Source organism: Lacipirellula sp., assembly GCF_965279485.1.
Classification (GTDB): domain Bacteria; phylum Planctomycetota; class Planctomycetia; order Pirellulales; family Lacipirellulaceae; genus Lacipirellula.
This window is the reverse complement of the sequence record NZ_CBDIIC010000002.1, coordinates 3,220,511-3,335,853: the sequence shown is the minus strand read 5'-3', so window position 1 is coordinate 3,335,853 and position 115,343 is coordinate 3,220,511. Positions and strand designations below refer to the sequence as shown.

At 62.7% G+C, this 115,343-nt stretch carries 90 protein-coding genes and 1 tRNA gene (2 of these 91 running past the window's edge); 40 read left to right on the top strand and 51 right to left on the bottom strand.

What is annotated here, in order from left to right:
• Positions 1-190 carry the end of an NAD-dependent epimerase/dehydratase family protein gene (locus ACQY7R_RS20955; RefSeq protein ID WP_428307504.1) on the top strand. Its footprint begins 827 nt before the window's first position, so the window shows 190 of its 1,017 coding nt (coding positions 828-1,017); its start codon lies beyond the left edge, outside the window; it ends in the stop codon at positions 188-190.
• A 109-nt stretch (positions 191-299) separates the two neighbouring features.
• A complete protein-coding gene (locus ACQY7R_RS20950; RefSeq protein ID WP_428307503.1) occupies positions 300-1,613 on the top strand; it encodes an ATP-dependent 6-phosphofructokinase in 1,314 nt (437 codons plus the stop codon).
• Positions 1,614-1,683: 70 nt separating this feature from the next.
• On the opposite strand, the gene ACQY7R_RS20945 is transcribed toward ACQY7R_RS20950, so the two are convergent.
• Positions 1,684-3,006 (bottom strand): PQQ-binding-like beta-propeller repeat protein, encoded by a 1,323-nt coding sequence (locus ACQY7R_RS20945; protein WP_428307502.1) that lies wholly within the window; start codon positions 3,004-3,006, stop codon positions 1,684-1,686.
• Positions 3,007-3,441: 435 nt separating this feature from the next.
• Here ACQY7R_RS20945 and ACQY7R_RS20940 point away from each other — a divergent pair, with 435 nt between their 5' ends.
• Positions 3,442-7,473, top strand: coding sequence for a hypothetical protein (locus ACQY7R_RS20940; RefSeq protein ID WP_428307501.1), 4,032 nt, complete (start codon positions 3,442-3,444; stop codon positions 7,471-7,473).
• A gap of 42 nt (positions 7,474-7,515) precedes the next feature.
• Here ACQY7R_RS20940 and ACQY7R_RS20935 read toward each other — a convergent pair whose 3' ends face one another.
• A complete protein-coding gene (locus tag ACQY7R_RS20935; RefSeq protein WP_428307500.1) occupies positions 7,516-8,322 on the bottom strand; it encodes an ExeA family protein in 807 nt (268 codons plus the stop codon).
• Positions 8,323-8,460: 138 nt separating this feature from the next.
• On the opposite strand from ACQY7R_RS20935, the gene ACQY7R_RS20930 reads away from it, so the two are divergent.
• From ACQY7R_RS20930 to ACQY7R_RS20910, 5 genes are all read left to right on the top strand, one after another.
• On the top strand, positions 8,461-9,189 hold the full coding sequence (locus ACQY7R_RS20930) for a 16S rRNA (uracil(1498)-N(3))-methyltransferase (protein ID WP_428307499.1): 729 nt from the start codon (positions 8,461-8,463) through the stop codon (positions 9,187-9,189).
• A gap of 207 nt (positions 9,190-9,396) precedes the next feature.
• Positions 9,397-9,879, top strand: a complete 483-nt coding sequence (locus ACQY7R_RS20925; protein ID WP_428307498.1) for an RNA polymerase sigma factor — start codon at positions 9,397-9,399, stop codon at positions 9,877-9,879.
• An 8-nt stretch (positions 9,880-9,887) separates the two neighbouring features.
• Positions 9,888-10,592, top strand: coding sequence for a hypothetical protein (locus tag ACQY7R_RS20920; protein WP_428307497.1), 705 nt, complete (start codon positions 9,888-9,890; stop codon positions 10,590-10,592).
• The gene (locus ACQY7R_RS20915) at positions 10,589-12,103 is read left to right on the top strand and encodes a hypothetical protein (protein ID WP_428307496.1); all 1,515 of its coding nucleotides are present in this window, start codon (positions 10,589-10,591) and stop codon (positions 12,101-12,103) included. Before ACQY7R_RS20920 ends, ACQY7R_RS20915 begins: the two co-directional genes overlap by 4 nt.
• Positions 12,104-12,171: 68 nt before the next feature.
• Positions 12,172-13,836 (top strand): DUF1559 domain-containing protein, encoded by a 1,665-nt coding sequence (locus ACQY7R_RS20910; protein ID WP_428307495.1) that lies wholly within the window; start codon positions 12,172-12,174, stop codon positions 13,834-13,836.
• Positions 13,837-13,863: 27 nt separating this feature from the next.
• On the opposite strand, the gene ACQY7R_RS20905 is transcribed toward ACQY7R_RS20910, so the two are convergent.
• The 9 genes from ACQY7R_RS20905 to ACQY7R_RS20865 all read right to left on the bottom strand — a co-directional run bounded on the left by ACQY7R_RS20905 (position 13,864) and on the right by ACQY7R_RS20865 (position 26,906).
• Positions 13,864-15,603: a cation acetate symporter gene (locus ACQY7R_RS20905; RefSeq protein WP_428307494.1), complete on the bottom strand. Its 1,740-nt coding sequence runs from the start codon at positions 15,601-15,603 to the stop codon at positions 13,864-13,866.
• Between the two features lie 60 nt (positions 15,604-15,663).
• Entirely contained in the window at positions 15,664-15,918 is a 255-nt protein-coding gene (locus tag ACQY7R_RS20900; protein WP_428307493.1) for a DUF485 domain-containing protein, read from the bottom strand.
• A 458-nt stretch (positions 15,919-16,376) separates the two neighbouring features.
• Positions 16,377-16,832: a peroxiredoxin gene (locus ACQY7R_RS20895; protein ID WP_428307492.1), complete on the bottom strand. Its 456-nt coding sequence runs from the start codon at positions 16,830-16,832 to the stop codon at positions 16,377-16,379.
• Between the two features lie 310 nt (positions 16,833-17,142).
• A complete protein-coding gene (tnpA, locus tag ACQY7R_RS20890; RefSeq protein ID WP_428307491.1) occupies positions 17,143-17,595 on the bottom strand; it encodes an IS200/IS605 family transposase in 453 nt (150 codons plus the stop codon).
• Between the two features lie 394 nt (positions 17,596-17,989).
• Complete coding sequence (locus ACQY7R_RS20885) at positions 17,990-18,724, bottom strand: PEP-CTERM sorting domain-containing protein (RefSeq protein WP_428307490.1); 735 nt, start codon at positions 18,722-18,724, stop codon at positions 17,990-17,992.
• A gap of 249 nt (positions 18,725-18,973) precedes the next feature.
• The gene (locus tag ACQY7R_RS20880) at positions 18,974-20,551 is read right to left on the bottom strand and encodes a glutamate synthase subunit beta (protein WP_428307489.1); all 1,578 of its coding nucleotides are present in this window, start codon (positions 20,549-20,551) and stop codon (positions 18,974-18,976) included.
• A 75-nt stretch (positions 20,552-20,626) separates the two neighbouring features.
• Complete coding sequence (locus tag ACQY7R_RS20875) at positions 20,627-21,010, bottom strand: GxxExxY protein (RefSeq protein WP_428307488.1); 384 nt, start codon at positions 21,008-21,010, stop codon at positions 20,627-20,629.
• Positions 21,011-21,102: 92 nt separating this feature from the next.
• Complete coding sequence (locus ACQY7R_RS20870) at positions 21,103-25,776, bottom strand: glutamate synthase-related protein (RefSeq protein ID WP_428307487.1); 4,674 nt, start codon at positions 25,774-25,776, stop codon at positions 21,103-21,105.
• A 191-nt stretch (positions 25,777-25,967) separates the two neighbouring features.
• Positions 25,968-26,906, bottom strand: coding sequence for a LysR family transcriptional regulator (locus ACQY7R_RS20865; RefSeq protein ID WP_428307486.1), 939 nt, complete (start codon positions 26,904-26,906; stop codon positions 25,968-25,970).
• Positions 26,907-26,938: 32 nt separating this feature from the next.
• On the opposite strand from ACQY7R_RS20865, the gene ACQY7R_RS20860 reads away from it, so the two are divergent.
• On the top strand, positions 26,939-27,109 hold the full coding sequence (locus ACQY7R_RS20860; RefSeq protein WP_428307485.1) for a hypothetical protein: 171 nt from the start codon (positions 26,939-26,941) through the stop codon (positions 27,107-27,109).
• A gap of 612 nt (positions 27,110-27,721) precedes the next feature.
• Here the strand turns inward: ACQY7R_RS20860 and ACQY7R_RS20855 are convergent.
• From ACQY7R_RS20855 to ACQY7R_RS20845, 3 genes are all read right to left on the bottom strand, one after another.
• Entirely contained in the window at positions 27,722-28,132 is a 411-nt protein-coding gene (locus ACQY7R_RS20855; protein WP_428307484.1) for a type II toxin-antitoxin system VapC family toxin, read from the bottom strand.
• Positions 28,129-28,395, bottom strand: coding sequence for a hypothetical protein (locus ACQY7R_RS20850; RefSeq protein WP_428307483.1), 267 nt, complete (start codon positions 28,393-28,395; stop codon positions 28,129-28,131). The genes ACQY7R_RS20855 and ACQY7R_RS20850 overlap by 4 nt, the downstream gene beginning before the upstream one ends.
• Positions 28,396-28,504: 109 nt before the next feature.
• The gene (locus tag ACQY7R_RS20845) at positions 28,505-29,809 is read right to left on the bottom strand and encodes a peptidylprolyl isomerase (RefSeq protein ID WP_428307482.1); all 1,305 of its coding nucleotides are present in this window, start codon (positions 29,807-29,809) and stop codon (positions 28,505-28,507) included.
• Positions 29,810-30,214: 405 nt separating this feature from the next.
• Between ACQY7R_RS20845 and ACQY7R_RS20840 the strand changes: the two genes are divergently transcribed.
• Both ACQY7R_RS20840 and ACQY7R_RS20835 read left to right on the top strand, forming a co-directional pair.
• Positions 30,215-30,937: an RsmD family RNA methyltransferase gene (locus tag ACQY7R_RS20840; protein WP_428307481.1), complete on the top strand. Its 723-nt coding sequence runs from the start codon at positions 30,215-30,217 to the stop codon at positions 30,935-30,937.
• Between the two features lie 179 nt (positions 30,938-31,116).
• Positions 31,117-32,064, top strand: a complete 948-nt coding sequence (locus ACQY7R_RS20835) for an alpha/beta hydrolase (RefSeq protein ID WP_428307480.1) — start codon at positions 31,117-31,119, stop codon at positions 32,062-32,064.
• Positions 32,065-32,077: 13 nt separating this feature from the next.
• Here ACQY7R_RS20835 and ACQY7R_RS20830 read toward each other — a convergent pair whose 3' ends face one another.
• The 5 genes from ACQY7R_RS20830 to ACQY7R_RS20810 all read right to left on the bottom strand — a co-directional run bounded on the left by ACQY7R_RS20830 (position 32,078) and on the right by ACQY7R_RS20810 (position 37,558).
• Positions 32,078-32,386: a type II toxin-antitoxin system RelE/ParE family toxin gene (locus ACQY7R_RS20830; RefSeq protein WP_428307479.1), complete on the bottom strand. Its 309-nt coding sequence runs from the start codon at positions 32,384-32,386 to the stop codon at positions 32,078-32,080.
• Positions 32,387-32,400: 14 nt separating this feature from the next.
• Entirely contained in the window at positions 32,401-32,664 is a 264-nt protein-coding gene (locus ACQY7R_RS20825; protein WP_428307478.1) for a hypothetical protein, read from the bottom strand.
• 87 nt (positions 32,665-32,751) lie between these two features.
• A complete protein-coding gene (locus ACQY7R_RS20820) occupies positions 32,752-34,548 on the bottom strand; it encodes an ABC-F family ATP-binding cassette domain-containing protein (RefSeq protein WP_428307477.1) in 1,797 nt (598 codons plus the stop codon).
• A gap of 198 nt (positions 34,549-34,746) precedes the next feature.
• Positions 34,747-36,510, bottom strand: a complete 1,764-nt coding sequence (gene lnt / locus ACQY7R_RS20815) for an apolipoprotein N-acyltransferase (protein WP_428307476.1) — start codon at positions 36,508-36,510, stop codon at positions 34,747-34,749.
• A gap of 154 nt (positions 36,511-36,664) precedes the next feature.
• Entirely contained in the window at positions 36,665-37,558 is an 894-nt protein-coding gene (locus ACQY7R_RS20810; protein ID WP_428307475.1) for a metallophosphoesterase, read from the bottom strand.
• Positions 37,559-37,698: 140 nt separating this feature from the next.
• Between ACQY7R_RS20810 and ACQY7R_RS20805 the strand changes: the two genes are divergently transcribed.
• The 5 genes from ACQY7R_RS20805 (at position 37,699) to ACQY7R_RS20785 (ending at position 41,652) form a co-directional block, all read left to right on the top strand.
• A complete protein-coding gene (locus ACQY7R_RS20805) occupies positions 37,699-38,733 on the top strand; it encodes a hypothetical protein (protein ID WP_428307474.1) in 1,035 nt (344 codons plus the stop codon).
• A gap of 205 nt (positions 38,734-38,938) precedes the next feature.
• Entirely contained in the window at positions 38,939-39,412 is a 474-nt protein-coding gene (locus ACQY7R_RS20800; protein WP_152096841.1) for a hypothetical protein, read from the top strand.
• A gap of 202 nt (positions 39,413-39,614) precedes the next feature.
• On the top strand, positions 39,615-40,031 hold the full coding sequence (locus tag ACQY7R_RS20795) for a TadE/TadG family type IV pilus assembly protein (protein WP_428307473.1): 417 nt from the start codon (positions 39,615-39,617) through the stop codon (positions 40,029-40,031).
• Positions 40,032-40,035: 4 nt separating this feature from the next.
• On the top strand, positions 40,036-41,184 hold the full coding sequence (locus tag ACQY7R_RS20790) for a VWA domain-containing protein (RefSeq protein WP_428307472.1): 1,149 nt from the start codon (positions 40,036-40,038) through the stop codon (positions 41,182-41,184).
• A gap of 60 nt (positions 41,185-41,244) precedes the next feature.
• Positions 41,245-41,652 carry a TadE family protein gene (locus ACQY7R_RS20785; RefSeq protein WP_428307471.1) on the top strand — a complete coding sequence of 136 codons (408 nt, stop codon included), beginning with the start codon at positions 41,245-41,247 and terminating at the stop codon, positions 41,650-41,652.
• A gap of 424 nt (positions 41,653-42,076) precedes the next feature.
• Here the strand turns inward: ACQY7R_RS20785 and ACQY7R_RS20780 are convergent, their stop codons facing one another.
• The 3 genes from ACQY7R_RS20780 to ACQY7R_RS20770 form a co-directional block, all read right to left on the bottom strand.
• Entirely contained in the window at positions 42,077-44,263 is a 2,187-nt protein-coding gene (locus ACQY7R_RS20780) for an aspartyl protease family protein (RefSeq protein WP_428307470.1), read from the bottom strand.
• A gap of 302 nt (positions 44,264-44,565) precedes the next feature.
• Positions 44,566-45,873, bottom strand: coding sequence for a UDP-glucose dehydrogenase family protein (locus ACQY7R_RS20775; RefSeq protein WP_428307469.1), 1,308 nt, complete (start codon positions 45,871-45,873; stop codon positions 44,566-44,568).
• Positions 45,874-46,127: 254 nt separating this feature from the next.
• Positions 46,128-46,997, bottom strand: a complete 870-nt coding sequence (locus ACQY7R_RS20770; RefSeq protein WP_428307468.1) for a radical SAM protein — start codon at positions 46,995-46,997, stop codon at positions 46,128-46,130.
• Positions 46,998-47,857: 860 nt separating this feature from the next.
• Between ACQY7R_RS20770 and ACQY7R_RS20765 the strand changes: the two genes are divergently transcribed.
• On the top strand, positions 47,858-48,370 hold the full coding sequence (locus tag ACQY7R_RS20765; protein ID WP_428307467.1) for a hypothetical protein: 513 nt from the start codon (positions 47,858-47,860) through the stop codon (positions 48,368-48,370).
• A gap of 246 nt (positions 48,371-48,616) precedes the next feature.
• Here the strand turns inward: ACQY7R_RS20765 and ACQY7R_RS20760 are convergent, their stop codons facing one another.
• The 13 genes from ACQY7R_RS20760 to ACQY7R_RS20700 form a co-directional block, all read right to left on the bottom strand.
• Positions 48,617-51,460: an Hsp70 family protein gene (locus tag ACQY7R_RS20760; RefSeq protein WP_428307466.1), complete on the bottom strand. Its 2,844-nt coding sequence runs from the start codon at positions 51,458-51,460 to the stop codon at positions 48,617-48,619.
• The gene (locus ACQY7R_RS20755) at positions 51,457-53,265 is read right to left on the bottom strand and encodes an Hsp70 family protein (RefSeq protein ID WP_428307465.1); all 1,809 of its coding nucleotides are present in this window, start codon (positions 53,263-53,265) and stop codon (positions 51,457-51,459) included. Before ACQY7R_RS20755 ends, ACQY7R_RS20760 begins: the two co-directional genes overlap by 4 nt.
• Positions 53,266-53,282: 17 nt before the next feature.
• Positions 53,283-53,837, bottom strand: a complete 555-nt coding sequence (locus tag ACQY7R_RS20750) for a DUF2760 domain-containing protein (RefSeq protein ID WP_428307464.1) — start codon at positions 53,835-53,837, stop codon at positions 53,283-53,285.
• A 218-nt stretch (positions 53,838-54,055) separates the two neighbouring features.
• Positions 54,056-55,126: an AI-2E family transporter gene (locus ACQY7R_RS20745; protein WP_428307463.1), complete on the bottom strand. Its 1,071-nt coding sequence runs from the start codon at positions 55,124-55,126 to the stop codon at positions 54,056-54,058.
• A gap of 145 nt (positions 55,127-55,271) precedes the next feature.
• On the bottom strand, positions 55,272-56,549 hold the full coding sequence (locus ACQY7R_RS20740) for a beta-ketoacyl-[acyl-carrier-protein] synthase family protein (RefSeq protein ID WP_428307462.1): 1,278 nt from the start codon (positions 56,547-56,549) through the stop codon (positions 55,272-55,274).
• Between the two features lie 154 nt (positions 56,550-56,703).
• The gene (locus tag ACQY7R_RS20735) at positions 56,704-57,237 is read right to left on the bottom strand and encodes a 3-hydroxyacyl-ACP dehydratase FabZ family protein (protein WP_428307461.1); all 534 of its coding nucleotides are present in this window, start codon (positions 57,235-57,237) and stop codon (positions 56,704-56,706) included.
• Positions 57,238-57,357: 120 nt separating this feature from the next.
• Entirely contained in the window at positions 57,358-57,753 is a 396-nt protein-coding gene (locus ACQY7R_RS20730; protein WP_232536265.1) for an acyl carrier protein, read from the bottom strand.
• A gap of 164 nt (positions 57,754-57,917) precedes the next feature.
• Complete coding sequence (locus ACQY7R_RS20725; RefSeq protein ID WP_428307460.1) at positions 57,918-58,403, bottom strand: 3-hydroxyacyl-ACP dehydratase FabZ family protein; 486 nt, start codon at positions 58,401-58,403, stop codon at positions 57,918-57,920.
• 223 nt (positions 58,404-58,626) lie between these two features.
• A complete protein-coding gene (locus ACQY7R_RS20720; RefSeq protein ID WP_428307459.1) occupies positions 58,627-58,908 on the bottom strand; it encodes a hypothetical protein in 282 nt (93 codons plus the stop codon).
• 27 nt (positions 58,909-58,935) lie between these two features.
• A complete protein-coding gene (locus ACQY7R_RS20715; RefSeq protein ID WP_428307458.1) occupies positions 58,936-59,325 on the bottom strand; it encodes a hypothetical protein in 390 nt (129 codons plus the stop codon).
• A 401-nt stretch (positions 59,326-59,726) separates the two neighbouring features.
• Positions 59,727-59,969, bottom strand: coding sequence for a GlsB/YeaQ/YmgE family stress response membrane protein (locus tag ACQY7R_RS20710; RefSeq protein ID WP_428307457.1), 243 nt, complete (start codon positions 59,967-59,969; stop codon positions 59,727-59,729).
• 68 nt (positions 59,970-60,037) lie between these two features.
• Complete coding sequence (locus ACQY7R_RS20705) at positions 60,038-60,658, bottom strand: transglutaminase-like domain-containing protein (protein WP_428307456.1); 621 nt, start codon at positions 60,656-60,658, stop codon at positions 60,038-60,040.
• 3 nt (positions 60,659-60,661) lie between these two features.
• Positions 60,662-62,275, bottom strand: a complete 1,614-nt coding sequence (locus ACQY7R_RS20700) for a serine/threonine protein kinase (RefSeq protein WP_428307455.1) — start codon at positions 62,273-62,275, stop codon at positions 60,662-60,664.
• A gap of 341 nt (positions 62,276-62,616) precedes the next feature.
• Here ACQY7R_RS20700 and ACQY7R_RS20695 point away from each other — a divergent pair, with 341 nt between their 5' ends.
• The 5 genes from ACQY7R_RS20695 (at position 62,617) to ACQY7R_RS20675 (ending at position 71,386) form a co-directional block, all read left to right on the top strand.
• Positions 62,617-64,632: a DUF1592 domain-containing protein gene (locus ACQY7R_RS20695; protein WP_428307454.1), complete on the top strand. Its 2,016-nt coding sequence runs from the start codon at positions 62,617-62,619 to the stop codon at positions 64,630-64,632.
• 163 nt (positions 64,633-64,795) lie between these two features.
• Positions 64,796-66,175: a DUF1552 domain-containing protein gene (locus ACQY7R_RS20690; protein ID WP_428307453.1), complete on the top strand. Its 1,380-nt coding sequence runs from the start codon at positions 64,796-64,798 to the stop codon at positions 66,173-66,175.
• Positions 66,176-66,357: 182 nt separating this feature from the next.
• Entirely contained in the window at positions 66,358-67,788 is a 1,431-nt protein-coding gene (locus ACQY7R_RS20685; protein ID WP_428307452.1) for a PQQ-binding-like beta-propeller repeat protein, read from the top strand.
• Between the two features lie 416 nt (positions 67,789-68,204).
• The gene (locus tag ACQY7R_RS20680; RefSeq protein WP_428307451.1) at positions 68,205-69,749 is read left to right on the top strand and encodes a PQQ-binding-like beta-propeller repeat protein; all 1,545 of its coding nucleotides are present in this window, start codon (positions 68,205-68,207) and stop codon (positions 69,747-69,749) included.
• An 80-nt stretch (positions 69,750-69,829) separates the two neighbouring features.
• Entirely contained in the window at positions 69,830-71,386 is a 1,557-nt protein-coding gene (locus ACQY7R_RS20675; RefSeq protein ID WP_428307450.1) for a hypothetical protein, read from the top strand.
• An 84-nt stretch (positions 71,387-71,470) separates the two neighbouring features.
• Here ACQY7R_RS20675 and ACQY7R_RS20670 read toward each other — a convergent pair whose 3' ends face one another.
• The 5 genes from ACQY7R_RS20670 to ACQY7R_RS20650 all read right to left on the bottom strand — a co-directional run bounded on the left by ACQY7R_RS20670 (position 71,471) and on the right by ACQY7R_RS20650 (position 80,052).
• A complete protein-coding gene (locus ACQY7R_RS20670) occupies positions 71,471-72,331 on the bottom strand; it encodes a glycerophosphodiester phosphodiesterase (protein WP_428307449.1) in 861 nt (286 codons plus the stop codon).
• A 21-nt stretch (positions 72,332-72,352) separates the two neighbouring features.
• Positions 72,353-74,182 carry a lamin tail domain-containing protein gene (locus tag ACQY7R_RS20665; RefSeq protein WP_428307448.1) on the bottom strand — a complete coding sequence of 610 codons (1,830 nt, stop codon included), beginning with the start codon at positions 74,180-74,182 and terminating at the stop codon, positions 72,353-72,355.
• Between the two features lie 115 nt (positions 74,183-74,297).
• A complete protein-coding gene (locus ACQY7R_RS20660) occupies positions 74,298-75,278 on the bottom strand; it encodes a DUF1559 domain-containing protein (RefSeq protein ID WP_428307447.1) in 981 nt (326 codons plus the stop codon).
• 187 nt (positions 75,279-75,465) lie between these two features.
• Positions 75,466-78,036: a dockerin type I domain-containing protein gene (locus ACQY7R_RS20655; RefSeq protein WP_428307446.1), complete on the bottom strand. Its 2,571-nt coding sequence runs from the start codon at positions 78,034-78,036 to the stop codon at positions 75,466-75,468.
• Between the two features lie 447 nt (positions 78,037-78,483).
• Entirely contained in the window at positions 78,484-80,052 is a 1,569-nt protein-coding gene (locus tag ACQY7R_RS20650; RefSeq protein WP_428307445.1) for a glycerol-3-phosphate dehydrogenase/oxidase, read from the bottom strand.
• 251 nt (positions 80,053-80,303) lie between these two features.
• Between ACQY7R_RS20650 and ACQY7R_RS20645 the strand changes: the two genes are divergently transcribed.
• A complete protein-coding gene (locus ACQY7R_RS20645) occupies positions 80,304-80,882 on the top strand; it encodes a glycerol-3-phosphate responsive antiterminator (RefSeq protein WP_428307444.1) in 579 nt (192 codons plus the stop codon).
• A gap of 131 nt (positions 80,883-81,013) precedes the next feature.
• Here the strand turns inward: ACQY7R_RS20645 and ACQY7R_RS20640 are convergent, their stop codons facing one another.
• On the bottom strand, positions 81,014-81,799 hold the full coding sequence (locus tag ACQY7R_RS20640) for a PEP-CTERM sorting domain-containing protein (protein ID WP_428307443.1): 786 nt from the start codon (positions 81,797-81,799) through the stop codon (positions 81,014-81,016).
• 337 nt (positions 81,800-82,136) lie between these two features.
• Positions 82,137-83,120, bottom strand: coding sequence for a sugar-binding transcriptional regulator (locus tag ACQY7R_RS20635; protein WP_428307442.1), 984 nt, complete (start codon positions 83,118-83,120; stop codon positions 82,137-82,139).
• A gap of 323 nt (positions 83,121-83,443) precedes the next feature.
• Here ACQY7R_RS20635 and ACQY7R_RS20630 point away from each other — a divergent pair, with 323 nt between their 5' ends.
• The 8 genes from ACQY7R_RS20630 (at position 83,444) to ACQY7R_RS20595 (ending at position 94,434) form a co-directional block, all read left to right on the top strand.
• Positions 83,444-84,793, top strand: a complete 1,350-nt coding sequence (locus ACQY7R_RS20630) for a sn-glycerol-1-phosphate dehydrogenase (RefSeq protein ID WP_428307441.1) — start codon at positions 83,444-83,446, stop codon at positions 84,791-84,793.
• 17 nt (positions 84,794-84,810) lie between these two features.
• The gene (locus ACQY7R_RS20625) at positions 84,811-86,103 is read left to right on the top strand and encodes an MFS transporter (protein WP_428307440.1); all 1,293 of its coding nucleotides are present in this window, start codon (positions 84,811-84,813) and stop codon (positions 86,101-86,103) included.
• A gap of 51 nt (positions 86,104-86,154) precedes the next feature.
• On the top strand, positions 86,155-86,970 hold the full coding sequence (locus ACQY7R_RS20620; RefSeq protein WP_428307439.1) for an HAD-IIA family hydrolase: 816 nt from the start codon (positions 86,155-86,157) through the stop codon (positions 86,968-86,970).
• A gap of 23 nt (positions 86,971-86,993) precedes the next feature.
• Positions 86,994-88,358 carry an MFS transporter gene (locus ACQY7R_RS20615; RefSeq protein ID WP_428307438.1) on the top strand — a complete coding sequence of 455 codons (1,365 nt, stop codon included), beginning with the start codon at positions 86,994-86,996 and terminating at the stop codon, positions 88,356-88,358.
• Positions 88,359-88,510: 152 nt separating this feature from the next.
• Positions 88,511-90,001 carry a glycerol kinase GlpK gene (gene glpK, locus ACQY7R_RS20610; protein WP_428307437.1) on the top strand — a complete coding sequence of 497 codons (1,491 nt, stop codon included), beginning with the start codon at positions 88,511-88,513 and terminating at the stop codon, positions 89,999-90,001.
• Positions 90,002-90,055: 54 nt separating this feature from the next.
• Complete coding sequence (locus ACQY7R_RS20605) at positions 90,056-90,838, top strand: MIP/aquaporin family protein (RefSeq protein ID WP_428307436.1); 783 nt, start codon at positions 90,056-90,058, stop codon at positions 90,836-90,838.
• A 193-nt stretch (positions 90,839-91,031) separates the two neighbouring features.
• Complete coding sequence (locus ACQY7R_RS20600) at positions 91,032-92,975, top strand: LamG-like jellyroll fold domain-containing protein (RefSeq protein ID WP_428307435.1); 1,944 nt, start codon at positions 91,032-91,034, stop codon at positions 92,973-92,975.
• Between the two features lie 73 nt (positions 92,976-93,048).
• Entirely contained in the window at positions 93,049-94,434 is a 1,386-nt protein-coding gene (locus tag ACQY7R_RS20595; protein ID WP_428307434.1) for a YiiX/YebB-like N1pC/P60 family cysteine hydrolase, read from the top strand.
• Positions 94,435-94,452: 18 nt separating this feature from the next.
• Here the strand turns inward: ACQY7R_RS20595 and ACQY7R_RS20590 are convergent, their stop codons facing one another.
• Together ACQY7R_RS20590 and ACQY7R_RS20585 are read right to left on the bottom strand one after the other, a co-directional pair.
• Complete coding sequence (locus ACQY7R_RS20590; protein ID WP_428307433.1) at positions 94,453-95,472, bottom strand: hypothetical protein; 1,020 nt, start codon at positions 95,470-95,472, stop codon at positions 94,453-94,455.
• Entirely contained in the window at positions 95,469-96,002 is a 534-nt protein-coding gene (locus ACQY7R_RS20585) for a sigma-70 family RNA polymerase sigma factor (protein ID WP_428307432.1), read from the bottom strand. Before ACQY7R_RS20585 ends, ACQY7R_RS20590 begins: the two co-directional genes overlap by 4 nt.
• A 265-nt stretch (positions 96,003-96,267) precedes the next feature.
• On the opposite strand from ACQY7R_RS20585, the gene ACQY7R_RS20580 reads away from it, so the two are divergent.
• The 4 genes from ACQY7R_RS20580 to ACQY7R_RS20565 all read left to right on the top strand — a co-directional run bounded on the left by ACQY7R_RS20580 (position 96,268) and on the right by ACQY7R_RS20565 (position 100,323).
• Positions 96,268-96,888: a redoxin domain-containing protein gene (locus tag ACQY7R_RS20580; RefSeq protein ID WP_428307431.1), complete on the top strand. Its 621-nt coding sequence runs from the start codon at positions 96,268-96,270 to the stop codon at positions 96,886-96,888.
• Positions 96,889-96,946: 58 nt separating this feature from the next.
• Positions 96,947-98,431, top strand: a complete 1,485-nt coding sequence (locus ACQY7R_RS20575; protein WP_428307430.1) for a c-type cytochrome — start codon at positions 96,947-96,949, stop codon at positions 98,429-98,431.
• Positions 98,432-98,712: 281 nt separating this feature from the next.
• Positions 98,713-99,609, top strand: a complete 897-nt coding sequence (locus ACQY7R_RS20570; protein WP_428307429.1) for a hypothetical protein — start codon at positions 98,713-98,715, stop codon at positions 99,607-99,609.
• 117 nt (positions 99,610-99,726) lie between these two features.
• Positions 99,727-100,323, top strand: coding sequence for a sigma 54-interacting transcriptional regulator (locus ACQY7R_RS20565; protein WP_428307428.1), 597 nt, complete (start codon positions 99,727-99,729; stop codon positions 100,321-100,323).
• Positions 100,324-100,382: 59 nt separating this feature from the next.
• On the opposite strand, the gene ACQY7R_RS20560 is transcribed toward ACQY7R_RS20565, so the two are convergent.
• From ACQY7R_RS20560 to ACQY7R_RS20540, 5 genes are all read right to left on the bottom strand, one after another.
• Complete coding sequence (locus ACQY7R_RS20560; RefSeq protein ID WP_428307427.1) at positions 100,383-101,711, bottom strand: basic secretory protein-like protein; 1,329 nt, start codon at positions 101,709-101,711, stop codon at positions 100,383-100,385.
• A gap of 143 nt (positions 101,712-101,854) precedes the next feature.
• A tRNA-Arg gene (locus tag ACQY7R_RS20555) sits at positions 101,855-101,928 on the bottom strand.
• Between the two features lie 92 nt (positions 101,929-102,020).
• Positions 102,021-102,218: a hypothetical protein gene (locus ACQY7R_RS20550; protein ID WP_428307426.1), complete on the bottom strand. Its 198-nt coding sequence runs from the start codon at positions 102,216-102,218 to the stop codon at positions 102,021-102,023.
• 85 nt (positions 102,219-102,303) lie between these two features.
• Positions 102,304-102,882: a DUF6677 family protein gene (locus ACQY7R_RS20545; RefSeq protein WP_428307425.1), complete on the bottom strand. Its 579-nt coding sequence runs from the start codon at positions 102,880-102,882 to the stop codon at positions 102,304-102,306.
• 313 nt (positions 102,883-103,195) lie between these two features.
• Complete coding sequence (locus tag ACQY7R_RS20540; protein ID WP_428307424.1) at positions 103,196-104,428, bottom strand: hypothetical protein; 1,233 nt, start codon at positions 104,426-104,428, stop codon at positions 103,196-103,198.
• Between the two features lie 687 nt (positions 104,429-105,115).
• Here ACQY7R_RS20540 and ACQY7R_RS20535 point away from each other — a divergent pair.
• The 5 genes from ACQY7R_RS20535 (at position 105,116) to ACQY7R_RS20515 (ending at position 114,159) form a co-directional block, all read left to right on the top strand.
• A complete protein-coding gene (locus ACQY7R_RS20535; RefSeq protein ID WP_428307423.1) occupies positions 105,116-108,292 on the top strand; it encodes a LamG-like jellyroll fold domain-containing protein in 3,177 nt (1,058 codons plus the stop codon).
• Positions 108,293-108,654: 362 nt separating this feature from the next.
• Positions 108,655-111,396, top strand: a complete 2,742-nt coding sequence (gene gyrA / locus ACQY7R_RS20530) for a DNA gyrase subunit A (RefSeq protein WP_428307422.1) — start codon at positions 108,655-108,657, stop codon at positions 111,394-111,396.
• A gap of 451 nt (positions 111,397-111,847) precedes the next feature.
• Positions 111,848-113,530, top strand: a complete 1,683-nt coding sequence (locus ACQY7R_RS20525; protein ID WP_428307421.1) for a hypothetical protein — start codon at positions 111,848-111,850, stop codon at positions 113,528-113,530.
• 74 nt (positions 113,531-113,604) lie between these two features.
• Entirely contained in the window at positions 113,605-113,835 is a 231-nt protein-coding gene (locus ACQY7R_RS20520) for a ribbon-helix-helix domain-containing protein (protein WP_428307420.1), read from the top strand.
• A complete protein-coding gene (locus tag ACQY7R_RS20515; protein WP_428307419.1) occupies positions 113,836-114,159 on the top strand; it encodes a type II toxin-antitoxin system RelE/ParE family toxin in 324 nt (107 codons plus the stop codon).
• Between the two features lie 51 nt (positions 114,160-114,210).
• Here ACQY7R_RS20515 and ACQY7R_RS20510 read toward each other — a convergent pair whose 3' ends face one another.
• Both ACQY7R_RS20510 and larC read right to left on the bottom strand, forming a co-directional pair.
• Positions 114,211-114,408, bottom strand: coding sequence for a hypothetical protein (locus ACQY7R_RS20510; RefSeq protein ID WP_428307418.1), 198 nt, complete (start codon positions 114,406-114,408; stop codon positions 114,211-114,213).
• Positions 114,409-114,456: 48 nt separating this feature from the next.
• Positions 114,457-115,343, bottom strand: partial view of a nickel pincer cofactor biosynthesis protein LarC gene (gene larC, locus ACQY7R_RS20505; protein ID WP_428307417.1) — the 3' portion only. The gene runs 286 nt beyond the window's last position; the window shows 887 of its 1,173 coding nt (coding positions 287-1,173); the start codon falls outside the window, past its right edge — the gene reads right to left on this strand; the stop codon is at positions 114,457-114,459.

The following is a 115,343-nucleotide window of genomic DNA, read 5'->3' as shown; positions in this document are numbered from 1 at the left end:
CGAAACTGTCGGTCGCGTGCGCGGCCGCGCTGCCCTCATCAACTTCGACAAAGTCCGCGAAGCAACCGCTCGCGGTTGGGTCTGCTCGGACGAGAAGATTCGCACGACGCTTGGCTATCAGCCCGCGGCGACGCTGGAAACGCAGTTCGCGGAAACTGTAGCGTGGTACCGCGAGCATGGGTGGCTGTAGGCGATACTTGCGCCGCAGCGGGCTTGAGTGGGTGTAGGAGTCGTACGCAGCGGCTAGAATTAAGCCGCTCCCGATCTACCACTCGATTTCTCCCCCGGCGGCAGGCGACATGGCTCCCAACCTCAACTTCACGCAATCGCAGTTCGACGTAGCTTCGCTCGGCCCGTGCACGCTCGATTCGCCGCTCCAGCTATCAACGGTTCCCGGCGACGGGCGATGCGATTTCACGTTCGACGACGCGCGGATCCTGTACGAACCTCGCTTCCGCACCGGCGAATCGATCTGCCCCCTTTCGCTCGAACATGCGGGGCCGCGACAGAAGATATTCTTCGATCCGGCCCAGGTGAAGGCAGCAATCGTCACCTGCGGCGGACTCTCGCCAGGGATCAACAACGTCGTGCGAACGGCAGTGCTGGAACTAATCCACAACTACGGCGTGCCGGAAGTCGTTGGCATTCGCTTCGGTTACGAAGGACTCAATCCCGCGGTCGGTCGGCCGCCGATGAAGCTAACGCCCGAAGTGGTCGAGAATATTCACCACCACGGCGGCACGATTCTCGGCACCTCGCGCGGGCCGCAAGACGCGGCGACGACAGTCGATTTCTTGGTCAACCAGGGAATCAACATCCTCTTCTGCATCGGCGGCGACGGCACGCAGCGCGGCTCGCACGCCATCGCGGTAGAGGTTGCCCGCCGCGGGTTAAAGATCGCCGTCGTCGGCATTCCGAAGACCATCGATAACGACATCGAATTCTGCTACACCACGTTCGGCTTCGCCACGGCCGTCGCCGAGGCGGAAGTGGCGATCGACCGCGCCCATGTCGAGGCGAAGTCGGTCGACAACGGCATCGGGCTCGTAAAGCTCATGGGGCGCGAAGCGGGATTCATTACCGCTACGGCCGTGCTCGCGAGCGGCGAAGCCAATTTCTGCCTCGTCCCTGAATTGCCGCTGGAGCTCCACGGTCCGCACGGCTTCCTCGCCAAGCTGAAGCGGCGGCTTCAGGCCCGCTCGCACGCCGTCGTCGTCGTTGCCGAAGGGGCAGGGCAGCATCTGCTGGAAGAAATCGCTGGCGCCGACGCGTCGGGCAACCGCCGCCTGAGCGACATCGGCTACTTCCTGAAAGCGGAGATCGAGTCGTACCTCCATGCTGAAGGAGTGCCAACCTCAGTGAAATACTTCGACCCCAGCTACCTCATCCGCAGCTTGCCGGCGGAGGCGGTAGATTCGCTGCTTTGCGAGCGCTTCGCACGCGCTGCAGTCCACGCGGCGATGGCAGGCCGCACCGACCTGCTGATCGGCCTGTGGCACAACCATCTCATCCACGTGCCGCTGACGACTTCCACCGGCTTAAAAAAGCGGCTCGATCCCGAAAGCGAACTTTGGACGAGCGTTCTGTCGCTCACCGGCCAAGAGAAGTGGTAACTGCTCTGTTAACCCCGGGCTCCGCTCAGGGTTAGAAGCGCGACAACGCGTTGCGATGCGCGTTCTAGAACTAGTTGAACGGATCTTCGTCGTCAGCCGGAGCCTCTGCTGGCCCAGCCGGCTCTTCGCTGAAGGGGCTCGGGTCTTCCTCGGCGGCTGGCTTCACAGCCGGAGGCTGCGTCGGCGGGGCAGCCGCGTCAGCTGCAGGCTTCTCTTCGCCGGCTGGCTTGTCGGACTCCGCAGGCGGCGCCACTGGCTGGCGATACATGATCGGTTCATTGACGCCGATCTCGTGCAGGCACTGCACCAAGCCACGATCGTTCACCAAGAAGATGCGATCACTTTGGTCGTTCACCAACGTCTCTTGGCCCTCGGCCACCGGCAGGCGGCAAACCGCTCGGCCGGTCGCTGATTCCAGGATCAGCAAGTTGCCCATGCGATCGGACGCGTACACGCGTTCCTTGCCGCGAGCGGCAAAGTGGCTGATTCCCGGCGCCACCCATTTCCCTTGCCCCGTCTGCGAATCGAGAGCATGCAGCGCTGGCTCAAACGATGCGACGAACGCCATGTCGCCCACCACGGCTGGCGAACTTGTGATCGCATACCCGGTCGAGTAGCGCCACGCTTCCTGACCGTTCATTTCGTTGAGGCAGTACAGGTAGCCGTCGGTCGAGGCAATATACAAGTACGGAGACTGCTGAGCCGGCGAAGTGACGATGTCGTCATCCGTCTGCATCCGCCACATCACCCCTGGGTCATCGGCATGACCGACGTACAAGAACCCCGTCGCAGTCGGCCAGCTAACGACATTGCCGGTGACCGTCGGCCGCAGAAAGGTGCGCCCTTTCGACTGGTAGTACCATGGCTGAGTCGCCGGATCTTTGAGGTTGTAGCCCTCGATGCGCCCCGTGACGAGCGCCACGTAGGCTGTCGTGTTGCTGAGCGCCGGTCCCGATGCCGGGGCGCTGCCAAGTTCGCGAATCCACTTTACCCGACCGGTGTGACGATCGAGCATGAAGAGCCGGCCGCCGCTAACAACGCTGATGAAGTCGCTGTTCGCGCCTGGTCCGAAGGCGGCGTAACCGGGTCGCCCCACCTGCCGAGCCCACAGTTGCTCGCCCGTCTCGGCATTGAGCGCCGTGATGATGCCCGAATCGGTGACGCCGTACAGGCGATCAAAGTAGAGGTACCACGTCGTGACGCGGCTGCGGTTCGTGTCGACGGGAATCTGCGCAAACCATGCCCGCTCCAGCCCTTTGCTGGCAGCCAACTCGCGCGTCACAAGCTGCGTTTGCGCCCAGCAGGCGGACGCCGACGACAGTGCAGCGATGCAAACGAGCGAAAGGGCAAACCCTCGGCGAACGGCGGTGCTATTCCAAAGCGTCAGCATCATCCTGGCGATCTCGTCGTACGAAAGGGGCGCAAGTCGTGAAGATAGGTAGTCGAAATGTCACGCGGGTCTCAGCTGCCTAGTGTAATCAGCTAAAATCGGCAGGACAAAGAGTTCTCCGCCCTCGATCGCCGCCTCAGCCACGCTCACGCAAATTTCATATTTCACGGAATCGCGCAGCAGACCTAGCTCCCAGCCGAATCTGCGTGATCCGAGAGGAGTTCAAGCATGTTTCATGCCTAGACCAGCCCGCAGCCCGTCCCTTACGATACAGGTCGGCCCGAAGGAACTGGCCAAATTCAGGCGGTTTGGCTCCCTCAACCAATCCGCGCCCTTATCAGCCAACTGATTGCGGGCCGGTTCGGAACCCGGCACACACCCCCATCGCAAACGCCCCCGACCGGGCGAGCGTTCGCTCCACCCCTGAACGAAGCCATCGTGAGCTCTCCGCCGCCAAGCCCCGACGCCGCTGCCACGGCACTACTCGACGAGGCGGTCGGCTATCTCAATTTCTCCGCAGGAACGAGCGATCCGAAGTTCCTCGCCAACCTGAATGGGCTGTTTCGGGCCATTGAGAATCAGGTCTCGCCGGAGGAAGTCTTGCCGACTCTCGGCCGCTGGCTGCTCGGGGCCGTCGACCGGCTCCAAAAGAGCAGCGGCGCCTTTGCCGATTCGAAACAGGCCCGCGCAATCATCACGCTGGCGACGGAGAAGCTTCCGAAAGCCTACTGCGAGTTCCACCGCGACTTGCTGCACCATCAGCACCCATGGGAGCTGTACCGCCCGTTTTTTATCGGCAGGGCGTGCGAAGCGATTCTTTCCCAGGGGGCTCCTTGGAACGAAACCGAACGGATCATCGACGGCGCCATCGCCCAGCTAAACGACTACGTCGGCTACCGTCCAACCGCGGTGCTGGAGTCGGGAACTCGCAGCGATCCCTATCCGCATGAGTTTGTGCGTCCCGTGCCGCTCTACGTTCGCGGCGCCGGCGTCGCCACCGGACGCTACGAAGCGATCGTCTCGCGCGCCCTTGCGATCCTTCTGAACGCCGATCCAGAGATTCTGTCGCGCGCTTGGTTCGATCTCAGCCGGCTCGAAGAGGTCGCCCTCGACCCGCGGGCTTACGACTTCGATCACCCCGTCAACCGCCGGCCCAACTACCATTTCGGCCAATGGGACACGCACCACATTTCGAACGCGGGCTACTACTCGCGGTTCGTGCTGCAGCAAGTGACGCTTGATGCGCTGCTGACCCGCTGCGATCCGCAGCACTGCCCGCCGGGAATCGATCCGAACGACCGCATCGACGAAGCGGCCGCAGTGCTGGCCGGCACGATCCTGATGGCCTCGGGAACAAGTGGCGACTCGCCCAATCGGCACGATTCGTCGGTAACGCTCTCGACGCTGCTGCCCGTGATCGCGGCGTACCGCGACGACTTTTATCGCCAGTTGCTGGAGACCGCCGCCGGCCCGCATGGCGATCGACTTCGCGACGAAGCAGTGCGAACCCGCCAGCCGTTCGGCGGCGCCCGGCAACATCTCAACCACGAGCTGGCTCGCCGCAGGGCGATTCAGCTGCAGCGCGTTCACCTGGCGCTGCTATTCGCGCGCATGGGTCGCACCGAAGCGGCGCTCAAGCAGGCCGATTCCGTCCGCGTCGCGTCGGCGCGGGTGCTCACGGCAATTTATTGCCGACTCACCTCGGGGCACGACGCCCTCGATCGCGACGAGCTCGAGCCTGTCGTTGAGGACCTGGAACAGGTCGAGGCGCTCCTGCACCGCGCCATCGAGTGCGGCGCCTTGGTCGATCCCTGGAACATCGTCGGCTTCGCCGCCAATTTTAGCCTGTTCCCCGCGATGGAGAACACGGTTCACGACTGGCGCGTCGACGAGCTAATCGAACTCGTCGAGCAAATTCTCGATCTTGCTGCACGAGCCTGGAGCGAAGCAGCGGCCGTCGACAACACGACGCTGGAAACGCGCTTCTCGACCGTCTTGACGCGGCTCTCGCAGTGGTGGGATCAATTCGCTTCATCCACGGTTGAAGGCGTGAAGCGGCTAGTTGCGAAGGAAATCGAGGTCTCCGCGAATCTCGTTTCGGGCGCCCTCAACGCTTGGCACAAAGCAGGCGCGGCGGCCGGCGACATCGCCTTCTGGCGGCTGTTCGTCGATCAGTTCGATTCTTCGAAGGCCTTTCAGCTCGTCATCGAGGCGCTGCTCGACCATGGCGACGTCGTCGCCGCTCGGGCGTTGATGATGCAGTGGGTCAACCAGCGCGATCGCACGCCGCTGGAAGATGGCGACATCTCGTTCCACCCCCTGGCGTTCCAGTGGCTCGCTACCGTCGAGTCGCAGCAACACGCCGGCGATGGCGACCACTGGCCGCAGATTGCCGCGTTCTTCGGCTACCTCGAAGCCAACGCCGAGGAATACTGGCAAGCGCCGACGCTGCAAATTGGCGGGGGAGCGGTCGGCTCCGCGCTGCTAGACGACGACATCCCCTTCGGCGATCCAGCTGACGACGACGATTTCGACGACGACGCCGACTATGAATACGAGTTCGACGACGAAGGCGAATTCGATGAAGCGATCGAAGGCGAAGAGGATGACGACGATGACGAAGAGCGCGACATCTTTGACGCCGCTTACGACGACGTGACGTTCCGCGACACGACCGACGATGGCATCGAAGGCGATATCGTCGATGACGGCGCCGAGCCCCTCTACACGGAGTGGGAATACGAAGCCGATCGCCTTGAGCAGCGTCTTAGCTTTCTCAACACGGTCGCTCGACTTTGGAAACACGCGGCGATCACTTGGGGCGGCGACGCTCACCGGCCCGAGCGCGTCGAGGTGCTCGACCAGTGGCTAACCCAAGCAGGCGCCAACTATCGCCAGCTGCTCGAACTGCTCGAAGCCGTCCACCGCTATCGCTTCCGGCAACCGAGCGGTTCGCATGAATCGCTCGTTGAATTCGACCGCCTGCGCACCATCAAAGATGCTCTCATTCAAAAGATCGTCGGCACCTGCGTCGAAACCGCCACTGCCGCGCGACTATTGATGACGACGCGCGACGATGCTCGCGACGCCGAACGGTTTGGCGATCCGATCGACGCGGTGTCGGTCTCGCTACTGCGGGCGGTGCTGGCCGGCGATCCTGGCCAAGTCCGCGCCGTTTGGGACGACTTCCTCGCCGCGCTCACCCCACGGCAGCTGCTGTACGTGCCTCACACGCGCGGCGGCATCCCGAAGCAAGTCGTCGTGACGCGATCGATCCAGCGGCTGCTGCACGATCTCCTCGGTTGGCTGCCGCGACTGGGGCTCATTCGCGAAACGTGCCAACTGCTCCAGCTCGCGCAAGAACTCGAAAGCACCAATCCTGTCGGGCAGGGTGCCGTCACCGAATTCGACAGCCTGTTCGAAGTTGGCTACCAATCGATCGTCCGCGCCATCGTCGAATCGGCTCGCGATTGGGAAGAACCGAGCGAAGCGGAAACCGACCGCGACGCCGATCACATCCTCGTCGACGTGCTGCAGCAGCTCACTGAGCGGCAGCTCGATCACTGGCTGACGCACAGCAAAACGCTGCGCTTAAGCATCGTCGAAAAACTCGCCGTTCCGCCCGATTACTGGCCGCGATTCGTCTCTTTCGTCAAACGCTACGGCGCCGACCTCTTCACGCAAAAGTTTCTCAGCCTCGGCAACCTGCGCGGAATTCTTCACCAGGGCGTCGCCGATTGGTTGATCTCGCTGAGCATCGACGAAGATGCGGTGGAAAACATCCTCCTCCTCCGCGAAATTGACGACAAATGGGATCGCGACGATGCCGTCGAACTAATGTCGATCGCCATCGAATCCGTCGTCGAGAACTATCGCGCCTATCGCGACTACAACACCACGACCACCCAAAGCGACCATGGCGAACTCCTTTACATGTTCGTCGATTTCCTGCGCCAACGGGCGGACTATGATCGCATTGCGTGGAATTTGAAGCCGGTCGTTTGGGCACACGAGATCCTCGTCCGCCAGGGGCAAGAGTCCGCCGCCGAGATCTGGCGTCAGGCCTTCGCTGAACGAACCAGTGAAGCGGCCGACATTCGCATCGCTAGGCTCAACGCTCTTGCGAACGAATACGGCATGCAACTGCCGACGATTGCCGATCGGCTGAGCGAGCGTTTCATTCGCCCGCTAGTGATCGACGGCCTGCGCGCCATGGTTGAGCCGGCGATGGACGGCGATGAAACGCGACGCCAGGAAGCATTCGCCGCGCTGGAAAGCGAGATCGCCGAACTCGTCAGCGAAGCACACGGCGCCGGGCTCGACGTCCCCGACTGGCTTTCGGCTCTTGAAGACGAGGTGACCGAAGCCCGCTCGAAGCTGAATCACGTGTCGTCGTCTGATCGACTATCGAGGCGAATCGGACAGGTACGGCTTTCCTGGGACGAAATTCTGTCTCAGCTGAACGACTGACCTCACGCTCAGCCGTGGCTGCAGACACGCCTAGAGCGTCAGCTACGAACCAGTCGTCGTCCAGCTCAAGGCATCGTGCGCCGCTTCGATCATTGCCGCGTCGATCGTGTCGCGATCTTCTGCAGCGGCGCCGAGCAGCGCGTGATCGGCCAATCGGTTGATCTTCCGCGGCACACCATCCGACAGGGCGTGCAAGGCGCCAAGCGCCTCGTCGTCGAAGATTGGCTGCTCCGCTCCTGCGGCCAGCAGGGCGTGCTGGATGTAGCCAACCATCTCAGGCTCGCTCCACGGCTCGAGCTCGATCCGCAGATCGAGGGCGTCGAGCAGTTCGTCGCCCATCCGCCGGGCTCCAGTCGGCGTCGCGGCGAGCACCACCGTAAGCCAGGGGGTCGTCCCGCCGGCGAGGCTCAGCAATCGCAGCAATTGCATGCGGACATCGGCGCCAGCCTGGTCGGCGTCGTCGAGCAGCAGCGCCGTCGCCGCGCCCGCTCCCCAGCCCACGGCCGAGCCATGGTCAGTGATTCGACGGAACAATTGCACCACGTCGTCGCTCGACTTCGGACCAAGCGCGAGCTGGGCCGCAGCTTGCCACAGGAACTCCCGCGGCGAGAGCCCGGCAAGGCTCATCATCGCGGTCTGCAGCCCTTCGTATCGGCGAGTCTCAGCGAATTGCCGTAGCAGCGCCGTCTTTCCGACGCCCCGCCCGGCGAGGAGAAGGGCGTGCCGCCGTTGTTCAGCGACGTAGCGCAACCGGGCAATTGCCTCGGTTTGGCCTTCGCCTTCGAAAAACGGCAGGCCGTCGCCGCCCGCGAATGGCGAGCGTTCGAGGCCCCAATGGGCGTGGTACATGGCGAGTCTCTTGAGCGACGGCTCGACGGCAGACAGAATGCTGCCTGTTCCATCGGCGCCAGCGACGGCGGAACTTGCGTCGGTGCGCAACTCCGCCGCACCGTTTGTGCTAGCACTCCCTCGAATCCGAACACCGCCATGGCTCGCCGCTGCTATTCCGAGACGCCTATCGCCGGCGACCAAGCGACCCTCGACGGCAGCGAAGCCCACCACTTGCTCCACGTGCTGCGGGCGACGCCGGGGATGGCGGTCACGCTATTCGACGGTTCGGGCCATGAGTTCGACGCCGAGGTGACTGCCTGTAAACGGTCGACAGTGGAACTGGCGATTCTGGAGAGCCGACTCGTCGATCGGGAACTGCCGCAGCCGCTGGTCCTTGGCGTCGCGCTGCCCAAGGGTGACCGCCAGCGATGGATCGTCGAGAAGTCGGTCGAACTCGGCGTCACGCGGATCGTGCCGCTGATCACCGAGCGGAGTGAAAAGCAGGGGGGCGACAAGCTCGGCCGGTATGTGATCGAGGCCAGCAAGCAGTGCGGGCGGAATCGGTTGATGGAGATCGCGGAGCCGATGCGTTGGAACGACTGGCTCGCGGCCGAAGCACCCGCTATGGGAGGCGTCTCCGACGCCGAAGCATTAGCGCCGCGCCGCTGGGTCGCTCATCCAACCGGTGTTCGGCCAACTGCGGCGGAGTTCGCTCAGCAGCGGTCGACGCTGCTGGCGATCGGTCCCGAAGGGGGGCTCAGCGATGGCGAGGTTGAAGCGGCCGTGGCCGCGGGCTGGGAAGCGGTTGGCTTGGGCAAGCGGATCCTGCGGATCGAGACCGCGGCACTCGGTTTGGTCGCGTGCATGACGATTCCGCCGGCGTAGCGCGGGCGCCGCTCCCGGAAACAACGTCAAACGAGGGTTCGGACTGGTCGCTTAAGCGACCAGTCCAATGCGGCCTCCATGCCGCGCGGGAACGCGTTCACTTTTCACGATTTGAGAGTTTCGGCCCCGGGGAGAACTTTCCTGGGCGAACGCCGCCTGCAGCGGTGTCTCCTCTGCAGAAACACCTCCCATCGGCCCGGAACCGCCATGCCGAGCGTCGACGCCACGCTGATCGCCGAGATGCTCGACCGGCACGCCGCCGCGCTCGCCCTCTACGCGCGGCAGTGGACCGCCGCGGCCGACGACTGCGTGCAGGAGGCCCTCGTGGAACTCGCTCGGCAGCCGACGGCCCCCGATAATCCTGCGGCGTGGCTCTACCGCGTCGTGCGGAACCGGGCGCTCAACGCGCTGCGGGCCGAACGCCGCCGCACCGCTCACGAACAATCGGCCGCCGAAGTGCGAGCGGCTCGACCAACGCCGTCCACCGACCCAGCCGCCGCCGCCAGACTCAACGACGCCTTAGCGACGCTCGAACCCACCGCCCGCGAGATCGTCGTGTTGCGAGTCTGGGGCGGACTCGCGTGGCAGGAGATCGCCGACCTGGTCGGCGGATCGAAGAGTAGCGCCCAACGAACCTACACGCAGGCACTCGAACAGCTCCGCAATCACTGGGAGCCGCAATCTTGCTGAGATGAACCATGGCTGACGAAATGAGACTACCCGAGGAACTGGCGGCATTCGAAGCGTTACTCGCGGCGCGATCGTTGCCGGCAAGTCGCTTGGATCGCGATCAGGTGATGTACCGCGCCGGCTGGGCGGCGTGCGAGGCGCAACTCCAGCCCCGGGCTCTGCCCGGGGGTCGGCACGCCTTGCCGGAAGAGGTGGCCGTTGCGAAAGGCTACCCCCGGGCGGAGCCCGGGGGTACAAGAGAACTTCGCCACACCGTGGCATGGTCGTGTGCGAGTGCAGCGTTAGCGGCCACGCTTGCGGTGGCGGTGACGCTGGGTTGGTTGCGTCTGGAGCAAAGCGAACTCGCGGAAGCAGAACACGCCGGGGGCGAGACGCCCCGGCTCGCTGCGGATCCTTCTGCTGCGACGGCCGTTGCTCAGGCTACGGGCGATCGCAACGTAACGACGCCGTCGCTGCTAAGCGAGCTCGACCGTTTCCTCGCCGCCGACGCTCGTAACGCACGGCCCACCCTCGCAGGCCCATGGTTCGCGCTCCACCGCCTCGATCGATCGGCGCCTGCTTCTCACAATGACCAGATCGCGGGCGACGCCGAAGCAACGCCCTCCGCGCCGAAGACGATCCGCGACCTGCAACAAGAACTACTCCCCGCCGACCCCGCTCCTCCCCGCGTCGTCTGGCCGTGGGAACGAACCCCTTCGGGAGACTCGATATGAACTCAGTCAACGACCCGTTGCTATCACGGCGACTGCTGTGGGCCGCAGTCGCAGCGTTCTGCCTTGCAAGTTCGCCGAGCATGAGCCGTGGCGAACTTACGATGGTGCAAGACGCCGACGGCCAGCAAGGACTCACGGTCTTCAAGATGACCGTCACGCCCGCGGCGGAGCCGGTGCCGGCGCTCAAGCATCGGCTGACGCTGCGCGAACGGGAGCTGAAGCCGGGCAACGCAGCGACGCACTATTCGCGGGCGTTTCCTGAGGGAGGCGTCGAGTCGATCTGGAAGCGTCTGGAGAAAGAGTACGGTGACGAAGAAGTCCACCGCTGGTACGACCAAACATTGCCGCTGGAGCAGTTGCCGCTCGACAAAGCGAAGCAAGCCGCAACGAGCTTCCAGGACGTCATCGACAACTTCGTCGCCCCGGGCAGCGAGCGACTCGACTGCGATTGGGGGCACGGCATCATCACAGAACTGCGCGGGCCGGACATTTACGCGTTCCGGTTGCCGGAAACTCAAGCGATGCGTGCAATCAGCCGGGGATTGATGCTGGCCGCGCGCGTGGCTGTTGCGGACCACGACTACCCCCAGGCGCTCAATCTGCTGCGGATGAACTACCGCCTCGGCGAAAACGTGGCGAAGTCTCCGTTCATCGTCAGCGGGCTGGTCGGACTCGCCATTTGCGGCATGGGGAACGCCGAAGCGATCGAGTTGATCGCCGCGCCCGACTCGCCGAACCTCTACTGGGCTATTGCCGAGTTGCCGCGGCCGCTCGTTGACCTGCGGACGTCGATTCGGCATGAATTGTCGTTCAACGTCGCGATCTTCCCGTTCATGGACTCGCCCGAGACGGCGCAGCATTCGCCCGAACAGTGGGCGCAACTGCTGGCCGATAGCTTCATTAGCTTGCAACAGCTATCGGCGAGTGGATCAGCTCATCCAGATCCCCAGGCAGCTCGCATGGCTGTGGCGGGGTTAGGAATTCTCGCCTACCCCGCAGCGAAACAACGACTGGCAGCTGCCGGCATGGACGCCGCGACCATCGACGCGATGCCCGTCGGCCAAGTCCTAGCGATCGACTCTGCGAGAGAGTTCCGCCGGATTGCCGATCAGATGGAAAAGTGGTGGTATGTCCCGACGTCGCAGTTGAAGGGCGTGGCGATCGACTCGGAAGACTTCGTGGGCGGCAGTCCGCTCGACGGGACCTTCGCGAAGGCGGCGGCCCAAATCATGCTTCCTGCGTTGCAGTCGGTACGGAGTGCAGAGATTCGCTTGCTGTGGCAACTCAATGCCCTCCAAACCATCGAAGCGATCCGCATGCACGCCGCCAAGACGGGCAAGCTTCCTGCAGCACTCGATGAGATCACCGCCGTCCCGCTGCCGCTGAATCCGCTAACCGGCAAGCCGTACCAATATCGCCTCGACGGCGGGACGGCGATTCTTGAGTTGCCGTTCACCGACGGCATCTCAGGGTCGGCGTGGCGATTCGAAATCAAGCTGGCGAAGCCGTAGACCGGGCTCTCGGCCCAACGGCAGCACCGCGAATGAAACCATTCTCTTCAATCGACACGGACCATCAGATGCTCCGACTCATTTCAACGTTCGTCATCCTCATACTCAGCCTAGCCGTTGCTCCTCTCGCCACGGCCGATGCCGGCGAGCATGCCGCCATCGCGCCCGATCTCACCGCTGACGTGATCGGCGTCGGTGTGATCGAACTGCGACGCGTCGACATCCCGGCGTTCGCGGCCGAGGCGATTCACTTCGGCGCAATTCCAGAAAATGAAGCGACAAACGCCAAGCAAGGTGCGGCCGCGATCCAGGAAGTCTATGGACGGCTTGAAAAATTCGGCGTCCGCCGCGCGTATGCGGTGCTGCGGACGAGCGACGTTGCCGAGCAGGGAATGACATGGATTGTCGAGATCGATCGCGGCGGCAACGCGGCAGAGACGGCCAAGTTCTTCAACGACATGCGGCAAGAATTGAATCCTCGCGGCGCCGGATCGCCAAGGCATGAAGTGCGAGACTTCCTCTATCCGGGCGAGTTTGCGGTGATCAACGAAACAATCGTCGCCGCAGGGTCGCCCAAGCAGCTTGAACGCGTGCGGGAGCTACATGCCAAGGCGGCCAGTGGTTCGCGATCTGACGTGCTAGAAGCGCTCGCGGGACTCGGCGACGCCGACGCGGGGATCACGCTCGTCGGCGACGCCGATAGCCGGCGGGTGCTGCGCGAGATGTTCCCGCAGTTGCCGGCGCCGTTTGCGGCGATCGACGGCAAGTTCTTGGCGAACGACGTGCGCTGGGCCGTTGCGGCGGTAAAATTCCCACCGAAGTTCCGCTGGTCGCTCGTCGCCGACGCGGCCACGCCTGAGGCGGCCGGCGTGTTGGAGCAAGCGGCCAAGAGCGGCATGGCGCTCGCCGGCGTGACGCTGCTCAAGCAATCGATCGACGGTCCGCCGGCGCATCGAGAGCGAGCCAGTACCTTGCTGCCGCTGTTAGCGTTGGTGAAGCCGCGCGTCGAGGGAAAGCGGCTCTCGATCTCGTTCGGCGACGATGAGCAGCAGATCGCGTTCATGCGAGACTTCCTGCCGGCGATGACGCAGAAGTGGCGAAACGAGAGTTACCAAAACACGCGAATAAATCACTTCAAACAGATTGGACTCGGCTTGCTCAACTACGCGTCGGCACAGAAGGACGTCTTTCCTGCGGCCTCGAACAGAGATGCGAGCGGCCAGCCGCTCCTGAGCTGGCGCGTCCACGTCTTGCCCTATCTCGAAGGGGGACAGCTCTGGAAAGAGTTCAAACTCGACGAGCCTTGGGACAGCGAGCACAATCGCAAACTGATCGAGCGGATGCCGGAGGTTTACGCCGATCCCGATCCGGCCGTGCAGGCGGCGATCGGCGATCGCGGACGGACAACGTTCGTGGCGCCGATCATGGAAGGGGCGGTGTTCGCCGCGAAGGAAGGAATTTCGTGGAAGGACATCAAGGATGGAACGTCGAACACGATCATGACGGTGGAGGTCGTGCCGGAGCGGGCGGTGGTTTGGACGAAGCCGGACGACTGGGAAGTTGATCTAGCGCACGCGCTGGCGGGCGTGAAGCGGAATGATCGCGAGCGATTTGTCGCGGGATGGTGCGACGGCTCGGTGCGCTATTTGAGCAACGAGATCGATCCGGCGGTTTTGAAAAAACTGCTGACTTACGCGGGAGGCGAGGTCGTTGGCAATGACGAAATCAAGTGAGCGCTACTTCGTGACGAGGGTTGATGCTCAGGCCGCAAGGCGTTGTTTTGGTTGAGTGATTAGCGACACCGCGATCAGCGTCGCGAATCCGAGCGGGATTGTCACGATGCCCGGCTGGCTGAACGGGACGATCGAATCGGCTTTATCCCAGCCGTAGACGCTCGCGTAGGTGTCGCCGCTCAGCAGGATCCACGTGAGCGAGCTGATCATGCCGACGAGTACGGCGGCGATGATCCCTTGCTTCGTCGTGCCGCGCCAGAAGAGAAGCATCACGAGCGACGGCAGGTTAGCGCTCGCGGCGACGCTGAAGGCCCAGCCGACGAGGTAGGTGACGTTCAACTCTTTAAACGCGATCCCCAGGAAAATCGCGATGACGCCGACGACGACGGCAGCGCACTTGGCGACGAGTACGCGCTGCTGATCGCTCATGTGGACGGTCGTCACGCTTTCGAGCAAGTCGTGCGTCACGGCGCCGGCGGACGCGAGAATGAGGCCGCTCACGGTGCCGAGGACGGTGGTGAAGGCGATCGCCGAGATGATGGCGAACAGCAGTTCGCTCATGCTACGCGCAAGCAGCGGAGCGGCCATGTTCGAATCGGTGACGTCGAGGGCGCCGCTCGTCATGGCGCCGAGGCCCATGTAGAGGGTGAGCACGTAGAAAAAGCCGATGCAGGCGATGCCGACGATCGTACTTTTGCGCGCGGCCGCCTCGTCCTTCACCGTGTAATAGCGGATGAGGATGTGCGGCAGCGACGCCGTGCCGCAGAAGAGGGCGAGCATTAGCGAAAGGAAATTAAGTTTGTCGGAGAACTTTTCGCTGCGGATCCCGGCGAAGGTGGGGCTGGCGCCTGGTTGGAGGATTTGGCTGCCGGGGGTCGGCTTTGGGGTGAAGGTGGTCATCACGGAGCCGTCGTCGCCCTTCGTTTCTGCCTTGCTCCAGAGGACGACTTCGCTTTGCTCAAGCGTGCTGAAGAACTCCAGCGGCCCAAGCGGGCCCGTCTTCTCGACGCCGCCTGGCAGCTTGCTGATCGAACCAACCGGCTTCAGTTGAGCTTCGCCGGGTTCGTTTCCTTTCGGCAATCCGTTCACGAACACGGCGCCGTCGGCTTGCTTCACCATCGTCTGCGCCGCGGGTAGTTCAGGATCAGCATGCAGGCCGCGTTGCAAAATCATCACCGTCAGCACCGAGCTGAAAACAATCAGCATCCCGCCTTTGATGAACTGCACCCAAGTGGTCGACACCATGCCCGCGGTGACGACGATCACGATAACGACGGCGCCGACCATGACGACGCCTTGCCAATGCTCCCAACCGAGCAGCGGCTGCACGAGCACGCCGGCGCCGACCATTTGCGGGATGAGATAAAAGAGGCTCACGGCCAGCGTGCTGACGCCGGCGGCGAGCTTGATGCCGGGCGAGTTGAACTTCGCGTTGAGCGCATCGGCAAACGTAAATTTGCCGAGCCGCTTCATCGGTTCGGCGACGACAAACAGCGCAACGATCCAGCCGGCGAGGTAGCCGATCGAATAGAGAAACCCGTCGTAGCCGTAAAAGGCGATCATGCCGCAGATGCCGAGGAACGACGCGGCGGAGAGGTAATCGCCGGCGAACGCGACGCCGTTGACGAACCAGGGGATCTGGCCGTGAGCGGCGAAGTAGCCGGCGGAGTCCTTGGCTTTGCGGCCAAGATAAAAACTGATGCCGAGCGTGATGCCGACCATGCCGAGGAAGATGAGGATCGCGAGCGTGGAAGGTTCGTGAGACATGCGAAGAGACTGAATGCGGAAGGATGAATGTGGAATGGGGGAGGAGATGATGGTTGGCGCTTAGTCTTGCGCGTGTTCGTTGGGAGGAGCGTTCGTACTGGGGACTTCGACGCGGCAGAGGTAGCCGTAGACGAGGGCGAGGAGCAAGGCGCCGGCGATGAGGGCGAAGCCGTACCAGATGGCGAGGTTCACGCCTGACCAGGGGAGCCGCGCCATCGTCGCTGGCGAGAAGGCGGCGAGCAGGACGAAGCCGCCGTAGAACGCCAGGTAAACGAAGAACAAAATCAGCCCGATGCGGGCGTTGCGGTTGGCCATGGAACTACCTGCCTGGTCGATTGGTTGCGGCTGTCTTTTTTTGTCGCGTCATTCTGTCGCGGACGAACTATTTCGTCGCGAACGCGATTTTTGGCGACAGAATTCGTAGGTCGTTATTTGAGAAGGGGTTACATTTTGTCGCGACACATTGCCGGCGGCTTCGGACGCGACAAAACTACTCGCCGGAGCCGTCGGCGGCCATTGGCTTCGCAGCGGCGTGCGCTGCTTGCCGTTGCGGCTTGGAGCGCGACCCCCGGGCGGAGTCCGGGGCTACAAATGCGCCTCGCTCCGCGGCGGCCGACGATGGTCCGACGCATCGAACATAGAGGAGTCGGCGGCCGATTGCTACGACCTATTTTCGGCCACCCGCGGCTGGTAGCCGCGGGTCAACGACCCGCCGGAGCGATTTCGAAGGGACGCAAGAAATCAAAGAATAGGGCGCACGAGTCGACACAACCTCACAACGCCCGCACGGCGTCCATCGCTTCGCGGACGTGGGCGTCGGCGGCGAATTGGGCGCTGAAGATGTTTCGCACAATGCCCTGACGATCGATCACGTACGTGACCCGACCGGGAATGAGCCCCAGGGTCTTCGGTACGCCGAAGGCCTTGCGCAGCGCACCGTCGGCGTCGCTCGCCAAGAGGAACGGCAACCGATTGCGGCTGGCGAAACCTTCATGCTTCTCACTCGAATCGCCGCTGACGCCGACGATGGTGGCGCCCGCTTCGACGAACTTTTCAAACGAGTCGCGGAACGCGCAGGCTTCCTTGGTGCAAACGACGCTGTCGTCGCGCGGGTAGAAGAAGAGGACGACGACGTGCTCCTTCCAGAGATCGGCGAGCGCGATGCGCGTGCCGTCGTGGAGGGGGAGGGTGACGTTCGGGGCGGGGTCGCCGGGTTGAGTGGAGGGCATGGGAATTCCCGTCTCAGCGGGACGATTGATAATAGCCCAGCGTTTCAACGCTGGGTTAGGCGTGCGGTATGGAGATCATAGTCCCGTAGGGACGATTGAACTATCACCACTTGGATGGGCGGGCAGAGTTTTCAGTCGTCTCTACGAGACTACCGGGGGTTGGAGCCCATCATTACCCAGCGTTGAAACGCTGGGCTATTGTCGGTGGTCCCTCTGGGACCGGATGCACTGGAGGCCTACGACACTTCAGAGCTGCGAGGTTTCGAGGCTGCGGGCAAATGCTCACTTGGCAGCGTTCATTCCGCGTTGTTTAGCCCCAAACGTATCGCGTGTCGTGTTCGATGCCGTGGCGCTCGAGGAACGCGATGAACTCCTCTTCGAACGTGTGACGTCGATGGTGCTCCGCTTGGTTCTCAATGTATCGCTTCGTGTCGTCGATTTGCGAGACGCCGATGCTGAAGGCGCCGTAGCCTTCTTGCCAAGCGAAGTCGCGGCGTTCAGGGAATGTGTCGTGAATCCATTTGGACGAGCCGGCTTTAACGAATTGCATCGCCTTCGCGACGGCCAGCGTTGACGGGAGCGAGAGAAGAAGATGAACGTGACCCTCGACGCCGCCAATGGCGAGGGCCTTCATGCTATTGTCGCGGGCGATGCCGCCGAGGTAGGGCCAGAGGCGAGGTTGTAGCTCAACGTCGATCATGCGGCGGCGGTCTTTGGTGCTGAAGACGCAGTGGTAGAGGGAGCTGGCGTAGGAATGGGACATGCGACGGCCCCGTCGAGAGAGAATAACACGAAACACGTCGTCGCGAGATCGGCTGCGTCCCGGAGGGACGGCCGATAATAGCCCAGCGTTTCAACGCTGGGTAACGGGACGCGACAACCCGCCGAAGCCCCGGCGGGGCGACTGTCTGTTACTTGATAGATTAATCACCTATTGCAACTAGTGCCAACTACCGAGACGCCGGAATATCTGCGGCGATTTCAATCGTCCCTACGGGACTACAGGCGCGGCCGGGCGAATTTACCCAGCGTTAAAACGCTGGGCTATTGTCGATTGGCCCTCCGGGCCACCTTTCGGTAAGGGAACCGCTATCTTCATGGACAGAGCCTCACGCCACCGGCACTGGCAAAGTGGGCCCCGTCCGCAGAGCCAGGCGTCAGTGAGCCAGGCCTCCGCTGCGGCGGCGGGCGATGCACGTTAGGGCGACGCAGGCGGCTAGCGCCATCGTCGACGGTTCGGGGACGGCCGCGGAGATCTGGATGTTGTCAACGTAGACGAATGCGTTGTCGCTGACCACATCCGACGACAAGGCCCCGAAAGAAAACCGGACGCTGCGGAGTTGCGTCGCGCTGCTCGCGGCCGCGTTGTAGACCTCTTGCCCGTCGAGAGCAACCGACAACCGCTTCAGATTCAGGTCGAGCGTCAGATCGACGTGCCGCGCAGCGAGATCGGCGTGCTGCCCCACCGTGGAGTAAGTGAAGTTCTGCACAACGACGGCCCCGGTGTTCTCGAAGCGTAGGGCCGCAACGCCGGGGGCATCGAGGAGGATGTTGAACAGGTTCGCCGAGCCGATCAACTGCTTAGTGAAGAGATCGAAGCTGATTTGGAACTGCTTGTAGGACGTCCCTGCATACGGCGAGCCGACGTCGTCGACGAGAAACTTGATCTGGTCGTAAAAGAAGCTCTCGGGGTTCCCCTGCGTGTTGAACTCGAACGACTTCGTTGGAAATGGCGAGCCGGCCGGAACGATAGCGACGTTGCCGAAGTTCGTTAAGTAGGTTGGCGAGGCGACGGCGTCGGCGTTTTCGTTGTAGAGGGGCGCCAACGGAGCGGCGGCGGCGAACGAAGAAGTGAGAAGCAGCGACAACACAGCGGAGAGATAACGAGACATGTGGGGCGCCCGGGGCCGATTCGATGTAGCATGCCGCCACGACGGCGACTTCGGTCGCCGACTCAGAGCGATTCTTGTGCCTGAGCGGATGATCGCTTGAAGCGCGTGCGCGGCGACGCGACCGCTGCGTCATGCGATGGAGGGCCGTGCGTGATGACGGCACCCTAGCGTGGGTTCGGACTGGTCGCTTGAGCGACCAGTCCGGGGGTGCGTTTGATGTTCACACTCTGAGGGCGAGCGCCGCTAGGCTCACACCACCTGAGCAGGCAGGTTGATGCCCGGCGCCGGGAGGTTCGTAAAACCCATCAGGTACTCGTCAATCGAGCGGGCGGCGCCGCGGCCTTCGTTGATGGCCCACACGACGAGCGATTGGCCGCGGCGGCAGTCGCCGGCGGCGAAGACGCCGTCGAGGTTTGTGGCGAACTTGCCGTGCTCGGCGGCGAAGGTGGTCCAACCACGGCGCGGTTCGACCGTGGTCATGCCGAGCATTTCGGCGATCGTCAGCTCAGGGCCGACGAAGCCGGTGGCGAGGAGCACCATCTCGGCGGGCCACACCTTCTCGCTGCCGGGGACTTCGCTGAACGGCGCCCCGCCGGCGACCGGCTTAGACCAATCGACTTCGACGGTGCGAACGCCCTTCACGTGGCCATTCTCATCGGCGACGAATTCCTTCGTCATGATGTTGTACGCCCGCGGATCTTCGCCGGTGATCGCCTTCACCTCGGCGTGCGAGTAGTCGACGCGGAAGATGCGGGGCCATTCGGGCCAGGGGTTGTTCGCGGCCCGCTCGGCGGGAGCGGGGGCGAGCAGTTCGAAGTTGACGATGCTCGCGGCGCCATGGCGAAGGCTGGTGGCGATGCAGTCGGCGCCGGTGTCGCCGCCGCCGATCACGATCACGTGCTTGCCGCGGACGGGCGTGAACGCTTCGTCGGTGAACTCAGAGTCGAGCAGGCTCTTCGTGTTGCGGGTGAGGACGTCCATCGCGTTGAAGATCCCCTTCAGCTCGCGGCCAGGGGCCTTCGCGGTGGGATCAAACGTGCGGGTGGCGCCGGTGCAGAAGAGGACCGCGTCGAAGTCGTCGATCAGCTTTTGCGGTTCGATGAACTTCACCTCGCAGCCGCGCTCTTGCATGATCTGCGTCATGTGGCCCGAGGGGAACTCTTCCTCGCGGCCGATGTGGGTGCAGGTGACGAACGTGACGCCTTCGTCGCGAAGGAGTTGGACGCGGCGTTCAACGACGCCCTTGTCGAGCTTCATGTTGGGGATGCCGTACATCAGCAGGCCGCCGATGCGGTCGGCGCGTTCGTAGACGGTAACCGTGTGGCCCGCCTTGTTGAGCTGCGCGGCGGCAGAGAGACCGGCGGGGCCGCTGCCGACGACAGCGACCGTCTTGCCGGTACGGTAGGTCGGCACGCTCGGCTCGACCCAGCCCTCTTCCCAGGCGCGGTCGATGATGGCGTTCTCGATGTTCTTGATCGTGACCGGCGGGTTGTTGATGCCGAGCACGCACGAGCCTTCGCACGGCGCCGGGCAAACGCGGCCGGTGAACTCGGGGAAGTTATTGGTCTTGTGGAGCCGATCGAGCGCGTCGCGCCAGCGGCCCTGGTAGACCATGTCGTTCCACTCAGGAATGAGATTGTCGATCGGGCAGCCGCTGTTCGACTGGCAGAACGGGACGCCGCAATCCATGCAGCGGGCGCCCTGAGTCATCAGGTGCTCGACGGGAGCTTGGGTGAAGATTTCGAGAAAGTCGCTCGCGCGATCGACCGGGTCGCGGTAGGGGACGGTCTCGCGGGGGAACTCTTTGAATCCGGTGGGCTTTCCCATGGCACGCTCGTTTCTAGCTTTGTTCGGAAGAAGTCTCTCGCAGAGGCGCGAAGGCGCAGAGTTTCGATGGAGGCGTTACTCTTGGAGGCCGTTCGCGATGCGGGTGATTCCTTGCTTGATTAGCTCAACGTTGAAATTAATTAATAGCCCGAGTCGTTTGTCTCGTAGCTTCAAGTATGTAAGTAATTGCTTCTTGTGAATGGCGGCGATTTCTTCGATTGATTTCACTTCGACAATAACGCTGTCGTTGACCAGAAGATCGAGCCGAAAACCTTCGTCGAAATCAACTCCGTCATATCGAATCGGAACGATTTCTTGCGTTTCGACGCTCAATCCCCGCTTTCGCAGTTCGTACGCCAACACGCGCTCGTAAACCGATTCCAACAATCCTGGCCCAAGTTGCGTGTGCACCTTGAACGCGGCATCCACAATCTCACCCGAGATCTCATTCAGATGCATGGAACGCTCCGGAGTTACTCAACAGCAGTCAACCAAACGACTCTGTCCCTAACCCTCTGCGCCTCCGCGCCTCTGCGAGAGATCTCCTCCTATCACACAGCCGCGGGAGCCGCATGCTTCTGCTTGGCGGCTTTCTTTTCCAGCAGCACGCGTTTGTAGTCTTCTGGCATCACCTTGACGAACTGCGGCAGCGTTTCGTCCCAGCGGTCGAGGATGTCGCCGGCTCGTGGCGAGCCGGTGAGGTTTTGATGCAGCTCGATGAGTTGCTTCAGTTCCTCGACGTCTTCTTCCGCTTCGACCGGTTCGGCTTCGACCATGCCCATGTTGAGGTTGAGCAGGAAGCGCTCGCGGTCCGGCGCCCAGACGTACGCGACGCCGCCGCTCATGCCGGCGGCGAAGTTGCGGCCCGTGGAACCGAGGACGACCACGCGACCGCCGGTCATGTACTCGCAGCCGTGGTCGCCCACGCCTTCGATCACCGCCGAGGCGCCGCTGTTACGAACGGCGAACCGCTCGGCCGCGCGGCCGCGGAGGAACGCCTGGCCGCTGGTGGCGCCGTAGAGGCAGACGTTGCCGACGAGGATGTTCTCCTCGGCGACGAAGCTGGCGTTGGCCGGCGGGTAGATCATGATCTGGCCGCCCGAGAGGCCTTTGCCGACGTAGTCGTTCGCGTCGCCTTCGAGTTCGAGCGTGACGCCCTTCGCGAGGAAGGCGCCGAGGCTTTGGCCGGCCGAGCCGGTGAACTTGAAGTGGATCGTGCCGTCGGGCAGCAGGTCGGCGCCATACTTCTTGGCGATCTCGTGGCTGAGGATCGTGCCGACTGCGCGGTCGGTGTTGACGATCTCGACGTCGGCCTTTACTTGCGTGCCGGCGACGAGGGCCGGTTCCGCAAGCTTGAGCAACGTTCGCATGTCGAGCGATTGCTCGAGGCCGTGATCTTGCTTCCGCGTGTTGTATGTGCCCGCTTCGGGGTACGGCTTCTTCGCCGGCATCAGCAGGTTCGTGAGATCGAGGCCGTCGGCCTTCCAGTGGCGGATGGCAGCGTCGGTTTCGAGGCAGTCGACGCGGCCGACCATCTCGTCGATCGTGCGGAAGCCGAGGCTCGCCATGATCTGGCGGGCGTCTTCGGCGACCATGAACAGGTAGTTCACCACGTACTCTGGCTTGCCGTTGAACTTCTTGCGAAGTTCCGGATCTTGCGTGGCAACGCCGACGGGGCAGGTGTTGAGGTGACACTTCCGCATCATGATGCAGCCGAGCGTGATCAGCGGCGCCGTGGCGAAGCCGAACTCCTCGGCGCCGAGCATCGCGGCGATCACGACGTCGCGGCCGGTCTTCAGACCGCCGTCGGTTTGCACAATGACGCGGCTGCGGAGGTCGTTCATCACCAGCGTTTGGTGCGTTTCGGCGAGGCCGAGTTCCCACGGCAGGCCGGCGTGCTTGATGCTGGTAAGGGGCGAAGCGCCAGTGCCGCCGCCGTCGCCGGCGATCAGGATGTGATCGGCGTAACCCTTCGCGACGCCCGAGGCGATCGTGCCGACGCCGACTTCAGAGACCAACTTCACGCTGACGCGGGCCGAAGGATTGGCGTTCTTCAGATCGTGGATCAGCTGCTTGAGGTCTTCGATCGAGTAGATGTCGTGATGCGGCGGCGGGCTGATGAGACCGACGCCGGGGGTGCTGTAACGAATCCGCGCGATCGTGTCGTCGACCTTACGGCCAGGGAGTTCGCCCCCTTCGCCCGGCTTGGCGCCTTGCGAGATCTTGATCTGCAATTCGTCGGCGTTGGCGAGGTAGTTGATCGTCACGCCGAAGCGGCCTGACGCGACCTGCTTGATCGCCGAGCGCTTCGAATCGCCGTTGGGGAGCGGTTGGAAGCGGATCGGATCTTCGCCGCCTTCGCCGGTGTTGCTCTTGCCGCCCATGCGGTTCATGGCGATGGCGAGCGACTCGTGCGCTTCGGCCGAGATCGAGCCGAACGACATGGCTCCGGTGCAGAAGCGTTTGACGATGTCCTTCGCCGATTGGACTTCGTCGATCGGAATCGCCTTGGCGCCTTCCTTGAACTTCAGCAGGCCGCGCAACTGGCAGCGAGTGCGGGAGTCGTGGTTGATGTGCTCGGCGAACCGCTTGTAGGCATCGGGGCTATTGTTGCGGGCGGCGACCTGGATGTCGGCGATCGACTGCGGATCCCACATGTGGCGTTCGCCTTCGGCGCGCCAATGGAACTCTCCCGGATTGGGGAGCATCGGCATCTTGCCGGCCGGCGTCTGCGGATAGCCCAGGGCGTGGCGCCGCAGGGCCTCTTCGGCGAGGACCTTGAAGTCGACGCCTTGGATGCGGCTGGCGGTGCCGGCGAAGCAGCGGGCGACGACTTCGTCGCGGAGGCCGATCGCTTCGAAGATTTGGGCACCCTTGTAGCTTTGCAGCGTCGAGATGCCGATCTTCGCCATCACCTTGAGCATGCCCTTGGCGACGCCGGTGCGGTACTTCTTCACGAGCTCGTGATCGGCCGCGGTGACGGGATCGTGGGTTTCGCCGTCGGAGACGTTGTCGATCGCGGGGTGCTGGTCGCCTTCGCCCGACTCGTCGGCCTTGACGGTCGACTCGCCCGAATCGAGCAGCCCCTCGCGGCGGGCTTGCCAGAGCGACTCGAACGCCAAGTAGGGGTTGATCGCATCGGCGCCGTAGCCGACGAGCAAGCAGTGGTGGTGCACTTCGCGAGCTTCGCCCGTTTCGACGCAAATGCCGACGCGTGTCCGCTTCTCAGTGCGAACGAGGTGATGGTGGACGGCGCCGGTGGCGAGCAGCGAGCTGAGCGGCACGCGGTCCGCGCTGATCTTGCGATCGGTGAGCACGACGAGCGTGTAGCCTTCCTCGACGGCGGCTTCGGCTTCCTGGCAAACGCGTTCGAGGGCCGTCACCATGCCGGCGGTTCCCTCTTCGCGCGGCCAGGTGATGTCGATTTTCTTCGAGCGCCAACCGCGGCGGTTGATCCGCTTCAGCGCGGCCATCTGCTCGTTGGAGAGAATCGGGTGGGGCATCCGCAGGCGATGGGCGTGCTTCGGCGTCGTTTCGAGCAGGTTTTGCTCCGGGCCGATGTAGCACTCGAGCGACATGATCACTTCTTCGCGGATCGAATCGATCGACGGGTTGGTAACTTGCGCGAAGAGCTGGCGGAAGTAGTCGTACAACATGCGCGGCTTGTCGCTGAGACATGCCAAGCAGGAGTCGTTGCCCATCGAACCGATCGGATCCTTTTGATCCTTGATCAGCGGCAGGAGCATGAAGTTCATCGTTTCGGCGGTAAAACCGAACGCTTGCATCCGCTCGAGCAGCGTCTTGCGGTTGAAGCCGTGCGGGCGTTCTTCAGGATGGAGCTCGTTGAGGTCGATCCGCTCCTTCTTTAGCCACTCGGCGTAGGGCCGCTGGTTAGCGTATTCGTGCTTGAGATCCTCGTCGCGGATCAGCTTGCCTTGCTCGAAATCGACCAGGAACATGCGGCCCGGCTGGAGGCGGCCCTTGGCCTTCACGTTCTCCGGCTTGATCGAGCGGAGCACGCCGACTTCGCTTGCCATGATGACGCGGTCGTCATGGGTAAGGTAGTACCGCGACGGACGGAGGCCGTTGCGATCGAGCGTGGCGCCGATGAACTTGCCGTCGGTGAACGCGATCGACGCGGGGCCGTCCCACGGCTCCATCAAGCAGCTGTTGTATTCGTAGAACGCCCGCTTCTCTTCGGGCATTGTTTCGTGATTTTGCCACGCCTCGGGGACCATCATCATGACGGCCTCGGGGATCGAGCGACCGCTCATGAGGAGGAACTCAAGGACGTTGTCGAACGTGCCGGAGTCGCTGCAGTCGGGTTCGACGATCGGGAAGAGCTTCTTCAGGTTGTCGCCGAAGAGTTCGCTCTGCACCATGCCTTGGCGGGCGAACATCCAGTTGGCGTTGCCGCGAAGGGTGTTGATTTCACCGTTGTGGCTCATGAAGCGACAAGGCTGAGCGCGATCCCACGAGGGGAACGTGTTCGTCGCAAACCGCGAGTGGACCATCGCCAAGTGGCTGGTATAGTCGTCGTCGGCGAGGTCGGGGAAGTAGTGGAACAACTGGTCGGTCGTGAACATCCCCTTGTAGATGATCACCTTCGTCGACAGCGAGCAGATGTAGAAGAGCTTCGCCTGCTTCAGCGTCTTGTCGGCGCGGAGCTTGTTGCTGGCACGCTTGCGGATCATGTAGAGCTGGCGCTCGAAGGCTTCGCCTTCCACTCCGTCGGCAGCGGCGACGACGAGTTGCTCGATCGCCGGTTCCGACGCGCGGGCCGTCGGGCCAAGGTCGGCGGCGGCCACGTCCGTCGGGACCTTGCGCCAGCCGATGAGGCGCTGGCCCTGCTCGGCGACGATCTTTTCGACCGTTTCCTTGCAGATCTTGCGCTCGGCTTCGACCTGCGGCAGGAAGACGTTGCCGGCGGCGAAACGGCCCGCGGCCGGGAGGTCGACGCCGAGGTCGGCCTTCACCGCCTTCACGAGGAAGTCGTGGGGCAGGGCGGTGAGAATGCCGGCGCCGTCGCCCGTGTTCGCTTCGCAGCCGCAGGCGCCGCGATGGTCCATGTTGCGCAGCACTTCGATCGCATCCAGGACGATCTGATGGCTGCGCTCGCCCTTGATGTGCGCGACAAAGCCGACGCCGCACGAGTCATGCTCGAACGCCGGGTCGTACAGACCGTGCTTTTCGGGAAGGTGAACGAGCGGGAGTTGGTTTTCCATAGCAACACTTTCCAACGCGTAGGCTGCGGTCGTTCGTGACCGTGGCAGGTTCTTGTCTCTCGCAGAGTCGCAGAGGCGCGGAGGAATCGCGCCCAGCACAATCTACGAGTTAGTTTTTCGCTTTTACTTCGTCTCTGTGATCTTGTTTCTCTGCGTCTCAGCGCCTCTGCGAGAGACTTTTTATTTGCGGTTCAAGCCGGGGCTTCATCCAACTGAAACGCGCTCGCCGGCACGAGGTCGGCCGAGAACTCCGCGTCGGCTTTCAGCAGGCCGACGAACTGTCTGGCGAGTTCGCTCAGCGGGCGGTCGCGGCGGTGAACGATGCCCAACGGCCGGAACAGGCCGTCGCCGCCGATCGCGATCTTCGCCAGCGATCCCATCGCGATCTCGCGGCGGACGCTCGGCTCCGGCAAGATGCTGATGCCAGCGTCGATCTCGATCGCGCGCTTGATGGTTTCGATGTTGTCGAACTCGAGCGTGACGTTCACTTCGGCGTGGTTCTGTGCCAGCGCCCGATCGATCGCCGTGCGCGGCGCCAGGCCGTTCTCGAACGCGACGAACGATTCGCCCGCCACCGCTTTGAGTTCGAGGACCGTCTCGCGCGCCAGCCGGTGCCCTGGATGGCAGACGACGACCATCGGCTCGCTCCGCCAGGGGATCGCCGTGAGCGTGTCGGTTTCTTTCGGATAGCTGACGATGCCAAGGTCGGCATCTTCGTTTTCGACTTCTTCGATCACGCGATGGGGATGGAGGTATTCCAACCGTACCGCGGCCCTTGGATGTTCTTTGCCGAACCGCTGCATGAACGCGCTCATGTGATGGAGGCCGACCGAGTAGATCGAGGCGACCACCAACCGGCGGGCTTCGGCGTCGTGCAGGGTTTTGACAGCTTCTTCCAGTTCCTCGTACTGCCGGACCAACTGGCGACAGCCGTCGTAGTAGCGGCGGCCTTCCTCGGTCAGTTCGAAGGGGCGCTTCGAGCGATCGAGTAACTGGACGCCCAGGCGCTCTTCGAGCGCCTGGACCATGTGACTCACGTTCGATTGCGAAATATCGTTGTCGTCTGCCGCGCGGGAGAAGCTCCGCCGGTCGACTACGTCGCAGAAGATTTTGAGTGAGCGAATATGCATGGCGTTGAATGCGGGACGCGTGGGCGTCGGTCTTGCGCAACCGCTGGGCGTGGCTGCGCGAAGCTGATTCCTCGGTGCGCGATTCGGGGAGTGTCGCCGGCAAATCCGACAACGCCGAACCGATTTCAAGCGGCTCCGACCCGGCTAACCAGCCGGACTGGATCGCGATTTCTGCTGGCAATGGGGCGGTAAATGACGCTTAACGAACTTGCGCCGTCGATCCTCGACTACCACCGATGAGCTTCCCATGCCCTGAATCACCTTTCGCGATACAGGCCATGGCCAGAATCAAAAATCGCGATAGTAGGATAAGCATGCTGGCGCGGTCCGTCAAGTCGGGCCGGAAATGCCGGGAAAAGGGGCTGCCTTGAGACCCGAAAGCACCAAGCGGGGGAGGAGAGGGCAGATCGAGCGACTGCCGACACGGCGTTAGGCCCGAGTCGCGAGTAAATCCGCTAGGCCGCTGCCGGATTCAGAACCGGCATGACGGCGGGGTCAATCATGGGATGAAGAGCCGGTCCGGTCACGATTCAACCAGAGTGACGTCAGAAACCAATGGATGCCGCCGGTATCGAACAGCGACGCTCCCGCTGCCAGCCAAGCCCATCCGTCCCGGCCGCCCCAAAGGAGAAAACCCGCGCCAATCCATAGACAAGTCGAACCGGCGAGCGGCAATCCAGAGACGTACTGAAAGCTGTCCCTTGATCTTCCCTGCAGTCGGTGGACTGAATACCGACCGTAGCCGACGTACAAGTTGAAGGCGGTCACGAAAGCGCCAAACGCAATCAACGGGAACCCTACGACGTTGACCATGGCTATTCCCCGGGCGACGCTTCAAAGCCGGCCTGCGTGAAGTGCTGGTCGAAAGTGAGGGCCTCGCGCAGTCCTCGCTCCTGCATCACAACGAACGAGATGCAATCGGTGAGGGAGTATCGCTTATCGGCATGGCGGCAGAAGTAGGCCCAGCCAGCATTGAAGAGGTTGTGATCGACAAAGACAAACGCTTCGGCATCGGCCATCAGGCGGTCTCCCACGGCCAAAGCACGGCGGTGATGCCCACGTGCATTCAGGTGGGTCGCAACCTCATCAAGAATAAACGAGGTCGTTAGCGTTGGACGCCCAGCCGTCCGAACAGCCGCCCAGCATTCAGCGGCTGATTGATGATTTTGGTCGTGACCGAATTCCAACGCTAGTATGAAAGAAGCGTCGATAAAAACGGGTTTCACGACTGCCGCCCATACAGGTAACGGTCGTGATTGGTAGAGCTGTCGGTGATCGCGTCGTCCATGATCGGATCACTGCCGATGTCCCAGATGGACGCCGACTTTGGGGTGGCGCTAGTAGGGGCCGGCGGGGACTGCGTTGCAACCGGCTCGAGGTTCACTCGGCCGTTCTCATTGCGCACCACGACTTCTTGAGCTTGGCCGAACCAACCCTTTGGCACGACCACGCCTTGGTCTGTGACCGGCAAACGACATTCATCGAGCATTACGACGGCCTCTTGGAAAAACTCCGAACGCCACTCGATATTCTACCTCGAAACGCAACGGCGAGCCAAACCTGACCGATTTGGCTCGCCGCAGTCCGTCTTAACGTCCTTATTTGCCCGGCAGCTTGTCGAACTTGTAGTCATGCCCGCGGTCGCGGAGGACTTCGGCCTTCACGATCTTGTCGGGGCTGCGGACCGGTTCGCCGCGCTTGATCGACGAGGCGTTGTCCATGCCTTCGACCACGCGACCGAAAACGGTGTGGCGGCCGTCGAGAAACGAGGTCGGCACGAACGTCAGGAAGAATTGCGAGCCGCCCGTGTCGCGGCCGGCGTGGGCCATGCTCAGGCTGCCGCGGAAATGGTGACGGTAGTCAGGCTTGTAGCACTCGCACTTGATGCTGTAGCCGGGGCCGCCGCTGCCGTTGCCATCAGGATCGCCCCCCTGGGCCATGAAGGCCGGGATGACGCGGTGGAACGTCAGACCATCGTAGAAGCCATCTTTCACGAGCGTCAGGAAGTTCGCGACCGCTTGCGGGGCTTCGTTCTCGAACAGTTCGATGACAACATCGCCCTTGGTGGTCGTCAGTTTGACGCGGGGGTTGTTGTCGGCCTTCGCTTCGGCCGCGCGGATGGCCGATTCCTTCTCCCAGGCCTTCTTCATCACGCCGAGATTGCCTTGGGCTTGAAGGGCGTTCTGCACGAGCCCTTCCGAGAGCCCGCCGACTTCGCCATTCGCCTTCGATGATTCCGCGAAATAGCGTTCAGCCAAGCCGAACTCATTGCAGTTGTAGGCCGCGAGACCGCCCCAGAAGTAGAGCTGCGGGTACTTCGCGCCAGCGCCGGCGTCGAGCAGGCCGCTGATTAGCTTGAGCGCTTTCTCGTACTGGTCGCCGCCATCGCCGTTTGGCCCGCCGTTAAGATAGAACTGGGCGACGACCACCAGCGTGTCGTTCACCTCGGGATAGGCGTTCGGGTCGGCCTTGTAAACTTCCAAACCGGCGTCGGTGATTTTGCCAATGAGGGCGTCGGCCTGGCGGTACAGGTCGGTCACCTGCTTATCGAGTTCGGCCCGCTTCTCGGCCTTGGCCGTTTGACGTTCCTTTTGCACCGCGGGGATCTGCCCGACGATTTCCTGCCACTGCTTGTGAACGACGTCGAACGCAGCCCGGGCCTTCACCGCTTCGGGCGAGGGCTCAGGCTTCGCGTCAGCGTCGCCTTCGGCCGTTTTTGTCGCCTCTTCGGCGGGAGCAGCCTCCTCTGCGGTGGCGGCTTCTTCCGCCGGAGCAGCTTCCTCAGCCGCAGGAGCTTCCTCCGTGACGGTGATTTCGCTGGCCGATTCGCTCTCCTGAGCCACAGCCACACGCCCCTGAACGATCAATCCGAGAGCCAGCAACAGCAGAACAATCCTTGACATCGGGCAAAACCCCAAGCTCTAGTTGCAATGGTAACGACGCTGAAACAGCATCACAGAATAGCAAATTCGTTGAAACGACGGCAGGCGCCGCGGGCGTCGCTGAGGCCCTCATTTCCTACGTCGCGCATGCCAGTAAGTTCGATAAGATAGAGAACTTCGTCTGGCGGACTTCTGGCGCCTTTAGATGGCATCGCTTGGCGATTTATTTCGACAGGATTGGCGGGATCTCGCGGGTTTACAGGATTCAAGACGGCTGAAGATTTGTGAGCAGACAAGGCGGTTCCTGGCCGGCCTCAAAGTCATCAATCCTGTCGATCCGCGACATCCTGCAATCCGGTCCAATCTTCGAACCGACTTCACTTCGCGATCGACGCGACGCCGCGGCAACAGCAGAAAAACAATCACATGGGCAAACCTAAACCAAAACGCCGCGTCGCTGACGAGCTCAACGCACCGATCGAACTGAAGATCATCGGCGGCAAGCACCGCGGGCGGAAGTTGACCTACGAGCCGTTCCGCCGCGGCGAAGATCCGGTCACCCGGCCGATGAAGCATCGCGTGCGCGAGTCGATTTTTAATCTCGTCGGCGTCGGTTCAGAAGGACGGCATGCGATCGACCTGTTCGCTGGCACCGGAGCGCTCGGCCTGGAAGCGATCAGCCGCGGTTCAGTGTTCGCCACGTTTATCGAACGGCACGTCCCGACGGCGCGAGTCATTGAGCAAAACATCAAGGGACTCGGCGTCGAAGGACAAGCGGCGCTGCTCATGACGAGCGCCTTTCTTTGGGGGAAGCGCAACCTCGTGCTGGGCGAAGAGGGCTGGTGGCGAGCGGACGGGCTGACCGCCGCGGCTGGCGCACAAGGTTCGGCCCCGCCGCCGGCCGCAGTTCCTTGGCTCGTCTTCTGCAGTCCGCCCTACGACTTCTTCATTGACCGCCAAGAGGAAACGCTCGGCTTGATCGCGGCGGTGATGGAGCATTGCCCGCCCGACAGCATTGTGGTGACGGAGAGCGATGTCCGCTTCGACTCGACCCTGCTGCCCACAGGCGAAAAGTACAACGGCGTGAAGGAATGGGACGTGCGGACCTACTCGCCCGCGGTCGTGGGGATTTGGCAGAAGAAGGCTTGAAGCGGCTGATCGCGAGCCGCAATGGCGGCATCCGCTAGCGATCAGCAATCGATAAACAAAACTCAGAAACGCTAAACGCGCGCCCGCCGCACTGATCTAAATTGGCGTCAGATCACTTCGATCTGTTTTCACTTTTCCTATCGTCGACCGACGAGCTTACAGCCATCTGGACGATCGCCATGACTAGCCTACTCTCTCGCCGCCCGCTCGGTGCATTGCTTCTTCTCACGGTTGCGGCTTTAGCAATGCAGTCGCGCGTCGCGTGCGCTGCTGAGACGCCGAAGGAAGAACTGCTGTGGCCTGCCGATCATGCGGCAAACCAAGGCGAGAAGCCAGCAGCGCCCGACTCGCTCGACTGGTCGGTGCAGGTGGCGAATTCGCCGACGCTGACTTACTTCCTCCCCGAGAAGGAGAAACGGAACGGCACGGCGATGGTGATTTGCCCCGGCGGCGCCTACGTTGGCCTGGCGATGCAGAAGGAAGGGCACGAGGTGGCCGAGTGGTGCCGCGAGCATGGGATCGTCGGCGTCGTGCTCCGCTATCGCTGCGGCGGCGGGAAGAACCTGGCGCCGGTGCCGCTGCAGGATGTCCAGCAGGCGATTCGCACCGTGCGGGCCCATGCGAAAGAACTAGGCGTCGATCCGAACAAAATCGGCGTCTGCGGCTTTTCAGCGGGCGGGCATCTTGCCTCCACCGCGGCGACGATGTTCGACGACGGCGATGCGAAGTCGAGCGATCCAATCGCGCAGCAGAGCAGCCGGCCCGATTTCGCCGTGCTCGTTTACCCAGTGATTACGCTCGTGGGCGACGCGGCCCACCGCGGCTCGCGGGCGAACTTGCTCGGCGGGGAAGCGAGCGAAGAACTCGCGGAAGAATGGTCGACCGATCGCCGCGTTACCGACAAGACGCCGCCGACGTTCCTGGTGCATGCCACCGACGACGACGGCGTCGTGCCGAAGAACAGCATTCTGTTTTACGAAGCGCTGCGGGCGAACAAAGTGCCGGCGGAGATGCACATCTACGAAGTCGGCGGGCATGGGTTCGGGATGCTGCGCGACAAGCGGCCGGCGGATTTGTGGCCGAATGAATTGGAGGCTTGGTTGAAAGCTCGAGGCATCACGCCGTAAGACGCAATCGACCTCACGACACGCTCCGCTTCATTAGTTCGACGGGCAAGTCGCGTGCTCCGTGCAAGACGGCTCTGATATTGACCGAATCAGCCGCTTGGTCAACGTCATAGAAGATGACGTAAACGCCTGCGAAGGCGTAACGCAGGCCCACGCCGTATTGCGGACAACTTTCCCCAAGCCAAGGGTTGGGGCCAAGTAATTTGAAGACCGCTTCGAAGCGCTCGCTCAAGCGCTCGGCCGCAGTCGCGTTCTCCTCGGCGATGTAGGACAGAATTCCGCGAAGGTCGTTTCGCGCGGATGGCGCAACAATGACGTTCATAAGCTTACGGCGTTCTATCTGGAACGGCCGCGAACCTCGGAGCGAAGATCAAGAAAAAATGAAGCGATTGCCGCTTCGTCCTCTAAGACAATCCCTTCGCCTCGCTCAAGCTCTTGAGCTGCGACCGCGAGCTTGGTTTTTAGCAACTCTCGACGACGATCTAGTTCTAAGTAGAGTTCAGCCGCTTCGATCGAAAAATCATCGACGGAGCTAAACTCTCCGGAAGCAATCTTTTGGTCGACGAAGGACTGAATCTTTGGCGGGTATGACTTGAGCATATGGAGAGACTCCTCTTCTTAAGCAAACCAACCTAATTGTAATCTCCTACCAAGCCCACGGCCAACTTTGTTAACCGCTAGCCGGCACTACCCCAAATCCCCCGAAATCTGCAGCCACTCGCTCTCTAGCTCCGCGATCTCCGTCGCCATCGCGGCGATTTGCTCCTGGACTCGCTTCGACTCTTTGCCGTCGGTGATCGTCATCAGGCTCGCGGTGAGTTGCTTCTTCTCGTCATCGAGCTTGGCGATCTTGCGCTCGACAGCCTTTAAACGCTTTTCGAGTTCGCGTTCTTCTTTGCCGGACAGCTGCCGCGTGGGCGTTGCGACGCCGCCGGTCTCCGCGGCGTGCTTCGCCGAGGCGCCGGCATTGTAGGTCGAGTGCTCAGCCCGCAGCCCGCTTTCGAGTTCCTTCTGCACGCGATAGACGTAGTCTTCGAACGTGCCGGGATAGCTCGCGACTTTGCCGTTGCCGACTTCGATCACGGTGTTCGCCACGCGCTGCATGAAGTGCCGATCGTGGCTCGTGAAAATGACCGTGCCGGGGTAACGACAGAGGGCGTCGGCGAGGGCCTCGACTGTTTCGACGTCGAGATGGTTGCCCGGTTCGTCGAGCACGAGGATGTTGTGCTGTTCGAGCAGTAGGCCGGCAAGCACCAAACGGGCTCGCTCGCCGCCAGAGAGGACCTTGATCTTCTTCTGAATCAGCTCGCCGCGGAACAAGAAGCTGCCAGCGACGTCTTTGATCTGCTGCATGTTCGTGCCGTGTGCCGCCTGCCGATGCAGGTAATCTTCCACGGTATCGTTCTGCGGCAATGTCGTGTAAACGTGCTGAGCGTAGACGCCCATCTGGCAGCCGTAGCCCCACTTAAGCGAGCCATCCTTCGGTTCGAGCGAACCGCAGATCGTCCGCAGGAAGGTCGTCTTGCCTTGGCCGTTGTCGCCGACGATGCCGACGCGTTGGCCATGTTCGATTTCGATCTGCACGTCCTTGGCGACTTCGCGTTCGGGGTAGCCGATCGCCATCCGCTCGGTCCGCAGGGCGGTTCCCTGCCGCGGCGCCACTTCGGGGAAGCTGAACCGTACCGTCGCCTCTTCGCCCACGACTTCGACGAGCGTGAGCTTTTCGAGCATCCGCGCCTTGCTGCGCGCCTGACTGGCGGTGGCGGCGTTGGCGCGGTTCTTCGCGATGAACGTTTCGAGTTGCTTCCGCTTCGTCATCGTCGTCGCGTTGACGCGGCGATCATGCTCGCGGCGTTCGTCGACGTTGGCCAGGAACGAATCGACGTCGCCGGGATACAGTTCCAGCTTGCCGCGCGAGAGTTCGAGCGTATGCGTGCAGGTTCGCTTGAGGAACGAACGATCATGCGACACGACCAGAATGCCGCTCTTGAACCCACGTAAGAATTCTTCAAGCAGCAACTGCGTGCGCAAGTCGAGGAAGTTCGTCGGTTCGTCGAGGATCAGCAGGTTCGGATCGTGGAGCAGCAGCGCGGCCAGCTTCACGCGGGTTTGCCAACCGCCGGAGAGCGAGCGCACCGGTTGGTGCAGCATCACGTCGGGGAGCTGAAACTGCCACGCAATTTCGCCGCAGCGCCAGTCGGGCTGCTCGCTGTCGCGCATCAAGAAGTCGAGCACCGTCTCGCCTTCGAGAAACGGATCGTGCTGCCGCAGGTAGCCGAGCCGCAGCTTCTTGCTCTTCACCACCTCGCCGGCGTCGAGTTCTTCGTCCCCTAGCAGAATGCGGCAAAGCGTACTCTTGCCGGCGCCGTTGCGACCGATCAAACCGATCTTCTGATCGTCAGGTAGCGCGCAGGTGGCGCCATCGAGAAGTTCCTGATCGCCATAACGCTTGTACGCGTCCTGAAGTTGCAAAACGACGGGCATGGGAGGGGGTAGTCGGAGGTGGGAGGGTATCTTGTGGCCGCGGGTCAACGACCCGCCGGAGCGGCGATCAAATGGGGAATGGCGAATGCTGAATGGGGACGTGGTTCAGGTCAAGCCCGTGCCACTGCTGGCTGGCCCAGCAGTGGAGCCCGTGTACCAGCTTCGCACTGCTGGACGAGCCAGCAGTGGCACGGCATGTCATTCCCGCTGCACCGGACGCTTCTTCCGCCGGTCGCGCCAGCCGATGATCGCCAGGACCATGCAGCATACCAGACAGGCGAGGGCGAACCAGTCGCCCCAGGCGGCGAACGGACTCGGATACGCCGTGGTGCGGGGTGGCAGCGTCACGGTGGCCACCAGCGCCGCCGGCACGTCACGCTCCGTCGCGGCCAAGATCCGGCCCAGATGGTCGACATGGGCCGACAGGCCGCGATTGGCCGACACCACGAGCGGCGTCCGCATTTCGACCGCCCGGAAGACGCCGCTGGCCAGATGCATGTCGAGTTCGCTGGAACCCCAGTACCAAGCGTCGTTGGTGAGGTTCACCAGCACGTCGGGAGTTTTGCCAGCGACTGCTAGCTCGGCGACCTGCCGGCGGATGAGGTGGGGCAGCACCGTCTCGTAGCAGATGTTTGGCGAATAAACGACGCCCTCGATTTCGAGCGCCGTCGCCCCGACGCCCGGCTGAGCGCCGCCGGTGATCGGCGAGTAGTCGCGCAGGAACGGCAGCCAGCGGACGAACGGAATGTACTCTCCGAACGGCAGGAGGTGCATCTTGTCGTACGTGCCGACAAGCTGCCCTGCGCGATCGTACGCGGCCGACGAGTTGAACTGCTCGTAAGTGAACGGGAAGTTGAGTTCGTCGGTCCGCGGCGCGTTCTTCGCACGCGGCGCCCAAAAGACGCGATCGAGGCCGACGAGCACCGGCACGTTGAGCTCGCGCGTCAACTGACCGAGATACGTCGACGTGGCGCCGAACATCTCAGCGACCGACTGCGTCAGCATCTCCTGCGGCGGGCGGTAGTCGTTGTCGGAATGGTGATAGGTGCGGCGGAACATCGTCTCTGGCCAGACGATGAGGTCGACCTCTTCGTGCTCACGCACTGCTTGGCGGGAGAGTTCGGCCATTTGCTCCATCACCGCTTCGTCGCGTTCGGGGGTGCCTTTCCAGTCGGCGAGCATGTCGCTTTGGATAAGGGCGATGGCGGCGGTCTTGGCTTCGGCCGATGCAGAGTTTTGTTTGGTGATTTGGAATTCGCCGTAGAGGTAGGCGGCGATGAAGGCGAGCACGGCGGGGGCGATCGCTACGACAATTCGCCGGGGGGATTTTGGGGACCGAGGGGATGAACCCCTCGGCTCGCTGAGTTGGTAAGCGACATCGGCGATTGCGGCGGCGACCATCACGATGAGGAACGTGACACCGTACTCGCCTAGGATGTCTGCAATTTGAATGATCGGCGTGAACCGTATCTGCGTGTGGGCGAGCGACGCCATCAGGAAGCCGGTCATCAGCCGGGCGCGAATCCACTCGAGCCCCGTCCACGCGATCGGCGCCGCGAGCCAGAGCGGCACGCCGAGGCGGAACATCGCCACGCGGATCAACCCCACGATTAGCGGTAAGTAGGCGCCTAGATACCCCGCCAGCAAAAAGAGCCCGAAGATGTTCAGCTCGTGCGGCAGGCGAATCCACTGTACCGTCGCCATCCAATAGCAGGTGCCAGCAAGCCACAAGGCGCGGTAGGGACGCTTACCCGGCATCACCGGCAAACGGGCGACGTAGAACCAAGCGGCGGGGCCGATCCAAGCGAGCCAACTCCAACCGATCGGCGGATGGGCCAAATAGCAGAGCAGGGCGCCGAGCATGCCGAGCGCGAGCGTCGTCCAGCGACCAGCCGGCGCTACGGCAGCGTCAAGCTGCGGCTGCGAAGTGGTTTCAATCGGTGGCAGAGCGTCGGCCGTCATAGCCGCCAAGCTACGGGGAACGCGCAAGCTTGCCAATTCCACTTGGAGCAACGGGCGAGCGCCCCTCCTAGCCCCGGGCTCCGCCCGGGGGTCGCGCACCACCTCGTGGAGCGCCGTCCCTACTTTACACCCACCCCCCGGGCGGAGCCCGGGGCTAAACCCGTTGCAGCGTGAAGACCGTAATCTCCGGCCGCGCGTTGAACCTCACGCGAAAGCTGTAGCCCAACCCACGATTGATGTACATCCAGCGTCCCGGCGCCAGGTCGTACTCGCCCGCTGAGTAACGTTTGTTCGCCACGGGCGTGATCGGCGGCGGCAGGAACGGCGCCTTGCACTGGCCGCCGTGCGTGTGCCCAGCCAAGATCCAGCCTTGAAAACCATCCCACTGCGGTTGGTCGACGCCGTCGGGATTGTGGCAGAGCGCGAGCGCGGCGCGAGTGGTATCCAAATCTCGCAGCGCTCGCTCAGGCTGGAAGTGACGGCCCGCCCAGAACTCGTCAACACCCGCTACCTGCAGGTCGCCGACCATGGCGACTTCGTTTCGCAAGACGCGAACATCCATTTTCTCGAGGCCGCGGCAGAGGGCGTCGGCCACATAGTCTTGCCGCCAACGGCTTCCGTAGTCGTGATTGCCCAAGATCGCCAACCGTCCCCACGGCGCCGGCGGCAAGGCGCGGAGCGCGTCGAGCGTTTGAGCGACCGACTCGTCGCCGTGGCAGGTCATGAAGTCGCCCGTCACGATGATCGCATCGGGCCGCAGCTCGGCGATCCGCTCAAGCGACGAGATGATGTAGTCCTGATCGACCACGGGACCGACGTGCAGATCGCTCACCTGCACTAATCGCTTGCCAACCATCGACGGCGGCAGCCCGACGATTGGCAGCGGCCGCTCGACGACTTCGACCCAATGGGGCTCGACCCGCCAAGTGTAGAGGAACGTTGCGGCCGCGACGGCGCCCATCGTCTTCACCGAGCGCGCAAGAAACCGACGCCGTGACAGCGGGTCTGACGGTTGAGTCGAATGATCGGGCTCGAAGGTTGAACTCACGACGCGATTTCCCTGGCCAACGCTATCTCTCACTGAGGTTCACCATCGGCCCGCAGCGGAGAATTGAGTATAGTTGTTTGTTGCATATCGCCCCACCTGTCGCTTTGGGCACTTCCTTGCTTCTTGTTCATCTCAGCTTCGTGAAACGCTTATCGCTCCTTGCGGCGGCCTTGTGCGTTCTGCCGGCACTGCTCGGCTGCTGGGAGGAAATTAAGTACGAACCGGCCGCGACGCCCGTTCGCCAGGAAACGGCGGACAATTCTACGGCGGAACCACCGGCGAGTGCGGTTTCCCCCGCCCATGAGCCGGTTTTGCCGGCCGAACCGGCGGAAGTCGCGACCGCCGCCCCTGCCGACGCGGCTCCCGTAGAGCATTCCCCCGCCGAGGCTCCTCTCGTTGAAACCCCGCCACTCGATCTGGCGACCGAGACGCCGGTTGCGGCGCCTCCGGCGGCAGCCGCTCCAGAGGCCGCGACGACGCCGGTCGACGCCGCTAGCCAGCCCTCGCTCGAAGCCGGTGGTGCGCAGCCGCCCGCGGGCGAGGACGCCTCGTTCGACGAACTCTTCCCCAGCGAAACGCCCGCCCACGAAATGGCCCCGCCCGCCGAGTCTTCGGTTGCCGAAACGCCCACCGCCGCCGCTCCCGCAGCAACGCCAACCGAACGGCTCGCCGTCTGGCAGGCCGCCCAAAAGTGGAGCTTCGCCGCGGCGATGTACGCCAAGCAGCTTCCGGCCGAACGGTACGAAGCAACCCTCGCCGAAGCGGCCGCCGCGGCCGTGTCGGTCGGCGTCGAACTTCCGCCGCTGCCAAAGGCAGTAGACGGTGCGAGCCCCGAGCAAGCGGTCGTTGCGGCCCTGCAAGGCGAGCCAGCCGCGGCGGTAATCGCCTCGGCGACGGAGCGGTTCGGCCCCGCGGCCGGCGGACTCGCGAACGTGGCGATCCGCTCGAATCTGTTGCTGCTCAGCTACTCGCCCCGCCGCGGCGACACGGCGATCCAAGCTGGTGATTTCGCGGCAGCGGCCGAGGCTTCGGCACTGCCGGCGGAAGCGTGGCAGCCGCTGGTGACGCTCCTCGAAAGCGGTGGCGAGTACGTCGCCGTGCGGAGCGCGATCTTTGCGTTTCATCGACAGGTTGATGAATTGCTGTCGCAAGCGGCCGGCGGAACGTCGCCGTAATCGACGCCCAACGTCCGTTTGTAACGCCTGTAGGGTCGCGTGAGCTAAATTCCCCGCTGGGGACTTCCGCATCCCCCGTCGCCTTGTGGCATTCCGTTAAATGGGATGACCTACCCTTTGGATGTGCAATGCGTCGACGCCGCACCGTCGACTCCAGCGGAATTTCTCCGGCATCGCGCCCAGGTAGTTACAAGGTGACTGTCTCATGTCGCATTCAGGACGCAAGAAAACGTTCGTCGATCCCAAGGTGCAAGGCGCCCTTGTTCGTCGATTGGTGTTTCATTGGTGTGCGTTCATCGGCGTTGCGAGTCTCGTCGCGTTCTGCCTGCAAATCATGAGCAATCCGTTTCGCTCGTTTGAAGAGCATGCTCAGCAGGTGTGGTGGACGCACGGTCCGTTCTTGCTCGTGATGTTCTTCCTCCTGCCGGTCTTCATTCTCGACACGATCAAGCTGAGCCACCGCTTTGCCGGGCCGATCTACCGCCTGCGCAACACGATCCGCGGCTTGGCCAACGGCGAGGAGTTCCGCCCGCTGAAGTTTCGCGAAGTCGACTTCTGGCAAGGGCTGGCCGACGATTTCAACGCGATGGTCGCCCGGCTGAAGGGCGAGACGGTCGATCCGCCCGCGGCGAGTACGACCGCCGAAACCTCGGAGCCGACGCCCGTTACTGCGAGCTGACGAAACGCCGGCTTACCGCCGCGCTCCTTCTGGCTCCCTCCCCCTTGAGGGGAGGGCTGGGGAGGGGGTGGAACCCTGGTACCCGCTGCCGTCACCCCTCCCTAACCCTCCTCCTCAAGGGGAGGGGACCAGACGGGGACAATCAGTGACCTACAGTTGCACGACGGATTTCCGCATCGCCACTTACCCTACGGATTCCCCAATGCGACGGCGCCCCAGCCTCCATCATTGCCGTGATTCGCGTCGCGCCGTTGCGGCGAGCGAGTTGGCTGTTTGCTTGCCGATTCTCGTGTTGATGGTACTCGCGATGATCGAGTGCTGCACGATGATTTTCCTCAAGCAGTCGCTGACGGTCGCCGCGTACGAAGGGATCCGCACTGCCATCGAACCGGCGTCGACGACCGCGAACGTGCAGGCCGCATGCAACGCCGTCCTGACCGATCGGCGCGTCAAGGACGCCACCATCACGATCAATCCCGTGAGCTTTCAAGCGCTCGCCCGTGGGCAGTACATCACGGTCACCGTTTCGGCGCCGGCGGCGAAGAACTCGGTGATTCCGGGCAGCTTTTTCCGCGGCAAGACGCTCACTGGCACGGCCACGATGATGAAAGAGTTTTAGACCAATGACGCACTCCGCTATGCAACGCCTGAATAGTCGCCCTCGCTCAACTCAGCGCCGCGGCGGCATGTTGCCGTTGATCGCGATCTGCCTGCCGCTGTTCATCATCGCGGCCGCGTTCGCCGTCGACGTCGCCTACATGCAGTTGACGCGCACCGAGCTTCGCACAGCGACCGACGCCGCCGCTCGCGCCGGCGCCAAGACTCTGAGCATGTCGCAAGACCAGACCCAAGCGAAAGCCGCCGCCGTCGCCGCCGCCTTGAAGAACAAGGTCGCCGGCGTGGGCCTCAAGCTCACGAACGATCAGATCGAAATCGGCAAAGGCTCCCAATCGAGCAGCACGTCGCGATTCAAGTTTACGGCCGGCGGTGCACAACCGAACGCAGTCCGCGTCACTGGCCGTCGCACCACCTCCTCCGCCGCCGGCCCTGTCGGCCTGCTGCTCGGCCGTATGCTCGGCGTCTCCAATTTCCAGCCAGTTCATATCGCGGCGTCGACGCAACTCGACCGCGACATTTGCCTCGTCGTCGACCGCTCCGGCTCGATGATGTGGACGCTCAACGGTTCAACGGTCCCTGGCGGTAACGCCTGTAGCGTGCCGAACATGACCAAGAGCCGCTGGGGATCGTTGTACACGGCCGTCAATGCGTTCCTTGAGGAACTCGACGACACGCTCCAGGAAGAGCAGTGCGGTTTGGTCAGCTACTCGAGCAAAGACACTTCTTGCAGCTTTACCTGCAACGTCTCCGACATCAACGCGGATCTCGGGTTCAACTATCAGCCGATCCGCAACCAGATGAATACGCTGAGCAGTCGTGCCGTGAAGGGCAATACCGCCATCGGCTCGGGCATCGACAACGGCGTGAAGGTGCTCACCGGGACGAAGGTCCGGCCGTTCGCCGTGCGGACAATGGTGCTGATGACCGACGGTCTGCACAACTCGGGCGGCGATCCGGTCGTCGCAGCCCAAAAGGCGGCGCTGCAGAACATTACGATCAACACGGTGACATTCAGCAGCGAAGCCGACATTACCCGCATGCAGAAGGTCGCCGCAGCCACCGGCGGCAAACATTTCCACGCCGCCGACGCTGCCGCATTGGAAGCGATTTTCCGCGAGATCGCCTCAACGCTGCCGGTGATGTTGACGGAGTAGCCGCCGCCGGAGCGAGTTTAAGAAGAAGATAAAGAACTGAACGCGAAACGCCTCACCGCCATGCGTCACCCATCACGCAACTCGAAACTCGTCCCCCGCCGCACCGGCGCCGCCGCGGTTGAGTTCGCGATCGTTGCGCCGATCTTCTTTTTGCTCGTCGTTGCGAGCCTGGAATTCGGGCGCTTGAACATCATCCGCCATACGGCCGATCAAGCGGCATACGAAGCGGCCCGCCATGCCATGGTGCCGGGCGCTACCGCGGCCGAAGCAACCGCCAAGGCCACCTCGATGCTCAAGATCATCGGCGCCCGCGATGCGAAGATCAAAGTCGTCGGGCCCACGGACGACACGGTGACTGTGACCATCGACATCCCCATGCTGACAAACGGCTGGATCACGCCCAAGTTCACAAAGGCGACGACGATCCACGCGACGAGCACGCTGAAGACCGAACGCCCGATCGACTAACCTGTCGTCGCTTCCCGTAGCAGCCGCGGGTCAACGGCCCCGAACGAGCAGTTATCAAGCAGCGGTGAAGCGCCTTGATGCGAGAGTTACCACGTCAGCTGGCCAGTTCTCGCCGCACGAGGCGAGAACACGCTCTCTGTTGCTTGGGAGAACGCCAACGGCGTTACACAACAAAGCCCAGGGTCGCGCAGCGCACCCTGGGTTGAAGGGCCGCCCCAAGAGACAAAACCCCAACGGCGTTTCACAACGTTTGCCCGGTAGTGACGGCAGCTATGTAACCCCGTTGGGGTAAATGCGGTTGTTGTGCCCGATACCCAGGGTGCGCCGCCAGCGCGGCGACCCTGGGCTTCGATGTACAACGCCTTCGGCGTAACAGCCGCGGGTCGACGCCCCGCCGGAGCGGTGATCGCAGGCGCTGGGCAAGTTAAACGCCACGACGCCGGCGTGCCGCCGCCAAGCCTGCCGCAGCGACAAGCATCAGACCGCCCGTCGTCGGCTCCGGCACCGCGGCAATGGCGCCCGCGATGCTCTGCCCGAAATACCGCTGCCACTGCAGCAAATCATTGCCGTTGTAGGTCGTGCCGTAGCCCGTCTTCCACAACGCCAGATCGTCGGCGTCGACGTTCCAATCGCCGTCGAAGTCGCCCGGCAGCGTCACCTTCAATTTGACGGCCGTCTCTTCGTAATCGACGACCCACATGCGCCCGCTCGGCAGCGTTGGCATGTTGAGCGTCGAGAACGTGCCGCCGATCGTCGTCCCTTCGATGATCGAAAAGAAACTGCCGAGCGCTGGGGTGAAGATCCCGCCGCCGAGGTTGACGAGCGAGACGTTCAGCACGCCGTCGAGCGCAACGGTTCCATTAACCAATAGCCGATCATATTGCGTGCCAGCCGTCGTGCCGCCGACGTCGATGTTGACGGCGCCGTCGTGAGCATTCGCGAAGCGGCCGCGAATCGAGATCGTCCCCGTCGTTGAGCCATTGCCGGGAGCCACCACGCCGCCGCGATTCTCGACTTGCCCATCGATCGGCCCGCTGCCGGTGGCGATGCTGCCGCTGCCGCTGAGCGTGCCGCCCATGATTTCGACGTATTGAGCGTCGAGAGCGCCGCCGTCGAGCTGCACAGCGCCAAATTTCTCGACGTTGATGCCCGTAAACGTCGTGAGCTTCGCGCCGCTCTGGACGCGAACCGTCATCGCCCGCGCCGCGACGCCGGAGACGTTCATTTCGTACACCGTGGTCGACGCCGACAGGACGGCTTCTTGGTTGCCGCTGCCGACGTTGCGAACGTTCGCGATGCCCAGCGTCGTCGGAGCGGCCCCGCCGTTCCAGCTGCCGCCGGCTGCCCACGAAGCGCTGGCGGCCGTGGAGGACCAATTCTTGTCCGACGTTACCGCATCGCTAATGTAGACGCCGGCGCTCGACCCGCCGCCGCCCAGCGACGGGTTGGGGTCGATGATAATGTCACGCCCAGCGAAAACGTTCGTCCCGACAATGCCCGGCACGATGTTGCCTGGACTCGCGGGATTCGTGACGTCGAACACCAACACCGGGACGTTCGACAGCGTGACGCTGCCACCGGTCGCCAGCACAGTGAACTGATCGATGAAAAACCCAGGCACGGCGCCAGAGCCGCCGCCCGAACCGACGATCTCCAGCGTGAAGTCGGGCGTATCGGTCTGGATATCGATGCCGAGCTGCAACGCGGTGAGTTCGGACAACACCGTCACGCTGGCGCCGGTATCGAAGAAGAACTGCTGCGAATTGAGCGCCGCCCCGTTGTTCGCTGCATTGACGTTGAGGAAGTGCCCCCCTTGCACGATCGTGGGCGAGGAAGGGTTTTCATAGAAGTCGAGCTCGCCCCCGCCGATGCCGCCGAAGTTCAGCTGATAGAACGGCGTCGAAGGCGCTTCGCCTTGCAGGCTCATCGGCGCCTTGCGCGTGATGCCATGCGTTGCGCCCGATCCCAACGGCAGGAAATCGATCGCCGGGCTGCGCACCGTCTTGCCTTCCAAGTCGAACACCTGCGGCAAGCTATTGCGAATCCGCGTCGCGTACTGGCTGGCGAACGGAAGTCCGAGAATGTTCGGCAGCGGCGACTCGACCGGTAGCGTCGCCACTGAAGTGTTCGTCTGCCCTAACAAGTTGCCGGTGTTTATTGAAAGCGCCGCGCCGCCGCCCGTGCGGGTCTGCAGACCAGCGGCGTAGAGGCCAAGGGGATCGCTCACGCGCGCCTCGAGCAGGCCGGTGGCGCCGCCGATCTGGATGAACTCGGTCCCTTTGAATCCGTCTGGCTGGCCAGAGTAGGGGCCGTCGATATTGAACGCCGCGTCGGCCGCGGTCGTCAGTAGCGACACGGCGGCGCCCGTATCCAGCAGCGCCACGTCGAACCGCGGCGAGCCATTCTGACTGAGATAGTCGCCGCCGACCGAAGTTGAGGCGTGCGGGAAGAAGTCGATGTCGTCGACGAACTCGTCGGTCAGCGTGATGCCGACCATCGGCAAGAAGCCGTCGATCGGCACGCCGGTCGCGTTCGCGCGCGAGGCGGTGAACGCGACTGCAAAGCCAATGACCGCTAGCGTGCGGGCCAACGAGCCACGGAATCCTGACATGGTTGCCTTTCTCATCACGCCTCGCCCGCGATCAATGCCGGCGCGCGTCGTTCAGTTCCATCCCGTCCCGGGGAAAGCGCAGCGAGAAATTCCGTCCGCCCATGGCGGCGCGCCGCGAAAAGAGTCTCTCTGTCCGTCCCCAGCGTTTGCCCCTGCCGGCCCGGCACACCCTCAAGGCTAAACCCGTGGGGAGGGGGTGTCAACGAACGGGGCAAGATGGAAGCCGCCGGCATTGCCGACGGACGGAGCGAGAACCAAGTCAGCGACTGCCAGCAGTTCGTCCACCGGCAGAGCCAGTGGCTTTAGACCGTCGGCCGGCCGATGCTGAAGTACTTATACCCCCGGCGACGCATGCGGTCTGGCTCGTATAAGTTCCGGCCGTCGAAGATCACCGGCGATTTCAGCAGCTGGTACATCTCGGCGAAGTCGGGCGAGTGGTAATCCTTCCACTCGGTCATGATGCAGAGGGCGTCGGCGCCGTCGATGGCGTCCATCCGCATGTCGCAGTACTCCAGCTTATCGCCGTAGTCGGCCCGCACGTTGTTCATCGCTTCGGGATCGTGCACCCGCACCTTGGCGCCCTTTTCCAGTAGCCAGTCGATCAGCGTCAGCGCCGGGGCTTCGCGGATATCGTCGGTCCGCGGCTTGAACGCCAGGCCCCAGACGGCAATCGTCTTGCCGGCAAGTTCCCCGCCAAAGTGCTGCTCGATCTTCCCGGCGATGACCGACTTCTGCCGTTCGTTCACCGCGTCGACGGCCCGCAAGATCGTCGGCTCGAGGCCATGCTGCACGGCCATCGCTTCGAGCGCCCGGACGTCTTTGGGGAAGCAGCTGCCGCCGTAACCGACGCCCGGGAACAGGAACGCGAAGCCGATGCGGCTGTCGTGGCCGATGCCGCGGCGGACGTCGTTGATGTCGCCCCCCATCCGCTCGCACAGGTTGGCCATCTCGTTGATGAAGCTGATCTTCGTCGACAGCAGCGCGTTGGCGACGTACTTCGTCATCTCCGCACTCTCGGGCGACATCGAGAGGAACGGCTTTTCGGTCCGCAGGAATGGCTCGTAGAGTTGGTGCAGCGTGTCGGCCACTTCTTGCCGGCGGACGCCGACGACGACACGATCGGGCTTCATGAAGTCCTCGATCGCGGCGCCTTCCTTCAGGAACTCGGGGTTGCTCGCCACGTCGCAGTCGCGACCGGTGAACTCGCGGAGCATGCTGGTAATCCGCGCACAGGTGCCAACCGGCACGGTGCTTTTGGTCACGACGACCGCGTCGGTGCGGAGGTGGGGGGCGAGCGTTTCAACGACGCTCCACAGAGCTGAGAGGTTGGCCGCTCCGTCGGCGCCTTGCGGCGTGCCAACGGCGAGGTAAACAATCTCGGCGACCTTCACCGCCGCTGGCAAATCGGTCGTGAACTTCAGCCGCTTCGCCTCGACGTTGTGCTCCACCAACTCGGCGAGACCAGGCTCGTAGATCGGAATCTCGCCCCGGTTGAGGGCGTCGACTTTGGCCTTATTGATATCGACGCAAATGACTTCATTGCCGCTGTCGGCGAAGCATGTCCCCGTGACGAGGCCAACGTAACCTGTCCCAACGACGGCGATCTTCATTTGAATGCGATCCTGAGAACGAACCGAACGGGGCCGACGTCGGCTCCCGGTTCCGGCGGCGCCACGATATTGCGTTCGCACCGGAAAAGCTTACAGCATAGTCAGCGAACCGCGGATCGGGAACGGCGTTGCCAGCGGGAATGGGAGCAGGGCGAGCGAAATCGCGCAATGCGAGCCGCTGGGTTCATCCCTGCGGGAATTGACGGTGAGGCCGCCCCCAGCCATCACCACTCCGGCGGCTCGTTGAGCCGCGACTAATAGCCTGCTGTGCCGTAGAATGCGGCCGACTTCAGCCCCGTGCGGGATTCCACCAGGGCGACAATCGCATCAACCTCGGCATCGGTCAGCGGGGCGACGAAGCTTTCGGCCGGCCGGCGGGCCACGGTGTAAATCTGCACCAAGCTAAGCTGCCCCCCCGCTGAGGTAATCTCGTTGAGCCGGTCGCAAAAGGCGTCGAGCTCGGCCGGCGTCGGCGGTTCGCCTGCCACCCGCATAAAGAGCGACTGAATCACGAGCGGCCGCACTTGCGCCGCGACGGCGATGTTGTCCAAAATCTGCTGGAACGCGATCGGCGTCCGATCGACCAGCTTGAAGTACTCGGCCGTGCCGGCTTCGAGCTTCGCCCAGATCTCGCCGTTGTTGGCGTCGAGCGTCGCGAGCCCGCGCTGCACATGCGGGCGATGGAACATGCTCGCATTGGTGATGAGCACCATCTTCACGTCGTCGAGCCCGCGGACGCGTTTTACTTCCGCGCACGAGGCGATTAGCTCGTCGAAGTTCTTGTAGGTCGTCGGCTCGCCGTCGCCGGAGAAGGCCATGTCGTTGAGTCGGCGCAGTTCGAGCGGCGTATCGCGGAACTTCTCCGTCTCGTAGATCTCGCCCGAGGAAACGAAGTCGAGCATGTCGCCGAGTTCCGTCACCAGGGCGTCGAACTCGACGAACCGCGTCTCGCTCTGCCGCGTCCGATCGACCTGACAGTAGATGCAATCGAAGTTGCAGATCTTGTCTGGATTGAGATTCACCCCGATCGAAATCCCCCGCGACCGGCGACTAAGCACCGGGTAGACGAAGCGGTTTGAGTCGAACCGCCGCTCGTGTCGCGTGTGGAGTTGGTGGGATGGCATGGGAAGCAGAAATGGCGAATGGCGAATGGCGAATGGCGAATGGCGAATGGGGAATGGCGAATGGCGAATGGGGAATGGGGAATGGGGAATGGGGAATGGGGGCAAACATGGGTGGCATGCTCTCGCCCCCAAGGCGTGAGCATGCTGCAGCGCTCTGACGCGTCGCATGCAGCCACGCCCATTTGGCCGCGTGCCGCAGGCCGCGCGTCGGTCTCCATATCATACGACGAACGCCGTTGATCGGCGAACGGGCGATTTGTCCCCGCTCCGGCGGGTCGTTGACCCGCGGCTACTACGCCGAAGGCGTTGCATATCGAAGCCCAAGGTCGCCGCCCTAGCGGCGCACCCTGGGAATCAGTCGTCAGTAAGCGAGAGTTACCCCAACGGGGTTACATAACCGCCATTGGCGAGCGAACGTTGTGAAACCCCGTCGGGGTTTTGTTCTTGGGACGGGCCTGCAACCCAGGGTGCGCTGCGCGACCCTGGGCTTTGTTGTGGAACGCCGTTGGCGTTGGAGGCATGGCATGCTGCCGTTCTTACTGCACTCTTTGTGCTACTTTGCGGTCGTCGTGTCTTTGTGGTGAATCTTCTCTTGGTGGTGAGTCTTTGCCGCGCCGCTCCGGCGGGTCGTTGACCCGCGGCTACTTGCTGCGATAGCACTTCTGGCGGCTCGAAACTCCCCGCTCTCCCCAACTCCTTTCAACTTTGCCGAATATGCCGCCGATACCTATTGCACGAGCTGTTTGATCCAGCGACGCCCCGCGCGGCGCCACGGCTCGGAGGCTTCGTCAGATTGGGGGCGAAGCCGACAGGTCGACCGCTCTGCTGGTCGATCCCGCGACTCACAGGGGGGGAATTCGATGAAACAATGCATTGCATTGGTGGGGCTGCTATGCCTGTTGGCTAGCGGCTGCGCCTCGTCTGGGCTCACAGGCTGTGGCGATGGCTGCGGCGTGGCCTCGCACCGCCGCGCTCCGCGGCCGCTGATCACCCGTAGCGGTGCTCGGCCAACTGGCAAACTCTTTGACAAAGACACCGGCAACTGCCAACTCGCTGGCTGCGACGTCGCCTGCGGCGAAGCCTGCGGCGGCTGCGAAGGTTGCTGCAACGGCGGACCGTGCAGCATGCTGGCCGAACGGATTGCCGGCGGCGGTTGCGGCGCTGGCGGCTGCGGCCCAGGTGGATGCGGACAGGGTGGCTGCGGCCTCGCTGGCTGCGGAGCCAACGGCCTCTGCCCGCATGCGGGCGGCTATCCCGAGTACCCGACCTACAACCCTGGCCCTCCGACCGGCCAAACCGCGTACCCGTACTACACGACTCGCGGTCCGCGCGACTTCCTGATGGCCAATCCGCCGACGATCGGCCCGCAGTAAGCGAGACGAAAGACAGCTTAGCCCCCGGTCGCTGACCGGGGGCTGATCGGAACACGCGAGCACGGAAGCTCGCGATTCAGCCGCCCAGCGCGCAAGGAAGCGCGCCGGCGGCTGTTTTCATGCGCTCGTAATACGCATTCTTTTCGATGCGAACCTACTTCTAGCCCCGGGCTCCGCCCGGGGGTCGCGCACCATGCCGTGGTGCGTCGCCACTACTTCACGCCGACCCCCGGGCGGAGCCCGGGGCTAGTCGTGAATGCGCAGCCCAATCGGCATCGACTCGCCATACACGACGCCGCGTTCCCCTTCGTCAAGCGCGCCGCCAGAGCGAACAAGGTCAATCAAGTGCTCAGCTGCGTCTCGGAACTCCAGCCACTCGACGATGCGAGCGCGGCGGGCAGCATCGACGTCGCGGTGCCGATCGTCCGTGCGACGCGCGAGTTGCATCACAGCCGCATTGGATAGCAGGTCCGTTTCGGGGCGAGCCAAGATCGCGTCGAGCCACTTCGCCGCATGTTGCACGGGAACCACCGTGTTCAGCGGCCCGCTCAACGGCATGCGCTGCCCAAGCCGGCCCAACGCCCAAATCATCGTTGGCCGCGCGTTCTCGAGCTTGCGCTTCGGCAGAAGATGAACGATATGGTCGCCCAGCTCCAGCTTCAGGTTGATCGGCAACAACTCCAGCGAGCCCAGCAGCCGCCAAATCTCCAGCGTCGCGGCCGGATCGAGCGCCGTGGTTCCAGCCAGTGCAGCTCCGCCGTCGAAGCGCCGCCGCAGCGCGCGAACGGACGCAATCAGCGGCTCGGCCAACCCGAGTTGCTGACCGCGGCTCAGACCGCCGGCAATCCGCCGCCACAAAATGAGCGTCTCGGCATGCGAGGCCGGGAACGCGATCTTGCCGTTGACCGCGCGCCATGTTTGAGCCACCCGCCAGTCGTCGACGGCAAATCCGTAACCAGGCCGCAGGGAGTAGCCGACCAGGTTCAGCCAGCGCGCTTCGTGGGCCGGCGAGCGCTGCCGTCCCGTTTGGAACTCCATCAACATTTCCCAGAGACGCCGCAGCGCCGACGTGGGCCACTCGTGCTTGTCGAGCTCGAGCACGCGCACCAGTTCAGGCATTAGCTCCCGCGGCGGCGTGCCGCCTGACTCGGCGAAGACGCCGGCAATTCGCTCGCGGCACGCTGCCAGCGTCGGCTCGTCGACGAACCCTTCGCGCTCGCCGGCGGTGTCGTGCGCGGCAAGATCGGTTTGCGTCGTCGAGCGAATGTCAAACTGCAACCGCCAACTTCGATTCGCATCGACCTCGCGACAAGAAAGTTCCAGCACGCCGATTTCCGAAAGCTGGGCGTGCAAGCGGACCTTCGCTTGCTGCTGATCTTTCTGGCGGCCAGACTTCAGCACGGTGCGAATCGGCGGCAGCGGCGTCAGTTCCTCGCGGTTCACCTCGATGATCGCGCCGGGCGGATCGACGAGCCGGCTGCTCGAGACGTACAGCGGAAATTCCACCGGCTCGGCGAGCGTCACCTGCAGGTCGAGCCCCTCGATTTCAAACTCTTGCCCCGCCACCGCGTTGCCGGGCGCCAAGCAAACCGCGGTCGGCTTGGCGCTGGCGACGCCGATGTAGTAGCTGCGGGCGAGCGTCGCCGCGATCGACACGCCTTCGCCACGACGCACCATGCCGTAGTACGCGGCGCCGTGCGCGACGGCTAAATCCAACCGCGGGCTTTCGAGCACCGCAGGGCGCCAGGGCTGCTCTGGCGACGAAAACCATGACGCGACGACTTCGAGCAGACGCTGCTGCAACACGGGCGACGCGAAGAGACCGCCATTCAGCAGCACCACGTCGGGCCGAGCCGGATCTGCCCCTTGGTCCGCTTGCCGCTCGCTTCCCAGCGTTTCGTCGCCGGTGAAACGATGGGCCGACAAGAACGCCGCTAAGTAGCGCGTGATCGCCGGGTCGGCTGCGTAAGGCAAACCGAAATCCTGGAAACCCGACTGCTTGCGCGCCGGCTTGTCGGTCAAGCTCACGCGCGGCAGAAAGCCATCCAACAACAGCGACTCGACTTCGGCACGCGTCACCGCCGCCTGCAACCCGCCGCCAATGAGTTTCGCGCCTGCCGCGGGGAGATTGATCGTGATCGTCTCGGGCGGGTTCTCGCCCAGCAGCGTTTCCTTAACGCGGCGAGCCGTGCGCACCAGCACTTCCCACTGATGCGCCGGCAGCTTGTCGTCGCCGACAAGTTTCTGCTCGACGTAACGAGCCAGTGCGAGGTCGAGGTTGTCGCCGCCCAGGATGAGGTGCTCGCCGACGGCGATGCGATTGAAGACCGCGTGGCCCGTCGTTTCGTTGGCGCTCACGCGAATCAGCGTGAAGTCGGACGTGCCGCCGCCGACGTCACACACCAAAATCTTCTGCCCCGGCGTGATCTGCTGCTGCCAGTCGACGGCGTTGCGGTAGACCCACGCGTAAAACGCGGCCTGCGGTTCCTCGATCAGAATGATCCGCGGCAGCCCCGCCCGTTTGGCGGCCTCGATGGTGAGCTGCCGGGCCACCTCGTCGAACGACGCCGGGAGCGTCACCACCACATCCTGCTCGGCGAGCGGGTGATCCGGAAACGCGGCGTTCCAGTTCTCGTGCAGATTCCGCAGGTACCGCGACGACGCTTCGACGGGTGAAAGCCGCTCGACGTCGGCGTCGCCATGCCAAGGGAGCAAGTCGGCCGTGCGGTCAACGCCGGTGTGCGAGAGCCAAGACTTGGCCGAAGCAACGAGCCGCCCCGGATTGCCGGTCCCCTCATCACGCGCGAAAATTCCGACCGCATGCGATGGCGCCTCCGTGCTCCACGGCAAGCGCACGGCGCCGGCGTTCGCTTCCGCCGACGTGGTTTGATAGTGAAACGACGGCAGCGTCTCGCGCTGCTCCGCCTGAAACGGCGCCACGACTTGCAGAATCGGCAGCGTAGCGACTTGCCAAGGCGCCTGCTGCGTATCGACGTACGCCACGGCGGAGTTGGTCGTGCCAAGGTCGATGCCGACGACAAACCGGCTCGGCGTCTCGCCGTCGGCGTTTGGCAAAGGACGTTCGCTCAAGGCGCGGCCCCATCATGCGCATCATCGCGAATGCTGAACTCCAGCTTCCAGCGACGATCGGACGCGGTGCTCACGCACCACAGCTCGAAGACGCCCAGCTCCGTGATCCGTGATTGAAACTTCACAGGGACGTACGTTTCGGCGTCGTCGCTGCCGGCTTCGAGCACGGTTTCCAGCGAATCGGTTTCCGCCAATTGTTCTTCGTCGATCGCAGGCAGCAACTGGCCGGGCGCGTCTTGCGGACGAACCGCCGAGCTGAAGAAGCGAAAGTGCGCCGGCTCGCCGAGCACCAACCCGAACTCGTTGGATGGAACGTCGATCGCCGTTCCTTCTTCCATGCCGAACGGCACGACGCACAGCGCCCGTAGCGGCCGCGGGGCGCCCGGAATCGCCAAGCCCGCCGTTTCAATACCGACGTAGTACGAGCGTGCGGCGCCGCTGCGAATCCGCATGCCCCCTTGTTGCTTGACCCATCCGTAAAACGCGGCCCCGCGCGCGACGGCGAAATCCAAATCGCGCGGACCGGGCAACTCGCGCACCGTCCGATCGGCGCCGGCCCACTCGCCGAGGCGTTCGAGCATCAACGCGCGGAAGGCGTCAGCTTTGAACACGCCGCCGTTAAACAGCACGTGCGTTGGCGCGGCGGATTGATCCCCCTCGCCGGCATGTGCGGTGAGGAACGCCGCCAGATGCCGCGTGATCGCCACGTCGGCTTGGTAGGGCAGGCCGATTTCTTGAAACCCCGAGGCTCGCCGACGCTGCGGGCGATCGGTAAGTGTACACTTCGGGAAGAAGCCGCCAACCAACAGATCGACCGCAAGGCTGCGCGGCACCTCGACCGACACCGTGCCGCCGATCAGCTTGCTGCCGCGGCCCAGCACCGAGATGCGATGCGACTCCGGCGCGTCGGCGGCGAGCAAACTCTCCTTCGCATCGCGGCACGAATGCCACAGCGAAACCGACTGCCAAGCGTCGAGCTTGACGCCTTGCTCGGCGAACAGCTCCGCGACGCGGTGGGCGAGCGTGAGGTCCATGTTGTCGCCGCCCATCAGCAGATGGTCGCCCACCGCCAACCGCCGCAACTCCAGCTCGCCATCGGCTTCGGCGACGTCGATCAGCGTGAGATCGGTCGTGCCGCCCCCCACGTCGCACACCAGCAGGCGGTCGCCCTTCGACAAATCTTTCCGCCAGGCGTCGCCGCGCGTCGCAAGCCACGAATAGACCGCCGCTTGCGGCTCTTCCAGCAGCACGAGCGAATCGGGCAAGCCCGCCGCTAGCGCCGCCTCGCGCGTCAACTCGCGAGCCGCCGCATCGAACGACGCCGGCACGGTCAGCACGACCGTCTGCTGCGCTAGCGGCGCATCGGGGAACTGCGCGTTCCACGCCGCAACGAGATGCTCAAGGTAACGCCGTGACGCAGCGACCGGCGAAATCTTCGCCACCTCGGGCGGCGCGTGGTCAGGCAGCAGCGGTTGCCGGCGATCAACGCCGCTGTGGCAGAGCCAGCTCTTCGCGGCGACGACCGTGCGGTCGGGCGTCTCGGCGCCGCGACGCCGCGCATACTCGCCGACGGCGAACGGCATGGCCGACTGCCACGGAACGGCCAGCGCCCCAGACGCCGCCTCGTGCTCGGGCGCTAGGTAGAGGAATGACGGGAGCGAGGGGCGGCTTTCGACGGTGCTCGCGGCGACCAGCTGCGGAACCTCCAGCAACTCCACCTGCGGCGACTTCGTCTCGAGCGCGACATAGGCCAACACGCAATTCGTGGTGCCCAGGTCGATGCCCACAACATACTTGGCGGTCATCTAAAATTCTTTCTCGATCAGCCTAGTTGAACTTCTGCGGGCGCGATCACCAGCGCCGCCTGCTGGCTACCCGTCCAGGTCGGCAGGTCGCACTTCGTCGCTTGCCAACCGGCGTGCATCAGCTTGCCCGAAAACGGCGGCTCGCGTGACACGTCGCCCGTCAGCCGGAAGCATTCGGTTTCGTAACCGGCCGGAACGCTCACCGTCGCTCCCTCTGCTCCGGCCTGCAGCGGTCGCATCGCGAACACGCGGGCGAGCACCTTGCCGCAATCGCGCAACACGTCACGCGCCGCGGCGCCGATTTGAGCATCCGAGTAACCGTCGAGCGATTCGTTCACGATGTCGACGAAGCGAGCCTCGCGTTGCAGTGTGCTGAGCAGCGTGATCGCGTCGCTGCGCGGCGACTTCACCACGGCTGCCGGCTTCGGCGCTGGCGTCGGTGCCGGTGCTGGTGCCGCGGGCGGAGCGGCCGGCGCGGCAGCAGTTCCTTCCAACGCCAAACGACACCGGCTGGCAACGTCGGCATGGAACAGCACGTTGAAAAAACATCGAATCGCTAACCAAAGACGCATCAAAAACCTCTCCGACAGGGCAGGGCAGGGCGGACCGGGCAGCGGGCGCCATATTGGCGGCCTGCTCGATGGGCGACGCCAGGCTCTAAAATACCGCTAAAGCCGCGGAGCCGACAGAGTCTCCTGTCGCCCCTAGCCCCGGGCTCCGCCCGGGGGTCGCACACCATATGGTGGCACGTCGCCTCTACTTCACGCCCACCCCCGGGCGGAGCCCGGGGCTAAATGCCGGTGACGACCAAATCGCCGTGACCATCCGTACGGCGTCGCCATAGGTCGAGCAGAAAGAACGCCAGCGTCACGACCACCGGCCCGAGCACAATGCCGGTGGCGCCAAACAAACTCACCCCGCCGAGAATCGCGACGAACGACACTACCGTGTGCTGACGCAGCCGCGAGCCGACCAAGTAGGGGTAGAGGATGTTGTCGATCAGCCCGATCGCGATCGCTCCCCAACCGACGAGGATGGCCGCTTTGCCGTACTCGCCTTGGTACGCCAAGATCGCCGCCGCCGGGCCCCAGATAACGAACGTCCCCAAGTAAGGGATGATCGCCAAGAGGCCCATGATCAACGCCCACAGCGTGGCGCCCTCGATACCGAGGATGCCAAACATGACGCCGCCCATGATCCCTTGCACCATGGCGACGGTCACCGTGCCGAACATCGTCGCATTGATCGTGTCGTCGACGCGGCGGAAGAGACGATTCGACTCCGCATCGCTCAATGGCAGCACGCTCCGCACGGAATCAATCGCGAGATCTTCATCGCGGTAGAGGAAGTAGAGGACGAACAGCGTCAGCAGCGTTTGCACCACCAGGTAGAGCGGCGTCGACACTGCGGCAACGGCCCCGGGTCGAAGACGATCAATCAGCTGCGGCGCCTCTTGCGACAGATCGAAATCTTGCCAGAGCTCATTGAGCCGCGGGTGCTCTGCGAGTTCTGCATTGAGACTCTCTTGGATTGCTGGCCAGCCTTCAATCGCCTTCGCAATTTGCTGCGCGCCCACCGTAATCACCAACACCGCTGGCAAGAGCACCAGCACCGCAACGATGCCGACGCAAATGGTCGCCTTCGCATCCGCGGTCTTCGTCTTACGACCGACCCACTGGCTAAACCGATGCGTCACCACCGCCGCGGTAACCGCCCACACGATCGGCGGAATGAACGGCTGAATCAGCAGGTAGCAGAGATACAGAACAAGAACCGTCGCCGCCGCCAGCGCCACGAGCTTGCCGCGACTCCGCGACGGGGTGGCAGCAGGCTTTGCGGATTCAAGTTGCTGATCTGGCATTCGTACTTCACCGTCCGAGCGAGCTTCATAACCTGCCGCCGCGTTCTAGCCCCGGGCTCCGCCCGGGGGTCGCCCACCATCCAGTGGGATGTCGCCCCTACTTCACGCCCACCCCCGGGCAGAGCCCGGGGCTAAAGCTTCGCAACTACACCGCCGTCGCGATCAGCGTGATGTTCTGCCCGCCGAAGCCAAAGCTATTCGAAAGCACCGCCTTGCACTTCTTCTCGCGGGCCGCGTTCGGCACGTAATCGAGATCGCAATTCGGATCGGGCGTTTCGTAGTTGATCGTCGGCGCCAAGACGCCGCGCTGCAGCGTGAGCAGCGAAATGATCAGCTCGGTCGCGCCGGCCGCGGCGACGAGGTGGCCCGTCATGCTTTTGGTGCTGCTCACCGGAATCTTGTACGCCTGCTCGCCGAAAGCGCGGCGGATCGAGTGGGTCTCGACCTTGTCGTTCACCGCGGTGCTCGTCCCGTGGGCGTTGATGTAGCAGATGTCGTTGGGGTTGAGCTGCGCGTCCTTCAGCGCCATCGTCATGCAGGCCGTGGCGCCGCGGCCGTCGGGATGCTGGTCGGTAATGCGGTACGCATCGGCCGTCGTGCCGTAGCCGGCGATCTCGCCGTAAATCCGGGCACCGCGGGCCTTCGCCCGTTCGTATTCTTCGAGCACCACCATCGCGGCGCCTTCGCCCAGCACAAAGCCGTCGCGATTGAGATCGAACGGCCGCGACGCCCGCTCGGGCTGTGCGTTGTTCTCGCTGAGCGCTGTCAGCAAATTAAAACCGGTGATGCCGAACGGATGGATCATGCTGTGAGCGCCGCCAGAGAGCATCACGTCGGCTTCGCCGCGGCGGATGATCTCGGTCGCTTCGCCGACCGCCTGGCTGCTCGCGGCGCACGCGGTGAGGCAGTTAGCGTTCGGTCCCTGAGCGTTGAACATCCCGGCGAGGTAACCGACCGGCATGTTCGGCTCTTGCTCAAGCTCCGCCACCGGGTCGAGTTCCTTAAGCGCCGTCTCAACGAACTTCTTCAGCGAGAAGTCGCCGTCGGCCGCGGTGGCGGCAGTCATCATCCGCGCGAAGCGGAAGAAGTCTTGTTGCCCCTCGCCGGCGCCGAGGTACACGCCGAAGCGAGTCGGCTCGACGCTCGACATCACGCCCGAGTCGTTCACCGCCTGCTTCGCGGCGCCGGCAGCGAACTGCGTGTGGCGACTGCGATTCGCCCACACGGCGGCGTCTTCGCCTTCCGCGGCGATCGACCAATCCTTCACCTGGGCCGAAATCTTCGTCGGAAAATTGCTGGCATCGAACAGCGTCGTCTTCCCCACGCCGCTGCGACCTGCGAGCAAGTTCTCCCACAGCTTCTCCGGGTTATTGCCCGAGGGAGTGACGCAACCAATGCCGGTGACCACGACGCGACGACGCATGGCAAGAATCCACAAACAGGAAAGGGGGCTAATCGAGCAGTGACAATCGACTGCAAGCCAGCAAGTTCACGCTGCGAGCCGCGGGGTTCATCCCCGCGGTCATCCCCAGATTGTAGGCGCCAACGCCGTTCGATTCGACCCGAACCAGTCGGTGCTACGAGGCGGCCGCCTCGTTCAGCGGGTAATCTTCCCGCTTCAGCCGCGTCCCGTCCTGCTTCACGCCGACTTCAAACACGCCGACCAAATTGAGCCAATGCCGCAGGTCGGTCGGCCGAAAGAGCTTGGCGCCCATCTCTTTGGCCATATCCTCGCCCATCCGAGCGAACAGAATCTGCACCTCGCCGTGCGGCCGATCGCCGACTGTCGCCACGCCCGACACTTGGGCGCTATCGTTGCGAATCCAATCAGCCGTCACTTTGTAGGTCAGCGTTTCGCCCGGCCGCGCCCGGCCGGTGAACTTCGCCTTCGACAGTTTGGCGAGCACGACAAGCTCCCCGAAGCCGTAGTGCTCGCTGATCAGCAAGCCGCCCGCCTGAGCCATCCCCTCGCAGCAGAGCGAGTTCGGCATAATCGGGTAGCCGATATGGTGGTCGTGGAGATGATCCTCCGAGAGCGAGACGCCCTTCACCGCCGTCGCGTGCGACCCGCTCACGAATTCAGTGAATCGATCAATCCAAAACCAACGCATGGGGAAGCTCCGCAGCAGAGAGCATTCAGCGGTCAGCGATCAGCTGTCAGCAAAACATAAAGACAAGCTTGCTTGCCTCTGCTCTGGCTGAATGCTGACCGCTTCCTAGCTGAACGCTATTTAGGCCTTCTTCAACTTGTGCTCGACGAAGTTGCACATGTCCTGCACCGTCAGCTGATTGCCGAGGTTCTGGACGTTCGGGTCGGCCTCGAAGCCGCTGAGGTCGGCGAAGGGCATCCGCTCCTTCAGCTTCGCGATGCCGGCCGCGTTGACCTTGCCGTCGCTCACATAGGAGGTGTCTTCGAGCACGTCCATCGGGATCAGCTCGCCGCGCTCGATCTTGATGTCGAACGCCTTCTCAAGCCGGAAGACGATGTCGAGGAAGTCGATCGACTCGGCGTCGAGGTCGCCCCGCAGCGTCGCGTTCGGCGTTACTTCGTCTTCATCGACGCCCAGCGCATCGACCAGGGCTTCGCGAACCTTGTCAAAGATCTCTTCTTGCGACGGAATTCCCACGACTATACCTCCGCTTGCAGGTAGTGACTCGCTGCTGAATCGCCGCCGCTTTCACGAAGCGGCCGCGCTGCGAGCGAGTCTATCTAAATGTGTATTGAACGGTGTGTTGAACGATCTATATCAATCGCCGCCGGCGAACTCGCTCGGCTGGCCTCATCGGTCGCTTACGACTTTAGGTTCATTTCTCGCGTGAGGATCGATTGAAATCCTCGCTGCACGCCCACCATCCGGCGATCCAAATCAACCAGTTCCGGATCTTCGTCGCCGAGGTTGAAGCACTCGAGCGTCAATCGGCCGCTGGTGCAGGTCCGCTCGCCGACTTTTCCTTCGAACTTGAACGACACGGCCGAGCCTTCTTGCTTGAGCTGCTCGACCCGCATCTGCAACATGTTGCCGGGGGTGACGAAGTCGGTGAATTTCACCGACTTCGCTTCCTGCAGCACGATCATGCTGTGGGCGTAATCTTCGCTCATCCGCACGAGCCAGGCCGCCGACTGCGTCGCCGCTTCGAGCATGAAGACGCCCGGCAGCACCGGAAACTCGGGGAAATGATCCGCGAGATATTCCTCGGCTAGCGACACATTCTTTACCGCGGTCAGCTCCACCCCAGGTTCGAACGAGCAGATACGATCAAGCAGACAGAATCGCATAGGCTCTCTATCGACACATTTGGGGAGGCGGGGCGAATACTCGCCGGGCTGGTAAAATAGCGAATTCGCGATTATAGCGGCCGACTTTTAGGGCCACAACGGCGGTAACGCCCCCGCAAACTGGGGAATCCTGCGGATTCCGGCCCCACAATTCCCCGAATCCAACAGAGCCGCGACCGGTGGTCGCGGTCCCCCAACGCCCCCAATCGCCCGCCGATGGCAATCACTCCCGGCGAACGCTCGCCGGAGGGGCAGGCGCCCCCTTCTCGGCCGCCTGGCTGGGCTGCCGCTTGCGTTGCTTCCAGTTCAACGCCATGACCAACAACAGCAGCGGCCACATCACCGCCAGGGTGTACGTGACAAGCCCTTGTCCTTGGACCTGCTTCAGCTGCTTGTGAGAGGCCATCATTTTCTGCTGCCGCATATGCAGCCAAGCGACCGGAATTCCAGCCGCGACATAGAGCAGGAAGACGAATTTGCCGAGCTGATCTGGATCTTGCTTCATCAACTCACACTCGTATTGATCGACAGTCTAGCTTCGCCCTGTACGGATTCGACGGACCACCCAACCGATTCCCAGCGTCAACAAGCCTCCGAGTAAAGCCAGCAGCGTGTGCACAAAGGCCGTGACGAACACTCTCGCTGGATCTTCGTTGAACAGCCCAAGCACCTGCGGCTCGTTCCGAAGAATGCGTTCGGCTTCGTGCAGGTAATACTGCCAAAGTTTGCATTGAACAATGGCGCCGATGCGTGGAGACGGGATGAAGGTCGTCGTGAACATCGCCAGGACGACGAACGTCACGGCGAATCCGATTGCGAACCAAACTCGCAGCGAGACATTGGAAGCGATGGCCCGCTCCGCGATCGACCCCGTTTCGACGTGCGCGGCTTCGACGTGATCTTCAGGTCCGGCGCCCGCCATCAAGCCTCCTCGTTCGAATCCGAGCAGTAATCGGCGCGTCGACTAATTGCGGCTTGCCCGCCGCAAAATGCAAAAATCGCCGAAGTCCGTTCCTGCGCGCCGAGCAATGCTCCGCGAAGCTCAGCCGAGCGAACTTTCAAGAGACTTCGACCGTGGCCAAACGCGCCGCATGAGAAAGAAGGAGGCGATGAACCCTGCAATCAAGCAAACCCAGTACTGGATGGAATGAAACGTCTCGTTCTGGATACCAAGCAGGAATACAGAGAAGAAACAACAGATTAGGTAGAAGACGTTCAACATGACGCCAGCCACGATGAACCCCGCAAAAAGAATTGCCAAGCGTCCGATCCAAATCATTCGAATCCCCTAAAACGCCGACTTATTGTTCGTGCAGTTCCAACTCACGCTTTCTTAACGAGCCGCAACAGCGCAATCAACACCACCGCCCCCACGGTCGCGGTGATGAGCGCCCCAATCAACCCGCCGGCGGCGATGCCGAGCATCCCGAACAGGTACCCGCCGACGATGGCGCCAATGACGCCGAGGATGAGATCGCCCAAGATCCCGTACCCGCCGTTCCCCATGATTTGGCCCGCCAGCCAACCCGCGGCGATGCCGATCAGAATGAACCAGAGCAGTCCCATAGCAACAGCGTCCTTTCCAGGAGTGTAGGGTGCGGTGCTTGCACCCACCTTTGCCAATCACCCATCGATCACGCTTCTCGCGCGATCAGCGTCAGTTGAGCAACATCATCGGGCTCAACATCCGGCAGATTCGCGAGCATCTCGTCCCAAGTCTCGTAGCGTTCCAGCGAATTTACCACGCACGCCAGCGGCTCGGCGAGCACATTCGCAAACTCCACCTCCTCAGCCGATTGCAATGCAAACGCCAATCGCTCTATCGGCGGCGTGAACTGCGCATCGATCCCCGCTCGATTGCCGCGCGGGTCGACGCGATACCAGCCAACGCCCGGCAACTCGATCGCGTTGAATCCATGCAAACAAAAAGGGGGCCCCGCGTCGCCGACGCTCAACCGCTGATAACAAAATCCCGCCGGAATCCCATTCGCTCGCAGGAGCGCGGCCAGCAGATGACTCTTCGCGTAGCAGTATCCCGTGCGATGCAGCAGCACGTCCGACGCCCGCCACGTCACCGGATTCCGCTCGAAGTCGCGACTGTGCATCACCTCGTCGCGAACCCATTCAAAGCACGCCTTGGCGACCGCGGCCGTATCTTCGCAACCGACGGCGAGCGCACAAGCCTGTTCCATCACGGCCGGATGATCCCAGTCGATCACATCGGTTCGTCGCAAGTAATTCTCAGTCGGATCCATCCGCTACTCCCGCTGCGCATCTATCTCACTAATCTTCGCCCGCGCCGCCGTCGCTTGCTCGCGCAGCTTCGGATTCCCTCCATACAGCTCCACAAACTCCGTCAGCAGCACCTTCGCCGGCAGCAGCTTGCCCTCTTCGATGAGTTCGTCCGCCTCGACCAGCTTCGCCTCGGCCATTTGTGCAAGCGTCCGCCGCGCGTCGGGTGACGCCTTGATCTCAGCAATCTTCTTCGTCGCCAGTCGGCCGTAAACCTTCACGTCGGCCGGTGCGTCTGTCGGGACCGCTTCGATCGCCTGCTCGTAGAGTTCCCACGCCGACATCAAATCGCCGAATTGCTGCCGCTTCTGCCCCTGGGCGAACAAGCTTTGCGCTTTCGAATTGGGCGTATTGGCGAAACGATCGAGATTCTTCACCTCGATCATCGCTTTGCCTTCGGCGACCTTGTCTTCAAACGCATCGAGTTCCGCGTTGTGCTTCGATTCAGGAAACCGCTCGCGGAAATCGGCGACTTTGTCCGAAACGGTCCGCCAGTCGGTGTAACTCTCCGACGCCAGCGTCGGCGCGAACTCGGCGTACAGTTCCGCTTCGCTCTTCGGCCACATCGCCCACGCGGCGACGGCAATTAGCGACGCCAAACACAATCCGAGGAACCACGCCCGCTCGTAGAACGGGCTATCATCTTTCACGGTCGGCGTTTGGTGCTTACGCAGCGCGGCGATCTCCTTGCGGTCGGCCTTCATCGCGAGGGCGCCTTGCTTGCCCGACATCGCATGCTTCGCGGCGCCCATCCCTTCGGCGACCTTGCGCTTCGCATCGAGAATTGCTCGCCGCGTGCCGTCGGCCGTCGCGAGGCGGATGCCGCGCTTCGTTTCGAGCAGCTTCGACACGAGCACATCGAGCCACACGGGGCACTCGAGCACGCTCGCCGAAACCCGCGGCGCCGGCCCCGCGCGCCGCGCGACCACTAACTCCGACGGCGTCTTCGCCTGCCACGGCAGCGAGCCGGTGAGGCACTCATACAAGATGACGCCGACGCTAAACATGTCGGCCGTCGGCAACGCGGCCGAACCTTTGCCTTTAAAAATCTCCGGCGCCAAGTAGTTCGCCACGCCCATCGGCGAGCGCAACCCCAGCACTTGATCTTTGTCGGTCATCTGGCAATCGAAGCCGACGAGCTTCACGCCCCCCTCAGGGAGCAAAATGATCCGCGCCGGCGTCAGCCGTTGATGAATAAACTTCGCGGTGTGAACGTAGTGGAGCGCTTCGCAAATCGACTCGGCAATGTCGGCGGTCGTCTCCCACGGCAAGCGGCCGCGGCGATCGAGCAAACTGCGCAGCGATTCGCCTTCGACGAGTTCCAGCGCGAGGTAAGGCTGCCCCTCGTCGATCGCGCCCCCCATCACTCGCGCGATGTTCGGATGCACGAGCCGCTGCAGCAGCTTCACGTCCGCGGAGAAATAGTCGCCCCCCATCGGCCGCGTGATCATGTCGCGGGGGAGGAGCTTTACCGCCATCCGCAGATTGCGTTCGATATGCACGCCGCGCAGCACATTACTGTCGGCGGAACCGCCGAGCGGCCCCTCAAGTGCGATCGGACCAATGCGAGAAGGTTGCATGCGACGCCAGCGTGAAAATGCCCCAACGCCGTATTCTAATCAGTTTGAAACTGAACCTCCAACACGGAAGCGCGGCCAGCCGGCATTTGTAACTCGCTCATTCTGAAAAAATGCGTCACCACGAAGACTCGAAGGCGCGAAGGACGCACGAAGCAGAAACAAATAAGGCTGTAACTTGCGGGCAGGACATCGTCCTAGTTGGTTCGCCTTTCTACGTGAAATCCTTCGTGCCTTCGCGTCTTCGTGGTGAAATTCCCCGCCAAACCAACCGCCATTCGTCCCCCCGCCGTGCGGATTTCGTCATTCTCTCCCCCGTAGCGCCGGGCTATCCTAAGGGGGTCATGCTCGCCTCCCGCCTTCATGTCCTCGGCTTCTCCACCTTCGCCGCCCTGGCGATCTTCACGACGTATGCCGTCGCCCAAAAGCCGCCAGTACAACTTCCGCAGCCCGCGGAGCCGCAACCGGCGGCGGCACTGCCGCCGGACGACTTCGCGCTGAAGGTTCGCCCCATCGTCGAGCATCACTGCATGCCCTGCCACGACGGCGCCGAATCGGACGGCGGCCTCAACCTCGCTCCCTACGCCACCTCGGCCGACGCCCTCGCCGCGCCGCTCGTGTGGGAGCAGGTAATGGCCCGCGTCAACCTGCACGAAATGCCCCCCGAGGGGAGCGACCAACTCAACGACGAGAAGCGCAGCACGCTCGTCCACTGGATCGCCGCGCATCGCCGCGTCGAAGACGATTGCCACAAGCTCGCCACCGACTCGAACCAATCGTTCTACCCTGGCCACGTAATGAGCCGCCGCCTCAGTCGCAGCGAATACAACAACACGATCCGCGACCTCACCGGCCTCGACCTGCGACCCGCCGACGCCTTTCCTTCCGACGGTTCCGGCGGCGAAGGGTTTGATAACACGGGCGACACGCTGTTCGTTTCGCCCGTTCTGCTCGAACAATATCTTCTCGCGGCGACGCGCGTCCTCGATATTGCGTTACCAGAGACCGCGGAAATCAGAAACAAACTAGCCGACAATCCGCCGCCGATTTCGCCACACGCATTTAGTCGTCCGTTCTTAATCTCCCGCATTGCGTTTCCGAGCGATCCCCCCTCCCCACGTGCCGCCGCCGAACAAAGCATCATTCACTTCGCCCGCCGCGCGTTCCGCCGTCCGCTCGCCGACGACGAACTGCAGCGCCTAATGACGCTCTTCGATCGCGCCCAAGCCCGCGGCGACGCCTACCTCCCGTCGCTCAAACTCGCCTTCAAGGCGATCCTCATCTCGCCCCATTTCCTGTTCCTCGTCGAACCGGAACCCGACACCGAAGGGGTCTACCCCCTCGGCCACCACCAGCTCGCCGCGCGGCTGTCGTATTTCATTTGGAACACGATGCCCGACGACGAACTCGCCCAACTCGCCGACGCGGGCAAGCTGCACGACGAATCGGTCCTCCGCAACCAAATTCGCCGCATGCTCGCCGATCCAAAAGCCTGCGGCCTCGCCGACAGCTTCGCGACGCAGTGGCTCAACATCGGCGCGCTCGGTAGCACCGTGAAACCCGACGCTGAACGGTTCCCCGAGTTCGACGCCCAACTCGCCGCCGACATGCGGGCCGAAGCTGTGGGCCTGCTCGAAACCATCCTCCGCGAAGATCGCAGCCTGCTCGACCTCGTCGACGCCGACTACGCCGTGCTGAACGATCGCCTTGCCGCCCACTACGGCCTGCCGCCCGTCGAAGGGAGCGAGTTCCGCAAAGTTCCGCTCAACGATCGCCGTCGCGGCGGCGTCCTCGGCCTCGGCGCCGTGCTCACCACGACGTCGCTGCCACTCCGCACGAGCCCCGTCCTCCGCGGCAAATGGGTCCTCGAAGAAGTCCTCGGCGCCAGCGTCCCGCCGCCGCCCCCCAACGCCGGCGTGCTGCCCGAGGACGATCGCCAAGCCGACGGCCTCACGCTCCGCCAGCGACTCGAACTGCACCGCACGAACCCCGAGTGCGCCGCCTGCCATCAACGGATGGACCCGCTCGGCTTCGGCCTCGAATGCTTCGACGCCACCGGCCGCTGGCGACACCACAACGCCGGCCAGCCAATCGACTCCAGCGGCACGCTCCCCGACGGCCAAACCTTCAACGGCCCCGCCGAACTCAAGCAGGTGCTGCTTACCCGCCGCGGCGAGTTCCTCCACAACGTCACCCGCAAGATGCTCGGCTACGCCCTCGGCCGCGGCCTGAGCCAATTCGACGATTGCGTGGTCCGCGAAACCGTGAAGTCGTTGGAAGCCAACGACTGCCGCAGCAGCGTGCTCGTGGAGCAAATCGCAATGAGCTACCCGTTCCGCCACAGGTATGCGAAGAAGTAGAGAGACAAACCACCAAGACGCGAAGGCACGATGATTTCACAAGGGACGCACGCCAAGACAATGATGCTTTTCGCATTTCATTCGTCATTCGGATTTCGTCATTCGTCATTTATCTTCGTGCGTCCTTCGCGTCTTCGAGCCTTCGGGGTGAAGGATCCAAACGATGTCTGAAAAGAAATCCTGGCACGTCCCCCGTCGCACGTTCCTCCGCGGCGCCAGCGCCGCGCTCGCGCTGCCAATGCTGGGCGCGATGGCGCCCTTCACGCGCCGCGCCCTCGCCAGCGACTCCGGCTCGCTCGCCCCCACGCCGACGCGCTTCGCCGCGCTCTACTTCCCCAACGGCGCCTTCATGGACAACTGGGTGCCAAAGCAAACGGGCGCCGACTTTGAACTTCCCTTCTCGCTCACGCCCCTCGCCCCCGTGCGGAGCGAAGTCCTCGTCCTCTCCGGCCTCGACAAGCCGAACAGCCGCCAGGGCGACGGCCACTACGCGAAAACCGCCAACTTCCTCACCGGCTTTCCCGTCGCCAAAACGACCGGCAGCGAACTGAGCGTCGGCGGCCAATCGCTCGATCAATTCGCCGCCAGCCGCATCGGCGGGCAAACGCCGCTCCCGTCGCTCGAACTCGCCATCGATCCAGTCATCAGCGGCATCGACAGCAACGTCGGCTTCACGCGGCTCTACGGCTCGTTCATCTCGTGGCGGGCCGCCGACGTGCCGATGGCCCGCGAGATCAATCCCCGCGCTGCTTACCAGCGACTCTTCGGCGCCAAGGATGGCAGCGGCCTGCCGACCGAGGATGGCCAAGCACTCGACGACGCGCAAAGCCTCCTCGACATGGCCCTTGAGGACGCCCGCTCGCTCCGCCGCAAGCTCGGCCGCGACGACCAGTTCAAGCTCGACGAATATATGGACGCCGTCCGCAACGTCGAACGCCGCCTCGCGTTCCACTCGCAGCCCGACCCCCGCGAGTGGCGCCCCAGCTCGGCGCCGAACCACCCCGACGAACCCGCGGTCACCGGCTCCGAAGATCACCAAGAGCACGTCCGCCTGATGCTCGACCTGATCGTGCTCGCCTTCTGGACCGACACGACGCGGCTCAGCACGTTCATGTTCGCCAACAGCGTATCGAACAAAAACTTCTCGCAACTGATCGACGGCGTCCACGGCGGCCATCACGAACTGTCGCACCACCAAAGCCAAGCCGCCGCGATCGAGCAATACAGCAAGATCAACCGGTGGCATGTCGAGCAGTTCGTCTACATGCTCGAGCGGATGCGCAACATCCGCGAAGGGGAGGGGACTCTCTTAGACAACAGTATGATCGTCTGCGGCTCGGGCCTCAGCGATGGCAACGCGCACGACCCCAACAACCTGCCGATCCTGCTGGGCGGCCGCGGCGGCGGGCAGTTCAACACGGGCCGGCACATTGCGAGCGAGAAGAACACGCCGCTCTGCAATCTCTACGTCCCGGTGCTCAACGCCCTCGGCATTAAGTCGGAATCCTTCGGCGACAGCACGCGTAGCTTGAACCTGGCCTAACCGCTCCCGCCCCTAGCCCCGGGCTCCGCCCGGGGCTAGAAATGCGGTGCGCAATTACACCCGCCCCGCGCGCACATTTCCGCGATCCCCACGCCACGCCGCGGCATCCACAATAAGGGCTCGCTCTCACGATCCCCATCTCCCATCGGACTGGTCGCTTCAGCGACCAGTCCAGCCCCGCCGTGCCGCGTCGCCTCCTCATCACGCTCGCCCTCCTCGCAGCGCACTGCGCGATGATTTCCGCCGCGCGCGCCGAAGACTCGCCAAGCGAACACTGGCCTCAATGGCGCGGCCCCCACGCGAACGGCTTTACTTCAACGGCGAACCCACCGCTCGAATGGTCCCCCGATTCAAACATCAAATGGAAAACCCCGATCCCCGGCCGCGGCAGCGCGAGTCCGATCATCTGGGGCGACCGCGTCTATATCCTCACCGCCGTCGATACCGGCGCCCAACCTGAACCCGAACCCAAACAAGATGAATCCCCATCCTCACATCGGACTGGTCGCTTAAGCGACCAGTCCGCCCCGCCCAACGATCCTCCATCCCAAACGACCTCTTTCGAACCCGCCCCTCATGCCGACGCTCCTCCCGAGAACGCCGGCGCCCAACCCAACATCCACAAATTTGAAGTCATCTGCCTCAATCGCCACACCGGCGAAGTCCTCTGGCAGCACACCGCCCGCGAAGCTGCCCCGCACGAGGGAATGCACGCCACCAACAGCTACGCCTCCGGCTCCGCCGTCACTGATGGAAATCGACTCTACGCCTCGTTCGGCTCCCACGGCATCTACTGCTACGACCTCGACGGCAAGCTCCTCTGGGAGCAAGACCTTGGCGACATGACCACGCGTCTCGGTTTCGGCGAAGGCGCCTCGCCAGCGATCCACGGCGAAACGCTCGTCGTGCCGTGGGACCAAGAGAAGAACTCGAGGATCTTTGGTCTCGACGCCGCCACTGGTGAAGTGAAGTGGGAAACGCCGCGCGACGAACCAACCGGCTGGGCAACTCCAGTCATCGTTGAAGCCGCCGGCCGCACGCAAGCGATTCTCAACGGCTACAAGCGGAGCCGCAGCTACGATCTCGAGACCGGCGAAGTCTTATGGGAGTGCGGCGGACAAGTGAGCAGCGCGATCCCGAGCGCCGTCATCGTCGACGATCTCGCCGTTTGCATGACCGGATTCCAGAAGTCGGCGGTCGTCGCGATTCCGCTCGACGCCAGCGGCGACGTCACCGACGCCGATCGCGTCGCGTGGAAAGCGACGAAGGGGGCGCCGTTCGTTCCCTCGCCGCTCCTCTACGATGGCAAGCTCTACTTCGTGAAAGGGAACACCGGCATTCTCTCGTGCCTCGACGCCCGCACCGGCGAGTCGATCATTAATCAGAAGCGGCTCAAGGGCATCGGCGACGTTTATGCTTCGCCCGTCGGCGCCGCGGGCCGCATTTACGTCACTGCGCGCGACGGCACGACCGTCGTCATCAGCGACGGCGACAAGGTGGAAATCTTAGCTACCAACTCCGTCGGCGAACCAGTCGACGCCTCCCCCGCGCTCGTCGGCAACGACATCTACATCCGCGGCGACCAGCACCTCTTCTGCATCGGCGCCGAGTAGCACATCTGCTGGGCGCCACCGCTGGTTCGCCAGCATTGCGCCTTGTCGACGAAACTTCGCCGCGCCCGCGGTGTTGTTCCTAAGTCGCGCCATTGATCCCCCCGATCGCGGGGTGGCCGGAAATTGGTCGTAGCTTCCAGCCCCCCAACGCGAGATAATGCGCGAGTAGCCGCGGCTCAACGAGCCGCCGGAGCGACCCAAGCAAACCTCGCCCCCGCACAAACACTTACCCAAACCCAGCACCAACAATTGCGACGCCATTCTGTCACCACTGCCGCAGTCGCAACCACAACAAGACCAAACACTTAGAATTCTGTCGCCAAAAACGCGTTTCACGACAGAATTCAATCCGCGACAAAACACCCGCTCAAATCACACCCCAAGCTACGCAGCTTAACTCCACCAACGAGTTTAAGATGACGCTCAAACTCCTTCCGCTCGCCGCCGCACTCCTCGCCGCCCCCTTCGCCGCCACGGCGTTCGCACTCGACGCCGCCAACGATCAGAACTGGCCCCAATGGCGCGGCCCCGAAATGACCGGCGTCGCACCGTCCGCGAAACCGCCGTTGGAGTGGAGTGCCGAGAAGAACGTGAAGTGGAAGACGGCCATCCCCGGCCGCGGCAGCGCGAGCCCCATCGTGTGGGAAGATCGCGTCTACGTCCTTACCGCTGTCGACACCGGCAAACTTCCTGAAGGCGCCGAAACGCCAAAGGTGGACGAGAACGTCGAACAAACCGCCGCCCAAGAACCTGCCGCTGAAGCAGCCCCGCCGGAAGGCGAAGCCCCCCGCGAGCGCCGCTTCGGTGGCGAGCGCGGCGAAAGAGGCGAGCGTGGCGAACGCGGCCCCGGCGATGGCCCGCGCGAAGGCCGAGGCTTCGGCCGCGGCGGACCAGGCGGCCCCGGTGGCCCGGGCGGCGGAGGCCGTGGCTTCGGCGGTTTCGGCCGACGCGACAGTGGCCCACGCAACATCTACAAATTCAACGTCCTCTGCCTCGATCGTAACACCGGCAAAATCCTCTGGGAAAAGACCGCCCGCGAGGCCGCTCCGCATGAAGGGATGCACGACACCAACTCCTACGCCTCCGGCTCGCCGGCCACCGACGGGAAGTTCATCTACGCCTCGTTCGGCTCGCACGGCGTCTATTGCTACGACCTCGACGGCAACAAGATCTGGGAGCGCGACCTCGGCGACATGGAAACTCGAAACGGCTTCGGCGAAGGCGCCTCGCCGACGATCTACGGCGACACGCTGCTCGTGCCGTGGGACCATGAAAAGGATTCGCACCTCTTCGCCCTCGACGCGAAGACCGGCGAAGTGAAGTGGGGAATTGATCGCGAAGAACCAACCACTTGGGTGACGCCGCTCGTCGTCGAGGCCGCCGGCAAGACGCAAGTGATCCTCAACGGCACCAACCGCAGCCGCAGCTACGACATCAACACCGGCAAAGTGATTTGGGAATGTGGCGGCCAAGTGACCAACCCCATCTCCACTGCGGTTGTTTACGACAACCTTGTTTACTGCATGACCGGCCATCGCGGTTCGGCGGTCGTCGCGATTCCGCTCGACGCCGAGGGCGACATCACCGACACCGACGAGGTCGCTTGGAAAACCAATCAAGGGGCCCCCTACGTGCCGTCGCCGATCATCTACGGCGATAAGCTCTACTTCACCAAGGGGACCAACGGCGTCCTCTCGTGCCTCGAAGCGAAGACGGGCGAACCGCTCATCAACCAGAAGCGCCTCGCCGGCGTTGAAAACGTTTACGCCTCCCCGGTCGGCGCCGATGGGAAGATCTACTTCACCGGCCGCGACGGCACGACGGTCGTCATCCCCAACACGGGCGAACTAGAAATCCTGGCGACGAACACCGTCGACGAGCCAGTCGACGCCTCGCCCGCAATTGCCGGCAACCAAATCTTCATCCGCGGCGAGAACCACCTGTTCTGCATCGAGGAATAACGAACGATATTCCCCTTAGCCCCCGGCTCTTCAAGCCGGGGGCACTCGACAATCGTCCAAAGGCGGACAAGAGGACGACCATGCCCAATCAAGCTTCACGACGCACCTTCCTGCGCAGCGGCGCCACGCTCGGCGCCCTCGCCGGCCTCGGCAACCTCGACTTCATCACGCGACTCGCCCCGGTCACGGCCGCCGAGACGCAACTCCCGCAGCACGCCCTCGGCCTGCAGCCCGACGTGGCGCCCATCGTCCGCCTCATCGAAGAAACCTCTCGCGAAGATCTGCTCGAAGTCATCGCCAAACGGATCAATGGCGGCCTCAGCTACCAAACGCTGTTGGCCGCGCTGCTGCTCGCGGGCGTAAAAAACGTCGAGCCGCGGCCATCGGTCGGGCACAAATTTCATTCGGTGCTCGTGGTGAACTCCGCTCACCTCGCGAGCATGGCGTCGCCCGACGAATATCGCTGGCTACCAATCTTCTGGGCGCTCGACTATTACAAAATAGCTGCCGCTCGAGACGTCGAAGAGCGCGGCGATTGGGTGATGGAGCCCGTCGATGAGCGTGCCGTGCCGAGCGCCGACAAAGCGGCCGCCGAATTCACCGCCGCAATGGACGCCTGGGACGACGCAGCCGCCGACGCCGCGATCGTCGGCCTCGCCCGCACCGCCGGGGCGAATGAAACCTACGAACATCTCTTCCGCTATGGCATGCGCGACTTCCGCTCGATCGGCCACAAGGCGATCTACGTCGCCAACAGCCTGCGAACGCTCAACTGCATCGGCTGGCGCCACTCCGAACCAGTCCTCCGCTCGCTAGCCTACGCCCTACTCATGCACGAAGGCGAAAACCCCCGCGACCGCAACGATTCCGCCGACGTCCCCTACAGAAAAAACCTCGAACGCGTAGCCAAACTCCAGCGAGCCGGGGCGTCCCCGCCCCCGGCGCACCTCGGAAAAGCATCCACCGACAGCGGCGCAACGAAAGAACTCCTCACCGCCATCCGCCACGCCAACAACGACGACTCCTGCAACCTCGTCAGCGAGCAACTCACCGCCGGCGTCCCCCTCCAATCGATTTGGGACGGCCTCCACCTCGCCGCCGGCGAGCTGCTCATGCGTCAACCCGGCATCGCCTCGCTCCACGCCGTCACGACGAGCAACGCCCTCCGTTACGCCTACGAAACGAGCGGCGACGAGGAGACGCGGCTCCTCCTCACGCTGCAGAACGCCGCGTTCCTGCCGATGTTTCTCAACGAAATGGGCGGCCCGGAAAAAGTCCCCGCGATCCGCATCGACGAGCTCGCAGCAGGGGAGGGCGACGCCGCAACGCCGCCAACGATCGACGCGATCTTCAACGAACTCGGCGCGGACCGCAGCCGCGGCGCCCAGCTAATGCTCGCTCGCCTGAACGCCACGGGCGACGCGAACGAAGTGATCAACGCCTCGCGCGTGCTGACGTTCCTCAAGGGGAACGACGCCCACGACTACAAGTTCAGCTCGGCCGTGCTCGAAGACTATTACAACGTCTCGCCCGCGTGGCGCGATCGCTACTTGGCGAGCAACGCGTTCAACCTCAACACGGCGACCGAGCCCGACAACAGCCTAGTCGAGCGCACCCGCGCTGCGTTCACCGCATGAGCATCGTCTAGCCCCGGGCTCTGCCCGGGGGTCGGTCGCCATTCCGATACGCGACGGACGTCAAAAGACTAAAGAATCAATCCGTCACTTAGCCGCCGCGGCCGGAACCTTCGCCGGCCTCGCATTGAGCTGCTCGCGTAAGAAACCAGGCCGATTGGTCGTGATTCCCCACGGCTTTAGCTTCTGATAATATTTGGCGACCTTGGGGTCATCGATCGTCCAAACATGGAACTCGCAGTGCCCTTCGTCGCAGAGTTCTTTGATGAACTCGGCGTCAACGTGCTTCATCTCCCCCTGCGTGCCGAGCCCGTCGGCGTGGCTCCGCTCCAGCGTCGCCACGACCTCGTCGAGCGTCGGCTTCCACTCGCCCGTCTTCTCGTTCTGCTTGTAGCCCGTGAGCCAGTGGCACTTCAAATTCGGCAATAGCTTCTTGCACTCGGCGACCGTCTTCTCGTTGAAACAGATGATGAGAATCTGATCGTCCTTGAGGTCAGTCTTCGCGAGCGCATCCTTCAGCGGGGCCACAATCTCCGGACCCGTCTTCAGCTCAATGATGAACTTCTTGCCGGCAGGGATCGTCTCGGCAATCTCGGCGAAGGTCGGAATCTTTTCGCCGCGGTACTTCTCATTCTTCCACGCGCCGACGTCGAGCTTGCGCAACTCGTCGAACGGCGTCTTCACGATGACGTGCTTCACGCCGGCAGTCCGCTTGGTGTCGGCGTCGTGAATGCAGACGATCTCGCCGTCCGAGGTGAGGTAGAAGTCAGCCTCGACTCCGTCGGCGCCTTGCTCGAACGCCAGCTTCATCGACGCGACCGTGTTCTCCGGCGCGTCGAACGACGCACCGCGGTGAGCCACGATGTTCTGCGCACTTGCCGTTTCGACCGATCCGGCCAAAGCCGACAGGATGCCCAAGCCAAGCGCAAGCGCTAAACGAATCGCCATCACTTCTCCTTCAAACCAAGCCTAACAAGTGCGGACCGCGCGCCCGCAGCGCAACGCGGCTAATGATAACAGCATGAGCATGAGCGCCGAAGGCTCCGGTACGGCCGCTTGTGAAGTCGGTCCCGCCGGACCAGTGTACTCTTGCTGCCAAATCAGAAAATCGGCGCCATCGACGTTGAAGTCGCCATTGGCGTCTCCTTGCTGCGGTCTAGCCGAGAATGTCCGCCCGAAGTTGTTCTTGAAAACAGCGAGGTCTAGACCATCGACGTAACCATCCTCATTGAAGTCTGCGGCGTAATCGGGCGTCGGCAACTGAGAAAGCGTGAAGAAGAAATCATTGGCCGCATCGGTGCGGTAGAGATCTAAAAACGGCGAGTAGGTGCGCACATGAACCGTCTTGCCGTCATTGAGAAACTCCAGCACACGAATCCAACCGTTGCCGCCGTTGGTTTCGAACTGCGAGTTGAACACCATCTGGTGAACGACGTTCGCTTGCGGCCCCGTACTCTTAAGATAGCCGACGCCGTCGCCGCCGACGTGGCCGTTGAGCGTCATCTCAAAATTGGGATTCAACTTAACAAGTTCATTCCACATTTCCTCGCCGTCGTTGCCGTCAGTCCCCACGGGATAGCCGTCGGGAGTATCGTTCGCGCGGGTATTATTCGGATTGAGGTAGGAATGCGTCAGGAGGACCGCGGTGTAGTCGGCGTACTTCGGCAAGGCGGCAATCTGATTCGCCCAGGTGATCGTCGCTTGCCGCGGCCAGAACTCAAGCGAGAAGATCAGCAAGTCGCGGCCGTCAGGGGCGTGAAGCTCGAAGTAAGCGTTTTGCAATTCGCCGGGAACTTGATAGCCGGCGAAGATGCCGCCTTGAGCCGGATCGACAAGCGGGTTGTCGGACGCCTTGAAATACTCGTTGAACTGCGTGTTGCGATTCTGCGCGCTCGTCGTGCCAAGGTCGTGATTACCCGCCGCCATAATGTAAGGCAGCTCGCCGTTGAGGATGCTCATCGCCGCCTTGGCGTTGGCCCACTGCTGATTGGCTGTCTGGTCGCCGCTCGTGGGCGTCACTTGGCTATTTTGATTAACGATGTCCCCCTCTTGGAGGACGACCTGCATCTTGTACTCTTCTTTATTGTCCTTAATCCAATTCGTGAGCTGCGAGAAGATAGGCAAATTCACCGAGCTCTTCGCATAGTTCTGCGTATCCGGCATCACGACCATCGACCAAGCTGCATTGGGAGAAGGCGCGAAGGGGGCCTGCGTCACCGTCTCTACGTAACCGGGCGAGCCATGATTCTCCTGGCCAGCCGCGGCGCGGAACTTTGCGCCGTAGACGCCGGCAGCAGAAGGCTTCCAATTCGCTGCGAGGTCGTTGCTCGTCTTCGACAGCGCCCCGGGAAGTAAATAGATGCTGTTGCCGTCGGAGCCGTTGGCCGTGGGCCAACCGGCTTCCTGATATCGAACCGCGTCTTGAATAACGCCGGCTTGATTGCGAATACCGGCGCCCTCATTCGTGCCGACGGTATTCGCTAGGTTGGGGAACGAGCCAACTTGAATGCGGTTGATCCCGCTTCCCCAGTGAGCGTCGAAGCCTTCCGCGTCCCCCGTTACTACCAATGCTTGGCCTGCGCCGAGCGTTGTCCCCACCGGAAAGGGAGTCGCCCAATCGTTGTCCTGCGAATCCCCGAACTGCCATCCTGAGATGTCGATGGTCGCCGAACCCGTATTGTAGATCTCGACCCACTCGCGGTCGTAAGGCGTCGCGGCCGCGAGATCTTTGTCCGTTCCTTGCGGATTGAACATGATCTCGCTGATGATGATCTCAGCGCGAACTGCGCTGAGTGACATCAGGGCCCATGCGCCAACGATGGCCCGACCAACAATTGCTCTCAAAGTTGCCATCCGACGCTCGAGGGGACCGCTTCTGCCGATGAGCTTGCTGGGCAAGTCTCGTCGAACCACCTTATTGATTCACAATATCGCCTGAAGCGCGTGTGAACAAAGACGTGAAGGTTTCGGGATCAATGCCATCCTGCACTAGACGCACGGAGGCATCGCCCATCGTGAAATTACAGCCGCCCACATGAAAGCTATAAATTTCGTTGTTGTTATTGCAATTCATCAGTTGCCCGCCGCCGCAAGTATCGTGAATATCGAAGAAAGAATTGAAGTCTGCCCAACTCTGTCCTGACACTGCATTCTCGGTCTCCGCCTTCGTGGTGTCGGCAGTTGGGTTCTTATTTTGATCGAACCCGTCAGGCCGACCGGCGTCCTCAAAAATCATGAACGTGTTCGACAGTCCGTCGGTGATTTGCTTCATCTTAATTGGAGTGTAACGGTTGACTGCGTTAAATCGCACTCGCAGCATGCTGCTCCAAGGGCCGTCGACGTCGTCCGATTCGGCGCCGCGGTCAGTGATCTTCACTCCGTTCTGTCCAGCAATCAGAAGCTTCTTGGCTTTGCCATCCGCGTTGTTGAACTTGATTGCGATAGCGTAATCCGCAGCGTTTTCAGGACGGGAACTATTTGGAGTCGTCGGGCACTTCGCGCCTTCGAGAGGCAGTCTCTGAACGTCGACGTTCCCTAAGCCACCGCTGACAACCGGACGAGCATCCCAGTCTCTTTTCATGTCGTACTGCGCCGCCATCGCTCCTTGCTCGATGTAGGGAAGTAAGAATGCAATAAAGTTGTGACGAGGCGCCTGCGTATGAGAAGGAGGCAACTCTCTCTTGGCCGATTCGTAATTGTGAACGGCTAACCCCAACTGCTTCATATTGTTCGTGCACTGGGTGCGGCGCGCCGCTTCTCTAGCGGCTTGAACAGCGGGCAATAGCAGTGCCACCAAAACGCCGATAATCGCGATCACCACAAGTAGTTCAACGAGCGTGAACGCCCGCCGAGCACTATGCCGCGAGGCGAATTCTTGATGGGATTTGGGGTTCATATTCCACAGCCTTTCCATTTGACTTCAATTTCGTCGCTACTTCCTCCAGTGGCATGGCATCGTCGATACGGTGACATGCCGTCAAAGGAAACGGCGATTCGTTATTTGAAAACCACTCCGAGAACTACTTGAAGCGGTCGCCGGGGGCTGTCATTAGCCCCCGGGCGACCGAATCAACGTTATGCGACTACGACCGGCGGCGACGGAACGCCAGTGCTCCGACGGCCGACAGCGCCATGGCAAAAGCGGCTGGCTCAGGAACAACTCCAGCAGCCACCGCCGAGGGAGGCAGTTGGCCGAACTGACGCTGCCAGACCAGGAAATCGGCTCCGTCGACTTTCCCGTCGGCGTTCGCGTCGCCTTGAGCCTTAGTCGTGCCGGTGCCAAACCCGCTCTTCCAAGCCGTAAGATCAGCGCCATCGACGACGCCGTTCTGGTTAAAATCGGCAGCCAAGAAATTGGCCGGACCAGCCAGTTCGGGCGGGGTTAGATAGTCGATGAAGGCGAACGAGAACGCGGTATCCTGGAAATCGGTGAACGCGCCGCCGTCTTTATCTGCTTGCGTAATCAGATCGATGCCCATGATTCGGAACGAGTTGCCGAACGCTTCGTAGGCCATCGTATTGTCGGTCAACCCGTCGATGCCGGCGCCCGGAGTCAGCAGCAGCATTCCTTGGCTCGGCGTACGGCCGGCGACCGTCAGGATGTACTGGCCGGCGGAATCACGCGTCAACGTGAATTGCCCAGGAGCAGTCCCTACGCCAGTCGAGTTCACGATCGAGCCGTTCGCATTGACTCGCCCTGCGACTAAGTTCTCGGTTTCGTACGGCAGAAAGACATAGTTCACAGCAGCAGTGGCGCCCGGATCAAGCAGCGCCACCGTCTTCACGTCGACGTCCCAACCACCGCCGCCGGCCTTCGGTTGTGCCGTGGCGAAACGAGCAGCGTTGCCTTCGGGATTAACCATTAATACGCCGGCTGTCTCCGAATTCACTCCGGAAATATTCAGGTCGAGGTGGCCGTTACCAGATGCAGCGGTTGGCACGGCGTTGGCCATGGGGAAACCACTGTTACGCCCGAAGAATGCAACGGCGTAGTCAATGTTCAATTCTTCGTTGACGGCAACAAGCCCCGTCCGATGCGTGTGGACTTCCCATTGGCCAGGGACGCCGGAAGCCGCAGCGGCGCCGGTGATGCTTGCCGAAGCGACGCCGAATTCAGCTGACGCGCCGCCGGTCGCGGTGTTGTCTCGCAGCCCTTGGCTGATCGTCGTCAGCATGACGCCGTCAGCAGCGGTGGGGAGCGCACCGTTCACATGAACGGCGTTATCGCCCTTGTTCATCCGCGAAGGAACAATGTTGAGACCCGCAGTGCCGGCCTTGAGAGTCGTGTACATGTCCGGACCGGGAGTCGTCGTCGGGGTCGTCGGCGAGTCGACGTCGTCTTGGTCGTTTCCGTTGGTGATCTGCGTGACGCCAATGTCAAAACTGAAGACGCTCGTCTTGTCCCAACCCGCCGCTTGAATCGTCGGTGCGCCTGGCTGGGCGTTGAACGGCATGAAGACGAATTGGAAGTATGGAATCCGCTCTGACGAGGCGCCGTTCTGGTTCTCCCCGCCTTGGTTGATATTCGCCATGTCATCCGAGGTGATGATCCAGCCATCGCCATCAGGCTTGTACGGCACAATGTTGTCGGCAGGCAAGCCGCCCTGTCCCGTCAGGCTGCTGCCCGTCTGGACGATGAGCGAGCCCGACGAAGGCGTCTGTCCGTCGATCGTGAGACGATAGGTTCCGGAGGCCGCCGTCTTCACAATGCTGAAGTTGGCGCCGCTCTTGAGCACTGGCACCGGCTCGTTCGCGGGTCCAGCTGCCCCCCAAATCGCCCCCATCGTGACGTTCGGCGTTCCCAGTGGAACAAACACGAAGGAGAACGGCTTGCTCTCGCCTAAGCTCGGCGAGTCTTGTGCGTTGCCGCGAGTGTTGACCTGCCAGCCGTCGCCGTCCACCGTCGGGCTGACGGCAGTGAAATTGTCCTCGTTCTTAGCGTGCATCGTCAGCAAGATGCCCTGCTGGCGGCTGTCGGTGACGCCAGGGATCGAGACAAAGTGATTGCCAAGATCGTTCGCATCGCTCTGATCAAACGGGGTATCGAAGAAGTAATTTGGTTTGACATGGGTGCCAAGCTGAATGCCCGCGCTGCCTGCGAACATGTCGAGGTTGATTGCATTCTGAACTGAAGACCACACGGTGCCGCCCTTCCAGCCTTCGCTGAACGGGAAGTAGGCGGCGGCAACATTAACATTCATTGGCCCGCCCAACGGGTAAGCGGCGCCCGCGGCATCGTTACCCGCTCGGTCTGTGACGATGGCCAACCCGCCCGAGACATTGCGAGTGTTCACCGATGTCGCGTCGTCATCCGGAACCGTCGAAGCAGTGGCGGACAATGCTTGCGTCGCGCCCGTCGGCGTCTTCAGAATCTCGCGAACGGATGCAATCAACACGCCGCCGGCGAAATCGTCTGCGGCGCTCGCGCCGAAGCGGACGGGGATTTCGCCTGGGACGCTCCCTGGATCGATGAAGAAGCCGGCGGTCCCTTGGCCCGCTGGAATCGTCACCGTCGGCGCATCAGTCTGCGAGATGGCACCGTCGACGACGTCGATGTTCGCGTACTCAACGGCCCAAGCGGGTGAAGCCCCGATCATCACCGCCCCGCCTGCCATCGCTGCCGCAAGCCGGCGGCGCCAAATGTTCTTTTTCATCGAAAGCCCTCCCATGAATGTGCGTTCCCGTTGAATAGCCGATGCTGGATTAGTGCCCCTACGAGTCGTCAAACGGCGCTCCGGAAGGCGCTCCTCGACGACGAATTCTTCCTCTGCATGACTCATCGAACCTCCCTTGCCGTCCACTCGATGCCTGGCGACTCGCCGCCGCTCCACTGTTGAGCCGTGAAGGTGGCGAACAAGCATTTAAGTAATAGACAAGCAGGATGAAGATCCGTTGAAGATCATGCGTTTCCTCAGTGAACTACAGACAGATAAGACGTTGCCGGCGAATAGCGATGCAGCGAATTGCCGGCGGCTGAATAGATATGCGACGAAAGGTTGTTGTCTCGTCTCGTGAACTCGTTGACGCTTCCTTCAACTCTCGTAATTCCTCGCAGCGCTTCGGTTCCTCGATGCAACCGGCGAGATCTTCCAAACACGTTCCTAAATCGCTCCGCTGCGCACGACGCCCGTCGCCGCGTGCCCGTCGCCGTTTACCGGCGCGACGCCAATGCGGGGAGCCGCAGCCTCAACGCCGCCGATTAGTCGGCGGTAGCGCTGAAGTTCGGTTTCCGTCTCGGCGTCGGTCCATTTCAATTCCGCCGCCATCCATCGCGCGACGTTTGCAGCAAGCTCCATCTGGTTGTGATGGTAGTGCCGCCAACTGCTGCGGCGGATCATCACGTCGTCCAAGTGCCGAGCGGACTCGACATGGCAGTAGTGGCCAACCGCCGCCGCCGACACAGGCGGAGGCAGGATGCCGCTAAATGTTTCTGCACGTCCGCTTTCGCCCTTGCCGGCCTCAATCAGCGGCGTCGCTGCCGTTCGGCAGGGACCAGCCTTCACGCCGAGGAACTTGACGATCGCATTGACCGTCTCCTCGCCCATCAAGCGGTAGGTCGTCAGCTTGCCCCCGGTGACGTCCCACCAACCGGCATGGCTCATTGCAATTTTGTGTCGCCGGGAAATGTCCGACGGATTGCCGTTCTTGTCGGCCACCAGTGGGCGAAGGCCGGACCAGGTGCTAACGAGATCTTTCGGCGTCAGCTTGGCCGCAGGGAAGCCGTCGTTCACCACCTGCAAGATGTAGGCGACGTCGGCGTCGTCGCACGACGGATTGTCGAGCGGGCCGTGGTAGTCGGTGTCGGTGGTACCGAGAATCACCCGCTCGCCCCACGGAATCACGAACAAGATACGACTTCCCTCGGCCAGCACCACGGCGTCGTCCACGGGCAACCGCGAGCGGTCGATGACAAGGTGCACGCCTTTGGTGAGCCGCAGCGATGTTTCGGAGTTCGGCATCCGGTCCGACCACGGCCCGGTTGCGTTGACGACTGAGCGGGCCTTCACAACATGAAGCGTCGCGGTGCGAAGGTCCTCAAGCTCGCAACGCCACAGATCGCCTTCGGCGGTCGCGTCGAGCAGTTTCACGTAGTTGCAGGCGATGGCGCCATGCCGCACGGCCGAGTTGAGCGTGTCGAGCACTAGCCGCGAGTCGTTGGTCAGCGCGTCGTGATAGCGGACGGCGCCGGTGAGTTCGGTTTGATTGAGGCCAGGAACTCGGCGGAGCGTTTCAGCGACGCCCATCGAACCGCTGCCGCCCCCTTTGCCAACGCCGCAGAGGAGGTCGTACAGCCGCACGCCGACGCCGAGCTTCCAGCGGGGCCAACCGTTCGCCTTGCGCGTGGGGAACACGAACTCCAGCGGGTCGGCGAGGTGCGGCGCGATCTCGCGGAGGAGCGATTTCTCTTTGCTTGCTTCCCACACGAGGCCGACGCGGCCTTGGGCGAGGTAGCGAATGCCGCCGTGCAACAAACGACTTGAGCGGCTGCTGGTACCCGAGGCGAAATCATGCTGCTCGACCAATCCGGTACGCAAGCCGCGCATCGCCGCGTCGCGAGCAACGCCGGTGCCGACGATGCCGCCGCCAATGACAAGCACGTCGAGCGGCTGCCGTTGCAACTGCTCCAAACGAGCGTCAGGTGCGGACTGTTGATTAGCCTGGGGACGCATATTTATTCACACCAATAAAAAAAGGCCCCGCGGTGCTACCGCGGGGCCTTTCTCTTTTTATCTCTGGCCCGAGATGCTTTTTAGTTGTTTTGATTGGTCGTCGGTTTTGCCAACGAGTTCGACTATTATTACTTGCACGAAAGTTTCCCGTCAAGCTGCTTTGTTGCAATCTCGATCCTTTGGTTGTCGAACAAAGCGATTACGATCACGCTCGTTCAGTGCACCACTCGTTGCTCTAGCGCTTTCTTTGCATGCCGCGAACCACGATCGACAAATGCCTGCGGAAACCGGTGATCCCAGTGGTTTGGGACCCGTCGAAAAGCATCGACGCTCTCGCTCACGCCAGCATGATCATCATGCAGGGGGGAACGCTCGCCGATTTGCCGCGGACGCTCGATCGCTTCGCCGAGCAGAAGCTCTCGCCGGTGGCGATATTCGCGCACATCGATCTCATTTCAGGGTTGGAGAATAGCGAAGCAGCCCTCGAGTACTTGGCAGAATTCAACCGTTTCGCGGGGATTGTGACGGTTCACCACTACCTCGCGAAGCCAGCCCGACGATTGGGCCTGCTATCGATTGTGCGGCTCTTTCTCTCCGATAGCCGGGCGGTTGATCGCGGCATTGCGGTGGCGACGAAATCCCAGGCCGACGCGATCGAAATTCTCCCCGCCGTCGCGGCAGTGAAAGTGGCAAGCGATCTGAATCGCTGCGGATTGCCTCGCATCGGCGGCGGTTTATGTCGTACTGAAGCCGACGTCCAAGAAGCGATCGAGAGCGGCTGCCGTTCGGTGACGAGCACCCGTCCCGAACTATGGGCACTGAACGCTTAGCCGCATTTCCAGCGCACAGCGCATAAAAAAAAACGGCATGCCTCCCGCCAGCTAAACGGTCGGCATGCCGCGTTGTACGCTGGGCCCCCCGGCCAAGCGCAGTCTGCACGTTGCAGTTGCGAACGACGCAACTACTGCCGGCGACGAATCGCCAACCCAATCATTGCCGCCCCGCAGACCAGTGCGAGCGACGTTGGTTCCGGAACGGCAACGGCCACGTCGCCGCCCACCGCTGGGCCGATCATGCGGCCAAGCGCGAACGTGTTCGTGGCAGTCGTTGAGGCGTTGCCCCATGCGTACAGACGGAAGGTAACGTTGGCTCCTCCCGCCAGATTCTGCAAAGAAGTGAACGACGACAGGTTGACTGTCGGAATTGGATCGCCAGGCGAAGTTCCGGCATTGAGCCGTCCCGGGACGTCCGTCGTCATGTATTCATAAGGGGCGGGCGGAGTGCCTGGAGCGGTCCCCGACGTCCGACCGTAGTAGTTGAACGATGAAATCACGATGCCTGGCGTCGCGAAATTGTCGAGACTCGCCTGCAATTGCATGTTCATCGGCGACGAAGCAGCCGAGCGACGGAGCGCAAGATCGGCGGTCGACAGCGAAGCGGTGTAGCCTGGCGCGACCCCAAGGCCCCACTGAAAGTAATCGCCGTTGGCGATCGCGTTCTCAAGCGACGGAGCAGGGCGATTCCAGGTGTCAGCGGAGAAGCCGTTCGTCAGGGCGGCGGCGTTGATGCCCGCGCCGCGCGTCAACGCAATGTTCGTAATGCCGACCGGCGAAGGACTTGCGGCGACGCTCGGAACGGCCGCGTTCGCCACGCCTGAAAGTTTGTAACTGACCAACGTGGCCGCCTGCAGTTGGGCGGCGGCCATGGCCGCCAACGCGGCGATCAGCGAGACGCGATAGGCCTTCATTAGCGATGCTCCTCTGTGGGTGTGAACTCAATGGTTAGCTTGTTGATTCTACCAACCCGCTCAAGCAAGCCGGTGAGCCCGGCATGAACAGTCGATGAAGGTCTCGTGAATCTGGCGCTGAATGAACCAGAGAAACGCGAACCAACAAAAAAAGACTCCACGGCGTAACCGTGGAGCCTTTCTCTAATTCTCTGGCTCGAATCGGATATCTAGCGGCCGTCGAAACGGCGAAAAGTTTGTCTGACGTTCGTCGAGATTAGATAGCGATCTCACCACTGTCAACAATTTTGCGGGGGGAGTTCAGCCGCGTGAATTTTCATTCACGCGATCGCGCCGCTTACCCTGCGAGCAGCGATCGCGCACCGTCGTCGTCGATGACGATCGACTTCAGAATCCCGCCGCGCAGAGCCCCTCGAATCGCGGCGGTCCGATCGCTTCCCGCAATTGCGGCCACGACATTCGGGATGGCTCGCAGCTTCTCCAGCGGTAAGCTCAGCACGCGTTGACGATAGGAAGTCTGGCATTCTACGCCGCTTTCGTCGTAAAAACGGCCGAGAATCTCGCCGACCGCCCCGGCACGATGAAGTTCTTGAATATCCTTCGGCTGCAAAATGTTCCGTTCGATGAAGACGGAATTCTGCAGGTTGCCGACGCCGACGAGGGCCGTTTCCGCCGCAGCCAGTCGCTCGAACACGTCGCGCGTGTCTTTCAATTCGAGCAACTGCTTGCCGACCGCCGCGGTCGGCGCGAATGCCGGCGTGTTCAGCGTGAGGTAGACGCCGCCCCAGGGCTGGGCGAGCGTGCGAGCGATTTCCGATGCATCGTAAGATCCAGGAGTGGAATCGACGTTGCCCATCGCCTGGACTACTACCGGGCGGATAGGTCCGGGGCCGCGGCTCATAGCGTCGGTCAGCGACTGCAGCGTCCGCCCGCCGGCGACCGCCAGCGTGCCATACGGAGCGAGCGTGGCGGCGACGATTGGCCCAGCGAAGTAGCCGAGCGTATTCCGCAAATCGGCGACCGACTGGCCGGCGACTTTGCGGACCACGATGGCCATTTTTAGCTGATAGACAGAGACGAGTTCCGCCTCTAATTCGCGCTCCCGCGGTTCGTATTCCGGCACAGTAATCCGCACGAGCCCGCGCTCTCGGGCGACGGCGAGCATGCGAGAGACCTTCGCCTGCGAAACGCCGACCATCTTAGCGATCTGATTCTGCAGAATGCCGTCGACGTAGTAGAGTCTGGCGGCCAACAGCAGTTGGGCGTCGCTGTAAACGCCGTCGCCCGTGGGAGTAGATCGCTTCGGCTGGGGTTCAACCATGGCTTTGCTCATCGCTAGCGACTCGCGCTTGAATTTGACGAGAGAGAAGTCGGCATCGAACGGACCAGAGATGGCGGCGGCGACGCCGGCGGATCGTTGACCTTGCCGCCGTAAACCACTACCATGTGAATCAATAATCTGCATATCTATTCAACGCCACCCCCAGCTGTCAAGTAGGGGTGGTCGCGGCGAGCTGTTGAGCCCCCGCAGCGAGCCTCGGTTCGTAACGCCGGCCGCCATGGTTCGCGATCGCCAGTCGCCGCACGAAATCGCCGTAATGTCCGGGAAATCGAGAGCGCGCGAAGCCATTCGCGCGGCTGAATATGTCGACAATCGAACAAACCTCTGAGACCGAGCTCCTCGCTGCCGCGCTCCGTTCGGCTCGCGATACGAAGCTATTGGAGCTCGATCGGGGGGCTCGCCACCGCACAGCGGCGGCATTCACTAGGCTCTTCGGCGGGGCCACGGCCATCGTCGTTGGCGACGAGCAAACCTTCGAAATTGCGGGGCCGGACGTTCTCGACTCGCTGCGTGCGGCCGGCGTGCCGACGGTCGATCCGCTGATCCTGCCGGCGGAGAAACTTTATGCTGAATACTCATTCGTCGATGAAATTCGCGAGCACCTTAAGACGACCGATGCCATTCCGATCTCATTGGGCGCCGGCTCGATCAACGACTTGGTGAAGCTTGCCGCGCATCAGGTCGAGCGACCCTATCTCTCCGTCGCCACCGCCGCGTCGATGGATGGCTACACCGCCTACGGAGCGTCGATCACCTACCGCGGCTCGAAGCAAACGTTCGACTGCCCCGCGCCGCGGGGAGTCGTCGCCGACCTCGACGTTATCGCCGCGGCGCCGTCGTCGATGAACGCTTCGGGCTATGCCGATCTCGCCGCCAAATGCCCCGCCGGCGCCGATTGGATTCTGGCCGACTTCCTCGGCGAAGAACCAATCAGCCAGTTCCCGTGGGACGCCGTGCAATCGCGGCTGCGCGAGTGGATGGCGAATCCCGAAGGGGTGCAGACCGGCGATTTCGAGACGATTCGCCGGCTCACGATCGCGCTAATGATGTCGGGGTTTGCGATGCAAGCGGCACTCTCGAGCCGTCCCGCCTCGGGCGCCGAGCATCAGTTCAGCCATCTGTGGGATATGGAGGGGCACACACACAATGGCTACGCCCCGTCGCATGGTTTTAAAGTGGGCATCGGCTCGCTCGCTTCGATTGCATTGTATGAAGCCTTCGCTCGGCAGCCGATCGAATCGCTCGAGGTTGATCGTATCGCCGACGAGTGGCCCGCATCGCTCGACAACGATGCCGAGATCGCCACGCTCTTCGCGCACGATGAGCTCAAGCAAAAGGCGTACGAAGAAAGCCGTGCAAAGCTCGTCTCGCGCGACGCTGTCCGCGTCCAACTCGCGAAATTGAAAGCAGGATGGCCGGAACTCTCACGTCGCCTGCAGGCGCAGCTCGTTCCGCACGGCGAGTTCCGCGACATGCTCGCCGCGGCCGGGGCGCCGACCTTCTCTGAAGAAATTGGCATCGACCGCGATCGGCTCCGTCGTAGCTATCGCCAGGCATACCACATTCGCCGGCGCTTCACGATTCTCGACATCGTCCGCCGCGCCGGTCTGATGGAACCGGCCCTCGACGACGTCTTCTCTTCCACGAACTGAACGGGCGCCCGATGGGGATGATCGTCACGAATTCGTCCGACGGGCCGGAAGTCGCCGATCCCGGCGAAACCTCCGCCGAGTTCCGTTACTGGCAGTGGCGCATCTTGCTGTCGTCGATGATCGGCTACGCCTTCTTCTACTTAGTGCGGAAGAACTTTAGCTTTGCGATCCCCGCGATCGGCCTCGAACTCGGCTACACTAAAGAAGACCTCGGCTGGTGCCTTTCCGCACACGGCGTGCTGTACGGCGTCTCCCGGTTTGCTAACGGCATCATTGCCGATCGCGTCAACGCGCGGTGGTTCATGGCAGGCGGCCTGGCCATTTGCGGAGCGCTCAACCTTGCGTTTGGTTTCAGCAATGCGCTGAAGTTGTTCATTACGTTGTGGGCGCTCAATGGCTGGTTTCAAGGCATGGGCTTTCCGCCTTGCACGCGACTGATGACCCACTGGTTTTCACCGAAACGATTGGCGTCGGTGATGTCAGTCTGGAACGTCGGTCACTCCGTCGGCGGAGCAGGCGTCGCCGTGCTGTGCGGCTATCTCGTCGGCGTCGATTGGCGGCTCTGTTTTCTCGTTCCAGCCGGCATTGCACTAGTCGGCGCGATAGCGCTCGCGATCGCGCTGCGCGACACGCCCGAGTCAATGGGCTTGCCGCCCGTCGCCGGGACCGCGCATACAACCGTGAGCGAAACCGATTCGCTGTGGTCGACGCTACGGCGGCTGGTGTTCACGAATAAGTACATCTGGCTGCTGTCGCTCGCCAACTTTTTCGTCTACATCGTCCGTTACGGCGTCGTCGATTGGGCGCCAACGTTTTTGAAAGAAGCGAAGGGCTTCGAACTCGAGACGGAAGCCGGCTGGACCGTCGGCGCTTTCGAAGTCGCTGGCATTCTAGGCATGATCTCCAGCGGCTGGATCACCGACCACGTCTTCGGCGGTCGCGGCACACGGGCTTGCCTCTTCTACATGCTCGGCTGTTGCTCGGCCCTGTTGGTTTTCTGGTTAGTCCCAGTTGAATCGATCGCCGCCAACGCCGCGATTTTGGCTGTGGCCGGCTTCTTCATTTACGGTCCGCAATGTTTGATCGGCATCGCTGCGGCGAATCTCGCTACGAAGCGCGCCGCCGCTGCATCCGCCGGCCTCACCGGTTTATTCGGGTATGCGAGCACCTTAGTCTCCGGCGTCGGCATCGGTTGGCTTGCAGAAAACCATGGCTGGAACGCCGCGTTCATCCTGCTCGCCATATCCGCCGGCATCGGCAGCTTGCTGTTTGCCCTCTGTTGGCCAGCCAAGGCGCACGGCTACGATTGAGCCTCGCCAACTTCCGCTTGATTCAACTCCACGCCTAACCCGCTCGATCCATTGAAAGCACGACTCGCCAAGCTCCGTCACATCGTCTTCGACATGGACGGCACGATCTACCTCGGCCGCACGCTGTTTAAGGAAACGATTCCGTTCCTCGCCCGGCTGCGCGATCTCGGCATCGGCTACACGTTCGTCACGAACAATAGTTCGAAGAGCAGGGCAGGGTACGTCCAGCATCTGCACGAAATGGGAATCGCCGCGCCGCCCGATTCCGTCGTCACCTCGGCGCACGCGACGATTCACCACATTCAGAAGACGCTTCCTGAGGCGAAGCGGCTGTTCGTCCTCACCACCGAGCAGGCGCTCGAAGATTGGCGGCTCGGCGGGTTCGAGATCGTCGACGACGCCCCCGACGCGGTCGTGGTGAGCTTTGACTATCAGCTCACCTACGAGCGTCTCTGCCGCACCGCGTACTGGCTCAGCAGGGGCGTGCCGTACTTCGCAACGCATCCCGATCGGATCTGCCCCACCGATCAGCCAACCGTGCTTCCCGACTGTGGAGCGTTTTGTGCGCTGCTCGAGTCAGCAACCGGCCGCAAGCCCGACGCCGTCCCCGGCAAGCCAAGTCCCGAGATGATTCAAGAAGTGATGGATCGCCACGGCCTGCAGCCGAGCGAGACGGCGATGATCGGCGATCGGCTCTACACCGACGTGCGGATGGCTCGCGATGCGGGGGCGCTGGCGATCCTCACGCTCACGGGCGAAGCGAACGCCGCGGAAGCGATGAGCTTGCCGGAGGCGCATCGACCTGATTTGATAGTGAGCGACCTCGACGACTTGTCTCGCCAGCTCTGCGCCGCTCGCGGTGTGTGATTCCTCCGACTCTCGAAGGCGCTATGCTCAACATCCTCCGCCCGCTGGGTCGCTTCTACGCTCCGCCGACGGCGATACCGCAGCGCCCCGCCGAGGAAGTTGCGCGCGTCTACCCTGCGTTCCGCTGGCAGATGCTCGAGGCGACGTTCATCGGCTACGCGACCTACTACCTGGTTCGCAACAATGTTTCGCCGATCGCGATTGAGCTGCACGATGCGCTCGGCTACACGAAAGATCAGATCGGCAACATCACGGCAATTACAGCCATCACCTACGGGCTAAGCAAGTTCGTGATGGGCGTCCTTTCCGATCGGAGCGATGCGCGGAAGTTTATCGCCACGGGGTTGCTGCTGACGGCCGCGATCAACGTCGCATTTGGCGCCACCGCCGACTACATCACCCACTGTTGGCTGTGGGGGCTCAACGGCTTCGCCCAAGGCATGGGTTGGCCGCCATGCGGGAGGACGATGGGGCACTGGTTCAGCGAATCGGAACGCGGCCTCAAATTCAGTATCTGGAACACTTCGCACAACGTAGGCGGCGCGGCCACCGGCGTCATCGTCGCCTGGGCCGTGAGCACCTTCGGCGGGTGGCAATACGCCTTCTACGTGCCTGCGGCGATATCGGTCGTCGGCGCCTTTTACTTGCTCATGCGGATGCGCGATACGCCGCAATCGGTCGGCCTGCCGCCGATCGAGGTCTACCGCAACGACTATCCTGCGGCGGTTGATAAGTCATCCGCAAGCGCAGAGCGCGAGCTAACCTTTCGCGAGATCCTGTTCGACAAGGTGCTGCTCAACCCGTGGGTTTGGTTGCTCGCCTTCGCGAACTTTTTCGCCTACGTCACGCGGTACAGCATGCTCGACTGGGGCCCGACGTATTTGCGCGAAATGAAAGGGGCAACGCTCGAAGGAGGCGGCTGGTCGACGGCGATTCTCGAAATCGGCGGCATTCCCTCGACGATTCTACTTGGTTGGCTCTCCGACAAACTTGGCGGCCGCCGCGGCATGGTCGCGGCCCTCTGCATGATCCCGATCGTCGCCGCGTTCGCCGGCATCCTCTTCACGCCGAAGGGGTTTCTGTGGATCGACATGACGATGCTCTTCGCGATCGGCTTTTTCATTTACCCGGTGATCAATCTCATTACGATTGCGGCACTCGACATTGTTTCGAAGAAGGCAATCGGCGCCGCCGCTGGGTTCATCGGCCTCATCGGTTACATGGGCCGTACGGCGCAAGCGAAGGGGTTTGGCTGGGCTGTCCACAAGTACGAGCCGATCCTCGGTCGCGACGCGGCGTGGGACATTGTGCTCTACTCGATTCTCATTTGCGGCGTGCTGGCGTTCGTACTGCTGGCGTTTACCTGGTCGATGCGGCCGCGGGCGTAGCTTCGCACCGTCGCGTGCTACCGCTACACTGACACCACCGCTCGTCTTATAAAAGCCACCGGCTCCGCCGGTGGACGCATTGTTGATTGGCAAAGCAATGCGAGATTCGTCCACCCGCCGCGGCGGGTGGCTTTTATCATTGGAGGCGTTCCGTGGCGTTACTGCTCGCTCTCGACCAAGGCACCACCTCCTCGCGGGCAATCGTCTTCGACGACGCCGGTTCGATCGTCGGCGTCGTCCAGCGCGAGTTCCAGCAGCACTTCCCGAAGCCGGGCTGGGTCGAGCATGACGCCGCCGAGATTTGGCAGGCGCAGCTCGACGTGGCGGTCGAAGTCCTCGCCAAGCTCAAACTGAAACCGGCCGACATTGCCGCGATCGGCATCACCAACCAGCGCGAAACGACGCTGCTCTGGGATCGCAAGACAGGCGAGCCGATTCACCGCGCCATCGTCTGGCAAGATCGCCGCACTGCCGCTTTTTGCGATCAATTGCGGGCGGACGGCAAAGAGGACCTAATCCGCGACAAGACCGGCCTCTTGATCGACCCTTACTTCAGCGGCACGAAGATCGCGTGGCTGCTCGATAACGTCCCCGGCGCTCGCCAGCGTGCCAAAGCGGGCGAGCTTTGCTGCGGTACGATCGACGCCTGGCTTGCCTACAAGCTGAGCGGCGGCGAACTGCACGTTACCGACGCGTCGAATGCCTCGCGGACGCTCCTCATGAACATTCACGAGGGAGACTGGGACGACGAACTGCTCTCGCTGCTCAACGTGCCGCGCGAGATCCTGCCGAGCATTCGCTTCTCCAGTGAAGTTTACGGCGAAGCAAGCAGCGATTCGCCGCTCGCGGGCGTGAAGATCGCCGGCATGGTCGGCGATCAGCAGGGGGCCCTCTTCGGCCAGACATGCTTCGATGCCGTCGCCGCAAAGAACACCTATGGCACCGGCTGCTTCATGCTGATGAACACCGGCGCGGAAGCGGTCGCGTCAAAGCATCGTCTGCTGAGTACCGTCGCTTGGAAAGTCGACGGCGTCACCGAGTACGCCCTCGAAGGCGCCGTCTTCATCGGCGGCGCCGCGGTCGGTTGGCTTCGCGACGGGCTCGGCGTCATCAAGTCGTCCGGCGATGTTGAAGCGCTCGCCAACACGGTTGAAGACAGCGGCGGCGTCTCGTTCGTGCCGGCGTTCACGGGACTCGGCGCCCCCGATTGGGATCCGTACGCCCGCGGCGCCATAATCGGCATCACCCGCGGCACAACGACAGGCCACATTGCCCGCGCTGCACTCGACGGAGTCGCGCTGCAGGTTGCCGACCTGCTCGAAGGGATGCATCACGACCTCGGTCAAGCACTGAGCGAACTGCGCGTCGATGGCGGCGCCAGCGTCAACGACACGCTGCTGCAAATTCAAGCCGACGTGCTGCAGATCCCCGTCGTGCGGCCGAAGGTCACCGAGACGACTGCCCTCGGCGCCGCGTACCTCGCAGGGCTCGCCGTCGGCGTCTGGCCGAACCGCGATGCGATTCGTCAGCAGTGGCAAGTTAATAAGCGGTTTGAACCAAAGATCTCAGCCGACGAAGCGGCGTCAAAGCGAGCGACGTGGCGCCGCGCCGTCGAACGCACCAAAGGCTGGGCGCAAGAGTAGTTCGCGGGAAGTGCGTCCTTCTCATCATCAACCTGATCGCGGAGTGGAAATCCCATGCACGCCTACCTCGCAGAATTTGTCGGCACAGCCTTGTTGATCTTGCTCGGCAACGGCGTCGTCGCGAACGTCGTCCTGCCGCGAACCAAAGGGCACGCCAGCGGTTGGATTGTCATCTCCTTCGGTTGGGCAATGGCAGTGTTTGTGGCAGTGTGGTGCACCGCTGCCGCGAGCGGGGCCCATCTCAATCCGGCGGTAACAATCGGCCTAACGGTCGCCGGTAAGTTCGCCGCTGACTTGGCGGCGCCCTACATCATCGCCCAGCTAGCAGGGGCGATCGTCGGCGCGATCCTGGTCTACGTGTTCTATCGCGATCACTACCCGCTGAGCGACGACCCGAGCGCCAAGCTCGCCACCTTCGCTACGGGACCCGCGATTCGCCGCGCTAGCAGCAACCTCTTCAGCGAAGCCGTCGGCACGTTCGTGCTCGTCTTCGCGGTGCTGCTCGCAACCGACCCCGTCATTCTCATCGCCAACGAGGCGACGAAGGTCTTCGAACCGGGCAACATGAAAGTCGGTCTTGGCGCGCTCGGCGCGTTGCCGGTCGGACTTCTCGTGCTGGCGATCGGCCTCTCCCTCGGCGGCACGACTGGCTACGCGATCAACCCCGCCCGCGACCTCGGCCCGCGTTTGGCTCACGCGATGCTGCCGATTCCCGGCAAAGGCGACAGCGACTGGTCGTATGCCTGGATCCCGGTAACGGGGCCGGTCATTGGCGCCTTGATGGCGGCGGGGGCCTTCGCCGGTGCGCAAATGCTCGAAGCCGCCGCGAAAGTTTAGTAGCGATCGCAGCGAACCGACTCGCAAATCGTCCGCTCCGCTGCGCATCGCCTCGCTCCCGCGATGCGCAGGACGATTTATATTCGCAGTAGTGCGCCGAATCTTCACGCTCGGCGGCTACATTCGCCGAATCGTCCTGCCGTCGATTTCGCGACGCTGCTCGCTGGCGCCGCGACCTCTGGAGCTAGCCGCCATGCTTCGTCCTGCTGTTCTCGCTGCTGCGCTCTTCGCCGCTTGCAACTCGTTGGACTTCGGGTCTTCAGCGCTAGCTCACGAAGGCCCCGATCCGGTCTCGCACTGGTACTTCAGTCCATCGACGGTGAAGGAGGGAAAAGTCGCCGCACGCCTCGGCCCCGACGCAACAATCGTCGGCGCGCCGCAATTGGTGACCGACAAACTCGGCGCCGCGCTGCGTTTCGACGGCGTTCACGACTACTTGCGCATCGCTCCCACGGCGGGCGACGTCGATGAGTTTCTGCCCGACCAATATCTCACGCTCTCGGCATGGGTAATCATCGAAGCCCCCAATCCGCAGGGGGCGATCATCAGCACGCTCGAAGCCGACGGCGATGGCGAGAAAGGTTTTCTGCTCGGCTACAACGATCGCGTCTTTCGCTTTGCGCTCGCAGCCCGCCGCAGCGACGACGGCAACGGTGAAGCGACGGTGCTCGAAGGCAAAACGGAGTTCGAGCTTGGCAAGTACTACCATGTCGTCGCTACTTACGACGGGTTCGAGATGCGGCTCTACGTCAACGGCGAACTCGACGCGGTGAGCGACGACCAACGCGGGCCGATCTACCCGTCGCGCTACGCCCCGTACGTGATTGGCGCCACGGCCGATCACGACGAACTGGCCACTCATCGCGGCCACATCCGCGACGTTTCCGTCTACGATCTCACGGCGACTGAAAAATGGGTGAAGCACGATTTCGATCACGGCAGCGATCTGCTCGAACTCGACGCTGTTGAAATCCCCGATGACATGACGTTCGTCGTGACGCCCTACCTGCAGTTCGTCACTCAAGACGGCATCACGGTGATGTGGGAAACATCGCGACCCTCGAAGGGCAAAGTGCTGTACGGCGAAACCGGCGAGCTTGGCCAAGAGCAAGCGGGTGAGCAGGCGACGACGATCCACGAGATTCGGCTCACTGATCTCGAATCGCAATCGCCCTACGCCTATCAGGTCGAAGCGACCGACGATCGTGGCCGAACTATTCGCAGCCCGCTACTTACCTTTCAAACGGCCAACAACGAGGAGACGCCGTTCACCTTCGGCATCCTCGGCGATACGCAGGGCAACCCGAAAGTCTGCAAACGGCTCAGCGATCAACTCTGGATGCAACGGCCGAACTTCACGATCATCCCCGGCGACCTTGTCGACAGCGGCCCGAACAAACAGCAGTGGGTCGAAGAGTTTTTCCCCGGCATGCAGCCGCTATCGTCGCGCGTGGCGTTTTTCCCCACCATCGGCAACCACGAGCAAAACGCCGCCCACTACTACAACTATGTCTCCGTCCCGGCGCCCGAGTATTACTACACGTTCCGCTACGGCAACGCTCAGTTCTTCATGGTCGACTCGAACAAAGCAGTCGATCCAGATAGCGAGCAATACAAGTGGCTCGAATCGCAGCTCGCGCAGTCGGACGCCACCTGGAAGTTCGTCTCGTACCATCACCCGTCGTACTCCTCGGACGAAGACGACTACGGCGATATGTGGAAGGGCGAACGCTCGGAGTATGGCGACACGCGGATCCGCGCGCTCGTACCGCTCTACGATCGCTACGGCGTCGACATTGTTTGGAACGGCCATATCCACTCGTACGAGCGCACCTGGCCGATGAAGGCGGAGAAGGTGCAGGAGCAAGACGGGACGATCTATATGGTCACCGGCGGGGCAGGGGGGAACCTTGAAACGGCCGGCCCTATCAAACCGTGGTTTCAGAACAACGTGAAGCACGGTCACCACTACTGCCTGGCCGCGGTGAATGGTCGTCGTCTGGAATTCAAAGCCTTCGACCTTGAAGGGCGACTGTTCGACACGATGACCATCGACAAACGCGATCGTTCGCCGGCAGTCGTTCCACCGGCCGCGGCGACGCCCGCTGCGCGGGAAACGCAAGCGGCCGCTCCCTAACTTCAGAACGCGACTATCGAAAACACGACCATCAACTCTGCACGCCTCGCTCCGCCGTCGCTACACTACGGCGATGGCCGATTCGCAACTCCTCGCCGCCGCGCGCACCGTCATTCAAGTTGACGACTACTTCACGCAGCTGAAGAGCGAAGCCGCGGCTATTTTCGATGCAGTGAAGGTCGCGGAAGTCGGCTATGTGACGGCGAGCCAAGAGCTCGCGGTTCGCCAGTTGCAGCTCTCCTACTGGAAGAGTCGCGTCGCACTGCTCGAACTCATCGGCGAAATTCGCAGCCGCTCCGAACGGCCGGAAGCCGCGACGCCCGAGGAGTTTCTCATCGCGCTCGCCGCCGCGGCGCTGCTAGTCGACTCGGCCCGCTACCTGCGCGAACAGTTCCACCGGACGACCGTCGTTCGTCGCAAGCTCGACGAACCCGATCCTGTGTACGGCATTCCGCCGCGCATGTACGACGACGTCCAGCGTTCGCTAGTGAGCGTCGGCAACGCATGGCACCTATGGCAGGCGACGCGCTACTACGACACGCATCGCGAACGGCTCGCCGAGGCCGCCGCAGCCGCACAGTTGACGCCGCTCGTCGCCATCATCGATCGCTTGCGGGATCGCCTGCGGCCGTCGCTCTGGATGTTTCTGCGTACGCGGCTGCGAGTGCGCGGGCGGCGGACCATTCGCCGAATCGGCCGCGACATGCTGGGACGCGCGCTCTACGCCGCGCAGGAAGTGGTTTCCACCGGCATGGCGGAAGTCACCGTCCGCCCCGGCCATCGTCCCGGGCTGCCGCCGGAGATCGATCGCGAGATGACGGCGCTCGTTCAGCCGGGCGACGTGCTCGTCGTGCGGAAAGAGTACGCCGCGACAAACTACTTCTTACCCGGCTATTGGCCGCACGCGGCGCTGGTGATTGGCTCGCTCGACGACCTCCAACGATTGGGCGTCACGCAACACGAGCATGTCACGCCGCGCTGGCGGCTGTGCGAAGCAATCGCCGCGGAACGGCGTGAGCGTGACCCGTCATCGCCGACGCCGCTGGTGCTCGAGTCAATGAAAGACGGCGTCCGCGTCCGCTCGCTCGCGTCGCCGCTGGGGTCCGATTCAGTGATCGTGCTACGACCGCTACTCGCTCCGGCGGCGATTGCCGCCGCCATCGCGCAAGCCTTTCTCCACGAAGGGAAACCATATGATTTCGACTTCGATTTCACCTGCTCTCATCGCATGGTCTGCACGGAGGTCGTCTATCGTGCCTACGACGGCGTTGACGGGCTGAAGATCGAACTGCCGCGGCATATGGGTCGGTTCGCGCTGGCCGCGGGCGATTTGCTGCGGATGGCGCTCGCCGAGCGACTGTTCCGCGTGCATGCCGTCTACTCGCCGGCGCATGGGGGAAAGCTCGAGTATGCGGATCAAGCGGCGCAAATCGTGCGCAGCGTCGAGGGACGGAGCTAGCCGGTTCGCACCTGAGTTCTATTCCCGCGGCGCCATCACCGACTCGCGTTCCGGCGCGTAGTACTCCGCCCGATACGCCTCATCGCCAAGCGATCGCTCTTCCACCAACCGTAGCGTCACCTTATGCGCTTGCCGGCGTGAAGCGTCGATCGGCAGCGTCAGCACGAGTTGCTCGACGACGCCCGTCGCCGGATCGGCCCAAAGTTCCACCTGCTCCGGCGGCGTACGGCCATACTTCGATGGTTTTAATCTGCCCGCCGACCACGTCGCTTTCAGATGCGATAGCTCCGGCCCGCCGGGCACGAGCGATTCCGCCGGCAAACGTTGCAACTGGTAGTAATCCCGCATCCGCTCCAGCAGCGTCGACACCTGCAAATGGGGCAAGTCAGTCGAGGTTCGTCGCATCCAACTCGGCAGAAACTCATCGCTGTTCGCGCGAACGATCGGCCCCTGCGGCGGAATAAACCAATAACCGACGCCGTCGGTTCCCAGTCGAATCGTGGCGCCGAGCGGGCCTTGCTTCTCGAACAGGAACTTGTCGCCGCCGCGAACGGTCAGGTGGGCCGTGATCGGCCGCATCGTGCCGTTAGTTCGCTCAACGAGGACGCTGTAGGTTCGATCGCGCGGCGCGAGGGCCGCTTGATACGAACGCTCGACCATCGCCATCGCCTGTTCCGCACTCCGCTGCCACCAAAAGCCGACCGCCAGCAAGAGCGCCGCCGCTAACGCGACCGATGACAAGCTGATGGCGGGCAGTAGACGACGAAAGCCGACTGGCCGGCGCGAGGCCTTCCGCTTCAGCATTCGTGCGGGCGCAGGCAACTCCAGCTGAGCCAAGACAGTCGCCACCGAACGATCAGTTGCAGCTGCTTCCGCCGGCGCACGATGCCTCAGCAGGGCGTCGATCCATTGCAAGTCGACGAGGCGCTGCCGCTCCGCACTCGAGAGCACCGCCATTGCTTGCGCATCAAGCGCACGCAGCTCGTCGAGGCTGCTGCCAGCCAGTTGATCGATCGGGTTCAACTCTTCGCTGCTCATCCCTCCGCCTCCAACGCCGCCAGCTTGCCGAGCATGCACTCCAGCAGCAGCGCTCGCGCCCGCTGCAGACGTTTCTTTACCGTCTCCAGATTGAGTTGCAGCATCGCTGCGATCTCCGGCGGCGATAGCTGTTCGCGAAACCGCCCGTCGAGCGTCGCCTGATAATGTTCCGGCAGCGCGGCGACGCACCGCCGCAGCGCGTCGAGCTTTTCATCGAGCGTGTCGCCCGGCAGACGCTGCACTTCGCTCATCCGCACATCGAGTTGTTCGAGCGCCGCGGCATCGCACAGCCGAGGATCGCTCGCGTGCTTCCGCCGCCAGGCGAGCACCAGCTTCCCCGCTATCCCGCGTAGCCAAGGACCGAACGGCCGGCTCGAATCAAAGCGATCGATCAGCCGCCAGGCAGTCAGCATCGTCTCTTGAAACAAATCGTCGACCGCCGCCTGATCGGCCACCGCCGACCGCAGGTAGACGCGGAGCATGCCAGCATGCTCGCGAACCAGAATCTCAAAAACGCCCTTCGCGTCCATCAGCTCGTCTTAATTTTCCCCCTCCCTCGAAGGGAGGGGCTAGGGGAGGGATTCACGACGCCCGAAAATTCACATGGCGCACAATCCAGTACGCCCGTCCGCGACACATCCCGCCTTACCTATTGTCACTCCCCGCCCGCCGAGAGGACAGAAAACATCTGAAATCGTCAATTCTCCCGTTTCTCGCTAGAATCTAGTCCTCTCTCGGCCCGCCGGCGACAACTAGCTTTCGTCACCACCAATGCTCCTGGGAACGCTCTTCTCCATGCCGCGATCGATCACCATAACCGCCGCCATGGCCATCGTCCTCAGTCTGCACCTTGCCGCGCCGCGACTGCACGCCGCGGAGCAGAGCGCTGACCTCCTGCTAACCGACGTCGCCGGCACGGTGCATCGCCCCATGGAAGAGAAGGGCGTTCAAGCCGTCGCCCTCGTGTTCATCACGCCCGACTGCCCGATCGCCAACTTCTACCAGCCGACACTCCGCGAGCTGGGCGCCAAGTTCGTCACGAGCGGCGTGCCGATCTATCTCGTTCACTCAGATCCCGACGTGACGGCCGAGGACGCCGAAGAGCACATCGCGAAGTTTAAAATCGACCTGCCGGTGATCCTCGACCACGATCAATCGATCGCTCGCCGCGTCGGCGCCACGGTCACCCCGGAAGCGTTTATCGTGGACCTGAACGGCAAGACGTTGTACCAAGGACGGATCGACAACTTTTACGAAGCCCTCGGCCGCAAACGGCGCGCGGCGACCGAGCACGATTTTCACGACGCCTTGGCCGCCGTAGCCGATGGCAAGACAGTGGCCACGCCCCATACGAACGCGCTCGGCTGCAAGATTCCCTTCGCGACGAATAGCCAACGTTCGCCAGTTAGCAAGTAACACCCGCCGCCGCTCGCCGGCCTGCTGAACAATACAACGCGCCTCTGCAGGAGCAATGATGCACCTTCGCCAACCGAACCGCCTTAAGTTTGCCGCCACAGCCGCCGCGCTGCTAACACTGTGCGCAATTGCCATCAGCACCACGACGGCTTGGAGTACCGAAACAGAGGCCGAGGCCAAGCCAGCGCCGACGTTCAATCGCGACATCGCACCGATCATGTTCGCCCAGTGCGCCTCCTGCCATCGCCCCGGCGAAGCGGCGCCATTCTCGCTCCTCACCTACAAGCAGGTCAGCAAGCGAGCCGACCTCGTCGCGGCCGTCACCGATTCGCGCTTCATGCCACCCTGGCATGCCGAGCCCATCGAGACGCCTTTCCACGGCGAACGTCGCCTCACCGACGAGCAGATCGCCACGATCCAAGCCTGGGTCGACGCCGACATGCCCGAAGGCGATCCCGCCGATTTGCCCGCCACCCCCGAATTCACTCCCGGCTGGCAGTTAGGCAAGCCCGACCTCATCGTCGAGATGACCGACGAGTTTGAAGTCCCTGCCGACGGTCCCGACATCTACCACAACTTTGCGATCCCGCTCGGCATTACCGAAGATAAGTGGGTCCGCGCGATCGAGTTCCGCCCCAGCGCGCGGACGGTCGTGCACCACAGCCTCTTCTACTGCGACGCATCGGGGCAGGCCGTGAAGAACCCGAAATTCGCCCGGCAATCATTCGATGGCGACGAAGAAGATAGCCGCGGCCAAGGCGACCTCGGCGGCGGCAGCAACGGCCGCAGCCTAGGCGGCTGGGCCGTCGGCGCCACGCCGCTCCCGCTTCCCGCCGGTCTCGCGTACCGCGTCCCCGCCGGATCGTCGCTGATTCTCTCAACCCACTTCCATCCCTCGGGAGTTGCGGAGCGCGAACGCTCGGTCGTCGGCATTTACTTCGCCGACAAGAAGCCGGAACGGAGCTTCACGGGCGTCCAACTGCCGCCGCTCTTCGGCGCCATCGCCGGCGTCGACATCCCCGCCGGCGAAAAACGCTACACCAAGACCGACTCGTTCACGCTGCCGGTCGACGTCGACGCCTTTGGCGTCAATTCGCACGCCCACTACCTCGGCAAGGAGATGGAGTTGACGGCGACGCTCCCCGACGGCAAGCAAATCGACCTGCTGCGGATCAACGATTTCGACTTCAACTGGCAAGAGCAGTACCAGTACGCCGAGTTCGTCCGCCTGCCGAAGGGGACCCGGCTCGATGGTCGCGTCACTTGGGACAACTCGACCGACAACATTCGCAATCCGACGAATCCGCCGGTCCGCGTGAAGTGGGGCCGCGAATCGCTCGACGAAATGGGGAGCGTTTCGCTCCGCATGATGCCGGTCAACGAGGACGATCTCGAAACGCTGCAAAACGCCTACCGCGACCACGTCCGCGCGGTGGCGAAGCAGAGAATGTCGCAACGCACCGGCTGGCGGCAACGCGTCAAACGCTGGGCCGCGCTCGCCGCCGCAGCCGAAACCCGCCAGGCGCGCCAAGCCACCGAATAGCCCCGAGCCTCGCCCCGGGATCGGCCTCTACTCTGCTTGGCATCGTCGCGCGAAACTCCCCCTAGAGAGTTAGCACCTCATCGCGAGACAGGGCGCTGGCGGTCGATTTTTGGTGGGTTCGCCCCACCGTACACGACCTTTTCTGGATAACTTACCATTTTTTAATTGACGGGCCGTTCTGGCCTGCATATCTGGATAGAAGAGTCGCGTCAAGGAACTTGAGTCTCACGGAAGTCTTCGGGTCATTCCAGCTCTTTTCGGTTCTACTCGGAGACTCGCTAATGACTACTCGACTCGCCCAGGGAGCGGTGCGCGCTTCCCACACGCTTCGTGCGTTCGCTCGTTCGCGCACTCTCGCGTTCGCCTCGCTGGCCACGCTCTTGTCATGCTGCTCCGCTCCGGTCGCCCACGCGATCAACACTTCCGCCAGTAGCAACGGCTACGGCATGTTCGTCGACCTCAACGCGCTCAACGTCGTCAATCTCGACGTTGGTCCGTTGCCGGTCGGTGTCAACGGCGTCGCTCCAGCGCCATACGCCAATTCCGACACGGTGCTGAACGTCAACGTCTCCACCAGCGTTCCGGTGGTAGCCACCGCGACGGCGACGGCCGGCTCGGTGACCGCCACGGCGGCCTCCAACGTCAACGGCGGCGTCGGTTCGCGAACCACTTCCGCGTCAGGCGGCGTCGTCGGCGCCGGTATTAACGCCGTGACGTTGCCGGTGCTTCCTCCCGGCATCACGCTACTCGGCATCAACGGCACGCTCAGCAGTACGGCGCAAATCGCCGGCGATTTCGGTTCGCTCACCGCCACCGGAACGACTACGATCCAAAGCCTTGGGCTGACGATTAGCGGTATCCCCGTCAATCTGTCGGCCTACGTCAACGTGCCAATCGCGCCGAACACAAGCGTTAACCTCGCCGCACTCGGCATCGCTAATGCTTCGTTGATCCTCAACGAGCAAGTCGTCGCCGGCGATCAGAGTTCGATCGCAGTGAATGCGTTCCATTTGAACGTGAACGTCGCCAACTCGATCGTCGCGCAAGTGATTCTGGGCCATTCACAAGCCCAGATGACCGCTGTCGCGATTCCTGAACCAGCCACCGTCGGCATGGCGACAGTCGGCATGGTCGGAGCCGTCGCCGCCGCTCGCCGCCGCACTCGGCGCGGCGCATAGCTTCTTCCTGTGGCGCGCTCGGCGGTTCTCGCACCGCCGGGCGTTTTTCATCCAACCCCCTCGTCGGCGTTCCGTTGCTGCGCCCAACGCGCAGCAACGGAGCGACTAGGAGCCGCCATGGAGTCGTCTCGTTCTCGCACCTGCACGATCATCGATCTGAAACTACGGCAAGTCGAAGCCGCCACGCGACGCTTCGCCATTGAATTCCCGCCTGACGACCAAGAGCTTCTCGCGGTCCTTTTGATCGGCCCTTGCGCCGCCAACAAAGTCGACCTTGCACGCCGCCTGCATGGCATCGGCCCGCGCAGTCCCAAGCCATTCGTGAGAATCGACTGCCGCCACTCAGCGGGCGTACAGTTCGCCGCGTTAAACGGCACGATCCGCAGCACGCGCCCCATTGCCGGGACCGACGATCCGCCGCGACATTTTTTCCGCATCGCCAACGGCGGAACGCTCTTTTTCGATCATTGGCTGCCGGGTACTCGCACAACCTGCGCGCACCTGTTCGCCGAGCTCAATCGCAGCCACAGCGCGCCCCTAGCCGCCGCCGATCCATTTGCAATCGACGTCGCCGTGACGATCGCCGTCGACGCTCGCTGGACTGATCGCGGCGACGACGAATGCCTCATGATGCACGTGCCGTTGGCGACGCTCGACGACTATCTCGCGTACCTTAACGCCGATGCACACGCGGAACTTCTAGCCGCGAATTAGAACGGCTTCTTAGTCGCCGCAGAGACTGAAAGACCGAAGAAAAAGCGTTCAACTCGGCGCTACTTACCGGCCTTCAGCGTTCGCACGTATTCCGCCCAGAGTTCATCGACCGTCTTGCCGGTGTATTGCTCCCACAACTTGTCGTCGTACTCGCCCTGGCGCATCGCGGCGTTGAATTTCTCTACAAGCTTGGGATCGTGTTCGGCAACCACGTAGTCGAGAAACGCAGCCGTCGTCTGGTAGCTGTCGGTGTAGTTCGCGCGATCGGGATTAGGTTGCCGGCGCTTCTCAACCGGCTCATACAAGAACCAGCGGATGTAGTCTGCCGCCCCCTCGACCATCCACCCCGGATTGCGATGGGCGCCGCGAGTCCGGCCGTATTGCTGGACAATGTGAACCATCTCGTGCACGACGGCTCCCGCCGCTTCGCCATCGAGATTCTGCGCGAACCACGGTGCGCTGCAGTGAATTTCGGTCCCCATCGCGTGCGCCACGCCGCCCATATCGGAATGGAAGGTGATTGTGAATCGTTCCGGCGCCGCGTAACCGTCGCTCGGAAGCAGGTCAACGATTTTCGGATACCACTCGGTGCAAATCGGAATGAGCGTCTCTTTGATCCAGGGCATCAAATCGGGCGCATCCGAGGCGTCAAAGACGATTTCGTACTTATCGCCGATTCGCACCACTTCCGGCGCCAACTGCGCTGGGGCCTCATGCTCGCGGCCGTCGTCGACGTCGATTTCGCTGAAGAACGTCTGACCGAAGGGCGTTTTCATCTCCGTCGGTGCGATGTCGAACAGCAGGTAGCGAAACGTCCCGAGATCGCGCCCCTTAGGCCCCGTGATGTTAACGCCATGCTGGCCTCCCTCGTCACCTTCTTCGGGGCGAGAATCGACGCTTGCGATCAACTGCCAATCAGCCTCCGCAAGTTCATCGTGGCCGGCCGATGCTACATCAAACGATTTAGCGCGTTGCTTGTCGCCGTAAAGCTTGTAAACCTGCGGCCCGCGCGACTGAGGATGCCAGGAGTAGGAGCTAATTTTTTTGACGCCGGTCGACTCGCCAAGATCCACGAGGAGCCGGCCGCCGTTGGATCCGGGCGCGAAGAAAAAATTACTCGCCGGCTCGTCAGCACCTCCGGGCAGCTTGCCATCAGTGAGCACGAGCGGCCGGCCGCCGTTCTCGTCGCGTCGGCCGGCGACAATCTTCAACTTGGCGCCGCTGGCGGCGTCTGTTGCCGACGGGCTGGGAATCTTTTCAAAACGGAACTCGGGAGACTCCTGCTCCCCCCGATTGATCTCGACTTGCACCTCCGATTCCGCCGCCGAGAGGCGGGGCGAAACCGCGAGCATCAGCAGGAGCGACGCCTGAAGCCAAATGCGACTCATTCGTTCAGTCCTCACGAAGCGGGGAAGTCGCGCGACGGGCGTCTGCATGTCGCACTGAGCGACAAAGCTCGTCGCAGCGAGAGATTCGAATTCGGACGACTCGGCGAGATGCGAACCACCCAAAAGGAGAAGGGGCAAAAGAGTACGCCCGGAGGGATTCGAACCCCCAACCCCTGGTTCCGAAGACCAGTGCTCTATCCGATTGAGCTACGGACGCATGAGTGATTCCACGCCCTCAAGCATACACCGGAAACAACGCAGCCGAAAGCGGCGGAGAATCGGCCCGCGGCGAGCATCCTGCCGCATTAATTACTGCAGCCGGCCGAGCAGCGCCAGCAATCCCACGAACACCGCCATGAACCCCAACACCCACGCGGCGAAGCGGACGGCGTGCTGCAGAATCGGCTTCATCAGTTCGTGGCGCGTCGCTGCACAGACCAAACTGACGCTCACGATCAGCGGCAACGAGTACCAGATCGTCGCCACCGAGGCTCCGAGAAGCAGCATGGAATTAATTTCAAGCATCGCGGTTGCGTCTTAAATGAATTGAGCGAGCCATAAAGCGGTTGCGGTCCCAGGCGTTCGCGAAACGTCACTCGCCCGCATCGCCCTTGCGCTTCGGCAACAGCACCAGCGGCCCTGCGTAGGCATCGCAGATCACCAAAATATTCAGCAAGCCGGCAATCACGGTGTAGATCGTGCCGACTTCAAACATTGGGTGCATCGCGACGGTCCACTCAGCCAATTGATTCGGCTGCTGTGTTTTGTGTTCCGAGGCGTCGACCAGCGTCTGCGGCGTATCGTACGGCGGCGCCATCAGCCCGCCAAACGCTGCGGGCTTTCCCTGAACTCGTAAGTGCCGCTGCCATAGCGCCGGCATCGCCGGCAAGCCAACGCCGAGTTGGCAATAGTACTGCCACCGCCAGGGCTGCTGCCCCGGCGGCGATGCATAAACCACCTTGCCGCGGCCCAGGAACAATCCGAATAGAAATGTTCCGAAGATGCAAACGAAGAACAACGCCCCTTTGCCAGTCCGCCCTTGGTAGATGTGCCCCAAACCAGGCACAAGCCAGGCGAGCAGCGCCGCGATCCATGGCTCTTTGAGGTCGATCGCAATGGGCTGATCGCTCAAAGGAACGTCGTAAGCAGCTGGAAGAACGGCTTTCGCCATGGAAGCTCAGTGGTCGGAATGTGGTAAAGAAATTTGCTGCGAGCGACCGCGTCGCTGAGAACCGGCGTGCAAGCGATCGCCAGCATGCCGCCATTCTACGGGGAAAAGCAACTCAGCCCCAGGCCAGCGCTGCGGCAGGGGGCCATTCTTGGCATTCGCCGCACTGGGTCGAATCTTCCCCGCCCGCGTACTTTCTAGCCCCGGGCTTCGCCCGGGGGCCGGTATCCATTCCGACAAATATCGTCGCGCGTAGTGCACCCCCCGGGCAGAGCCCGGGGCTTCAATGAATTCGGCCTGACCAAGATAGCCGGCCTTAAGGAGCCGAGATGGCCCCCGTCCGCGGCTTCGTCGCCGCAGCAGCATGCTTCGCGGCCACGCGCACTTCAGGCTTCACGTCGACTGTCGCCGCGGCGACGACGACTGCCGGAGCAGCCGCCGGCGGAGCCTTATCGACGATCTTCGCGCCCACTTCGACGGCAGGCGTCGCGACCTCATGGTTCACCGCCAGCGAAATCGGCGATGCTTCCACTTCGAGCGAGGCGAGTTGGCGCCGGCCATCGGCCTCTTCGCCGCGTGGAGCCGCCGCCATCGCCAGCGCGATCGCCGCGCTGGCCTGATGCCGACTCTCTTTGTTCGTGCGAACGGTGCCTTCGAGCTCGATATGCACGAACGACCCGCCCAAGCTCCGCGACAAGCGACCTTGTTCATTCTTTGCGGCAGCCAGCGAGCGGAACGCAATGCCGGGCGTGTCGCCGTTCACTTGCTTGTTATCGTCGTTGTCGGCGTCGAGTTCGGTAAAGACGTAGCTCGACATCCCTTGCTCGTCGAACGCCGAATCGAGCGCGGCAATCTCCGGCACAATGGCGCCGTCGCCGGTCGAGGCGACGACTTGCGTCCCCGCGGGGAACTTATGCTTCTGTCCGGCGAAGCCATGAATCTGCCACGCCGTCACTTGGGCGAGCGGGCCGATCCACGCCGCATGCACCTGATGAAAAATGCTGTCGACCAGATCCGGCACATCGGCCTTGTCGCGATGGGCCCCGGCCAGCAGCAGACCGCGAGCTTCGCACTCCGCGAAGATCTGACCGCCGACTTCCGGCGTGTGCATGTCGGCGTACGGATGCGGCACTTCGACGATCGCGTCGACCTTGCTCTGCGGGTTGACGATGTACGAGCCCCAGCCCCGAATTGTCTTCACAGTCTTGAGGTTCTCACGCAGCACATAGTACTCGTGCTTCGTGTCGACGTCGGTGAACTCGATCACCTCGTAGCCAAGCTCAGCAGCCTTACGGGCGGCGACTTTCACGTCGCCCCAGGCGAGGCTGGCCGCCATGTGGCGGAATGCGTGCAGCACCGGGGTCGGATCGACGTACGGGCGATCATCCCGGACCGGCGAGCCGAGAACGTATTCTTTGCCGGAGAGCTGTTCCACCAACTCGGAGAAGTGGCCGTTTTGCTTGACGATCAGTTCGGCGTCAGCTGGACCAGCCAGCGCGCTGCAGGCGACGATCGCTAGTAACGACAGTACGGCCATACCCTTGCTCATAGGGGCGCCCTTTCCTTCTTCCATGAATTCGGAGGCGCGACAGCGGCCAGGCGTCATGCGCGGCGGTGCTGCCGACGATACAGCTAACTCTCGGACTCGCTAGGCGAGCCCACGTAAACCAGTAGTCACTTCCGCGATCCACGGCCAACGCAAACGCGAGGTTAGCCGGTCGGCTTCAACGAGCCGCAGCAGGGCGACCATCGCCCGCGCAGACCCATCGAAACACGGAAGTCGTCGCCGCCCGCAGCCTCTTGCGCAATCACCCAAGAGACCAACGGCGAACCGTAGCTGCGGCGGTGATTATCAGGAATGCCGCGAAGCGAGCAATACCGATTTCGTTCACCGCCAATGCCACCTTAACCGCCGTTGCGCGGGCAACGCAAGAAAAAAATCGGCCGCCACGGTCGATTCTGCGCATTGCCGCGGTCTCGCTCGCGCTCGGTCTAGCCCGAAAAAAACCAGAAACAAATGACGAGGGATGCCGCGCGGGGCATCGACCAGGACAAGCGGCGTCGATTTTGCGCCTCTACCCGAATTCCCTCCTCTCAGCTCGCTAATTTGAAGGAGATGTAATCGTTGCGGCGAGTCGCACCGGGGCGCCGCCACTGCTAGTACATACGCGACCGCAGGGCAGTTGGGTCGGAAGCTCTACGTCACTCGTCAACCGGATCAGAGAAAGCGACAAGCATGAACAGGCTCTCCGCACGGCAAGCCGGCGCCATTGTCGGCGCATGGATCATCTCTCTCGCCAGCTTCACGACGCTAGCACCCTTCGCGAACGCCGACGTCTACCCCAACCCCTCGATCGCGGAAAACGCCCGCACGCCGCGAGCCTTCGGCAAGAAGCGGGCGCTCTACTACGTCGTGCACGACGACAACGATCTCTTCACTCCCGCCGAGTGGACGACCCGCGTCACCTCGATCCGCACCAAGGAACTCAGCACCCGGGAGTTCTTCGCAGAGAACTCCGGCGGCGAATTCGACATCTACTACGATCCGATCATCGTCGACGCCCCGATTCCGCTGAACGCCGACGGCACCCGGCCGAGCAACTGGTACACCCTCGCCAACAACATCGCCACCGGGACGTACGGGCTGAATCTTTCGAACTATTACATGTTCGCTTACGACGTCGTCGACACGACGTCCGACCCCGACCAGGGCTGGGCCGGCCTCTCCACCAGCAATCGCATCTACCTGCAGTCGACGACCCAGCGCGTGATCAACCACGAAATCGGCCATCAAACCGGCGCCGACCACGCCAAGGCGATCCGCCAGCTCAGCGACGCCAACTACCATCCCTACTATTGGGACAAGGGCTCCGCGAGTTACAAGGCGTACGTCCCCGGCGTCTCGCCGTACGTCGCCGTCCCTTTCGGCGCCCCCACCTACGAGTACGGCAACCCGATCGATACGATGGGCTCCGGCACCGGCCAATTCCGCATTCGCGAGAAGCTCGAGGATCTCGGCTGGCTCGACGAGTCTCAGGTCCCCGACCTCAACGACCTCGGCCCCGGCACGTTCAAAATCTACGCTCACGACCAGCTCCAATCCGTTACCGATCCGCAAGGAAACTTCGGCGTCGTCAAAGGGTACGATCCCAACGTCTTCTACGGGCTCACGTACGACCGTCCTGCCCAACAGTTTTCGAAGACGCTCGGAAAGTTCCTCCCCACGACTCAAACGATTGATCTCGAATATCGCGCCGGCACGAATGGCGTGGCGTTCTACCTCGACGGCCAAATCGTCGACCTCGATCCCGCTGGCGGAACAACCAGCAGCAGTGCATTGCGACTGCTGAAGGTCGGACAATCGATCGAAGATCCCGACTTCGGCATGTCGACCTACCTCGTCGCCGCGGGCGCCATCAATCAGGTTCCCACTGGCGAGGACTTCCTCGACTACAACCCGCCGCCGCCGTCGCTGCTCACCGCCGACTGGTTTCACTTCGCCATCCTCGGCACGGGAAGCGACGCCATCGGCAGCTATATCCAACTCTCGATTACCTCCGCTTCGTCTCTCAACGGCCTCGACGGCGACCTCAATCAAAACGGCCTCGTCGACATGACCGACGTGCAGTTCTTCGTCAGCGGCTGGCTCCACGATACGTCGATCCTCGACACGCACGGCAAGTACCTCAGCGGCGACATGAACTTCGATGGCGCCACCAACCTCTCGGACGTCTACCTGTTCCACAAAGCGTGGCTCGCCGCGGGCAACGCCGCGATCAACCTGCAGGCGATGCTGCACGGCGTTCCGGAGCCGAGTTCGCTGCTGCTCCTACTCCCCGCCGTCGCCCTCATCGCCATCCACCGCAAAAGAAATGGGGAAGGCGGAATGAGGAGTGGGGAAGAAACCGCAGCCCAAACCAACCAACTTTCCACTCGCTCCCCATTCCCCACCCCCCATTCCCCATTCGCTTTTCTTGCAATCGCTTGCGGCCTAGCCACTACCCTCGCCGCCACGCAGGCCGACGCGAAACTCGTCTCGCACTTCTCCTTCGACGCCTCGACGCGCAACGGCCAAATCTACGCCAACCTCGTACCCGGGGCCCTGCAAGCGACCGGGCAATCGAGCAGTTCCACGTTGCCCATCAACATCGCCGACGGCGCCATCGGCCAAGCGGTTCGGTTCGACGGCGCCACCAACTACCTCAACGCCACCACCTTGGCCATGCCCCGGAGCACGGTCGCGATGGCCTCCGGGTCGATCGCCTTCTGGGTTCGCTCGTCCAGCGAGACTCAGCAGCAAGCCATCATGGGCGAGGTCAACAGCGGCACGAACACCGCGTTCTCCGTCGATTTCGGCGAGAGTTCCGTCGACGACTTCCGCGTCTATGTCCGGGCCCAAGGGGGCGCCGTCGCTGGCCCCAACACAGAGAATCCGCTCACCGGCTGGAATGACGGCGAGTGGCACCACATCGCGGCCACTTGGAGCAACTCCATCGTGACAAACAACGCCGTCTACTTTGACGGAGTTCCGGTCAGCGCCGCCCAGACGGTCTCTCCGGGAGCCCTCTACAGCTCGTACCAATATTCGATGATGATCGGCGCGCTCAATTCCCGCGGCACGCCCACACGACATCTCGACGGCGATCTCGACGATCTCCGCATTTACGACAACGCTATCGATCTAGAAACAGTCCTCGGCCTCACGGGCAATCCGGTCCCCACGCTCAACGTCGATCGCGCCACTGGCGCGCTCACGCTGGTCAACACAACCAACGGCCCGCTAACGATGCTCGGCTACAGCATCCAGTCGCCCGGCAACAAACTCAACCAAGCGGCCTGGACCTCAATCGCCGACCACTACGACGCCGACCTCGCCGGCCCCAACCAAGTCGACCCCGACGACTCTTGGCTGAAACTCTCGGACCCATCTAGCCATAGCGACCTGAGCGAGGCGAACCTCATCGACGCCGGCAATGGTGCGACGCTCGCCGTCGGCCAATCGGTCTCGCTGGGCGTCGGCACCTGGACGCCAAGCGCGCTAGAAGACCTGAAGATGACAATCGTTCGCGCGGACGGGTCCACGCTCCCCGTGCTCGAGTCGTACGTCGGCGTCATCTCGAACGCCGACTTTAACTCGAACGGCGTCGTCGATGGCGCCGACTTCCTCGCCTGGCAACGCGGAACAGGCATCGCCGTCGGGGCCACTCGCGCCCAAGGCGACGCCAACAGCGACGGCGCCGTCAACGCGCTCGACCTCAACGCCTGGAAGCAGCAATTCGGCAACGCCACGCCGGCCATCGCCGCCGTCCCCGAACCCGCCACAGCCTGCCTCCTATTGGCCCCCTGCCTCGCCCTTAGCCCCGGGCTCCGCCCGGGGGCCGGCTGCCGTGCCGATAGGCATCGTCGCGCGTGAGGTCCACTTCGGCAGAAAAGCCCGTTGAAGCTCGGGCTCGGTTACGGTGCGAATGTTCTGGCCCCCTCCCCCTTGAGGGGAAGGCTGGGGAGGGGGTAGGTCGCTGGTACCCGCTTCAATCACCCTCCCTAACCCTCCCCCTCAAGGGGAGGGGACCAGAGAGTTTCGTTTGATTGGATCCTTCAGCGAATAGCTGCGCATAAGCGTGGCAAAAACACGCTTCCGCCACCCCCTCAGCCCGCATCACCGCCCCGCCTAAGGAGCTATAAACCGACCCCAGAATTTGCTAAAATGCCGGGTCCTCGCAGCCTGCCCGCCCAGCGCGGAACAGGCCGCCCGAATCACCGCAGAAGGATCCCCGCGTGTCGACCGATAATTTCGATGGACCTGACGCTCCGAAGTTCCCCGGCGTGCCGAACGGCTTCGACGACCAAGCACAGAACATCGCCGCCCGCCTGATCGACCTCCCGATCGAGGACGAGCTGAAAGACAGCTACCTCACCTACGCGATGAGCGTCATCGTCAGCCGTGCGCTCCCCGACGTGCGTGACGGTCTGAAGCCCTCGCAGCGCCGCATTCTGGTCGCGATGAACGACCTGAACCTGAGCCCCGGCGCCGCGCGCGTCAAATGCGCGAAGATCTCCGGCGATACCAGCGGTAACTACCATCCGCACGGCGAGTCGGTCATCTACCCCACGCTCGTCCGCATGGCGCAAGAATGGAACATGCGTCACGTGCTGGTCGACAAGCAGGGGAACTTCGGCAGCATCGCCGGCCTCCCGCCGGCCGCCATGCGGTATACGGAAGCGCGGATGTCCCCCTTCGCGTCGTTGATGCTCGACGACCTGAAGCTCGACACCGTCGACTTCGTTCCGTCGTACGACGAGCGCCATCTTGAACCAACCGTGCTGCCGTCGCGGTTCCCCAACCTACTCGTCAACGGCTCGGGCGGCATCGCCGTCGGCATGGCGACGAGCATTCCGCCGCACAATCTCATCGAAGTCTGTAGCGCGTTGATCGCGCTGCTCGACAATCCGGCGATCAGCATCGCCGAGCTGATGGAACATGTGCAGGGCCCCGACTTCCCCACCGGCGGCATCATCTGCGGCCGCACCGGCATCCGTCGCGGCTATATGACCGGCCGCAGCACCGTCCTTGTCCGCGCTCGCACGACGATCGACGACAGCGGCAAGAAGGCCCGCATCCTCATTCACGAGATTCCCTACCAGCAATCGCGCGACGCAGTGATCCTGAAGATCGCCGCCCTCGCCGGCGAAGGAAAAATCCCCGGCATCTCGGACGTTCGCGACGAGAGCGATCTCAAGGAACCGGTTCGCATCATCATCGAGCTCAAGCGCGACGCCGATCCCGACGTCGTGCTCAATCAACTCTACAAGTTCTCGCCGCTGCAAGACACGATCTCTATCATCTTGCTCGCCCTGGTCGACGGCAAGCCGCGCGTCCTCACGCTCAAGGAGATGCTTGAGGAGTTCATCCGCCATCGCGTGACGGTCATCCGCCGGCGGACGCAGTTCCTGCTCGCTCGCGCCCGCAAGCGCAAGCACACGGTGCAGGGCCTGTTGCTCGCGCACGCGAACATCGACGAAGTGATTCGCGTGATCCGCTCGTCGAAGACGCAGCCCGAGGCCAAGATCCGCTTGATGGAAATCAAGACCCCCGGCGCCATGCTCAAGCGAGCGCTCGGCGACGAGGGCTACGCGCAGTTCCAAGCCGAACGCGGCGTTGTCGAGGAATACTCGCTCACCCCGGTGCAAGCCGACGCGATCCTGCGGATGACGCTCGGCCAGTTGGTGAATCTCGAACAAGAGAAGCTCGCCGACGAGCATGCCGAGTTGCTCGCTGAAATCATCGACCTCAGCGGCATCCTCGCCAGCCCGGCCCGCATCAACGGCATCATTCGCGACGACTGCGAAATGCTGATGAAGCGCGGCGACGCCCGCCGCACCGAAATCAGCGGCGAAGAAGTCGGCGAAGTCGACCTCGAAGATCTGATCGAGGAAGAGACGATGGTCGTCTCGATCAGTCATCAGGGGTACATCAAGCGGACCCCGGCCAGCACTTACCGCGCGCAACGCCGCGGCGGCAAGGGCATCAAGGGCGCCAAGGCCGACGATGATGATCCGGTCGAACACCTGTTCGTCACCAGCACGCACGATTACTTGCTGTTCTTCACGAACCTCGGCAAGTGCTACTGGCAAAAGGTCTACAACCTGCCGGCCCTCTCTCGCGAGAGCAAAGGCCGCGCGGTGGTGAACCTGCTCAACCTCGCCGAGGGCGAGCAAATCGCCAACTGCCAGGCGATTCGGGACTTCGATCTCCCTGATCACTGCCTGATGATGGCCACCCGCAAGGGCCTCGTGAAGAAGACCGCACTGAAGGCCTACGGCCGACCGCTGAAGACCGGCATCATCGCGATCAAGCTGAAAGAGGGCGACGAACTGATCGACGTCGTCGTCACCAAGCCAGGCGACGAGATCATCCTCGCCACCTCGCTCGGCATGGCGATCCGCTTCAGCGAAGCGGACGCCCGCCCGATGGGCCGCAACTCGAGCGGCGTGAAGGGCATCAGCCTCGGCAAGAACGACTCGCTCGTCGGCATGGTCGTCGCCGACCCCGACGCAACGCTGCTCACCGCCTGCCTCAACGGCTACGGCAAGCGAACCCCGTTTGGCCCGAACGCCGCTCCCGGCGAAGTCGCCCCGCTGGCCGACGACGCCGATGGCGCCACGCCGGCCCCCGCAGCCGCGGAACCAGCCGCCGCTGAAGACGAGTCGTCGTCGAGCTTCCGCTACCGCACGCAAAACCGCGGCGGCAAGGGCCTCCGCGACATCAAGACCACCGACCGCAACGGCCCGGTGGTGAGCATCGTCCGCGTCGACGACACGGAAGAACTGCTGATGATGACCGCCCGCGGCAAGATCCAGCGGATCAAGGTGAGCGACCTCAACATCATCGGCCGCAACACGCAGGGCGTGCGCATCATGTCGCTCGACGAAACCGACAGCATCGCCGCGGTGGTTCGCGTGCCGCAGGAAGAAGGCGGCGGTGAAGAGCCCGCCGTCGAACCAACCGCGGAAGCGTAATCCGCGGCCCCGCCAATCGGCCCGCTATCCCACCACGCCCATTTAGCCGCGGGGCTTGCCCCGCGCGGGCGAATCGCGTAGGTCAGGCTTTCAGCCTGACAGCGCTGCCATTAAAGCATGGGTGCCGCTGCCCACTGCATGTCGGGCGATGCCGTTAAACCTCTGCGCATCCTGCTGAACGCAACTCCGGAGGAGCGGCATCATGAGCGGGGGGCGGAAGCCCCCGGAAAGCGACTCCAGCCGCGACTAGAGCCCCGGAGGGGCGACACTGGTCCGCAAGCTCCGCGAGAATGCCTCCCCGGCGGCGTTAGGATCTCCTACGCGGCTCCGTTGCGCACTTGCTTGTCGGGCTGAAAGCCTCCCACCGCCTGCACTTTGGCTTACAATGCAGACTCACGTGGCGTAAATCCCGCTGATCGCTGCCGCCAATCGAACGAGGCTCCGCGTCTAGATGAAGTCGCTTGAAGAGTTCTACTCAACACTCTGGAAGCTATTAATCGTCGCCGGCGGCGTCTATTTCGCGTTCGATCTTTTCATTCGCCGCACGCCAGTCGAGGTCGGCCGCGAGACGACCTACCTCGTCGAGCCGCTCGACGAAGACGGGCTTCCCAACTACACGCTGGCGCTTCACCAGAAGCAACGCGAAGACGTGACGCCGGAGGACAATGCCGCTGCGTTGATGTGGCAGGTCGTGCGGCCATCGGAAGTCACCGACGAGGAGTACGCCCTCATCTGTCGAGAGCTTGCCGTTACCCCCTCCGCGAACGAGCAACTGGTAACGGACTTCTCCGGCGATGAAACGATAGCGAGGCTGATCGAATGGCGACTCGCCGCAGACGACGCCGGAGCGGAAAGAGAGTTGGATGAACTTGAACAAGTCGAATTTACCGAGGCGATCGTCGAATGGGTGAGGCCTCTTCCTGGACTCCCGTGGAAGCGGGAGCATGCTCCGCCCCTAGCGAATTGGCTTGACGAGAATCAGACGCAACTCGACAGGCTCGTTACCGTCGCCGCGCGTCCCAAGTTTTACAGTCCGTCTCCGAACGCCTTAGCCGATTCGAACACGGCTGTCCTGGACATGGAAGTCCCACACATATTGGCGGTGCGAAAAGTCTCCCGAACGCTCGCTGTGCGCGCTGCTCTCCGCATGGGAGGCGAGCAACACGAGAAGGCATGGCAAGACTGCTTGGCATGCTGGCGGCTTGGAGAATGCATCAGCAACGGACCGATGCTTCTTGACCGACTCGCTGGGATCGGAATCCGAGACGTAGCGATGCGATCTACCGTTGCACTCGTGCAAGTTACTGATCTACCGATCGAAAAATTACGACAGATGCTCGTCGAAATCGACAACTTGCAGCAGCAGGTTGACCTCGCCCCTGCAGTCGATTTCTCCGAAAGACTCTACTTTCTCGACGCCACGCTGCGGCTCGCTACACATCGCCTCGGCGGCGCCGATGAAAGCTTCTCATTCTCTTTGCCAGTGGAAGTCGACTCGAATGTTGTGCTGCGAGTCGGCAACGAATGGTTCGATCGCTTCGTCGCAGCCGCGGCCCTGGCCGATCCAACTCGACGCCGAGCCGAAATGGAGGCGATTGAAGGGGAACTTCGCGATCAATTCGACGCTGCCTTGAGAAAGCCTTTAGCGTTAGCATTCAACCGGACGACCCGCAGCGAGTTCGTCGGCAGCATCCTCACAAGGCTACTGATGCCGAACGCCAGTCTTCTCTATCGGGCACAGGTTCGCGATGCTACCAACTATCAGCTGACGCGACTCGCCGTCTGTCTCGCCATTCATCACGCAACCGACGGCGAGTACCCCAAGACGCTCGAATCTCTCGCCCCCCGAGTGACGGCTAACATGCTGATCGATCCTTTTAGCGGCGAACAATTGATCTACAAGCGGTGCGAGGAAGGCTACCTGCTCTACAGCGTCTCCGCGAACGGGTTGGACGAAGGCGGCGACGACTACGAAACGCCAATCGTCGACGGCGAGTGGCTCAGCCCTGAGGCATGGAGCGAGTTCTCCCCCCCAGACTTTCTCGACGCCGACATCGTCATTCGCGTCCCGCTGCCGCCGCCCCCGCCGTTGAAACTGCCAACAAAACCGGCGTCCGACTACGCCGAGCCATAAGCGACGCCCAATCCGCGTGGCTTTGAGCCAACCTGTCGCTTAGAATGGAGCGAACCGTCACGGAGCTTCAAAATATGAGCCTGCAACTTCCTCCCGAACTGCAATCTGCCATGCAACCCTTTCTCGTCGCTGGTCGCTATACCGACGAAACGGAGTTGCTGCGCGACGCGCTCGCCGCTCTCAGCCGTGAGCGCGAGGTCGCCGAAATCCAATTGGGACTCGACGACGTAGCTGCAGGGCGCTACCGTCCCTTTGAAGAGATCGACGCCGAGATCCGCAAGAAGTTCGGCTTCAAGGGACCGTAAATGTCCCGGCTAGTCATTCTCAGCGATCGCGCTCACGCTGACCTCGAGATAAATTGCGAATGGTGGGCTGAGCACCGCTCCGCTGAGCAAGCCGAACGGTGGTACAACGCCTTCGCACTGGAAATTCGGTCGCTCGCGACGACAGCAGAGCAACATTCCAAAGCAAGTGAAAGCGACCGCTTCCCGTTCGAGCTCCGCCAACTCAACTTTGGCCTGGGGAGTCATCCCACCCACCGAGCGGTTTACATAATCCGCCCCGACATGATCTTGGTGCTCCGAATTCAACACCTTTCGCAAGACGCCCTCACGCCGGACGATCTCTGATCGCGTCAGCGATTTTGAGTAGCCAAACGTCGATTGCTACAAGTCCTTGCGTTAGGCGGTCGCCTGCTCCGCCGCTCCCGTCAACTCGCGCAGCCGCGTCTCCACCAAATTCGTCAGCTCCCGATTCAGCGACGCGAATTCCTCAAACCGCCCGACGCGGCGGCGCAGCTCCGGCAGCAGTTCGCTCGGCGCCAGGGGAGGGCGTTTGACTTTCGGCGTCTCGCGGACGATTTCGTGAATCCCGGCCATCGCACTTCCTTGTTTGATGCGGACGGTAACCTGCCGGCGAGCGGTCGCTCAGCCAGTCGTGAACGCCGCTCGCGCGGCTGATTGAATTTGTTCCAGCGGCAGCGAACGTTCTGCCGCGAGCTTCGCACACGCATCGTACTCCGGCGAGAACCGTTCGCTCCCATCAGGCAGCGTCGCGACGATTCCGCTCACTTCACCGTGAGCCGTCGCGACGGTCGTCGTCCGCCGCGGCAAGACGATGCGTTCGACCGTCGAGCGCCGCACGCCAAGCGCCGTCGTCTCGCGGAAGATCACTGCAGCGAGGGCCTCAGCATCCGCCGGCCGGCACTGGACGGCCAGCAGCACGCCTGGGCGGCTCTTCTTCATCGCGAGCGGCGTCGTCGACACGTCGAGCGCGCCCGCCTGCCGCAACCGCTCGCTCGCAAACCCAATCGCCTCGCCGGTGACGTCGTCGAGGTTCGTCTCGAGCAGCACGATCGTGTCGCTTGTCGAGGACGCAGTCTTGGCGGTCGTCTCGCCCACGAGCAACCGCAACAAATTCGGATGCGCGAAATCTTTCTGACCAGCGCCATAACCAATCGCTTCGACGGTCATCGCCGGCAGGGGGCCGAACTGGTCGACCAGCGCCGCCACAATCGCGGCCCCAGTCGGCGTGGTCAGTTCGCCTTCAGCAGCAAAGTCGGCCAGCGGAATGCCTCGCAACAGTTCGCCTGTCGCGGGCGCCGGAATCGAACACCGTCCGTGTGCAATCTGCACGAACCCGGTCCCCGTCGGCACCGGCGAGCAAACGATCCGTTCGACGCCGAGCAAGTCCCACGCGATCGCGCTCCCCACGATGTCGGCAATCGAATCGACGGCGCCCACCTCGTGGAAGTGGACCTTCTGAATCGTCGTGCCGTGCACCTTCGCCTCGGCCTCGGCGAGCTTGCCGAAGA

Coding starts and splice junctions, on each gene's coding strand:
- ACQY7R_RS20820 (WP_428307477.1), bottom strand. CDS start 34,548: ATGCCCGTCGTTTTGCAACTTCAGGACGCGTACAAGCGTTATGGCGAT.
- ACQY7R_RS20580 (WP_428307431.1), top strand. CDS start 96,268: ATGCCGCGATCGATCACCATAACCGCCGCCATGGCCATCGTCCTCAGT.
- ACQY7R_RS20945 (WP_428307502.1), bottom strand. CDS start 3,006: ATGATGCTGACGCTTTGGAATAGCACCGCCGTTCGCCGAGGGTTTGCC.
- ACQY7R_RS20540 (WP_428307424.1), bottom strand. CDS start 104,428: ATGAGCAAGGGTATGGCCGTACTGTCGTTACTAGCGATCGTCGCCTGC.
- lnt (WP_428307476.1), bottom strand. CDS start 36,510: ATGACGGCCGACGCTCTGCCACCGATTGAAACCACTTCGCAGCCGCAG.
- ACQY7R_RS20800 (WP_152096841.1), top strand. CDS start 38,939: ATGTCGCATTCAGGACGCAAGAAAACGTTCGTCGATCCCAAGGTGCAA.
- ACQY7R_RS20680 (WP_428307451.1), top strand. CDS start 68,205: ATGACGCTCAAACTCCTTCCGCTCGCCGCCGCACTCCTCGCCGCCCCC.
- ACQY7R_RS20770 (WP_428307468.1), bottom strand. CDS start 46,997: ATGCCATCCCACCAACTCCACACGCGACACGAGCGGCGGTTCGACTCA.
- ACQY7R_RS20785 (WP_428307471.1), top strand. CDS start 41,245: ATGCGTCACCCATCACGCAACTCGAAACTCGTCCCCCGCCGCACCGGC.
- ACQY7R_RS20895 (WP_428307492.1), bottom strand. CDS start 16,832: ATGCCCTCCACTCAACCCGGCGACCCCGCCCCGAACGTCACCCTCCCC.
- ACQY7R_RS20640 (WP_428307443.1), bottom strand. CDS start 81,799: ATGAAGGCCTATCGCGTCTCGCTGATCGCCGCGTTGGCGGCCATGGCC.
- ACQY7R_RS20650 (WP_428307445.1), bottom strand. CDS start 80,052: ATGCGTCCCCAGGCTAATCAACAGTCCGCACCTGACGCTCGTTTGGAG.
- ACQY7R_RS20695 (WP_428307454.1), top strand. CDS start 62,617: ATGCTCGCCTCCCGCCTTCATGTCCTCGGCTTCTCCACCTTCGCCGCC.
- ACQY7R_RS20590 (WP_428307433.1), bottom strand. CDS start 95,472: ATGAGCAGCGAAGAGTTGAACCCGATCGATCAACTGGCTGGCAGCAGC.
- ACQY7R_RS20625 (WP_428307440.1), top strand. CDS start 84,811: ATGATCGTCACGAATTCGTCCGACGGGCCGGAAGTCGCCGATCCCGGC.
- ACQY7R_RS20520 (WP_428307420.1), top strand. CDS start 113,605: ATGAGCCTGCAACTTCCTCCCGAACTGCAATCTGCCATGCAACCCTTT.
- ACQY7R_RS20870 (WP_428307487.1), bottom strand. CDS start 25,776: ATGGAAAACCAACTCCCGCTCGTTCACCTTCCCGAAAAGCACGGTCTG.
- ACQY7R_RS20950 (WP_428307503.1), top strand. CDS start 300: ATGGCTCCCAACCTCAACTTCACGCAATCGCAGTTCGACGTAGCTTCG.
- ACQY7R_RS20925 (WP_428307498.1), top strand. CDS start 9,397: ATGCCGAGCGTCGACGCCACGCTGATCGCCGAGATGCTCGACCGGCAC.
- ACQY7R_RS20575 (WP_428307430.1), top strand. CDS start 96,947: ATGCACCTTCGCCAACCGAACCGCCTTAAGTTTGCCGCCACAGCCGCC.
- ACQY7R_RS20920 (WP_428307497.1), top strand. CDS start 9,888: ATGGCTGACGAAATGAGACTACCCGAGGAACTGGCGGCATTCGAAGCG.
- ACQY7R_RS20715 (WP_428307458.1), bottom strand. CDS start 59,325: ATGGCGGGCGCCGGACCTGAAGATCACGTCGAAGCCGCGCACGTCGAA.
- ACQY7R_RS20515 (WP_428307419.1), top strand. CDS start 113,836: ATGTCCCGGCTAGTCATTCTCAGCGATCGCGCTCACGCTGACCTCGAG.
- ACQY7R_RS20825 (WP_428307478.1), bottom strand. CDS start 32,664: ATGCTCAAGTCATACCCGCCAAAGATTCAGTCCTTCGTCGACCAAAAG.
- ACQY7R_RS20850 (WP_428307483.1), bottom strand. CDS start 28,395: ATGCTCGATGAATGTCGTTTGCCGGTCACAGACCAAGGCGTGGTCGTG.
- ACQY7R_RS20725 (WP_428307460.1), bottom strand. CDS start 58,403: ATGCGATTCTGTCTGCTTGATCGTATCTGCTCGTTCGAACCTGGGGTG.
- ACQY7R_RS20755 (WP_428307465.1), bottom strand. CDS start 53,265: ATGACCGCCAAGTATGTTGTGGGCATCGACCTGGGCACCACGAATTGC.
- ACQY7R_RS20880 (WP_428307489.1), bottom strand. CDS start 20,551: ATGGGAAAGCCCACCGGATTCAAAGAGTTCCCCCGCGAGACCGTCCCC.
- ACQY7R_RS20885 (WP_428307490.1), bottom strand. CDS start 18,724: ATGTCTCGTTATCTCTCCGCTGTGTTGTCGCTGCTTCTCACTTCTTCG.
- ACQY7R_RS20700 (WP_428307455.1), bottom strand. CDS start 62,275: ATGCAACCTTCTCGCATTGGTCCGATCGCACTTGAGGGGCCGCTCGGC.
- ACQY7R_RS20545 (WP_428307425.1), bottom strand. CDS start 102,882: ATGGCGAAAGCCGTTCTTCCAGCTGCTTACGACGTTCCTTTGAGCGAT.
- ACQY7R_RS20560 (WP_428307427.1), bottom strand. CDS start 101,711: ATGAGTCGCATTTGGCTTCAGGCGTCGCTCCTGCTGATGCTCGCGGTT.
- ACQY7R_RS20535 (WP_428307423.1), top strand. CDS start 105,116: ATGAACAGGCTCTCCGCACGGCAAGCCGGCGCCATTGTCGGCGCATGG.
- ACQY7R_RS20665 (WP_428307448.1), bottom strand. CDS start 74,182: ATGTCACTCAGCGCAGTTCGCGCTGAGATCATCATCAGCGAGATCATG.
- ACQY7R_RS20525 (WP_428307421.1), top strand. CDS start 111,848: ATGAAGTCGCTTGAAGAGTTCTACTCAACACTCTGGAAGCTATTAATC.
- ACQY7R_RS20790 (WP_428307472.1), top strand. CDS start 40,036: ATGACGCACTCCGCTATGCAACGCCTGAATAGTCGCCCTCGCTCAACT.
- ACQY7R_RS20570 (WP_428307429.1), top strand. CDS start 98,713: ATGACTACTCGACTCGCCCAGGGAGCGGTGCGCGCTTCCCACACGCTT.
- ACQY7R_RS20510 (WP_428307418.1), bottom strand. CDS start 114,408: ATGGCCGGGATTCACGAAATCGTCCGCGAGACGCCGAAAGTCAAACGC.
- ACQY7R_RS20910 (WP_428307495.1), top strand. CDS start 12,172: ATGCTCCGACTCATTTCAACGTTCGTCATCCTCATACTCAGCCTAGCC.
- ACQY7R_RS20630 (WP_428307441.1), top strand. CDS start 83,444: ATGTCGACAATCGAACAAACCTCTGAGACCGAGCTCCTCGCTGCCGCG.
- ACQY7R_RS20875 (WP_428307488.1), bottom strand. CDS start 21,010: ATGCATCTGAATGAGATCTCGGGTGAGATTGTGGATGCCGCGTTCAAG.
- ACQY7R_RS20765 (WP_428307467.1), top strand. CDS start 47,858: ATGAAACAATGCATTGCATTGGTGGGGCTGCTATGCCTGTTGGCTAGC.
- ACQY7R_RS20595 (WP_428307434.1), top strand. CDS start 93,049: ATGGCCGATTCGCAACTCCTCGCCGCCGCGCGCACCGTCATTCAAGTT.
- ACQY7R_RS20585 (WP_428307432.1), bottom strand. CDS start 96,002: ATGGACGCGAAGGGCGTTTTTGAGATTCTGGTTCGCGAGCATGCTGGC.
- ACQY7R_RS20795 (WP_428307473.1), top strand. CDS start 39,615: ATGCGACGGCGCCCCAGCCTCCATCATTGCCGTGATTCGCGTCGCGCC.
- ACQY7R_RS20660 (WP_428307447.1), bottom strand. CDS start 75,278: ATGAACCCCAAATCCCATCAAGAATTCGCCTCGCGGCATAGTGCTCGG.
- ACQY7R_RS20750 (WP_428307464.1), bottom strand. CDS start 53,837: ATGCGTCTTTGGTTAGCGATTCGATGTTTTTTCAACGTGCTGTTCCAT.
- ACQY7R_RS20915 (WP_428307496.1), top strand. CDS start 10,589: ATGAACTCAGTCAACGACCCGTTGCTATCACGGCGACTGCTGTGGGCC.
- ACQY7R_RS20690 (WP_428307453.1), top strand. CDS start 64,796: ATGTCTGAAAAGAAATCCTGGCACGTCCCCCGTCGCACGTTCCTCCGC.
- ACQY7R_RS20550 (WP_428307426.1), bottom strand. CDS start 102,218: ATGCTGCTTCTCGGAGCCTCGGTGGCGACGATCTGGTACTCGTTGCCG.
- ACQY7R_RS20740 (WP_428307462.1), bottom strand. CDS start 56,549: ATGCGTCGTCGCGTCGTGGTCACCGGCATTGGTTGCGTCACTCCCTCG.
- ACQY7R_RS20605 (WP_428307436.1), top strand. CDS start 90,056: ATGCACGCCTACCTCGCAGAATTTGTCGGCACAGCCTTGTTGATCTTG.
- ACQY7R_RS20835 (WP_428307480.1), top strand. CDS start 31,117: ATGACTAGCCTACTCTCTCGCCGCCCGCTCGGTGCATTGCTTCTTCTC.
- ACQY7R_RS20675 (WP_428307450.1), top strand. CDS start 69,830: ATGCCCAATCAAGCTTCACGACGCACCTTCCTGCGCAGCGGCGCCACG.
- ACQY7R_RS20935 (WP_428307500.1), bottom strand. CDS start 8,322: ATGTACCACGCCCATTGGGGCCTCGAACGCTCGCCATTCGCGGGCGGC.
- ACQY7R_RS20600 (WP_428307435.1), top strand. CDS start 91,032: ATGCTTCGTCCTGCTGTTCTCGCTGCTGCGCTCTTCGCCGCTTGCAAC.
- ACQY7R_RS20900 (WP_428307493.1), bottom strand. CDS start 15,918: ATGGCCAACCGCAACGCCCGCATCGGGCTGATTTTGTTCTTCGTTTAC.
- ACQY7R_RS20710 (WP_428307457.1), bottom strand. CDS start 59,969: ATGGGACTGCTCTGGTTCATTCTGATCGGCATCGCCGCGGGTTGGCTG.
- ACQY7R_RS20735 (WP_428307461.1), bottom strand. CDS start 57,237: ATGCGTTGGTTTTGGATTGATCGATTCACTGAATTCGTGAGCGGGTCG.
- ACQY7R_RS20670 (WP_428307449.1), bottom strand. CDS start 72,331: ATGGCGATTCGTTTAGCGCTTGCGCTTGGCTTGGGCATCCTGTCGGCT.
- ACQY7R_RS20705 (WP_428307456.1), bottom strand. CDS start 60,658: ATGGATCCGACTGAGAATTACTTGCGACGAACCGATGTGATCGACTGG.
- tnpA (WP_428307491.1), bottom strand. CDS start 17,595: ATGTCCCATTCCTACGCCAGCTCCCTCTACCACTGCGTCTTCAGCACC.
- ACQY7R_RS20845 (WP_428307482.1), bottom strand. CDS start 29,809: ATGTCAAGGATTGTTCTGCTGTTGCTGGCTCTCGGATTGATCGTTCAG.
- ACQY7R_RS20905 (WP_428307494.1), bottom strand. CDS start 15,603: ATGTCTCACGAACCTTCCACGCTCGCGATCCTCATCTTCCTCGGCATG.
- ACQY7R_RS20655 (WP_428307446.1), bottom strand. CDS start 78,036: ATGAAAAAGAACATTTGGCGCCGCCGGCTTGCGGCAGCGATGGCAGGC.
- ACQY7R_RS20565 (WP_428307428.1), top strand. CDS start 99,727: ATGGAGTCGTCTCGTTCTCGCACCTGCACGATCATCGATCTGAAACTA.
- ACQY7R_RS20775 (WP_428307469.1), bottom strand. CDS start 45,873: ATGAAGATCGCCGTCGTTGGGACAGGTTACGTTGGCCTCGTCACGGGG.
- ACQY7R_RS20615 (WP_428307438.1), top strand. CDS start 86,994: ATGCTCAACATCCTCCGCCCGCTGGGTCGCTTCTACGCTCCGCCGACG.
- ACQY7R_RS20840 (WP_428307481.1), top strand. CDS start 30,215: ATGGGCAAACCTAAACCAAAACGCCGCGTCGCTGACGAGCTCAACGCA.
- ACQY7R_RS20645 (WP_428307444.1), top strand. CDS start 80,304: ATGCCGCGAACCACGATCGACAAATGCCTGCGGAAACCGGTGATCCCA.
- ACQY7R_RS20780 (WP_428307470.1), bottom strand. CDS start 44,263: ATGTCAGGATTCCGTGGCTCGTTGGCCCGCACGCTAGCGGTCATTGGC.
- ACQY7R_RS20865 (WP_428307486.1), bottom strand. CDS start 26,906: ATGCATATTCGCTCACTCAAAATCTTCTGCGACGTAGTCGACCGGCGG.
- ACQY7R_RS20635 (WP_428307442.1), bottom strand. CDS start 83,120: ATGGTTGAACCCCAGCCGAAGCGATCTACTCCCACGGGCGACGGCGTT.
- ACQY7R_RS20745 (WP_428307463.1), bottom strand. CDS start 55,126: ATGCCAGATCAGCAACTTGAATCCGCAAAGCCTGCTGCCACCCCGTCG.
- ACQY7R_RS20720 (WP_428307459.1), bottom strand. CDS start 58,908: ATGAAGCAAGATCCAGATCAGCTCGGCAAATTCGTCTTCCTGCTCTAT.
- ACQY7R_RS20930 (WP_428307499.1), top strand. CDS start 8,461: ATGGCTCGCCGCTGCTATTCCGAGACGCCTATCGCCGGCGACCAAGCG.
- ACQY7R_RS20830 (WP_428307479.1), bottom strand. CDS start 32,386: ATGAACGTCATTGTTGCGCCATCCGCGCGAAACGACCTTCGCGGAATT.